The sequence below is a fragment of the Acinetobacter sp. WCHAc060033 genome (assembly GCF_004209125.1).
Taxonomy (GTDB): Bacteria; Pseudomonadota; Gammaproteobacteria; order Pseudomonadales; family Moraxellaceae; genus Acinetobacter; species Acinetobacter wuhouensis.
The window spans coordinates 57,672-170,860 of sequence record NZ_SGSW01000001.1 but is presented as its reverse complement, the minus strand read 5'-3'; the positions used below and the strand labels follow the sequence as shown (position 1 = coordinate 170,860).

118 protein-coding genes and 4 tRNA genes are annotated in these 113,189 nt (G+C 39.0%); 55 read left to right on the top strand and 67 right to left on the bottom strand.

The features are described from left to right. Nucleotides 1-292: 292 nt before the first annotated feature. From EXE10_RS00870 to EXE10_RS00860, 3 genes are all read right to left on the bottom strand, one after another. Nucleotides 293-1,378, bottom strand: a complete 1,086-nt coding sequence (locus tag EXE10_RS00870) for a DUF6670 family protein (RefSeq protein ID WP_130112036.1) — start codon at nucleotides 1,376-1,378, stop codon at nucleotides 293-295. Nucleotides 1,379-1,424: 46 nt separating this feature from the next. Further along, complete coding sequence (pssA, locus tag EXE10_RS00865; protein ID WP_130112035.1) at nucleotides 1,425-2,252, bottom strand: CDP-diacylglycerol--serine O-phosphatidyltransferase; 828 nt, start codon at nucleotides 2,250-2,252, stop codon at nucleotides 1,425-1,427. A gap of 164 nt (nucleotides 2,253-2,416) precedes the next feature. Further along, nucleotides 2,417-3,274, bottom strand: a complete 858-nt coding sequence (locus EXE10_RS00860) for a 23S rRNA (adenine(2030)-N(6))-methyltransferase RlmJ (protein WP_068973646.1) — start codon at nucleotides 3,272-3,274, stop codon at nucleotides 2,417-2,419. Nucleotides 3,275-3,389: 115 nt separating this feature from the next. On the opposite strand from EXE10_RS00860, the gene EXE10_RS00855 reads away from it, so the two are divergent. Then, nucleotides 3,390-3,992 carry a 2OG-Fe(II) oxygenase gene (locus EXE10_RS00855; protein WP_130112034.1) on the top strand — a complete coding sequence of 201 codons (603 nt, stop codon included), beginning with the start codon at nucleotides 3,390-3,392 and terminating at the stop codon, nucleotides 3,990-3,992. Nucleotides 3,993-4,103: 111 nt separating this feature from the next. Then, the gene (locus tag EXE10_RS00850) at nucleotides 4,104-4,631 is read left to right on the top strand and encodes a hypothetical protein (protein ID WP_068973648.1); all 528 of its coding nucleotides are present in this window, start codon (nucleotides 4,104-4,106) and stop codon (nucleotides 4,629-4,631) included. A gap of 116 nt (nucleotides 4,632-4,747) precedes the next feature. On the opposite strand, the gene EXE10_RS00845 is transcribed toward EXE10_RS00850, so the two are convergent. The 5 genes from EXE10_RS00845 to EXE10_RS00825 all read right to left on the bottom strand — a co-directional run bounded on the left by EXE10_RS00845 (nucleotide 4,748) and on the right by EXE10_RS00825 (nucleotide 9,460). Continuing rightward, nucleotides 4,748-4,999 carry a DUF2789 family protein gene (locus EXE10_RS00845; RefSeq protein ID WP_068973649.1) on the bottom strand — a complete coding sequence of 84 codons (252 nt, stop codon included), beginning with the start codon at nucleotides 4,997-4,999 and terminating at the stop codon, nucleotides 4,748-4,750. Nucleotides 5,000-5,194: 195 nt separating this feature from the next. Continuing rightward, nucleotides 5,195-5,431, bottom strand: a complete 237-nt coding sequence (locus EXE10_RS00840) for a DUF2789 family protein (RefSeq protein ID WP_068973650.1) — start codon at nucleotides 5,429-5,431, stop codon at nucleotides 5,195-5,197. A gap of 202 nt (nucleotides 5,432-5,633) precedes the next feature. Beyond that, nucleotides 5,634-6,620 (bottom strand): malate dehydrogenase, encoded by a 987-nt coding sequence (locus tag EXE10_RS00835; protein ID WP_068973651.1) that lies wholly within the window; start codon nucleotides 6,618-6,620, stop codon nucleotides 5,634-5,636. 171 nt (nucleotides 6,621-6,791) lie between these two features. Further along, nucleotides 6,792-7,451, bottom strand: a complete 660-nt coding sequence (locus tag EXE10_RS00830; protein ID WP_068973652.1) for a ribonuclease T2 family protein — start codon at nucleotides 7,449-7,451, stop codon at nucleotides 6,792-6,794. A gap of 35 nt (nucleotides 7,452-7,486) precedes the next feature. Beyond that, nucleotides 7,487-9,460, bottom strand: coding sequence for a lytic transglycosylase domain-containing protein (locus EXE10_RS00825; RefSeq protein ID WP_130112033.1), 1,974 nt, complete (start codon nucleotides 9,458-9,460; stop codon nucleotides 7,487-7,489). 265 nt (nucleotides 9,461-9,725) lie between these two features. Between EXE10_RS00825 and miaB the strand changes: the two genes are divergently transcribed. From miaB to ybeY, 3 genes are read left to right on the top strand one after another with little or no spacing between them, the layout of a single operon-like run. Continuing rightward, nucleotides 9,726-11,180 carry a tRNA (N6-isopentenyl adenosine(37)-C2)-methylthiotransferase MiaB gene (gene miaB / locus EXE10_RS00820; RefSeq protein ID WP_130112032.1) on the top strand — a complete coding sequence of 485 codons (1,455 nt, stop codon included), beginning with the start codon at nucleotides 9,726-9,728 and terminating at the stop codon, nucleotides 11,178-11,180. A gap of 38 nt (nucleotides 11,181-11,218) precedes the next feature. After that, nucleotides 11,219-12,325 carry a PhoH family protein gene (locus EXE10_RS00815; RefSeq protein ID WP_130112031.1) on the top strand — a complete coding sequence of 369 codons (1,107 nt, stop codon included), beginning with the start codon at nucleotides 11,219-11,221 and terminating at the stop codon, nucleotides 12,323-12,325. Between the two features lie 21 nt (nucleotides 12,326-12,346). Beyond that, complete coding sequence (gene ybeY, locus EXE10_RS00810) at nucleotides 12,347-12,832, top strand: rRNA maturation RNase YbeY (RefSeq protein ID WP_130112030.1); 486 nt, start codon at nucleotides 12,347-12,349, stop codon at nucleotides 12,830-12,832. Between the two features lie 411 nt (nucleotides 12,833-13,243). On the opposite strand, the gene EXE10_RS00805 is transcribed toward ybeY, so the two are convergent. After that, nucleotides 13,244-14,095 carry a PHP domain-containing protein gene (locus tag EXE10_RS00805; protein ID WP_130112029.1) on the bottom strand — a complete coding sequence of 284 codons (852 nt, stop codon included), beginning with the start codon at nucleotides 14,093-14,095 and terminating at the stop codon, nucleotides 13,244-13,246. 45 nt (nucleotides 14,096-14,140) lie between these two features. Here EXE10_RS00805 and EXE10_RS00800 point away from each other — a divergent pair, with 45 nt between their 5' ends. The 4 genes from EXE10_RS00800 to mnmC all read left to right on the top strand — a co-directional run bounded on the left by EXE10_RS00800 (nucleotide 14,141) and on the right by mnmC (nucleotide 17,654). Beyond that, nucleotides 14,141-14,755: a septation protein IspZ gene (locus tag EXE10_RS00800; protein ID WP_068973659.1), complete on the top strand. Its 615-nt coding sequence runs from the start codon at nucleotides 14,141-14,143 to the stop codon at nucleotides 14,753-14,755. A 26-nt stretch (nucleotides 14,756-14,781) separates the two neighbouring features. Next, nucleotides 14,782-15,084 (top strand): YciI family protein, encoded by a 303-nt coding sequence (locus tag EXE10_RS00795; RefSeq protein WP_068973660.1) that lies wholly within the window; start codon nucleotides 14,782-14,784, stop codon nucleotides 15,082-15,084. Between the two features lie 4 nt (nucleotides 15,085-15,088). Then, entirely contained in the window at nucleotides 15,089-15,616 is a 528-nt protein-coding gene (locus EXE10_RS00790) for a hypothetical protein (RefSeq protein WP_130112028.1), read from the top strand. A 61-nt stretch (nucleotides 15,617-15,677) separates the two neighbouring features. Next, a complete protein-coding gene (gene mnmC / locus EXE10_RS00785) occupies nucleotides 15,678-17,654 on the top strand; it encodes an FAD-dependent 5-carboxymethylaminomethyl-2-thiouridine(34) oxidoreductase MnmC (protein WP_130112027.1) in 1,977 nt (658 codons plus the stop codon). Nucleotides 17,655-17,698: 44 nt separating this feature from the next. Here mnmC and EXE10_RS00780 read toward each other — a convergent pair whose 3' ends face one another. Further along, entirely contained in the window at nucleotides 17,699-18,013 is a 315-nt protein-coding gene (locus EXE10_RS00780; RefSeq protein WP_068973663.1) for a rhodanese-like domain-containing protein, read from the bottom strand. A 90-nt stretch (nucleotides 18,014-18,103) separates the two neighbouring features. Here EXE10_RS00780 and EXE10_RS00775 point away from each other — a divergent pair, with 90 nt between their 5' ends. From EXE10_RS00775 to EXE10_RS00765, 3 genes are all read left to right on the top strand, one after another. Next, on the top strand, nucleotides 18,104-18,592 hold the full coding sequence (locus tag EXE10_RS00775) for a YajQ family cyclic di-GMP-binding protein (RefSeq protein ID WP_068973664.1): 489 nt from the start codon (nucleotides 18,104-18,106) through the stop codon (nucleotides 18,590-18,592). Nucleotides 18,593-18,620: 28 nt separating this feature from the next. Then, nucleotides 18,621-19,124: a DUF4442 domain-containing protein gene (locus EXE10_RS00770; RefSeq protein WP_087552155.1), complete on the top strand. Its 504-nt coding sequence runs from the start codon at nucleotides 18,621-18,623 to the stop codon at nucleotides 19,122-19,124. 149 nt (nucleotides 19,125-19,273) lie between these two features. After that, complete coding sequence (locus EXE10_RS00765; RefSeq protein WP_130112026.1) at nucleotides 19,274-19,795, top strand: nuclear transport factor 2 family protein; 522 nt, start codon at nucleotides 19,274-19,276, stop codon at nucleotides 19,793-19,795. A 421-nt stretch (nucleotides 19,796-20,216) separates the two neighbouring features. On the opposite strand, the gene EXE10_RS00760 is transcribed toward EXE10_RS00765, so the two are convergent. The 3 genes from EXE10_RS00760 to EXE10_RS00750 form a co-directional block, all read right to left on the bottom strand. Next, the gene (locus EXE10_RS00760) at nucleotides 20,217-20,585 is read right to left on the bottom strand and encodes an acyl-CoA thioesterase (RefSeq protein ID WP_410117572.1); all 369 of its coding nucleotides are present in this window, start codon (nucleotides 20,583-20,585) and stop codon (nucleotides 20,217-20,219) included. Between the two features lie 87 nt (nucleotides 20,586-20,672). After that, nucleotides 20,673-21,104, bottom strand: a complete 432-nt coding sequence (gene trxC / locus EXE10_RS00755) for a thioredoxin TrxC (protein ID WP_068973668.1) — start codon at nucleotides 21,102-21,104, stop codon at nucleotides 20,673-20,675. After that, nucleotides 21,105-22,001 carry an alpha/beta hydrolase gene (locus EXE10_RS00750; RefSeq protein ID WP_130112025.1) on the bottom strand — a complete coding sequence of 299 codons (897 nt, stop codon included), beginning with the start codon at nucleotides 21,999-22,001 and terminating at the stop codon, nucleotides 21,105-21,107. Between the two features lie 125 nt (nucleotides 22,002-22,126). Here EXE10_RS00750 and EXE10_RS00745 point away from each other — a divergent pair, with 125 nt between their 5' ends. Together EXE10_RS00745 and msrA are read left to right on the top strand one after the other, a co-directional pair. After that, a complete protein-coding gene (locus tag EXE10_RS00745; RefSeq protein WP_130112024.1) occupies nucleotides 22,127-22,465 on the top strand; it encodes a TIGR01244 family sulfur transferase in 339 nt (112 codons plus the stop codon). Between the two features lie 241 nt (nucleotides 22,466-22,706). Continuing rightward, on the top strand, nucleotides 22,707-23,228 hold the full coding sequence (gene msrA / locus EXE10_RS00740) for a peptide-methionine (S)-S-oxide reductase MsrA (RefSeq protein WP_130112023.1): 522 nt from the start codon (nucleotides 22,707-22,709) through the stop codon (nucleotides 23,226-23,228). An 83-nt stretch (nucleotides 23,229-23,311) separates the two neighbouring features. Here the strand turns inward: msrA and EXE10_RS00735 are convergent, their stop codons facing one another. From EXE10_RS00735 to EXE10_RS00715, 5 genes are all read right to left on the bottom strand, one after another. Beyond that, nucleotides 23,312-23,716 carry an ExbD/TolR family protein gene (locus EXE10_RS00735; protein WP_068973672.1) on the bottom strand — a complete coding sequence of 135 codons (405 nt, stop codon included), beginning with the start codon at nucleotides 23,714-23,716 and terminating at the stop codon, nucleotides 23,312-23,314. Next, on the bottom strand, nucleotides 23,716-24,339 hold the full coding sequence (locus EXE10_RS00730; RefSeq protein WP_068973673.1) for a MotA/TolQ/ExbB proton channel family protein: 624 nt from the start codon (nucleotides 24,337-24,339) through the stop codon (nucleotides 23,716-23,718). Before EXE10_RS00730 ends, EXE10_RS00735 begins: the two co-directional genes overlap by 1 nt. Before the next feature lie 12 nt (nucleotides 24,340-24,351). Further along, nucleotides 24,352-25,119, bottom strand: a complete 768-nt coding sequence (locus EXE10_RS00725) for an energy transducer TonB (protein ID WP_087552160.1) — start codon at nucleotides 25,117-25,119, stop codon at nucleotides 24,352-24,354. 235 nt (nucleotides 25,120-25,354) lie between these two features. Then, nucleotides 25,355-26,221, bottom strand: coding sequence for a formyltetrahydrofolate deformylase (gene purU, locus EXE10_RS00720; RefSeq protein ID WP_130112022.1), 867 nt, complete (start codon nucleotides 26,219-26,221; stop codon nucleotides 25,355-25,357). 87 nt (nucleotides 26,222-26,308) lie between these two features. Then, complete coding sequence (locus EXE10_RS00715) at nucleotides 26,309-27,001, bottom strand: TetR/AcrR family transcriptional regulator (RefSeq protein WP_068973676.1); 693 nt, start codon at nucleotides 26,999-27,001, stop codon at nucleotides 26,309-26,311. Between the two features lie 111 nt (nucleotides 27,002-27,112). Between EXE10_RS00715 and EXE10_RS00710 the strand changes: the two genes are divergently transcribed. The 4 genes from EXE10_RS00710 to EXE10_RS00695 all read left to right on the top strand — a co-directional run bounded on the left by EXE10_RS00710 (nucleotide 27,113) and on the right by EXE10_RS00695 (nucleotide 31,033). Further along, complete coding sequence (locus EXE10_RS00710; protein WP_068973677.1) at nucleotides 27,113-28,561, top strand: coniferyl aldehyde dehydrogenase; 1,449 nt, start codon at nucleotides 27,113-27,115, stop codon at nucleotides 28,559-28,561. A gap of 165 nt (nucleotides 28,562-28,726) precedes the next feature. After that, nucleotides 28,727-28,963, top strand: a complete 237-nt coding sequence (gene rpmB / locus EXE10_RS00705; protein WP_000048256.1) for a 50S ribosomal protein L28 — start codon at nucleotides 28,727-28,729, stop codon at nucleotides 28,961-28,963. Nucleotides 28,964-28,975: 12 nt separating this feature from the next. After that, on the top strand, nucleotides 28,976-29,131 hold the full coding sequence (gene rpmG, locus EXE10_RS00700; RefSeq protein WP_004976146.1) for a 50S ribosomal protein L33: 156 nt from the start codon (nucleotides 28,976-28,978) through the stop codon (nucleotides 29,129-29,131). Between the two features lie 183 nt (nucleotides 29,132-29,314). After that, nucleotides 29,315-31,033, top strand: coding sequence for a cation:proton antiporter (locus EXE10_RS00695; RefSeq protein WP_130112021.1), 1,719 nt, complete (start codon nucleotides 29,315-29,317; stop codon nucleotides 31,031-31,033). 71 nt (nucleotides 31,034-31,104) lie between these two features. Here EXE10_RS00695 and EXE10_RS00690 read toward each other — a convergent pair whose 3' ends face one another. The 4 genes from EXE10_RS00690 to EXE10_RS00675 form a co-directional block, all read right to left on the bottom strand. Beyond that, a complete protein-coding gene (locus EXE10_RS00690; protein ID WP_068973679.1) occupies nucleotides 31,105-31,383 on the bottom strand; it encodes a hypothetical protein in 279 nt (92 codons plus the stop codon). A gap of 108 nt (nucleotides 31,384-31,491) precedes the next feature. Then, the gene (locus EXE10_RS00685; RefSeq protein ID WP_087552162.1) at nucleotides 31,492-31,995 is read right to left on the bottom strand and encodes a DUF6586 family protein; all 504 of its coding nucleotides are present in this window, start codon (nucleotides 31,993-31,995) and stop codon (nucleotides 31,492-31,494) included. A 209-nt stretch (nucleotides 31,996-32,204) separates the two neighbouring features. Then, complete coding sequence (locus EXE10_RS00680; RefSeq protein WP_068973681.1) at nucleotides 32,205-32,456, bottom strand: RNA recognition motif domain-containing protein; 252 nt, start codon at nucleotides 32,454-32,456, stop codon at nucleotides 32,205-32,207. 29 nt (nucleotides 32,457-32,485) lie between these two features. Beyond that, nucleotides 32,486-34,477, bottom strand: a complete 1,992-nt coding sequence (locus tag EXE10_RS00675) for an ATP-dependent helicase (RefSeq protein WP_130112020.1) — start codon at nucleotides 34,475-34,477, stop codon at nucleotides 32,486-32,488. A gap of 109 nt (nucleotides 34,478-34,586) precedes the next feature. Between EXE10_RS00675 and EXE10_RS00670 the strand changes: the two genes are divergently transcribed. Together EXE10_RS00670 and EXE10_RS00665 are read left to right on the top strand one after the other, a co-directional pair. Continuing rightward, entirely contained in the window at nucleotides 34,587-34,985 is a 399-nt protein-coding gene (locus EXE10_RS00670; protein WP_130112019.1) for a hypothetical protein, read from the top strand. Between the two features lie 21 nt (nucleotides 34,986-35,006). Next, nucleotides 35,007-35,405: a hypothetical protein gene (locus tag EXE10_RS00665; RefSeq protein WP_130112018.1), complete on the top strand. Its 399-nt coding sequence runs from the start codon at nucleotides 35,007-35,009 to the stop codon at nucleotides 35,403-35,405. Nucleotides 35,406-35,417: 12 nt separating this feature from the next. Here EXE10_RS00665 and EXE10_RS00660 read toward each other — a convergent pair whose 3' ends face one another. Then, the gene (locus EXE10_RS00660; RefSeq protein ID WP_130112017.1) at nucleotides 35,418-36,554 is read right to left on the bottom strand and encodes a glycerate kinase; all 1,137 of its coding nucleotides are present in this window, start codon (nucleotides 36,552-36,554) and stop codon (nucleotides 35,418-35,420) included. Between the two features lie 88 nt (nucleotides 36,555-36,642). Further along, nucleotides 36,643-36,921, bottom strand: a complete 279-nt coding sequence (locus EXE10_RS00655; protein ID WP_228255436.1) for a hypothetical protein — start codon at nucleotides 36,919-36,921, stop codon at nucleotides 36,643-36,645. Here EXE10_RS00655 and EXE10_RS00650 point away from each other — a divergent pair. Continuing rightward, the gene (locus EXE10_RS00650) at nucleotides 36,920-37,369 is read left to right on the top strand and encodes a carboxymuconolactone decarboxylase family protein (RefSeq protein WP_111859269.1); all 450 of its coding nucleotides are present in this window, start codon (nucleotides 36,920-36,922) and stop codon (nucleotides 37,367-37,369) included. The two genes, EXE10_RS00655 and EXE10_RS00650, sit on opposite strands and share 2 nt — an antisense overlap. 108 nt (nucleotides 37,370-37,477) lie before the next feature. Here EXE10_RS00650 and EXE10_RS00645 read toward each other — a convergent pair whose 3' ends face one another. From EXE10_RS00645 to EXE10_RS00620, 6 genes are all read right to left on the bottom strand, one after another. Continuing rightward, on the bottom strand, nucleotides 37,478-38,041 hold the full coding sequence (locus EXE10_RS00645) for an HdeD family acid-resistance protein (protein WP_087552167.1): 564 nt from the start codon (nucleotides 38,039-38,041) through the stop codon (nucleotides 37,478-37,480). A gap of 127 nt (nucleotides 38,042-38,168) precedes the next feature. Continuing rightward, nucleotides 38,169-38,927 carry a hypothetical protein gene (locus EXE10_RS00640; protein WP_130112016.1) on the bottom strand — a complete coding sequence of 253 codons (759 nt, stop codon included), beginning with the start codon at nucleotides 38,925-38,927 and terminating at the stop codon, nucleotides 38,169-38,171. Between the two features lie 216 nt (nucleotides 38,928-39,143). After that, on the bottom strand, nucleotides 39,144-41,786 hold the full coding sequence (topA, locus tag EXE10_RS00635; protein ID WP_130112015.1) for a type I DNA topoisomerase: 2,643 nt from the start codon (nucleotides 41,784-41,786) through the stop codon (nucleotides 39,144-39,146). A gap of 27 nt (nucleotides 41,787-41,813) precedes the next feature. Beyond that, nucleotides 41,814-42,263 (bottom strand): ammonium transporter, encoded by a 450-nt coding sequence (locus tag EXE10_RS00630; RefSeq protein WP_068973693.1) that lies wholly within the window; start codon nucleotides 42,261-42,263, stop codon nucleotides 41,814-41,816. 289 nt (nucleotides 42,264-42,552) lie between these two features. Then, on the bottom strand, nucleotides 42,553-43,581 hold the full coding sequence (locus EXE10_RS00625) for a hypothetical protein (protein WP_130112039.1): 1,029 nt from the start codon (nucleotides 43,579-43,581) through the stop codon (nucleotides 42,553-42,555). Nucleotides 43,582-43,698: 117 nt separating this feature from the next. Continuing rightward, nucleotides 43,699-43,944 (bottom strand): SlyX family protein, encoded by a 246-nt coding sequence (locus tag EXE10_RS00620; RefSeq protein ID WP_068973694.1) that lies wholly within the window; start codon nucleotides 43,942-43,944, stop codon nucleotides 43,699-43,701. Between the two features lie 36 nt (nucleotides 43,945-43,980). On the opposite strand from EXE10_RS00620, the gene EXE10_RS00615 reads away from it, so the two are divergent. Further along, entirely contained in the window at nucleotides 43,981-45,891 is a 1,911-nt protein-coding gene (locus EXE10_RS00615; protein ID WP_130112014.1) for an ATP-binding cassette domain-containing protein, read from the top strand. A gap of 102 nt (nucleotides 45,892-45,993) precedes the next feature. Here EXE10_RS00615 and EXE10_RS00610 read toward each other — a convergent pair whose 3' ends face one another. Next, entirely contained in the window at nucleotides 45,994-46,971 is a 978-nt protein-coding gene (locus tag EXE10_RS00610) for an acyltransferase family protein (protein ID WP_130112013.1), read from the bottom strand. 26 nt (nucleotides 46,972-46,997) lie between these two features. Next, complete coding sequence (locus EXE10_RS00605; protein ID WP_130112012.1) at nucleotides 46,998-47,549, bottom strand: O-acetyl-ADP-ribose deacetylase; 552 nt, start codon at nucleotides 47,547-47,549, stop codon at nucleotides 46,998-47,000. 113 nt (nucleotides 47,550-47,662) lie between these two features. Between EXE10_RS00605 and EXE10_RS00600 the strand changes: the two genes are divergently transcribed. Continuing rightward, nucleotides 47,663-48,598, top strand: a complete 936-nt coding sequence (locus EXE10_RS00600; RefSeq protein WP_130112011.1) for a lauroyl acyltransferase — start codon at nucleotides 47,663-47,665, stop codon at nucleotides 48,596-48,598. Between the two features lie 189 nt (nucleotides 48,599-48,787). Further along, nucleotides 48,788-49,348 (top strand): hypothetical protein, encoded by a 561-nt coding sequence (locus EXE10_RS00595; protein WP_130112010.1) that lies wholly within the window; start codon nucleotides 48,788-48,790, stop codon nucleotides 49,346-49,348. A 123-nt stretch (nucleotides 49,349-49,471) separates the two neighbouring features. On the opposite strand, the gene EXE10_RS00590 is transcribed toward EXE10_RS00595, so the two are convergent. Further along, complete coding sequence (locus EXE10_RS00590) at nucleotides 49,472-49,789, bottom strand: hypothetical protein (RefSeq protein WP_130112009.1); 318 nt, start codon at nucleotides 49,787-49,789, stop codon at nucleotides 49,472-49,474. A gap of 311 nt (nucleotides 49,790-50,100) precedes the next feature. Then, complete coding sequence (locus EXE10_RS00580) at nucleotides 50,101-51,240, bottom strand: endonuclease/exonuclease/phosphatase family protein (protein ID WP_130112008.1); 1,140 nt, start codon at nucleotides 51,238-51,240, stop codon at nucleotides 50,101-50,103. 189 nt (nucleotides 51,241-51,429) lie between these two features. Here EXE10_RS00580 and asd point away from each other — a divergent pair, with 189 nt between their 5' ends. The 5 genes from asd (at nucleotide 51,430) to truA (ending at nucleotide 57,448) form a co-directional block, all read left to right on the top strand. After that, entirely contained in the window at nucleotides 51,430-52,548 is a 1,119-nt protein-coding gene (gene asd / locus EXE10_RS00575) for an aspartate-semialdehyde dehydrogenase (protein WP_068973703.1), read from the top strand. 161 nt (nucleotides 52,549-52,709) lie between these two features. Further along, on the top strand, nucleotides 52,710-54,230 hold the full coding sequence (locus EXE10_RS00570; protein WP_130112007.1) for a FimV family protein: 1,521 nt from the start codon (nucleotides 52,710-52,712) through the stop codon (nucleotides 54,228-54,230). 50 nt (nucleotides 54,231-54,280) lie between these two features. After that, the gene (locus EXE10_RS00565) at nucleotides 54,281-55,576 is read left to right on the top strand and encodes a hypothetical protein (protein ID WP_130112006.1); all 1,296 of its coding nucleotides are present in this window, start codon (nucleotides 54,281-54,283) and stop codon (nucleotides 55,574-55,576) included. Between the two features lie 79 nt (nucleotides 55,577-55,655). Continuing rightward, entirely contained in the window at nucleotides 55,656-56,642 is a 987-nt protein-coding gene (locus tag EXE10_RS00560) for an asparaginase domain-containing protein (protein ID WP_130112005.1), read from the top strand. A gap of 8 nt (nucleotides 56,643-56,650) precedes the next feature. Next, complete coding sequence (gene truA, locus EXE10_RS00555; RefSeq protein ID WP_130112004.1) at nucleotides 56,651-57,448, top strand: tRNA pseudouridine(38-40) synthase TruA; 798 nt, start codon at nucleotides 56,651-56,653, stop codon at nucleotides 57,446-57,448. A 100-nt stretch (nucleotides 57,449-57,548) separates the two neighbouring features. On the opposite strand, the gene EXE10_RS00550 is transcribed toward truA, so the two are convergent. Beyond that, complete coding sequence (locus EXE10_RS00550; protein ID WP_068973707.1) at nucleotides 57,549-58,559, bottom strand: AraC family transcriptional regulator; 1,011 nt, start codon at nucleotides 58,557-58,559, stop codon at nucleotides 57,549-57,551. Nucleotides 58,560-58,787: 228 nt separating this feature from the next. Here EXE10_RS00550 and infA point away from each other — a divergent pair, with 228 nt between their 5' ends. Next, on the top strand, nucleotides 58,788-59,009 hold the full coding sequence (infA, locus tag EXE10_RS00545; RefSeq protein WP_004718087.1) for a translation initiation factor IF-1: 222 nt from the start codon (nucleotides 58,788-58,790) through the stop codon (nucleotides 59,007-59,009). 76 nt (nucleotides 59,010-59,085) lie between these two features. On the opposite strand, the gene EXE10_RS00540 is transcribed toward infA, so the two are convergent. Beyond that, nucleotides 59,086-59,454, bottom strand: coding sequence for a lysozyme inhibitor LprI family protein (locus tag EXE10_RS00540; protein ID WP_130112003.1), 369 nt, complete (start codon nucleotides 59,452-59,454; stop codon nucleotides 59,086-59,088). Nucleotides 59,455-59,614: 160 nt separating this feature from the next. Between EXE10_RS00540 and EXE10_RS00535 the strand changes: the two genes are divergently transcribed. After that, nucleotides 59,615-60,022 (top strand): hypothetical protein, encoded by a 408-nt coding sequence (locus EXE10_RS00535; RefSeq protein ID WP_087552182.1) that lies wholly within the window; start codon nucleotides 59,615-59,617, stop codon nucleotides 60,020-60,022. A gap of 95 nt (nucleotides 60,023-60,117) precedes the next feature. On the opposite strand, the gene leuB is transcribed toward EXE10_RS00535, so the two are convergent. The 4 genes from leuB to leuC form a co-directional block, all read right to left on the bottom strand. Beyond that, complete coding sequence (gene leuB / locus EXE10_RS00530; RefSeq protein ID WP_087552183.1) at nucleotides 60,118-61,197, bottom strand: 3-isopropylmalate dehydrogenase; 1,080 nt, start codon at nucleotides 61,195-61,197, stop codon at nucleotides 60,118-60,120. Between the two features lie 40 nt (nucleotides 61,198-61,237). Then, nucleotides 61,238-61,810, bottom strand: a complete 573-nt coding sequence (locus EXE10_RS00525; RefSeq protein ID WP_130112002.1) for a hypothetical protein — start codon at nucleotides 61,808-61,810, stop codon at nucleotides 61,238-61,240. Nucleotides 61,811-61,934: 124 nt separating this feature from the next. Then, nucleotides 61,935-62,585, bottom strand: a complete 651-nt coding sequence (gene leuD / locus EXE10_RS00520) for a 3-isopropylmalate dehydratase small subunit (protein ID WP_130112001.1) — start codon at nucleotides 62,583-62,585, stop codon at nucleotides 61,935-61,937. Nucleotides 62,586-62,599: 14 nt separating this feature from the next. Next, nucleotides 62,600-64,048, bottom strand: coding sequence for a 3-isopropylmalate dehydratase large subunit (gene leuC / locus EXE10_RS00515; RefSeq protein WP_068973713.1), 1,449 nt, complete (start codon nucleotides 64,046-64,048; stop codon nucleotides 62,600-62,602). Between the two features lie 237 nt (nucleotides 64,049-64,285). Here leuC and EXE10_RS00510 point away from each other — a divergent pair, with 237 nt between their 5' ends. After that, complete coding sequence (locus EXE10_RS00510; RefSeq protein WP_171422349.1) at nucleotides 64,286-64,534, top strand: DUF2061 domain-containing protein; 249 nt, start codon at nucleotides 64,286-64,288, stop codon at nucleotides 64,532-64,534. Nucleotides 64,535-64,558: 24 nt separating this feature from the next. Here EXE10_RS00510 and EXE10_RS00505 read toward each other — a convergent pair whose 3' ends face one another. After that, nucleotides 64,559-65,221, bottom strand: coding sequence for a hypothetical protein (locus EXE10_RS00505; protein ID WP_130112000.1), 663 nt, complete (start codon nucleotides 65,219-65,221; stop codon nucleotides 64,559-64,561). 436 nt (nucleotides 65,222-65,657) lie between these two features. On the opposite strand from EXE10_RS00505, the gene EXE10_RS00500 reads away from it, so the two are divergent. After that, a complete protein-coding gene (locus tag EXE10_RS00500; protein ID WP_130111999.1) occupies nucleotides 65,658-66,515 on the top strand; it encodes a LysR family transcriptional regulator in 858 nt (285 codons plus the stop codon). A 113-nt stretch (nucleotides 66,516-66,628) separates the two neighbouring features. Here EXE10_RS00500 and EXE10_RS00495 read toward each other — a convergent pair whose 3' ends face one another. Further along, nucleotides 66,629-66,871, bottom strand: coding sequence for a DUF2789 domain-containing protein (locus tag EXE10_RS00495; protein ID WP_068973718.1), 243 nt, complete (start codon nucleotides 66,869-66,871; stop codon nucleotides 66,629-66,631). A 178-nt stretch (nucleotides 66,872-67,049) separates the two neighbouring features. Continuing rightward, nucleotides 67,050-67,700, bottom strand: a complete 651-nt coding sequence (locus EXE10_RS00490) for an HAD family hydrolase (protein WP_130111998.1) — start codon at nucleotides 67,698-67,700, stop codon at nucleotides 67,050-67,052. A 184-nt stretch (nucleotides 67,701-67,884) separates the two neighbouring features. Between EXE10_RS00490 and EXE10_RS00485 the strand changes: the two genes are divergently transcribed. Continuing rightward, nucleotides 67,885-68,385, top strand: coding sequence for an RNA pyrophosphohydrolase (locus EXE10_RS00485; protein WP_068973720.1), 501 nt, complete (start codon nucleotides 67,885-67,887; stop codon nucleotides 68,383-68,385). Between the two features lie 81 nt (nucleotides 68,386-68,466). Next, on the top strand, nucleotides 68,467-70,761 hold the full coding sequence (gene ptsP, locus EXE10_RS00480) for a phosphoenolpyruvate--protein phosphotransferase (RefSeq protein WP_087552189.1): 2,295 nt from the start codon (nucleotides 68,467-68,469) through the stop codon (nucleotides 70,759-70,761). A gap of 51 nt (nucleotides 70,762-70,812) precedes the next feature. Here ptsP and EXE10_RS00475 read toward each other — a convergent pair whose 3' ends face one another. Together EXE10_RS00475 and EXE10_RS00470 are read right to left on the bottom strand one after the other, a co-directional pair. Further along, a complete protein-coding gene (locus tag EXE10_RS00475) occupies nucleotides 70,813-71,001 on the bottom strand; it encodes a hypothetical protein (protein WP_068973722.1) in 189 nt (62 codons plus the stop codon). A gap of 113 nt (nucleotides 71,002-71,114) precedes the next feature. Further along, nucleotides 71,115-71,753 (bottom strand): LysE family translocator, encoded by a 639-nt coding sequence (locus EXE10_RS00470; RefSeq protein ID WP_130111997.1) that lies wholly within the window; start codon nucleotides 71,751-71,753, stop codon nucleotides 71,115-71,117. 136 nt (nucleotides 71,754-71,889) lie between these two features. On the opposite strand from EXE10_RS00470, the gene EXE10_RS00465 reads away from it, so the two are divergent. Both EXE10_RS00465 and EXE10_RS00460 read left to right on the top strand, forming a co-directional pair. Continuing rightward, nucleotides 71,890-72,366 carry an Lrp/AsnC family transcriptional regulator gene (locus tag EXE10_RS00465; protein ID WP_087552192.1) on the top strand — a complete coding sequence of 159 codons (477 nt, stop codon included), beginning with the start codon at nucleotides 71,890-71,892 and terminating at the stop codon, nucleotides 72,364-72,366. Between the two features lie 200 nt (nucleotides 72,367-72,566). Next, nucleotides 72,567-72,782 (top strand): hypothetical protein, encoded by a 216-nt coding sequence (locus tag EXE10_RS00460; protein WP_130111996.1) that lies wholly within the window; start codon nucleotides 72,567-72,569, stop codon nucleotides 72,780-72,782. Nucleotides 72,783-72,992: 210 nt separating this feature from the next. Here EXE10_RS00460 and EXE10_RS00455 read toward each other — a convergent pair whose 3' ends face one another. Further along, nucleotides 72,993-74,681 (bottom strand): acyl-CoA dehydrogenase family protein, encoded by a 1,689-nt coding sequence (locus tag EXE10_RS00455; protein WP_130111995.1) that lies wholly within the window; start codon nucleotides 74,679-74,681, stop codon nucleotides 72,993-72,995. Nucleotides 74,682-74,761: 80 nt separating this feature from the next. Between EXE10_RS00455 and EXE10_RS00450 the strand changes: the two genes are divergently transcribed. Then, nucleotides 74,762-75,382, top strand: coding sequence for a TetR/AcrR family transcriptional regulator (locus EXE10_RS00450; protein WP_130111994.1), 621 nt, complete (start codon nucleotides 74,762-74,764; stop codon nucleotides 75,380-75,382). A 166-nt stretch (nucleotides 75,383-75,548) separates the two neighbouring features. Here the strand turns inward: EXE10_RS00450 and EXE10_RS00445 are convergent, their stop codons facing one another. Beyond that, nucleotides 75,549-76,244, bottom strand: coding sequence for a hypothetical protein (locus EXE10_RS00445; RefSeq protein ID WP_228256757.1), 696 nt, complete (start codon nucleotides 76,242-76,244; stop codon nucleotides 75,549-75,551). 394 nt (nucleotides 76,245-76,638) lie between these two features. Between EXE10_RS00445 and EXE10_RS00435 the strand changes: the two genes are divergently transcribed. Continuing rightward, nucleotides 76,639-77,694 (top strand): DUF6670 family protein, encoded by a 1,056-nt coding sequence (locus tag EXE10_RS00435; RefSeq protein ID WP_130111992.1) that lies wholly within the window; start codon nucleotides 76,639-76,641, stop codon nucleotides 77,692-77,694. 48 nt (nucleotides 77,695-77,742) lie between these two features. On the opposite strand, the gene katG is transcribed toward EXE10_RS00435, so the two are convergent. Next, entirely contained in the window at nucleotides 77,743-79,932 is a 2,190-nt protein-coding gene (gene katG / locus EXE10_RS00430) for a catalase/peroxidase HPI (RefSeq protein WP_130111991.1), read from the bottom strand. A gap of 340 nt (nucleotides 79,933-80,272) precedes the next feature. Here katG and EXE10_RS00425 point away from each other — a divergent pair, with 340 nt between their 5' ends. Both EXE10_RS00425 and EXE10_RS00420 read left to right on the top strand, forming a co-directional pair. After that, on the top strand, nucleotides 80,273-80,749 hold the full coding sequence (locus tag EXE10_RS00425; RefSeq protein ID WP_130111990.1) for a thiol-disulfide oxidoreductase DCC family protein: 477 nt from the start codon (nucleotides 80,273-80,275) through the stop codon (nucleotides 80,747-80,749). Next, nucleotides 80,742-81,146, top strand: coding sequence for a DoxX-like family protein (locus tag EXE10_RS00420; protein WP_228256756.1), 405 nt, complete (start codon nucleotides 80,742-80,744; stop codon nucleotides 81,144-81,146). The genes EXE10_RS00425 and EXE10_RS00420 overlap by 8 nt, the downstream gene beginning before the upstream one ends. Here the strand turns inward: EXE10_RS00420 and EXE10_RS00415 are convergent. From EXE10_RS00415 to EXE10_RS00400, 4 genes are read right to left on the bottom strand one after another with little or no spacing between them, the layout of a single operon-like run. Then, entirely contained in the window at nucleotides 81,136-81,783 is a 648-nt protein-coding gene (locus tag EXE10_RS00415) for a hypothetical protein (RefSeq protein WP_130111988.1), read from the bottom strand. The two genes, EXE10_RS00420 and EXE10_RS00415, sit on opposite strands and share 11 nt — an antisense overlap. Before the next feature lie 37 nt (nucleotides 81,784-81,820). Further along, the gene (locus EXE10_RS00410) at nucleotides 81,821-82,399 is read right to left on the bottom strand and encodes a hypothetical protein (protein WP_130111987.1); all 579 of its coding nucleotides are present in this window, start codon (nucleotides 82,397-82,399) and stop codon (nucleotides 81,821-81,823) included. A gap of 26 nt (nucleotides 82,400-82,425) precedes the next feature. After that, the gene (locus EXE10_RS00405) at nucleotides 82,426-83,586 is read right to left on the bottom strand and encodes an MBL fold metallo-hydrolase (protein ID WP_130111986.1); all 1,161 of its coding nucleotides are present in this window, start codon (nucleotides 83,584-83,586) and stop codon (nucleotides 82,426-82,428) included. A gap of 2 nt (nucleotides 83,587-83,588) precedes the next feature. Next, nucleotides 83,589-84,527, bottom strand: a complete 939-nt coding sequence (locus EXE10_RS00400; protein ID WP_130111985.1) for a cation diffusion facilitator family transporter — start codon at nucleotides 84,525-84,527, stop codon at nucleotides 83,589-83,591. 127 nt (nucleotides 84,528-84,654) lie between these two features. On the opposite strand from EXE10_RS00400, the gene EXE10_RS00395 reads away from it, so the two are divergent. Next, nucleotides 84,655-85,110 (top strand): GNAT family N-acetyltransferase, encoded by a 456-nt coding sequence (locus EXE10_RS00395; RefSeq protein WP_068973734.1) that lies wholly within the window; start codon nucleotides 84,655-84,657, stop codon nucleotides 85,108-85,110. Nucleotides 85,111-85,193: 83 nt separating this feature from the next. Here EXE10_RS00395 and hcaD read toward each other — a convergent pair whose 3' ends face one another. The 6 genes from hcaD to hcaE all read right to left on the bottom strand — a co-directional run bounded on the left by hcaD (nucleotide 85,194) and on the right by hcaE (nucleotide 90,614). Continuing rightward, nucleotides 85,194-86,441 carry a 3-phenylpropionate/cinnamic acid dioxygenase ferredoxin--NAD(+) reductase subunit gene (hcaD, locus tag EXE10_RS00390; protein ID WP_130111984.1) on the bottom strand — a complete coding sequence of 416 codons (1,248 nt, stop codon included), beginning with the start codon at nucleotides 86,439-86,441 and terminating at the stop codon, nucleotides 85,194-85,196. Nucleotides 86,442-86,457: 16 nt separating this feature from the next. Beyond that, entirely contained in the window at nucleotides 86,458-87,420 is a 963-nt protein-coding gene (locus EXE10_RS00385) for a 3-carboxyethylcatechol 2,3-dioxygenase (RefSeq protein ID WP_130111983.1), read from the bottom strand. Between the two features lie 167 nt (nucleotides 87,421-87,587). After that, nucleotides 87,588-88,403 (bottom strand): 3-phenylpropionate-dihydrodiol/cinnamic acid-dihydrodiol dehydrogenase, encoded by an 816-nt coding sequence (gene hcaB, locus EXE10_RS00380; RefSeq protein WP_130111982.1) that lies wholly within the window; start codon nucleotides 88,401-88,403, stop codon nucleotides 87,588-87,590. A 2-nt stretch (nucleotides 88,404-88,405) separates the two neighbouring features. Continuing rightward, entirely contained in the window at nucleotides 88,406-88,732 is a 327-nt protein-coding gene (gene hcaC / locus EXE10_RS00375; protein WP_130111981.1) for a 3-phenylpropionate/cinnamic acid dioxygenase ferredoxin subunit, read from the bottom strand. Next, nucleotides 88,732-89,250 carry a 3-phenylpropionate/cinnamic acid dioxygenase subunit beta gene (hcaF, locus tag EXE10_RS00370; RefSeq protein WP_068973739.1) on the bottom strand — a complete coding sequence of 173 codons (519 nt, stop codon included), beginning with the start codon at nucleotides 89,248-89,250 and terminating at the stop codon, nucleotides 88,732-88,734. Before hcaF ends, hcaC begins: the two co-directional genes overlap by 1 nt. After that, nucleotides 89,247-90,614, bottom strand: a complete 1,368-nt coding sequence (gene hcaE / locus EXE10_RS00365; RefSeq protein ID WP_130111980.1) for a 3-phenylpropionate/cinnamic acid dioxygenase subunit alpha — start codon at nucleotides 90,612-90,614, stop codon at nucleotides 89,247-89,249. The genes hcaF and hcaE overlap by 4 nt, the downstream gene beginning before the upstream one ends. A 282-nt stretch (nucleotides 90,615-90,896) precedes the next feature. Here hcaE and hcaR point away from each other — a divergent pair, with 282 nt between their 5' ends. The 4 genes from hcaR (at nucleotide 90,897) to EXE10_RS00345 (ending at nucleotide 93,453) form a co-directional block, all read left to right on the top strand. Then, entirely contained in the window at nucleotides 90,897-91,802 is a 906-nt protein-coding gene (gene hcaR / locus EXE10_RS00360) for a DNA-binding transcriptional regulator HcaR (protein ID WP_068973741.1), read from the top strand. A gap of 293 nt (nucleotides 91,803-92,095) precedes the next feature. Beyond that, on the top strand, nucleotides 92,096-92,776 hold the full coding sequence (locus EXE10_RS00355) for a DUF1345 domain-containing protein (RefSeq protein ID WP_416346091.1): 681 nt from the start codon (nucleotides 92,096-92,098) through the stop codon (nucleotides 92,774-92,776). 166 nt (nucleotides 92,777-92,942) lie between these two features. Further along, entirely contained in the window at nucleotides 92,943-93,206 is a 264-nt protein-coding gene (locus tag EXE10_RS00350; protein WP_130111978.1) for a type II toxin-antitoxin system Phd/YefM family antitoxin, read from the top strand. Further along, entirely contained in the window at nucleotides 93,190-93,453 is a 264-nt protein-coding gene (locus tag EXE10_RS00345) for a Txe/YoeB family addiction module toxin (protein WP_068973744.1), read from the top strand. The genes EXE10_RS00350 and EXE10_RS00345 overlap by 17 nt, the downstream gene beginning before the upstream one ends. 96 nt (nucleotides 93,454-93,549) lie before the next feature. On the opposite strand, the gene EXE10_RS00340 is transcribed toward EXE10_RS00345, so the two are convergent. Further along, a complete protein-coding gene (locus EXE10_RS00340; RefSeq protein ID WP_130111977.1) occupies nucleotides 93,550-94,407 on the bottom strand; it encodes an alpha/beta fold hydrolase in 858 nt (285 codons plus the stop codon). A gap of 535 nt (nucleotides 94,408-94,942) precedes the next feature. Continuing rightward, nucleotides 94,943-96,235 carry an OprD family outer membrane porin gene (locus tag EXE10_RS00335; protein ID WP_130111976.1) on the bottom strand — a complete coding sequence of 431 codons (1,293 nt, stop codon included), beginning with the start codon at nucleotides 96,233-96,235 and terminating at the stop codon, nucleotides 94,943-94,945. A gap of 452 nt (nucleotides 96,236-96,687) precedes the next feature. On the opposite strand from EXE10_RS00335, the gene EXE10_RS00330 reads away from it, so the two are divergent. Continuing rightward, complete coding sequence (locus EXE10_RS00330) at nucleotides 96,688-97,305, top strand: hypothetical protein (RefSeq protein ID WP_130111975.1); 618 nt, start codon at nucleotides 96,688-96,690, stop codon at nucleotides 97,303-97,305. Nucleotides 97,306-97,316: 11 nt separating this feature from the next. Further along, a complete protein-coding gene (locus EXE10_RS00325) occupies nucleotides 97,317-97,607 on the top strand; it encodes a hypothetical protein (protein ID WP_130111974.1) in 291 nt (96 codons plus the stop codon). Nucleotides 97,608-97,661: 54 nt separating this feature from the next. Here EXE10_RS00325 and dmpG read toward each other — a convergent pair whose 3' ends face one another. From dmpG to EXE10_RS00300, 5 genes are all read right to left on the bottom strand, one after another. Then, nucleotides 97,662-98,681: a 4-hydroxy-2-oxovalerate aldolase gene (gene dmpG / locus EXE10_RS00320; RefSeq protein ID WP_130111973.1), complete on the bottom strand. Its 1,020-nt coding sequence runs from the start codon at nucleotides 98,679-98,681 to the stop codon at nucleotides 97,662-97,664. 11 nt (nucleotides 98,682-98,692) lie between these two features. Beyond that, entirely contained in the window at nucleotides 98,693-99,592 is a 900-nt protein-coding gene (locus EXE10_RS00315) for an acetaldehyde dehydrogenase (acetylating) (RefSeq protein ID WP_087550476.1), read from the bottom strand. Nucleotides 99,593-99,664: 72 nt separating this feature from the next. Next, complete coding sequence (locus EXE10_RS00310) at nucleotides 99,665-100,474, bottom strand: fumarylacetoacetate hydrolase family protein (protein WP_068973751.1); 810 nt, start codon at nucleotides 100,472-100,474, stop codon at nucleotides 99,665-99,667. A 487-nt stretch (nucleotides 100,475-100,961) separates the two neighbouring features. Continuing rightward, the gene (locus EXE10_RS00305; protein WP_130111972.1) at nucleotides 100,962-101,630 is read right to left on the bottom strand and encodes an HAD-IA family hydrolase; all 669 of its coding nucleotides are present in this window, start codon (nucleotides 101,628-101,630) and stop codon (nucleotides 100,962-100,964) included. A gap of 243 nt (nucleotides 101,631-101,873) precedes the next feature. After that, nucleotides 101,874-102,824 carry an RluA family pseudouridine synthase gene (locus EXE10_RS00300; RefSeq protein ID WP_130111971.1) on the bottom strand — a complete coding sequence of 317 codons (951 nt, stop codon included), beginning with the start codon at nucleotides 102,822-102,824 and terminating at the stop codon, nucleotides 101,874-101,876. 802 nt (nucleotides 102,825-103,626) lie between these two features. On the opposite strand from EXE10_RS00300, the gene EXE10_RS00295 reads away from it, so the two are divergent. The 6 genes from EXE10_RS00295 (at nucleotide 103,627) to EXE10_RS00270 (ending at nucleotide 110,383) form a co-directional block, all read left to right on the top strand. Further along, on the top strand, nucleotides 103,627-107,037 hold the full coding sequence (locus EXE10_RS00295; RefSeq protein ID WP_130111970.1) for an Rne/Rng family ribonuclease: 3,411 nt from the start codon (nucleotides 103,627-103,629) through the stop codon (nucleotides 107,035-107,037). A 283-nt stretch (nucleotides 107,038-107,320) separates the two neighbouring features. Then, the gene (locus EXE10_RS00290; RefSeq protein ID WP_130111969.1) at nucleotides 107,321-109,162 is read left to right on the top strand and encodes a long-chain-acyl-CoA synthetase; all 1,842 of its coding nucleotides are present in this window, start codon (nucleotides 107,321-107,323) and stop codon (nucleotides 109,160-109,162) included. 213 nt (nucleotides 109,163-109,375) lie between these two features. Further along, a tRNA-Lys gene (locus tag EXE10_RS00285) sits at nucleotides 109,376-109,451 on the top strand. Between the two features lie 126 nt (nucleotides 109,452-109,577). Beyond that, nucleotides 109,578-109,653 (top strand) — tRNA-Lys (locus EXE10_RS00280). Between the two features lie 113 nt (nucleotides 109,654-109,766). Continuing rightward, nucleotides 109,767-109,842: transfer RNA gene (locus tag EXE10_RS00275), tRNA-Lys, on the top strand. Between the two features lie 465 nt (nucleotides 109,843-110,307). Continuing rightward, nucleotides 110,308-110,383 (top strand) — tRNA-Lys (locus tag EXE10_RS00270). A 92-nt stretch (nucleotides 110,384-110,475) separates the two neighbouring features. Here the strand turns inward: EXE10_RS00270 and EXE10_RS00265 are convergent. Further along, a complete protein-coding gene (locus EXE10_RS00265) occupies nucleotides 110,476-111,147 on the bottom strand; it encodes a hypothetical protein (RefSeq protein WP_228256755.1) in 672 nt (223 codons plus the stop codon). A gap of 351 nt (nucleotides 111,148-111,498) precedes the next feature. Here EXE10_RS00265 and EXE10_RS00260 point away from each other — a divergent pair, with 351 nt between their 5' ends. Then, nucleotides 111,499-111,759, top strand: coding sequence for a PspC domain-containing protein (locus EXE10_RS00260; protein ID WP_130111968.1), 261 nt, complete (start codon nucleotides 111,499-111,501; stop codon nucleotides 111,757-111,759). Between the two features lie 86 nt (nucleotides 111,760-111,845). Here EXE10_RS00260 and EXE10_RS00255 read toward each other — a convergent pair whose 3' ends face one another. After that, the gene (locus EXE10_RS00255) at nucleotides 111,846-112,949 is read right to left on the bottom strand and encodes an HPP family protein (protein ID WP_130111967.1); all 1,104 of its coding nucleotides are present in this window, start codon (nucleotides 112,947-112,949) and stop codon (nucleotides 111,846-111,848) included. Between the last annotated feature and the right edge of the window lie 240 nt (nucleotides 112,950-113,189).

Below are 113,189 nucleotides of genomic sequence, written 5' to 3'. Positions count from 1 at the left end.
CCATATTCTCTTAATGATCTTCTCAATGCTTCGTCAGCATCAAGCTAGGTCGGCTATATTACTCCGAATCTCTTCAAAGTCAACCAGTAATTCAAATTATTTTAAACTTTCTTTCTAAAACCTAACTCAATCAACCTTAACTAAGTCACTGTTTTATCAGAAGTTTTAATCTTCATCACTACCGATGGATGTGCATTCTACAGCATTTCTGATGGGGTGCAACCCCTTTTAGAATTTATTTTTAAAAAACTGCTCCGTCTGTTTATTTATTCTGCAAAAACCGCTTTTTTTGCTATTTTTTAAGCATAATTAGGGCAGGGTTTGCAGATTTATTAAAAGCTTTATTCTCTTTATCTATTTCTTGCCACTTTAAAGGTCGGCAATCGATGTATTCACAATAACCACTTTCGCCTTGATATAGGTCTTCATTAATTTGAAGTTGATAACTAAAGCTACCGACATAGCCTGCACCTAAACCAAATTTATAATCGCCACGACTTTGCGCTTCTAGATTGATTTGAATATTTTCATCTTGATATTGCCACCCAAACTCACGTGGCAAGTACATTTCTTGTTGGTTTGGCGTTTTAACTTTAGGAAAGACTCGGTCAATATTAAAATGCGCTTTCTTATCTAGCATCGTCATTTGATTATTCTGAGCATCACGTAAATAAATTCGTGAATATAAAATACTGTTCATTTGATCACGACTATGCATACAGATCATTTGTAAGTCTTCGCTGAGTTGCACAATTTGATAGACATATAAAGCATGTGGAAGATAAGGAAAGTTCACCATTCTCAAATATTCAAAAGCACCCATTTGTTGAATTTGATATTTTTCCTGTTTAAATTGAATCGTGCCCTCGCAATGTGCTAGCAAAGACCAATGCTCTGCAAACCCAAATTTTAAATAGCTAAAATATGAAACCAGTGGCATGGTAGTCACTTTTAAATTAAAACTAAGTTCATCATCTTGTCTTTGAATTTCAAAACTTGGTAATTTTCCAAATAGCTTTTCTTTTTGTCCAAACTCAAAACTCACCTGATGATTTTCATCATTGGAAAATTGGCAATCATTTTTTATTGAATATGAATTGAGTTGTCCAACCATGTTTGGACTAGAGCTCACCAAAACTGTTGCCGTATCTAATGCGCTTGTCGAAACTTCACGTTGGTTGCAAAAAACTGCACTATTGGGCTGACCCATAAAGCTAAAGAAGTTGAAATAATGTAATGGCGCAGGAAGATCTGCGATGACCAGTTTTTGGTGAATGATTTTATATTTATCTTTGGGTGGATGATATTGTAATTCTATAGGTTTTTGAGCTTGATTCAGTTGCCTAGACTGATCTAAGAAATCTTGAAACAACCGCATATCAAGCTCCTCACCATTTTAATTATTCATTTTTATTTAGCTCATCTTATGCAACCGTATTTTTACGTGCAAGAAAAGTCGTTACAAATCCAGAAATCGCATAGATAACTGAAATCACCAGAATACCTACAGGAATATTATAGGTCATCGCAGCAAGGATAAAAACAGCGATTGGTAATACAAAAAAAGGAACTCGTTTACGATCTACAGTTTTAAACGAATAGTATTTGATATTTGAAATCATCAACAATCCTACAGCAATAATAATCGCAGCATTAATTGATTGAATCGTAATATCTTTTAGGTCAAAAATATAAGGAAAATCTCGACCTACCCAAACCAATGAAATAATCATAACCGCAGCCAATGGACTAGCAACGCCAATAAAATAACGCTTATCGACTACACCGATTTGCACATTGAAACGGGCTAAACGAAATGCAGCACATGCAGTATAGACAAAACAGGCCGCCAATCCGATACGACCTAAATCATGTAAACTCCAACTATACATCAGGATCGCAGGTGCAACACCAAAAGCCAATAAATCTGATAACGAATCGAATTGCTCACCAAAAGCACTTTGTGCGCCTATCGCACGTGCAACTCGCCCATCCAAACCATCAAGCAGTGCAGCGATAAAAATCGCATAAATTGCCTGAGTATAATCACCATTCATACTGGCAATAATCGAGTAGAATCCCGACAACAATGCTGAAGTGGTAATTAAATTTGGCCACAAATAGATTCCGCGACGTTTCACCTTCTGCCCTTCATGTGTGTGCTCTTCTTCTTCAACTTCAAATGTGATGCCATCATATCCTAAGTCTTGATGAGAAGAATTCGGGCTTTCTGGTTTATTTATATTTGTCATTTTAAAATCCTATCTATGGCTCCTATTTTTAGAGCTGTTGATATTCCACCAATCAATTTACTGCATTCATTTTTAAGTGAAAATGATAAAAATTACTTAATCTATTTCGTCTCAATTTTGTAATTTATATCATTTACACTCATGATTTACCGTAAGTGAATGTCTTATTCACCCACCAACCAACGTACCGCAGCATGCCCACCGTTTTCACTCATACGTAAATGAGGGAATAACCACTGTAATGCTTCATCTGCATCTTCAGAGAATTTCCAAGGTGGGTTGATCACCAATAGCCCACAACCATTTAAACCTACTGGCGTGTCATCAGGCCATACGCAGACTTCGCAGACCAATTGACGGCGAATACCTGTTTTAAACATTTTCTTTTCAAAGCGCTCAATCATCGCGCGGTCTTTGATTGGGTACCAAATCGCAAAGACACCTGTCGGCCATTTTTTATAAGCTGCCACGATCAATTCAACCAATTGCGGAAAATCTTTACGCTCGACTTCGTACGGTGGATCGATCATCACCAAACCACGTTTTTCTTTTGGTGGAATTACACCTAAAAGACCTTCATAAGCATCACGCTCATGCAAGCCCGCACGTTTATCACGAATATTAAAATAAAGCTGTTGAAACACATCACGTTGCATTTCAAAAATAGTCGCTTTATCAATATCACGCATCGCTTCGATGGCAAACCACGGCGAACCAGGATAAGCACCTTTGCCTGAACCTGCACGCATATCTTCAACAATTTTAAGATATTGTTTTACGCCTTCAGGCGCATTACGCTTAATTGAATCATCGAGTTTAACAAGGCGATGAATCCCTGTTAAAAACTCACCTGACTTTTGCGCCTCAGAGGTAGATAAGTCATATTTACCCGCACCACCATGTGTATCTATATAGCGATATGGTTTGTCTTTAGCATTGAGACGTGTCAAAAGTTGCAGCAATAACACATGTTTCATGACATCGGCAAAGTTGCCTGCATGGAAATGGTGACGGTAATTCATGTTTCGATTAATTCCTGAGTTCAACGCATATTTTAACACGAAAAAATGTTTCTTCACTGCCCATCGTTTGTTCTAAAATAACAAGCTTATTTTATTCGGTTATTTTTGGTCATTTATGGAAGCTTCTCTTGTCCCAAAGTCTTGGAATGTTGATCAAATTCTTGATGATTTAGATCAACATGGATTTACCATTATTGATCATGCCTATTCTTTAGAATACGTACATCAATTGGTCAAAGAGTGTACATCACATTTAAATGAATTTCGTGATGCAGCGATTCAAAATGGTGTTGTGAGTAATATTCGCAGTGATCATATTCTATGGATTAATGAAAATTTAGCCATTGCACAACAGCATATTCAAGCTCTATTCCAACTTTCGCAAAGTTTAAATCGTGCCTTTTATCTAGGGATCAAAGATGTAGAAGCACATTTTGCCTGTTATAACGCAGGTGAGTTTTATGCCTTACATCGTGATAACCCACAAGGTAAAAATGGCAGAATGATTTCCGCTGTGTATTATTTACATGAACAATGGCAAGATGACTGGGGTGGCAAGCTACATTTACAAGATAAAAATAACACTTGGCATTTCATTGAACCAAAACCTAATCGTATAGCCATGTTTCAAAGCGATCTACTCCATGAAGTCATAGAAGCAAAACATCAGCGGCTGTCGATCACGGCATGGCTCAGAAGCGATAATGGTCTGTTGTAGTTGGACACTAATCTTCAACCTAAAAGTGCAACGCTGTATCGCGATTTATCTCACTTTAAATTTAGCCAATCGACCTCATAATAGAGTGTAGAAATTAAGAGGATTCAGCACATGTTTGATAATACAAAACAAATCATTTCACGTATTGGCGAAACGGATCAATTGTATTTGTCAGGCAATACACCTGAGTTGGCGCTTGAACGTGGTGACTTACGTTTACAATTGGTTGAACAAAGCAACTCCAAACAAGAGCAAATTCATTTTCTTCAAGAAGCTATCGTGTTACTCGAAACTGCACGTGTTGAATATGAAGAAATGCCAATGTCTTTGTATGTGAATTTGTCTTTACATTTAGCCAAAGCCTATATGATCTATTTCGAACTAACCAAAGAAGTTCGTTATGCATTGATCACACAGCAAATTTTAAAGCCTATGACACAACATGAAAGTGCTGATATTTATTTCATGCTTGCTTATGCTTCTGTGAGTAAAAATGAATTGTCATTGACGCGACACTGGCTCAAAAAATATATGGCGACAGCTGATTTTGATCTGGTCTTGTTAAGACAACACCCTGCTTTAAAACCTGTACGTAATGAAACTTGGTTCACGCAAATGGTTCAAAATAAGTTGCATTGAGTTCAGCCTACACAGACTTGTACAAAGCTAAAACCAACATTTGAATTAGTATAGAAAAGATGGTCATCCAATAACTTGAGTGACCATCTTTTTTGTTGCTCTGGGGGAAGGAAAATTTAAGCCATTTGTAACTTATAAGCATCCATGTGTAATTGTTGATTAAGTTCATCAATCCACATCGACCAATCGTCATCTTGAACCAAATGACTGATTAAAAAATCGCGCTGTGATTTATTCCAGAATGGTGCGTCATGCAAATTTTGATTTGCGGTTAATTGGTGAGTCCGGACATAAAGCTCAATTGCAGCAGGACTATTTGCCAAACCGAGCTGAGAAAATAATAAGGCTAAAGATGGTTGTTTATTCATGAGCTTCCTGCCCTCCCTCGGTCAAATCTCTGTCATTTAATCATTGTGAAATTTATATCAAAAAAATTGTATTTACTTATACAACTAACTTATAAGAATTCAGATAAAAAAAATAGCCTCGCAGCTATTTTTGTTGTTTCAATTTGTGATTAAATTTCAATCATTCCTTGATATAGAACACGTTTTCAATAAAATCTATGGTTTATGTGATAATAATTCACTCAACTCATCAATCACCAAAGACCAATCATCATCTTTACGCCAGTGGCTGGCTATAAAATCACGCTGTGAATCATTCCAAAAATCTGCTTCGTGCATCATGACGCCTTTTGATAATTGATGGCTTTCCACAAACTGATCGATTGAAGCCTGATCAGAATCCAATCCTAACTGATCAAATAATAATTTGAGTGTCGGTTGTTCATCAAACATTTTATTTTCCTCTATTCCTTATTGTTAAAAGTACGATAATAGGTTTAAAACTAACTGTTTTTCATTCTAAATTCAGCTCAATCTTGCATTGTTCTTGTAATTGTTTGTTAATCATTTCGTCAATAAGTTTCCATAAAAAAGCACCCCAAAATGGAGTGCTTCTTCAATTCAATCTAAAAGATCAGTGATCTTTAAAATTCAATTATTTAACCATGTCAGCAACTGCTGCACGTTCGCCTTCTAACTCATCAAGTGTAACGTTGATGCGTTCACGGCTGAATTCGTCGATTTCAAGACCTTGAACGATTTTGTATTCGCCATTTTCACAAGTTACAGGGAAACCGAACATTACGCCTTCAGGGATACCATAAGAACCGTCAGAAGGAATACCCATAGTTACCCATTTGCCGTTTGTGCCAAGCGCCCAATCACGCATGTGATCGATTGCAGCATTTGCAGCAGACGCAGCTGAAGATAAACCACGTGCTTCGATGATTGCAGCACCACGTTTACCAACAGTTGGAAGGAATACGTTTGCATTCCAGTCAGCATCGTTGATTTTGTCTTTTAAGCTTTCGCCGTTTACTGTTGCAAAACGGTAGTCAGCATACATTGTTGGAGAGTGGTTACCCCAAACAGTCATCGTTTCGATGTCAGAAACTGCAACACCCGCTTTTTGAGCAAGTTGAGTTAACGCACGGTTGTGGTCAAGACGTAACATTGCTGTGAAGTTTTTCGCTGGAAGATCTGGAGCAGATTTCATTGCGATGTAAGCGTTAGTGTTTGCAGGGTTACCTACAACAAGAACTTTAACGTCACGGCTCGCAACTTCGTTAAGCGCTTGACCTTGACCGATGAAGATTTCACCGTTTACTTTAAGTAGTTCAGCACGTTCCATACCAGGACCACGTGGACGTGAACCAACTAAAAGTGCATAGTCAGCATCTTTGAATGCAACTTTAGGATCATCAGTACCGATCATGCCTTCTAACAATGGGAATGCACAGTCGTCTAATTCCATCATTACGCCTTTAAGCGCAGCTTGAGCTTTTTCAAATGGAACTTCTAATAATTGAAGGATAACTGGTTGGTCTTTACCAAGCATTTCACCACTAGCGATACGGAATAATAAGCTGTAACCGATTTGACCTGCAGCGCCAGTAACGGCAACACGAACTGCTTGCTTCATGTAATTATCTCCAATTGAGGATCGTTAATGTGACTAAACGGTTGAATCCGTTTTAATCGAATTATCATAAACGGCAAAGATTGTACTCCAATCCTTTGACACTTGCATGTAAAAGAGAATGAATTTCAACAAAAGTATGATAGGAAATATGAATAAAATCTGTTGAAAGACCTAATATGTCCCTTTGATCGAGAATGTATTCGGGCAATTTGACACGATGTGGTTTGAACATTGTTTATACTGACCATTGACCCGATAACATACTTGCACCTCGGTCAATACTGGGTTTGACGCATAACTTTGGCAGGTAAAACGGATACTTTCACTGTTCATACCTGGATTCAAACGCACAATCTGAGACTTCAATGCATGATGTTGCACATTTTTATTTTCTGCACTGGTCAATTCTGTCGGCACTTTTAGTTTATCTGCTAAATTAATCACTGTTCGAAAATATTGTGCTGCATTCATCGGCACGCAACCACCCACACTGCGCCACAATTGCACACGTGCATTTTCTTCAGGCATGACACGTGCAACAACTTTAGCCTGTAATGGTGACAAACTCGCAGAACTATTTGTTGAACAATTTCGCTCAGTCGTTTCAGGCAATAGCCCAGTAATCGTGAGTGAATAACCTTCTAAACATTTACGCTGCTTTTGTTTAGTCGAGTCTAATGCACAAACCGCAGGCGTTAATTGAACCTGCATCACATAGCCTTGTATTTGCGGTGCAGCATGTAACGGCACATTAAACAAAAAGAATCCTGCACAGCCTAAAACCCATGCCATGCAAGATTTTTTCAATTTACGCAAAATACTCAAATTCATTTACTTACCAATAAAACGCTGACTTGATCCAATTTTTACTGTGATACTCGAGTTGGAATAATCGGCATACGACTTTCAATCGCTTGAGGTCCTTGTCCAAGTAAAATTCCGTAATGTGCTGCATTGGTCATCACATTCTTCACGTAGTCACGTGTTTCATTGAGTGGAATCGATTCAGTATATTGATCCGCTGAAAGATTTTGATAATCAGGCTGCCAACGCTTAGCTCGGTTTGGTCCTGCATTATAACCTGCGGTTGCCAAAACAGGATTGCTACTCAACTGCCCATGAATCATGGACAAATAGAATGTGCCATAACGAATATTGGTATTTGCATCGCTTAATGCAGCTGGGTTATAGGTTTCCCCCATTTGTCGGGCAACCAACTTAGCTGTGCCAGGCATAATTTGCATCAAACCACCTGCACCCACATGAGAACGTGCTGCCGTAACAAAACGACTTTCCTGACGCATTAAGCCATATGCCCAAGCTGGATCAATGCCCGCATTTCGACTATGGCTGACCACTAAACTTTGGTGTGGCGTTGCATAGCGATAATTATAGTTATGTTTTTTCTCTGTGCGTTCAGCGGCGTAAATCGCACGATCATACCAACCCATCTCTGTTGCACGTTTCGATGCTGCTAAAAGCAGTCCATCATCGTGTTTTAAATACGCTTGGCGTACAGCCCAATTCCATTCACGATTGGTATACGTCGCAGGTGCATTAATATTACGCAAGGCAAATGCACGACGGAAATGAATGTCTTGATTTAAACGTTGCTGATCATCTGCTGATGGCTGTTCTTTGGCAGGGTTAGCACTATATTTTTGCCCCAAGTGATCTTTTGCCAACAGATTATGATAGTCATCACCCGACATGGCTAAACGCTGATAAATTTCATTGGCTGCTTTTTTCGATTGAGCATCATTGCGTTGTTCAGAAGCACGTGCCAACCAATATTGCCAACGGTCTTCTTGCTTTTGCGTCACACTCATACTGTCAATCGCACGAATCACACTTTCCCAAGCCCCAAATCGAATGGCTTGTCGTGCATACACTTCTGACTCTTCACTGCTGAATGGCGCACCATAACTAGCATCAAAGTTTTGCAGCACTTCACGGTTGAAGTTATTCTTCATGACCGTTGTACCACCGATATACCCTACAGTACGATACAAATATTTTTGCACATCGGCTGGAACGTCTTGAACCAGTTTTGGCATAGACTGTAAAGTACTGGTCAAATCAGTATCTGCAGCACGTCCAAGTGCGTACACCAAATAAGCATAATCTTGCACATTGCTTTTAGGCGCTGACCATAAATAATTCAGTGGACTGGCTTGGATTTGATTGAGTTGGCTTAATGATAAATTAATTCCTAAGCTTTGTGCCGTTGCAATCGCTTGTCCAGACTGCCCTGCTCGTAATTGTGCATATAGACGCTGTTGACGGTCTTGTGTCGTCATTAACGGACTAGATAGCATCATTCGCCCTAAACCATTGCAAGACTCAGGCTGTGAACTTGTAGTCAACCATACATCTTTAAATTCAGCAAAAACCAATGAATCACCAGTTCGAGCACGAACTTGGGCAACCGCACAGCGCTCTGCTTGGTCTGGATTGGTCACATATGCGAGAACAGGTTGAGCCGTTGCGTAATCTGCTTGTTTGACTTTTTCCTCAACATAATCTGCTGCTAATTTTTCAGCCATTGCAGATTGCGGATAGCGTTTTGCAAAGTTCACAATATTTGACGCAGGTTGAAATGCGAGATTGGAATTTAGTGACCAATATTCTGGATAGTAACCAAGTGCGTCATTCTGCATGCTATAGCGATATTGTTCCAATGCACTTGGACTATTGGCATTACGTAATGCACTATTAAAATCTTCTTCAGCAGCTTGCGTCACCTGCACACCCGTACACGCGATTATTCCTAAAAGGTAAGCTTTTAATTTATTCTGATTAAGTTGTTGCTTTAACACCGTTTTTCTCTCAACCTGCATGACATGCCTTAACTTACTGACGCACTGATTTGTGACTAGTTTAGTTATTCTAATTCATTTCTACTGTTGTGTTATGTAACCTTATGATTCGCCATTAATAATTTTCTCTATTTTTCATCCATATTTTCACCTAAAAAATCACCTGACGTAAATATTTCCCTGAGTTTGATTTAAATACTGTAAAATAGCGCACTTTTTATGAGTCTGATAAAATCAGGTTCTATATAAAGTTCCAAATTCCCTTTTTCATAGGATAAACGCCTCCATGACGGTTCAAACCTTCATCCCCAATGGTGCCAAAGCTGCCTCAGAAAACACTGTAACCCAGCCACAGCACACCCCTGTCGACGGTGCAGTCAAAAAACTGTATATCGAGACACAAGGGTGTCAGATGAATGAGTATGACAGTCATCGTATGGCAGACCTTTTAGGCGACTCACACGGTTATGTGCTGACCACCGACCCTAAAGATGCAGATATTCTACTGATGAATACCTGTTCAATTCGTGAAAAAGCACAAGAAAAAGTGTTTTCTGAATTGGGTCGCTGGCGCAAACTAAAAGAACAAAATCCAGACTTAGTGATCGGTGTCGGTGGTTGTGTTGCTTCTCAAGAAGGTGACAACATTCAAAAACGTGCGCCTTATGTGGACATGGTTTTTGGCCCACAAACTTTACACCGTTTACCACAAATGCTTGATCAACACGTTGAGCAAATTGAGAAGCCGAAAAAAGAAAAAATCAAACTGGTGGATATTTCATTCCCAGATATTGAAAAATTCGACTTCTTACCTGAGCCACGTGTTGAAGGTTATAAAGCCTTTGTTTCCATCATGGAAGGTTGTTCAAAATATTGTTCATTCTGTGTTGTCCCGTATACACGTGGTGAAGAAGTTTCTCGCCCGCTCGATGACGTTTTAGCTGAAATCGCTGGTTTGGCTGAAAAAGGTGTACGTGAAATTAGCCTACTCGGTCAAAACGTCAATGGCTACCGTGGTGAAACTTTTGAAGGTGAAATCTGTACTTTTGCAGACCTACTTCGTTTAGTCGCAGAAATTCCTGGAATTGGTCGCTTACGTTATACCACTTCACACCCACTTGAATTTAATGATGATTTAATTCAATGCTATCGTGATTTACCGCAAATGGTTTCACATCTTCATTTACCTGTACAAAGCGGTTCAAATGATGTGTTACAAGCGATGAAACGTAATCACACTATTGATGTTTATATTGAAAAAATTGCCAAACTTCGTAAAGTTCGTCCAGATATGCATTTATCTTCAGACTTCATCATTGGCTTCCCTGGTGAAACAGATGAAAACTTTGCCGAAACTTATCAATTTATCCAAGATTTAGATTTCGATCATTCTTATAGTTTCATCTATTCGAAACGTCCAGGCACGCCAGCATCTGAATTACCAGACAGCACACCTGAAGATGTGAAGAAAGAGCGTTTAGCTAAAGTTCAACAATGGATTAAACAATCAAGCATTGAAAAGACAGATGCGATGCTCGGTACGATTCAACGTGTCTTAATTGAGAATGTTTCTAACAAAGATCCTAATTTGTTGGTCGGAACTGCGGACAATACACGTTTAGTAACATTTGTAGGTGACGCCTCTTGGGTCGGACGCTTTGCAGAGATTGAGATTACAGAGATTAAGACCCTAAATTTAGTTTACGGAGAACTCTTGAATCTTGAGCCTGACGTGGCGTAATGTAAGGGTATAGACTTTATTTATAAAAAGGATATCTCTTGACTGCAGCGATTCGACGTACAGTAGCTTTTCCGGGTATTTCAGTTGAACGTTTAAAAAGCATGTTGGGTGCTTATAACGGTCATCTGAAACAAATCGAACAACGTTTAGAAGTCAGTATTTCTCACCGTGGTGACAGCTTTTATATCGATGGAGATATAGAAGCTGTTGAGAGAGCTGAAAGTTTATTGCAGCGCTTACATGCTGAAGCTGAGTTCACACCTCAAGTCAGCGCAGATACCATTCACCTCCTCATTCAAGGCAGTCAAACTGACCGAGAAATTCAAGAAGATCTTTCGGATAATGAACATACGGGGCTAAACGATGTTTGGCTACAAACCCGTAAAGGTCGTATCAATCCACGTGGTGCAAATCAAAAACGCTACGTGCAACGTATTTTACAAAGTGACATTTCTTTCGGGATCGGCCCTGCGGGTACAGGCAAAACCTATCTTGCCGTCGCAGCTGCTGTAGATATGCTCGAACGTAATGAAATTCAAAGAATTCTCTTGGTTCGCCCTGCTGTTGAAGCAGGTGAAAAACTTGGATTTTTACCGGGTGATTTGAGTCAAAAAATTGATCCGTACTTACGTCCACTTTATGATGCCTTGTATGAAATGCTGGGTTTTGAAAAAGTGGCAAAATTGATTGAGCGTCAAGTGATTGAAGTTGCCCCACTTGCCTATATGCGTGGTCGTACACTGAATCATTCTTTCGTGATTTTGGATGAAGCACAAAACACCACACCTGAACAAATGAAGATGTTCTTAACCCGTTTAGGCTTTGGTTCTCGTGCCGTGATTACAGGTGATATTACTCAAGTCGATTTACCGCGTGGTCAGCAATCTGGGCTTGCGCATGCATTGCGAATCATTGAGAAAATCAAAGAAATTCACATTACTCGCTTCCACTCTCGTGATGTGGTTCGTCACCAGTTGGTACAAAAAATTGTCGAAGCTTATGAGGGTTGGGACAGTGAGCAACATCGTTTAACCGCTGAAGCACGTGCTGAACGCAAAGCACGTCAGGAAGCACTCATTGCAGAGAATGATTCGGCTGCTGATGCTCAACATCAAGCGCCTGCGACCGATCAAGATCATGCTTAAGTTTGACATGAAGGATTGGTTTTGAAACTCAGCCTATCGTTACAACAGTCGTTTGAAGCACCAGAATTGGTGCTCAAACGTGCTTATTTGAAAAAAGTCATTGAAACCACATTGCGTCATATCGACACACAAAGTGATTGTGAAATCGGAATCGCGTGTGTCGATAATGATGAAAGTCATAAATTGAATTTGGAATATCGTAAAAAAGATAAACCGACCAATGTATTGTCTTTCCCAAGTGATTTACCTGATGAAATGGCGCAAATCTTAGATACATTCCCGATTGGGGATTTGGTGATTTGTATTCCTGTGGTGTTGCAAGAAGCGATTGAGCAACAGAAAACCCCAATTGAACATTTTACCCATATGTTGGTGCATGGCACATTGCATTTGATGGGTTATGACCATGAAACTTCAGATGAAGATGCTGAGGAAATGGAAGCTTTGGAAATCGAAATTTTGAAAAAATTAGGTTTTGAGAATCCATATACCGTGAAAGAAGATTGATTGTTTAATCAGAAATGAATCCCTCTACTTAGAGGGATTTTTATGCTAAACAACTGATATTACGCATTTAAACTATATCTAAAAACTGAGAATGCTCAAAACGCAATATTCTTGAGCTAGCATAGCCCCATCTACCGTGCAAAATTTAGATTGATTTGTGTAGGCGATGCCTAACTTTTGAAGGATCAAAAGTTACAAAAATCCCTTGTTGGGTCAGGGGGTACATCCTGAACCCCGACCCAACGGCGACATCCCTGTCGCCTAACGCGATAGCACCACAGATTTGAAATTACAATCACCAATTATTTTTTGATATTCATGAATGATAATCAGCTACTCAAACCTTTAAAAGTATAAGTGTCCCAAAATATACTATCTATATAATATTCATTAATAAATCAACATAAACAATCACCGAAAACTTTCCCAAATCCCCACCTGTCCTTCTTTCACTCGCGGAATATTTCCAAGTTTAATCCAAGGCATATTATCCCCGTGAAAATCACTCCCCACAGAAACCTTTAAACCAAACTCAGCAATCATCCGATCGACCATTTGCCGTGTAGAAGCAGGTTCAATTGCGGGGGGCAGCTCGACTGCATCACCACCATATTGAGCAAAAATTTCAATCAAATAACGCACATTGGTTGCCGACAAATCATAACGAGTCGGATGCGCCAAAACAGCAAAACCCTGACTTTCATGAATAACTTTAATGGTTTCTTCTAAACCCAAACCATCAAACTTCACATAAGCTTTTTTACCTTCTTTAATATACTTGTCAAAAGCAGTTTGCGCACGTTGCACGATACCCTTTTCAACTAAAGTTTTGGCAATATGGGTACGGGTAATACGATCAGGCTCACCATCTACTTTTGCCACCACATCGTCATAAATATCTTGATGAATTAAAGGAATCAATAAATCACAAATTTGCTTGGCACGTTCAGCGCGGATTTTCTTTTGTTGAGCTAAAAGACGTTGCAAAGGTTCAGGATTTTGCATGTTCAGGGCAACAATATGCACGCCATAGCTCTTTTTAGTTGCAGGTCTAGACCATTGGCTAGAGATCTCTACACCAGAAATAATTTGAATTGGTTGATTTTTTGCAAATTGTTCAGCTTCTATTAAGCCATCCATGCTATCGTGGTCCGTAAGAGCAAGTGTATGAATGCCTTTCTCGATGGCCGCCTCAACCAATAACATCGGTGTCATGGTTCCATCAGAAATATTACTGTGAGTATGTAAATCTACGCCTTGCATCTTTTATACTATCCCATCAACCTGAACTGGCTAAGATACTTTAACATGAAAGCACTTTTAGACTTTGTGCCCCTCATAATTTTCTTTTATTTATATAAGACGGTTGATCCAAAAAATACTGATCATCCATTATTGCAACTGATCGGCTCAGCAGGTGGTGTTAATAACAATAATATTCTTGTTGCTACAACAGGTCTAATTATTTCCATGCTTGTGGTATATGGTGCTTTATTTGTATTCCAAAAATTCCGTTTAGACAAGCAACAATGGTTAGTTCTGTTTATGACGGTGATCTTTGGTGGAATCACACTGATGTTAAGTGATGACTTCTATATTCGCCTTAAAGCTGCCATTTTAAACTTAGCCTTTGCTGGTGCTTTCTTACTTTCACCTTATTTTGGTAAAGAGAAAAAGCCATTGATTCAACGATTGTTTGGTCCAGTATTAAACCTCAGCGAAAAAGGTTGGAAAAATCTCAACTTTGCTTGGGCTGCCATGTTCATCGTGATGTCTTGCTTGCATATTTTCTTTGCATTTTTATTTGCTGATGGAAAATATTGGGGCGAATTTACCGCATTTGGTGACATGATCGTGATGTTTTCCTTTATCATTATCCAGTTTATTATTTTACGGAAACACTTCAAGTCATCTGAAGACTAGTGTGTTTAGAAAAATCGAGAATTATCATGCCATTATTTGTAGTTACTTGTACTGATCAAGAAGGTACAGTAGAAAAACGTCTTGCAACTCGCCCTCAACATTTAGCACGTTTAGAAAAGTTAGATGCTGAAGGTCGTGTAATTGTTGCAGGTGCGATGCCGAAAGATCGTGAAAACCCACAAGCGGGTTTTTATGGCAGTACTTTGATTCTCGATTTTGATAGCCGTGAAGAATTAGATGCTTGGCTACAAGAAGAACCTTTCCTTAAAGAAGGCATTTATAGCCATATTGATGTTAAACCATTCAATAAAGCATTGCCTAAGGGATAATAGAATGCGCGTTGTCGTCCAAAGCTTATTGAGCCTAACATTAAGTACTTCTCTACTTTTACCTGCTGTTGCATGGGCTGAACCAAATCAAACCAGCCCACAAACAACTCAAGCAACGACTGCAACGCCTCCACCTCAGGCGAACCCACCTGTTGCCGCTCAAAAACCGAGTATTATCCCTGCGGTAGCGGGTGCGCATGCAAATCAAACACAAACTCAGACACAAGAAAATAAGCCTTTAACTGCTGAACAGATTGCCAAAGAAAAAGCATCTCAAGAAGCCAATGTGAAAGCACTGGTAAAAGACCAAGCGACTCGCTTACAACAACTTGAAAAAGCCAATTTAGAAGCTTTATCCCAAAACCAAGAATTACAATTGAAAAATGACAATCTTGGTGTACAAGTTCAGGTTTTACAAAGTGAACAAAGTGCGCAAATGTTTCTATACGGCGCAGCTACCATTGCTGTTGGTGTACTACTCGGTTTTTTAATCGCAAGTTATATCTATACCAAACGTCGTCGTCAGTGGTAAGCCACTGACTTCATCCCCTCTGTTTTATTCACTTCTCTCAAAGCTCAAAAGGTAATTTAAGTTGTCACAAGCCATTCAAACAGCCGATTTAGATTGGCAATGTGTTGATGGAATTGAAGTTCCAATTTCTAAACAATTTGGTGATGTCTATTTTTCCAAAGACAATGGACTACTCGAAACCCGACATGTTTTTTTGAATGGTAATGACCTTGAAACTCGCCTTGCAGCTTTAAACGATTTTGAATATTTCAGCGTGGGAGAAACAGGTTTTGGTACAGGTTTAAATATCCTTGCACTGTGGCAACTTTGGCAACAAGTCCGACCGAGTAACCAAAGCCATTTACATGCCATCAGTGTAGAAAAATTTCCACTATCTAAAGAGGATTTGATCCGCGCCTTAAATGTATGGGCTGAACTCAAACCCTTAGCAGATCAACTGATTGAGCAATATCCTTTAGCTATTGCAGGTTGTCACCGCTTAAGTTTTCCCAAAGAGCGCTTTTCCATTGATTTATGGTTAGGCGATGCACATGATGTTTTCCCGATCATTCCCAAAACAGCGCCTGTGAATGCATGGTTTTTAGATGGTTTTGCCCCATCTTGTAATCCTGACATGTGGGAAGAAAATGTTTTAAATAATATTGTGCGTTTATCTGATCTTGGAACTACATTCGCATCGTTTAGTGTTGCAGGTGTGCTTAAACGTGGTTTAAAGCAACATGGTATATCTATTTCACGTCCACGTGGTTTTGGACATAAACGTGAAATGCTCAAAGCTGTTTGGAATGCGCCAGATATTGCCAATTTAAGTGTTGAAGAAAATAACGCAATCGAATCTGAAAATACGCAAATTGAGCAACATAATCATCAGCAAATTGATTTAGCCACAGCTCAAAAAAAAACTTTAAATAATACTGACATTCAGAATAATTCTAAACAAAGTCAAATTGCGATTATTGGCGCAGGAATCGCAGGATTGAGTTGTGCATGGGCATTGGCTCAACGTGGGCATAAAGTCACCATTTACGACCAATCAGCGCCATTATCAGGGGCATCTGGTAACCCGCTTGCCCTACTCAATCCAAAACTCAGTCCAATTGAACAAAGTTCTGAGCATTTAATGACTTTGGCATGGCAACATGCGTTAAACCATTATCAAAATTTCAAAGCTTTTCGCCCCATTTCAGTCAATCAATTGGCACAAAAAAATCCTGAAGAATTATTGGGTTTAGCTGATCAGTATCCGCAAGGTCTACTCAAAGCACAGACGGAAAATGAATTAGATATTCAAAGTACTTTTTCAAGTTTACAACTGACTCAAGCAGGCTCTATTTATCCACATCAACTCAAAGATCAAATCCTTGAACATGCGTTAATTGAATTTCAACATGCTGAAATTGAGAAGATTGAACAACTTGAAAATGCTCAATTACGAATTTTCAATCATGAACAAGATGCTTTAGGCTCATTTGATCATGTGATTGTCTGCTGTGCCAAAGAAAGCAAAAAATTCTTTGAATACTTTCCAGTATTAAAACCCATTCGTGGACAGGTCAGTTGGGTGAATAACCCAGATCATGTTTTAGATCAACAACATGCTTATAGCTATGGTGGTTATTGCATGCAATTGGATGATCAGCATTTAATTTTAGGTGCGTCATTTTATCCAAATCGTGATGATACAGAAGTATTGCTTGAAGACCATGTGCATAACTATGATCTTATCCACAGTGTTTTTCCACAATACGCTGAAAACCTAGCAAATGTGAATGAGTGGCAAGGTCGTGCTTCGGTGCGTGCGCAAAGTTTGGATTATTTTCCATTGCTTGGAAAAGTCGAAGAAGAGCATGAAATCTATACATTTTCTGGGCTAGGTTCTAAAGGTTTCTTATTTGCGCCCTTATGTAGTGAAGTTTTAGCTTCTTTAGTTTTAGGCGAAGCTTGCCCAATTCCAAATGATTTATTACAAAAACTCAGTCCTAAACGCTTTCAAAAGAAAGTAAAACCGAAGAAGCCTTATTTTAAACCAAGTGAATAATGCCAAATTGTTACCCATAAAAAAGCGCCTTTCGGCGCTTCTTTTTATGCACCTTGTTCCAATGGCAAACCAGCATCACGTGCTGCACGTGTGCCTCCCATCAAAACAACATAATCACGCGAACTGTCAAAACCCTCTAGTTTTTCAGCTGCACGCGGTGCTTTACTGCCGCCGCCACATAAAATGTAAATTGACTGATCCGACCCCACTTGAGTCAAGCTATCTGCAGTTAAACCATCTATCGGCTGATTCACAGCTCCTTTTACATGGCTTTCAGCAAACGCTTTATTGTCACGAACATCCCAGATTACTGCATTTTCTGGGAACTCAAATGTTGTAATTTCGATTTTACGGATCATTGCGCACTCCTTTGATGTAAACAACACTTGGCAAATGAAGAAAACATCCCTAGCATCTCAGATATTCTTTCTATTTGCAAAGGTCTAACTATGCCTTCTTTCGATATTGTATCTGAATTGGAAATTTTTGAAGTAAATCATGCGGTACAAAACACGCAAAAAGAGATTGCGACTCGTTTTGACTTCCGTGGACAAGATGTTTCTATTGATATTAATGAAAAAAATAAGGAAATTAAAATTTCTACGGAAAGCGATTTCCAATGTGAGCAAGTCTATAGCATGCTCGAAAATCACTTTTTCAAACGTAAAATTGATATTCAAGCTTTAGACCCACAAAAAATGACGGCTTCTGGTAAAAACATCATTCAAGTAATCAAACTTAAAGATGGACTTGACTCAGATACCGCAAAAAAAATTAATAAAGCCATTAAAGAAAGTGGCATCAAAGTGCAATCTTCTATCCAAGGTGACAAGATTCGTGTAACTGATAAAAAGCGCGATACTTTACAGCAAGTTATGGCATTTTTAAAAGAACAACAATTCGGTGTCCCACTCCAATTCAATAACTTTAAAGACTAAGTCTTTAACGATGTTTACAGGGTGACATATGACTCAGACCAATCGCTTATCCAAACTGGTAAAAGCCACTTCAAAACTTCCGAAAGGAATCCAAAGTACTGTTCTCAGTAAAGCCTTTGGTCGAGTTGTCCCGATGGTTGGCACAGCCAAACTTCGTTATGTAGAAGTCACACCTTCTCGTGTAGAAGTACGAATTGAAAACAACCGCAATGTACAAAACCATATTGGACAAGTACATGCCTGTGCCATGGCATTAGTCACTGAAACCGCAACGGGTTTTGTCACAGGAATGAATATTCCAGACTCATGTATTGTTTTGATTAAAAGCATGCAAATCAATTTTAAACGCCCATCAAAAGGTGGTTTAACCGCTGTTGCGACACTGACTGATGAACAACGCAAACTTATGCAAGAAACAGAAAAAGGTGAAACCCTAGTTTCAGTCGTTGTGACGGATGATTCAGGACAACAACCGATTGAAGCAGAAATGCTTTGGGCATGGGTGTCTAAATCGCACCTCAAAAACAAGTAACTGAAAAACCAATAAATGTAAATAAAACTTACTTTTAAGTAAGTTGAAAAATTACTAAATCCCTGCAAATGAATGACGAATATTCACTATTTTCATTCAGTGTTAAGCTTCAAGATGGTGTAGAATCTAACATCATCTTGAGAATAATCATGTCAGCCTTTCAATCAAAGAAAATCATTGGATTAGGTTTAATCCTTAGCCCACTTTTACTGCTTACAGCATGTAGTCAAAATCCCAATAAAGCTGTTGCAGCAGTAACGGACAATACGCTTAATGCAATTTCAGCCAATCAACAAGCGACGCAGAATAAGAAAATTGTAGTCGATTTCTACGAAGGTGTTTTCCAAAAGCATCAAGTCAAAGCCTATGCAGATCGTTATATTGGCGATCAATATATTCAGCACAATCCACATGTACCTGATGGTAAAGCACCTTTTGTTGACTACTTCACAGGACATTTTAAAGAAAATCCTGAAGCAAAAAGTGTCATTAAACGTGCTGTCGCTGAAGGTGACTTAGTATTCTTACATGTACATTCAACTCAAAATGCACAAGATCGTGGTGTGGCGATTGTCGATATTTTTAGAGTTGAAAATGGCAAAATTGTTGAACATTGGGATGTACAACAAGCAGTTCCTGAACAAGCTGCAAATACCAACACGATGTTTTAAGGATTTTTTATTCTTAATTCCCAATAAAAAATCCCAAACTCAGTTTGGGATTTTTTAGCTTACTTAACTGATGTTACGCAGTAACATAAAAACATCTTTTGCATCTCGATAAAATTGGATACGCGATAACGTCATCCGCATTTGTCTGAGGCAAGACTACTTCTGACCATAAATGTTTCTGAGATATATTCAATATTTTGACGGAAGCTGACGAGTTCTGCGGTGAGAAGCGAAGCTTCGCAAGATGGTTTCCTTGCGCAGTTTAACTGCTCATTTTGCCGAAACAAAAGTGCCTCGAGCCGCAGGCTAATCCGTAATTCTAAATAATTGATGTAAGACTCCGTCAAGGAGAATTAATATAATTTGAAAAATGAGTACTTTATTTTTCAAATGCGTAACATCAATTACTTAAGCAAATCAATTAAGCACTTTGAGTACTTAAAAACTTCTGCTTCACATCTTCAGGAATCTGACGCTTATTCCCCGCTACATCAACAGCAACAAAAGTAAATACACCTGCTGTCACACGTTTTGCTTCACGAGAACTGTCATGGCTATCCCAAACTTCAATCTGCATTTGAATCGAGGTATTGCCCACTTTCAAAATCTTGGTATAACAACTAATCACATCACCCACTTTCACAGGGACTAAAAACGTCATTTGATTAATTGAAATGGTTGCACAACGTCCTTTACTAAAACGTTCTGCATGAATTGCACCAGCCAAATCCATTTGTGAAACGATCCAACCACCAAAAACATCACCACTCCAGTTTGTATCTGCTGGCATAGCAATAGTTTGTAAAGATAGTGTACCTTCAGGTTTTACATGAGAATCTGACACAATAACTCCGAGTTCATAAAATTTTATGAGCGATTATTTAAGGGCATTCAATTGTTGATCTAACCATTCTTGCAATTGGTTAGCACGTAGCGCACCACTTATTCTAGCAACTTCCGTGGTTTTATTCATTAAAACTAGGGTTGGAATACTGCGAATATTGAAAGCACTGCTTAAACGCGGATTCGCCTCAGTATCAATTTTTGCAAAAACAACATTCGGATTAGTTTTTGCTACCTCAGCAAAATGTGGCGCCATCATTTTACACGGACCACACCAGTCAGCCCATAAATCAATAATGATCGGTAAGTCACTATTGCTGACAAAGTTACTAAAATTTTGCTCATTGAGTTCAATTGGCGCCAATGGCACGAGATTTTGATGACATTGACCACAAGTCGGTTGTGCAGTTAACTTATCTTCAGGTACACGGTTTTTCGCACCACATGACGGGCATACAATAATCATCTAGCTCACTCCAATATGTTGATGTAAGAATTCTAATTGGGTCAAAATTGCTTTTTCCAACCATTTGCCATGATAAATATCAAAATGCGCCATATTCCACTCATGATATTGTACAAAAGGTGCAATATTGGTTGCCGTTTCTCGACTGGATTCAATCGGAATAAAACTGTCTTTTTTCGCTGCAATAAACAGCACTGGAATATTGATGCTACGTACAGTTTGGATTGGTCTAAACCTGATTAAATTAAAAAATACCCGTGCTGGAACTTCCCCACTCCAGAAATAATCAGGGTTGACGATCGACATATAACCGTTATAACCGTCTTTCGTTGGAATAAAAGACAAATCAAAAGGATGCACCACGGGCAAAGTCCTGATCTGCATCCCAACCTTTGCACCCATATAATCCTGACTGGATATTTTCAATGCTTTAGGCAATTGCTGAATCGGAAATAATTTTGCGGTTTCAGCACCATCTACAAATGGCACTTGCACCATAATGGCTTGGACATTTTTTAATTCACTAGCAAGTGTAAGCACATAACCTGCACTTAATGAGGTTCCCCAAAGGACCATTTTTTTAGTATTGATTTTCTTTTGTGTGGCAACATAATTCACCACCATTTTCCAGTCCTCCATTTGATCTTTCAAAGAAACGATTTCTCTTGGAAAACCTGTACTTCCACCCCAAAACCGGTAATCGAATAGCACAACGGCATAACCTGCTTGGGCAAATTTCTGTGCAAAAGGAATCAATTTAAATTGTCTTAGGGCTGCAAAACCATGTGCCATGATAATCACAGCAGGCTTTTTGACATTCTTGGGTCGGTAAAAATCCGCAGCAATGACTTCCTGCCCAATCGGTACATACAGTGGCTCAACTGTATACGCGTACATACACACTCCATTGCGTTATCTTTTGAGATAATTCTTTTATAAATCTTTTGTTGTTTAAGCTCACATTTCAGCTTAATGCTATTATATATAGCATAACTGTTCCGAAATAATATAGGAGTGACAAAATGAGTGAAAATGTTGGCTTTGCAGGTCAAATAGGTCCAGAACATATTGAACAAGTACTTGAAAAAGGCTTCAATTCTGTGATCAATAACCGTCCAGATATGGAAGGTGGTCCAGAACAACCGACCAGTGCTCAGATTGAAGAAGCTGCTCGTGCGGCAGGCTTAGACTATGTGTATCAACCTGTTGTTGCAGGTCAAATTACTGAAATTGATGTCAGAGCTTTTGCAAATCACTACAATGAACTACCTAAACCTGTATTGATGTTCTGTCGTACAGGCAACCGTTCAAACAATCTGTATCAAATTGCAAAACAAATGGACTTATTAGACGACGAATAAGTCTAGATACTGTTCCATTTCATCGGCATTCCACATAGAGAATGCCTTTGAATCCATAAGATTCATGACAAAATATATTCCGCACGTGAATCAAACCCAAATCATTTAAGCATCACCTCTAAATGATAGGTCTAAAGCTTGTATAGTTTTTCTAAAAAAGTGATATGACAAAAGCGTCAGTTTCACGTTATGATTATTCTATAAATGAATTGCATAACTGCAAAATAAAAGGAATATTTTCATGCAACAGGCTTTATTCGGCGGTGGCTGTTTCTGGTGTACCGAAGCTGTATTTTTACAACTCAAAGGCATCACACAAGTCGTTAGTGGCTATGCAGGTGGGCACACTATTGATCCGACCTATGAAGCAATTTGTAATGGAGATACCAACCATGCAGAAGTCATTTTAATTAGTTTTGACGAACAACTAATCAATTATCAACAATTGCTCACTATATTTTTTGCCATTCATGATCCAACAACACTCAACCGTCAAGGCAATGACATCGGAACCCAATATCGCTCTGTGATTTACTATTTTGATGAACAACAAAAATTAGAAGCTGAACAATTCATTGAAAAACTAAAAGCTGAGAATTTAGATATTGTGACTGAACTCAGCCCTGTTCCAACCTTCTACCCTGCTGAAGAATATCATCAGAACTATTTTGCGAAGAATCCTGCACAAGGCTACTGTAACTTTGCCATTCCGCCGAAACTTTTAAAATTACATAGTCAGTTTAAGGATTTACTTAAAGACTAATTTTCATTATGAATAAACACAAAAAAACCTCCTGAATGATCTAGGAGGTTTTTTTATTCAGACATATTTACTGAATTAAATTATTAGTTATCACTCATAAAAGCAAGATCATTTAGACCCGCTTCACTGGCACGTGACATTACTTGTGCCACCGTGTCATAACGCGACTCTTTGTCTGCACGAAGCTGTACAGCAGGCTTCACAGGCTTTTGACCTTCCTCATTAAAACGAGTCGATAACTCATCTAAACTAATGATTTGATCATTCCAAGCCACTTCACCTTGTTGATTAATACTAATCGTAATCGCTTCAGGTGGTGGTGTCTGAATTTCAGCAGTGGTTTTTGGTAATGTTAATGGTATCGATGGGTTAGCAACGGTTGCTGTCACCAAAAAGATGATCATCAATACCAACATAATATCGATCAGCGGAATGAGATTCATCTCATTCATGCCAGAATCGTTGTCTTCTCCCAATTGAAAAGCCATTAAGCTTGACCTCCAACTAAACCTTTATTACTTGATTCAACTTCAACTTTTTGAGTTGAAGAATCTTGCTGCAACATGGTATCAATCAATAAGCCATGTGCTTGATCTTGCAATTCGTTAGATAATGTACGGTTAAAACGCACACAGATGTTATATGCCAATACTGCAGGAATCGCCACAGCAAGACCGAGACCTGTCATGATCAGCGCTTCACCTACAGGTGTTGCCACTTGCGCTAAACCTGCTTGACCACTTTTACCCACTGCAACAAGTGCATGGAAAATCCCCCACACTGTACCGAATAAACCAACGAATGGTGCAAGTGATGCAATCGTACCTAAAACTGAAACACCTTTTTCAGCATTGGCTTTTTCCACATTGATTTGACGAAGCAAAGCTTGTTCTGCAACTGCTTTACGTTGATCAAAACCCAAAGGAGCAAGTTTTGCTTTTAATGATTGCAGTGCTTGCGCAAGTTGTGCTTGCGCCACTTGTTTTAATTGGCGTGTGCCTAAAATACGCAAAATGAACACCGTCCAAGTTGCAATAGACATTGCCAATAATACGAAATACAGTGTTTTACTGATCGCATCAGCATGTTGCCAATAAACTGAAAAGTTCATCTGGAACTCCTATTATTTTGTCGGTGCTAAATCAAATGGTTGCTCAGCGCTAATTGGATAAGCGATACCATTTTCTTTATAAGGTTTAAATCTTGCATTGCGTACAGCATTTGAAATTCTACTCGCCATTTCAGAACCACAGCTTGAGTTTATTACATTTGCACTAGTCACTTTACCTTTTTCATTCGCTTTAATCGAAATCACAACACGGCACCCACCCGCAGGAATCTCACCATTTTGAAACTTAAATTTTGGCGATAAACTCCATTGTACCCCTGCACCAATCGATACAGTTTTAGGTGCTGGTGGCGCAGGATCAGCTTTCGGTGCTGGTGCAGGCTCAGGTTTTGGCTCAGGTACAGGTTCAGGCTTCGGTAAAGGTTTTGGCGTAGGTGTCGGCGTAACTGTTGTCGAGATCACTGGTGCCGGTTTAACATTCACTGGTTTTTCAACCACTTTTACCGTATCAGCTTTTTTCACTTCCTTAATTTTTTCCACTTTCTTTGGTGGTGGAGGCAATTCTTTTTCAACAATTTTAACTTGTTTAGGTTTCGGCGGCTCTTTTGGTTTCGGTGGTTCTTTTGGCTTTGGCGGCTCTTTAATTTTTACAAATTTGACTTTTAACGGTTCTTTTTTAATTTGAGGTAACTCAGGTGTTTTCATCTGACTGACAGCCCACAACACACCTGTGTGCCCGACAATCACTGCTAAAATTGCAGCAATAACTTTTTTCTTCATCGGTGGTGGCGTTTGAAGTGGTGCTGTGGAAGACTGACTCATAAGAATCTAAATACCTAAAATTAAGCCATCTAAAATCATTGAATTTAAATCATCAAATTGATTTATAGATGAAGCTCATCGGATAGAACAATTAAAGTAGCGCAATGATAAATGAGAAGTGTTTTCATTTGCAACTACTTTTTGGTTGCTTTTAATCGATTTTCCAAATAAAAAAGTAAAAAAAGGATGCCTAAAGCATCCTTTTTTTTATCTGAATTTCATGAATATTCACATATTATTGAAATACCACAGTTTTATTACCATCAACAATAATACGATCTTCCAAATGCCATTTCACTGCTCTTGCCAATACATTACGCTCTACATCTTGACCTAATTCACGTAATTGATCGACTGTAAAATCATGACTCACACGTTCCACATCTTGTTCAATGATTGGACCTTGATCGAGATCAGCAGTCACATAATGCGCTGTCGCACCAATCAATTTCACACCTTTCTCATGTGCTTGTTTATATGGATTTGCACCTACAAATGCAGGCAAGAATGAGTGATGAATATTGATAATCTTCATTTCCCATTTTTGTACAAATTCTTCATCTAGAATCTGCATATAACGAGCAAGCACGAGTAAATCATTGCCCTGCATCAATTCATCAATTTTAGCGTAAGCTTCACGCTTATTTTCTTTATTTACAGGTACAACTTCAAATGGAATACCAAAGTTTTCCACGGCTTCTTTAAGATCAGGATGATTCGAAACTACTTTGGTAATTTCGCAAGGTAAACCACCACGTGCATGACGCCACAGTAGCTCAAGCAATGCATGGTCAACTTTCGACACCAAGATCCCGACTTTTTTCACATCACTGACCAAAGCCAAACGCCATTGCATTTCATAACGTTCAGCAACATTCGCCGCAAACGTTTGAAGTAAACTTTCACGACGACTTTGTAAATGATCCAATTCAAACTCAACACGCATGAAATAACGCCCGCCCTGAGCTTCAGTCGCGTATTGATCAAGCGCAGTGATGTTCGCGCCTTGATGATACAAAAAGCTCGATACAGCTTGCACGATGCCGGGCTTGTCTTCACAAGTAATCAGCAGACGTGCTGTGTTGGCAGTAGTCATGTTCATGTTAATGGGTATCACTTATATAAATTAATTTTAAAAACAGCCGAATATTCTAACGCTTTTTCGCTAGCTTTCAATCTCGTTTCAACATCAATCGTGCTTTGTCGCAGATAAACTGGCAAATAATTCAGAAGAACCAAAACTTTCGAGTAAGCGTTCATAAGTCTCACGACTTTCACCACGCAAATAAGGTCCTTCCAAGAACACCATTTGACGTAAAGCTTGCCAAATCCATTTTTCATCCAAATGGTTTGAATCGCTGAGATGACCCGACATATATAAGAAGTTCGTCCAGTTGGTTAGGACGATCCAAATATTGATGATTAATGCTTCGATTTCAGAAGGCGTCATTTGCATCAAGCCTGCTTCCACAAAGGCATGATAAATTTTCTGCCCTTGTTGCATCACTTTACCCGCAAAACGTGGGTAAATTTTTCTAAAATCTTCATTATTTTCAATCAAATGATATACATCACGATGTAGAAAACGATATTCCCATAGCTGACTGCTCAAAACTTGAAAATAACGAATTTTGTCATTTGCATTGACTGCACGGTCATCGGGTAATGAAAGCATGTTCAAAGTTTCTTTTTGGTACTGCTCCATCAACTCCTTGATGATTTCTTGCTTATTCCGAAAATGGTAATACAAGTTCCCAGGGCTGATCCCAAGCTCAGCCGCAATATGGTTTGTCGTCACCGAACGCTCGCCACGCTCATTAAAAAGTTGCAGGCTAATCTGCAAAATTCGGTCTTTCGTTTTCAAAGTTTTGGAACTTGACATCCTATTACCATGTTTAACCGTTAGCACTTGCTAACATAAAGTGACTTGACTATTTAGAGTATTTACTCTAAAAAATATATTATATTAATCGATCCATAAATGGTACTTACCATGAACAGTCAAACAAAAACAAATTCAATGACGCCTTATTCACCTGAAGTTCAACACATGCATGACATTCTTGAACAACAGAAAATTGCTTATCAACGTCATCCAGTGCCAACAGCGAAAGAACGTATTGAACGTTTAGCACGTTTAAAGAAGGTTCTCGTAAAATATCAAGATCAATTGGCAGATGCAATTAATCAAGATTATGGCAATCGCTCTATCAGTGAAACCAAAATTGGAGAGTTACTTACATGTTTAGAGCAAATTAAATATTATAGCAAGCATTTAAGCACTTGGATGAAACCATCTAAACGCCATGTTTCTATGTTACATCAACCTGCAAAAGCTTGGGTGCAGTACCAACCTTTAGGTGTAATCGGGATTATTGCACCATGGAATTATCCATTAATTCTTTCGGTTGGCCCTTTAATTTGTGCATTGGCAGCGGGCAACCATGCCATGCTTAAAATTTCAAGCTCATCAGCAAACTTTGGTCATGTACTTGAAAATGCGTTATCTGAAGCATTTCCGCAAGAATTGGTTGCTGTGATCAATGGTGGTGGCGCAATTTCAGATGCATTCTCACACTTAGCATTTGATAAAATCATTTTTACAGGTTCAACCAATGTCGGTAAAACCGTCATGTCTGCTGCGGCTGAGAATTTAGTCCCAGTTATCCTTGAGTTAGGTGGAAAATCACCTGTAATCGTACATCCATCCAGTGATTTAAAGCTGGTGGCTGAACGTATTGCCTTTGGTAAATTATGGAACTCAGGTCAAACTTGTGTTGCACCTGACTATATGTTCCTGCCTAAGGGAAAAACCAAAGAATTCATTGAAAACTTTAGACAAGCTGCAACTTCGATGTACCCTTCTATTCGTGATAATCAAGACTACACCAGTATTATCAATGATAAACAATACAATCGTATCCAAGGTTATTTAGAAGATGCTCGTCAACAAGGTGCAGACATCATTGAAATTAATCCTAAAAATGAAGATCTAAGCTCAGTCCGCAAAATCGCACCTACATTCCTGTCTGGCGTACTACCAACCATGGACATCATGAAAAATGAAATCTTTGGCCCAGTACTTCCAATCATGGAATATGATCAAATAGACGATGTAATTGACTTTATTAATGGCAGACCACGTCCACTTGCTTTATACTATTTCGACTTTGACAATGCCCGTGCAGATTACGTTTCGCAACGTACCCATTCTGGGCATTTCGGTCAAAATGCCGTGCTTACCCATGTCGCACAAGACGATCTTCCTTTTGGTGGCGTTGGTGCATCAGGTATGGGCAAATATCATGGCCCTGAAGGATTCTTCGGTTTGTCGCATGAGCGTTCAGTGATGTCTATTCCAAAGCTATTTAGCTTAAAATTCATCTTACCGCCGTACGATAAACCTCTAAATAAGATTTTAGAGAAAACTTTCTTACGCTAACTGATCAAGGCATGATCTATCACAATAGATCATGTTGCGTTTTGACGAATTCCGCTTGTCTTTTAAGCGGAATTTTGGTATAAAACGCCCCTTGAATGAATTCAATCCGTTTTATTTTGACTGGCCATACAGATTTGCTGTTGGCTAAATCAATGGAGTTACACCATGTCTAAGGTTTGCCAAGTTACCGGCAAGCGTCCAGTCGTTGGTAACAACGTCTCACACGCCAACAACAAAACTAAACGCCGGTTCGAGCCGAACCTGCATCACCACCGTTTCTGGTTAGAAAGCGAAAAACGTTTTGTACGTCTTCGTTTAACCACTAAAGGTATGCGTATTATCGACAAATTGGGCATTGAAAAGGTTGTTGCTGACCTACGTGCTCAAGGTCAAAAAATCTAAGGAGTCTGAACCATGCGTGATAAAATTCGCCTAGTTTCTACTGCTGGTACAGGTTATTTCTATACCACTACTAAGAACAAACGTACTATGCCGGAAAAAATGGAAATCAAAAAATTTGATCCAAAAATCCGTCAACACGTAGTTTTCAAAGAAGCTAAAATTAAATAATTTTAGTTTTCTGAAAAAATACGACCCACTTGGGTCGTTTTTTTTGCCTTTTTTTTCTTCAAATTGGTAAAATTATCGGCATATTTGGCACTCTTTGTGCTTTTCCAATATGACTTTTAACTAAGTTACTCTTCTAGAAATGATTTTTTGAATGATTTCTCCTCAATATTTAAGGAGTTTTTTGTGCCTCATGATGTAGATTTGATCATTTTACTTGCAGTTGGTTTTGGTATTGCCCTTATTTTTGGCTATATCGCTGCTCGGTTACGTCTACCTGCTTTGATCGGGTATTTAATTGCAGGGATTATCATTAGCCCCAACACGCCTGGCGTTGTTGCAGATATTGCGCTTGCCAATCAACTTGCTGAACTCGGTGTAATGTTTCTGATGTTTGGCGTGGGGATGCATTTTTCTCTCAATGATCTAATGCAAGTTCGTAAAATCGCCCTCCCAGGTGCAATTCTACAAATTACAGTCGCCACCTGTTTAGGCATGATTGTCTCGCATTTTTGGGGTTGGGGTTGGGGTTCAGCTCTGGTATTTGGTCTAAGCTTGTCTTGTGCAAGTACTGTCGTATTGCTTAAAGCCTTAGGTGATAAAGGTTTATTGGACTCAGTCAATGGTAAAATTGCTGTCGGCTGGCTTTTGGTTGAAGACCTTGCCATGGTTTTGGTTTTGGTTCTACTTCCAGCAACAGCCGTTTTATTGGGTGGTCATGCACCAGAAGGTCATGCAGCAGATGAAAATATTTGGCTAACGCTTGGGATTACTCTACTCAAAGTCACAGGCTTTATTGCTTTTATGCTGATTATTGGCAAACGCCTCGTTCCAATGATCATGCAATATGTTGCTCGTTTGGGGTCCAGAGAGCTTTTTACCCTGACTGTCGTTGCAGCAGCAGTTTCAATTGCCTATGGCTCATACGCGATCTTTGGCGTTTCTATGGCACTTGGTGCGTTCTTTGCTGGAATGGTCGTCAAAGAATCAGACTTTAGCCATCGTGCAGAAGAAGAAACGCTTCCATTACGTGAAATTTTCTCAATTTTATTCTTCGTTTCTGTCGGAATGCTGTTCGACCCACGTATCATTGTGGAACAACCGCTTCACATCCTTGCTGTTATTGCCATCATTATGATTGGTAAAACCATTGCAGCAATGGCATTGGTATTGTTCTTCCGTTATCCAATTAATACAGCACTAACAGTGGGTGCAAGTTTGGCACAGATTGGAGAGTTCTCATTCATCCTAGCAACATTAGGTTTATCTTTAGGTTTACTCACACCTGAAGCACAGAACTTAATCTTAGCAGGTGCTTTATTTTCAATTACGCTCAACTCATTTTTATTCTCTGCGATTGAACCTGTACAAAATTGGATTCGTGAACGTTCACATTTGGCGCGTTTATTAGAACGTAGTGGTGACCCTTTAGCCATGCTCCCTGATGAGGTTGATCAAGACTATTTACGTGATCAAGTCGTGATTGTGGGTCATGGTGAAGTTGGACGTCGTATCACCAAAACCCTAATGGATGAAGGGATTAAAGTTGTTATTGCAGAAGAAAATCGTGAAATTGTTGAAAATCTACGTGAAAAAGGCATAGCTGCGGTTTCTGGTCGTGCAACTGAACCGAGTGTACTGATTCAAGCGCATATTCAACATGCGCGCCTATTGGTCATTTCACCGATGGACATTGTCGATATTCATAAAATTGTCGATACTGCAAAATTACTCAATCCGCAGATTCAAGTGCTTGTTTGTGCTGAGAATAAAGAAGAAGCCGAAGTGATTCGTAAAGATGACATTGGTGACGTCTATTATGCCAAAGAGGAAATGGCAAAAAATATGAGCAATCATATTTTGAATCAAATCCAAATTGCCCACCATCATCAACCAACACATTGATGATTCTTTGAATAAGCACAAAAAAACGCACTTCAAAGTGCGTTTTTTAATGTGTATGAATTCAAAAAAAATTAACTCATAAATTTCGGTTGTTCATCCACAACTTCTGCATGCCACTCATCAGACTGCTTCTCTAGCAATGCAAACAAAGCTGCTTGAATCATTTGTTGTGCAATTGCAGGCGTTTGATCTCCTAACAATGCTTTCACTTCATCATTAAACTGAATCGTAACCAATGGCTCTTTTTCAGAACCTGCATTACGAAGTGCCAACTCTCCACCTTCGAGTTGTACCAACTCCAATATCGCTTCTTGATTCCCAAATAACTCTTTTAACTGTTCAATAGACATAAACCCTCCATGCACAACATGGGGCAAAATACTGAATGCATTTTGCATCTTGTAAGCATTTTATATAGTCATTCAAAACAAAATTTCAAGTCAATCTGATCAATTTAATCAGAATTCCACCATTTCATTACGAAAACCATCAATGAGGTGAGTTAAATCTCGATGCCATTCTCTTAAAATCTTAGTATCAGGCAACCATGCTTGTGGTGTTTGAGTAACTTTAATAATCAAATTTGAAGATGTTTCATCTTCTGGTTCAGGTGCACTTGGCTCAGGTGCATATTGGCACAGACGATAAGCTCTTTTTAATTCCGCAATAAAACCACTTTTTGCAAGCTGTTGCATCACTACAACTTCTGGTGAAACTTGCCCTTTTGCCGCCATATTTTCTTCAATTGATTTGAGTGTCGGAGCAAGATCATTTAAACGATAATAACGTACCAATTCTTGTAAAAATGCTAAGACCCCTCCATGTAAATGAAAAACTGCTGCTTCACGGTGCGCCTGCGCTTGTTGTACATTTTCACTCTGCTCTGCTTGCATACAAGAAAGGCGAGCAAAATAGAGTTTTTGATTGGTACGGTCTGCATGAAAGCGGGCTACACGTGACATGATTATTTCCTAGGATTTTGGCATTTATTACACACTTAGCTTAATCTTTATTGGAACAAATTCACAATAATTTATTGATGAATTCAAACTAAAAATAGCTCAGTGCTATAATCGTAAAATTATTTAGCAATGTAGTTATCCAATTCAGCTTTCCATTATCCAATAAAAAAAGGAGCAATCTATGCTCCTTTCTATGCCACCATACTCAATTAAGCTTTTGGCTTATCTTCTGCCGCTTTGACACGAATACCCGCACCTTTCACTTTGAGTGTATTCAAGCCTTTGATCGCTTTAATCGCTTCACGACCATTGGGCATTTCCACAAAGCCAAAGCCTTTCGACTTCTTGGTTTCTGCATCCATCACCACAACAGCAGACTCAACCGTACCAAAAGGTTTAAACAATTCAAGCAATTCCGCTTCTGTGACTGAACGCTCTAAGTTACGTACTAAAATTTTCATGATCAAACCTACAATATCTTCGCTATAGTTTAATCCAGATCAATGCCAAAATCTAAATTAATCCGCTTTCGTTCGATCAAAGCACTTTTTACCGTTTGCTCACGCTGACGATAATGCGTTTCCGTGGTGCATAAATTTCGAGTTAAATCATTGAGAAAATAACTTTCAACTTTTCGACCTTTTTCATCGGTTTGAGTAGTTGCCCAAAAACTTAAATTTTGTTTGGTCAAAATCAACTCATTTTGCGCACGAGTCAGTGCCACATACAACACACGGCGTTCTTCTTCCACTTCATCAAAATTACCTTGTGCACGTGCGTGTGGATATTGCCCTGCTGAAACATTTGCCACATAACAGACTTTTTGCTCAGTCCCTTTAGCGGAGTGAATGGTAATTAACGTCACTACATCATCTTGTGACTGACGTTCAATTTCAGAAATAGAAACAGGATCAAGCACATATTCTTCTAAAAACTCACTCAATTGTGAATGTTTAGAAGCGAGTTGCTTCACAAGATCAAAATCACCCACTCGTTTATGCCAATCTTTCTTAGCATAATTTTCCTCGAGTTGATTGAGAATGGCTTCGACACCGAGTTTGACACAGGCTCCCACTTCAGTTTTGAGTACTGACATTTGCTTCATAATCAGCAGAGTATTGTCAGGAATCCGCCCAAATTTTTCTAATTTCTCAAATAGTTTATCTAAGTCGGATTCGAGTAAAAGTTGCTGTGCAAGCTTACTTGCGCCAACATCACCGACACCATTCCATAGGGTTAAAAAACGCATCCACGCAATATCATCCATTGGATTGGCAATCACACGCAATAAACTCAGTAAATCTTTCACATGCGCTGTTTCAAGCAATTTCATCCCACCGATAAAACGATATGGCACATTGGCTTGGATAAATGCCGCCTCGATATGACGTGCCGCAAAAGCGGAGCGTACCAAGACCATGTGATCATTCCATGCAGCCGCTTCAAGCAAATGCCGTTCTTTGATGTCGATGGCAATCCATTTTGCTTCATCAAACTCATTGGGAAAGACGTGCATTTTCGGCTTAACGCCATCGCCACGATAGGCTTCTAATTTTTTATCGTAGTGAATTTCGCTTTGATCGAGTAACCAATTGGACAGATCTAAAATTTCTTGCGTTGAACGGTAATTCTTTTCGAGTTTAAAAATTTCTGCATCAGGCACTCGATCTTTGAAATGGTGAATATTTTCAAAGTCCGCACCACGGAATCCATAAATCGACTGTGCATCATCCCCCACACAGAACAATGAGGTTTTGTCTTTAAGTGGTTCTAGAATTGCCCATTGCAATGGATTAGTGTCTTGCATCTCATCTACAAGCATGTGTTGACACAGACCTGCCACATAATCAGTCAAGCCCTCTGATTGCGCCAAGCCTGAAGCCACCACAGCGAGAATATCGTCATAATCTAGAAAATAACGAGTACGTTTTCGGCTTTCGTACTCTTTCATTATTTCGGCAATTTGATCTTTATATTCTAAAAATTCAGGCAATTGCTTTTCTAAAGCCAAACTGAGTTTTTGACGGGTATTGCGAGCGAATGAATAGAGATCGCAAAGCTGTTGTGGCTTGGGTAAGGCATTTGGATTTTTCTTATCATCTTTGCCACGGATTAAGCGGAATAACATCAGTTGATCATCACGATCAATAATTGAAAATTGTTCTAATCCAAAGGCTTTTGGCACACGGCGCAAGAGGTACATACAAAAGGTATGGAATGTTGAAGCGCGTAAACCTTTGGCTTGATCGCCCAAAGCGAGTTCCACACGTGCGACAATTTCACTTGCTGAACGACGAGTAAATGTCAGAATTTGGATTTGATTGGCAGGCACACCTTGATCAATCAAGTACGCTGCTCGTGCCACGATGGTTTTGGTTTTGCCACAACCTGCCCCTGCAAGTACTAAACTGTGTTTTGTTTCAGTTGTAGCAGCTTGTTTTTGTTGAGGGTTTAATTCATTGATCAGGTTGGCTAAACTCATGTTTACTCATCGTGTTGTGGATGAGTATAGTTTAGCAGAGCTATGGCGGAATTATGTATTTTCAGCTTAGAATCAAATCATAAAATGATGTTCAAATAGAAAACTTAAAATGAAGAAAAATACTGTTTACCAAATTTTTAATTTCCACACTGAGGGCAATCGTAAATATCAATTAATCCGTCCCAAAGGTTTTGATAAAGAAAATGGGCTTCAATTCAATCCGTTTATTAAACAAGAATATAATTATAAAAATGAGGTCGTGATGTATCCGCATGATGACTTTGATATTTATCCAAGTTTTGATCTGATTCGCTTTGATAAAATGAGCTGTTTAATTCGACTGTATTCTTTACGTTTTGGAGAAAGTTATATTCTTGATCATCAATTTGATTATACTGAAGCAATAGGCTTACTTAGTCGTTTTGGCAATGAACGCTTTGAAACAGTGAGCAAATTACTCATCAAAAAATATAGTATCAAACCTGATTATTATTGGGATGATGAATAAAAATTTTATAGGATGCATGCAATGAAAAAATTTAAATCAAATACAAGTTATCTTCTGATCACAATATTCTTATTCATATTTTCTAATTCAATTTACTCTCAGACTCTGAGCCAAAAAGAATTTGATCAATTTCTTACTCAAAATAACCAAAAAGGAGTTCAACTTCATAGAGAACTCGCTGCCGAGCTTATGTCAGGTAACCATGAGCGAATTAATAAAAACATATGTACGACCTACCTCATTAGTTTACAACAATATCAAGTAGCCAGTAATAATCCACATCTTAATAAAGCACTAAGCTCGAAAGAAAATGCTTTAGCAAATATTAAAAATCTTGAAGATGTCATTCCAAAAAATAAAAGGCCAATATCTACATTTTGTCAAAATATTAAATTAGATGAATTTTATAATAAAAACTGAAGACGATGAGTATTAGCCTATACTCATCATTCTCACCACACTCTCACAGCACCTTTCCAAATTCCTCTCACCATTTTTTAAAGCCGTTTGCAAATCACTTGCCCCATCTACAATACCGAAAATCGCAGTAAATCCCTCATCATAAAGCTCTTCAAAACTTTCACCGACATAGCCAGCAAAAGCAATCACAGGTTTATTCAAACGCTTCGCCACTTGCGCCACGCCAAACGGGGTTTTACCAAACTTAGTCTGAAAATCTATGCCACCCTCACCTGTAAAGACATAATCTGATTGGGCAATTTTCTCAGCAAGCTGAGTTTCTTCAACCACGATTTCCACACCTGAACGAATACTTGCACCTGCAAAAGCCATTAAGCCGAAACCCAAACCACCTGCTGCCCCTGCTCCTGCGATATTCTGTTTTTCAATATTTAAAGTTGCTTCAACCAAATCAGCAAAATGCTTTAAGTTTTGATCTAAGGTTTTCACCATTTCAGTGCTTGCACCTTTCTGTGGTGCAAACACATAAGACGCACCATTTTCGCCACACAAAGGATTATTCACATCACTCGCAATGATAATCTCAGCCTGTTTTAAGCGGGCATCCAATTCCGAAAGATCAATGCTTTGAATCTGATGCAACTGACCACCGCCCAATGCAACGGATTGACCATGCTCATCCAAAAACTTTGCACCTAACGCCTGCGCCATTCCTGCGCCTGCATCATTGGTGACACTACCGCCCAAACCAATAATGATTTTCGATACACCCAAGTCCAATGCAGCTTTGATCATTTCTCCTGTACCCAAAGTTGAAGTGAGTAATGGATTACGTTGCGACTTTTCGATCAGATGAATACCATTGGCAAGTGCCATTTCGATCACAGCCGTTTGATCATTTTCAATCAGACCGAAATAGGCTTGGACTTTTTGCTGAATCAATGGTCCTGAAACTTCGATGTAGACTTTGCGCCCATTTCGTGCAGAAACCAAAGCATCAACTGTTCCTTCTCCACCATCTGCCATCGGTACATGAATGATGTTTGCATCAGGTATAACTTTTTCAATACCACGTTGCATAGCCAAGCAAGCTTGTTCAGCTGTCATACTTTCTTTAAATGAATCGGGAGCAAGGATAAAAGTCGTCATGTTCCATCATGTAAGTTGTTGGTCTAAGCCTATTATTAACATGATTTTTTCAATCAATTGGCTTATTTTATATCTTTTTATAATTTGCTTATTTTTGTTTCACTTTTTTATCCTCACTACGAAAATATAGCCAAATAAAGAACAGCAAAAGTGCTACGACTATTGCCAAAATAATGCTAACTCCTGAATCTATTTGAATTCCATCTGCTTTTAACTCATTGATCATAAAATATAAAATTGAGCCAATCGCAGTAAGCGTAAATGAAATTTTATAAGCTTTATTCATCATTTTTATAAAATCTAAACAGTGTTTGAAAATTTTAGCGATAAAATAAAGCATTACCAATAATGAAAGTGTAAATCCCATGTCACGTGTCAATCTCGGTAAAACCGCACCTGAACTGTATAAAACAGTGCTTGAACTTGAAAATTTATCCGTGCAAAAAGTGAAACAAGCAGGTTTAGATCTTGGTTTCTCACATCTGTTAAAATTACGTGCTTCGCAAATTAACCAATGTTCTTTTTGTGTACGCATGCATACACAAGATGCTATTAAGGCGGGTGAGTCTGTAGATCGAATTGCTTTGATCAGTGCGTGGCGAGAAAGTCAGTATTTTTCAGATAAAGAACGTGCTGCCTTAGTTTTGATTGAAGAAATCACATTGATTGCACAACAGCATTTTCCTGATGAAGCCTATGCAGCCGCAAAAGAAGTATTGAATGATGACGAAATTACGGCGATTGAATGGATTGCGATTGTCATTAATACGTGGAATCGTATTGCAATTTCAAGTCAATATAAAGTGGCGCCTTGAGCAAAACAATGCAATCTTGAATTTTAAATAAACTTAAATTTTTCACGGCTAAAACAAAAATGCCCAACATATTTATTGATTGGGCATTTTTATTCATTTAAAAAATAATCAATGACTTGCAGGTGGTATCTGCTTAATTGCTGCTGCAAAAGTCAGATAATTGACACCTTGGAATAAAATATCTACACCAAGAAATAATCCTAAGACCCAAAACGGAGCATCAGGCGAAGCTAAAATAATTGCACCTGTCGCCAAAGTCAGTAAACCCGAAAATAATGTCCACCCCCAACCTGACATCGGTTTCAACATAAAGGCATTAAAAACTCGAATAAAACCGCCAATTAATAAAGCTATCGCAAGCAGATTGGTCAACACCACAGCCGTAGTAATCGGAGATTTAAACGCATAATAACCAGCGATCAAATACAGTATTCCGAACAATGCCCAAAGCCAACGAAAGCCGCCATCAAAGATTTTAAAAGCAGCAATTAAATGAATCACCCCACCAATCATCATCAGGACACCAAACAAGACGACAACTGTTAATGTTGCCATCCCCAATGAAGCCAGTAAAACCAAACCAAAGATGACCAATAGAGCCCCGAGTAAAAGATACCACTTACGATTTTCATGAAGCTGATGACGAACAATATCATTTCCCACAGTACGCATATTTGTTCTCTTACTTGTTATTGATTTATTTAATTTTGATCTGATTCAATGTTTTGTCTGTATAAGTTATGCATCTGAGATGTGGATAAACTCAATCTTATCCACATTTTTGAGAAGTTTTCCCGAACTATTTAACCCAACCCATTTCTTGAGCAGTTAAACGGCTAATCATCGTATATTCCAAACCATCAGGTGTTTTACTCTTTGTTGCTGATAATGGAATATACCCTCCCATAATCTCAGCACGAGTTTGTGGGTAAAGTGGCTTTTGCTCTGGATTTGCATATCCCACTGGATTAATCGGTTGCCCTGTCACAAGATCATATTTATCTTTCGCCCCAAAAGTATGTAAAAGCTCATGGACTAAAACCACTTTATTACTTGAACTTTGCTTTTTCGAGGCAAATAAATTAACCGTACCTATTCGACCACGTTCTAAAGCGGTTGAATGTTTTAAACTATTTTGCAATTTAGGATCATAATAATTTAAATAGAGTGTGACAGATGGTGAGCCATCCTCGCCTTCATGCTGTTTCCATGCATAGAAGCGGAATTTTAAACTCCATAAAATTGCATCTAGCGCGCTGCTTGTTTCAGGTGGTTTGGGTGGTAATGTTTTTAATTCACGCCCAAGTTGAAAATGGAAAGAAATCGGTTGCCCTCTAAATTCTTTGGACTGAAGCTGTAAATAATTTCGCATTTCATCCAAATCATCGATTGAGATTTGTTGAATGTAGCGTTCCGTTGCAGTTTGACCATCAGCATTGATCGGATGTAACAGTACAACAATTGGTTTTGTCCAATCTTGATTCATGTCTCGCCACGCATTCATACCAACGATCAGGAGAATGATGAGTAATACGGCAACTCTAATTTTTTTCCACATTTCAGTCCCATTTGAACGAGATGACGTATTGAAGTATCAATAAACTCATTGAATATTTAACCAATAAATCATGATGTAATAGATATTGTAATCACTGCTTAGCATTCATTTTTCATATAAATTCGAGTTGATAAATAAGCATATTTACAAGTCAACCTAATATAAAAAATGCCCACTAAAGTGAGCATTTTTCTATGTTTTCAAACAGTCTGAAACTTAAGCTTCAACCCATTTTCCATCGTTATAGACCAACGACCATTTGGTTTGCTTACCTTCAGGCGTTTCAGAACCAATATACTGAGCTTGGTTTTTACGACTGAATTTAACTAATGTCGGATTACCCTCTGGATCTTGATCAGGTGCTTTCAAAATAAATTGATATTTCGGATCAAGCTGATCTGCCACAGAACGAAGTTCCGCAACTTTAGGCGCACGTGTTTCACGAACTTTCGGGAACTTACTCGCTGCTAAGAATAAACCTGCTGCACCATCACGAAGTACAAAGAAATCATCGTGTTTGGTTGAACGCAAATGTTCCATTTTAATTGGATCTACACGTGGAGGCGCAGGCTGACCATTTTTCAAAACTTTACGGGTATTGTCACAACTCATACATGCGAAATAAGGACCGAAACGACCCGTCTTTAACTGCATTTCGCCATCACATTTATCACATGGAATGGTTGGACCATCATAACCCTTGATTTTGAACTCACCTTCTTCAAGCTCATAACCATTACAGTCAGGATTATTACCACAAATATGTAATTTACGACCACCGTCAATCACATAGCTGTCCATTGCCGTACCACAGACAGGACAACGTTTTTTCGACATTAAATCTGCAGTTTCAGCACCATCATCATCCGACAAAGCTGCTAGTGACTCGACTGGGGTTAAATTCAATGTACCTTTACAACGTTCTTTCGGTGGCAAGTTATAGCCTGAACACCCTAAGAATACACCTGTTGTCCCAGTACGAATCTGCATTGGACGTTCACATTCTTTACAATGAACGGCTTCAACTTCGACTGGCAAATTACGGCGCATACCGTTTTCGCCCTGAGCCGTAGTTAAACGTGTCTTAAAATCGCCATAGAAGCTGTCTAAGAGCTCTTTCCAGTTACGCTGACCATCTGCAACCTTATCCAATTGACCTTCTAAATCAGCAGTAAATGCGTAATTCATGAGGTTGTTGAAGTTTTCATCTAAACGATCAGTAACGATCTCACCCATTTTCTCAGCATAAAGACGACGGTTGTCCAGTTTCACATAACCACGATCTTGAATGGTCGAAATAATCGCAGCATAGGTCGAAGGACGACCAATACCTTTTTTCTCTAATTCTTTAACCAATGATGCTTCGGTAAAACGTGCAGGTGGTTTGGTAAAATGTTGAGATGGATCTAATTTCTCAAGTTTAAGTACTTCGCCCACTTTCACCGCAGGAAGTAGCACATCATCATCTGATTTGTTTTGACCACGAACTTTGGTAAAACCATCAAACACTAAAGTACGACCTTTGGCTTTAAGCTCTACACCATTGGCATCGACAAGAATGGTTGATGATAAATATTCCGCTGGTGTCATTTGGCATGCCACAAATTGACGCCAAATCAAGTCATATAAACGTTGTGCATCACGTTCCACACCTGCCAAGCTATCGCCTTTGAATGAAACATTCGATGGACGGATTGCTTCATGGGCTTCTTGCGCGCCAGCTTTATTACCATAACGGTTTGGCTTTGCAGGTAAGTATTTCACACCAAATTCTGTTTCAATATGGTTACGCACCATATTGACTGCGTCATCACTCAAGAATGTTGAGTCGGTACGCATATAAGTAATAAAACCTGCTTCATACAAACGCTGTGCAAGCATCATGGTTTTCTTTACAGAATAACCGAGACGTGTACTCGCTGCCTGTTGCAAAGTCGAAGTGATATATGGCGCACTTGGATTCACCTTGGTCGGTTTATCTTCACGTGTTGACACCTTATATTCAGCATCATTTAAAATTTTCAATAAAGCATCGGTTTGTGCTTTATTTTGTAATTTTAAAGTCTTACCACCTTGCTTCACTGCTTCAAGGCGAATGTCGTCTTTTTTCGATTTGGTATCTGCAAATACTTGCCAATATTCTTCAGGAATAAACGCACGAATTTCACGTTCACGCTCAACCACAAGTTTGACCGCAACAGACTGTACTCGCCCTGCTGAAAGACCACGGGCAATTTTTTCCCAAAGCAGTGGCGATACCATAAAGCCTACAACACGGTCTAAGAAACGACGTGCTTGTTGTGCATTTACACGGTCTATATCTAAGCGTGTTGGCTGTTTAAATGCTTCTTGAATTGCATTTTTGGTAATTTCGTTAAATACCACACGATGGTAACGTGAATCATCACCACCGATGACTTCCCTTAAATGCCAAGCAATCGCTTCCCCTTCACGGTCCAAATCCGTTGCGAGGTAGATAGCATCAGCATCTTTAGCAAGTTTTTTGAGTTCAGCGACAACATTTTCTTTACCGGGAAGCACTTCATACTTGGCTTTCCAACCATGCTCAGGATCAACACCCATTCGATTGACCAAAGCGGTTTGCGCTTTTTCAGCTTTCTGTTCATCCGTCAGTTTGGCACGTGAAACAGGTTTTTTTTCTGTTGTTTTACTTGAGCCACCTGTAGGCAAATCGCGAACGTGACCCACAGATGATTTTACAATGTAATCTGAGCCTAAATATTTATTAATCGTTTTCGCTTTTGCAGGCGATTCCACAATCACGAGCGCACGTTTTTTTCCAGCTTCGGGAGAAGTTGCTGCCGTGCTTTTGGATGCAGATCGAGGAGCGTTCGCCATAATAAACCACTGTTCCTATTATTAAAGTTAAATTTCAGCCAATTTCAGCAAATATGCTTTCATATCTTCAAGTTGGGTTGCTCTGAGGTCAGATGCTTCATCCCAATACAGCCCTACACAATTCGCCTGCATATCAATAGCATAAATCCCTTTTAATGCAATGGGAAAATCTTTAAATTTCTCATCACCTTGAATCACTTGAAGCTTTTGATCTTCGACACGAAAGCGCATTAAAGGCAAACGAGCGTCTGGAATCAATACACTATAATAAGCCACCATACTCGCACGAGATTCAGTTGCCATTGGAACTTTAGTCCAATCTGGCGCAGCCACTAAACGGGGGTGCAATCCCATCTTTCTCGCTTTTTCTCGCATTAAGCCTAATGCTTTTTCTCTAGGGCTTACGCGTAAGCCAAAAATTGAGCCCAATACAAAAACAATAATAATGAGCGCAACCCAAAGACCAGTGTGTTCCATAGTTCACCTTTTAATTCCTATATTAGAGTTGCATAAGCTGAATATAAAACGCAAGTTTGTCTGATAAATAATTTGCATGATGTCGGAAATGAACCATAAAAAGCATAATCATTTGTTTGAATTTATGAACATTTTATATAAAACAGTACATTTTTAAATTTCAGCATGTTCTGATGTTTTATATAAAATTACGCTAAGTCATAACTGCAACCGTTACACGGACTCAAATATATCCCATATATTTGACGTCACTTAGACTGTTTTTGCGAATATTTACAACCTTCAAAACTTAGTTCAAATACATCTCATGGCTATACACCACTTCATGCCCATTCCAATAAATATAACCCTTTTCAATCAACTCTTTGAGCAATAAACGAATATCTGACTTAGGGAACATCTGTTCGAGTAAATCACGTAATTCGTAAATATCTTTGGGTTTATTGGTTTTTAAATCATTGAGCTTTTGAATCACTTCAATTTGTACTGGATCAATTTTATCAAAGTTTTTAAATAGGACCTTTTGCACTGCTTCAACTGAATCTTGCTGATCAATCTCAGTCAGCACTTGTTGAGAATCCCCACGTAATTTTTCTAAAATTTGATCTATTTTCTCTAGCTTCATTCGTGATGGAGTTGCAGTATCCTGTATTTCTGTTCCAGCAACAGGATGATCTAATTCCAACTCAGTCCATTCTTTCAATACTTTTTTACGGTAGGCAACTTGCTCATCGATACGTTTGACTATTTTTAAATTGATCAACATACCCACCAAATGTTGGGCTTTTTCAGGAACGATTTGTAAAATATTAGCCACAGAATTTCTAAGCTTTTCAACTGTATTCGGTTTTCCTGTCATTTTACCCAAAGCATCACAATACTTTTTGACCATCTGTAAATACGGTTTTTCTTGGATTGTTTGTATGCTTGGCAATACAGGCGTAGTTGCTGATGTTTCGGCTTCAACTTGAATCAAGCTGCAATGCAAATCTGAACTACGCATCATATCCAACAACATGTCACAACTTGGCATTGCTGAAATTACATCAATATGTGTTTCAGGCTCAACCAAAGCCATCAATTGACCTGTCACCACAGCATATTCAAATTCTTTCTCTATCGCTTCAGGTGTTTCAAGAATCACCACTTGACTACTCACGACCCAACTTGAAAATTCAGTTAAATCTTCAAGTGAATACTGAAACTGACCTGCACAATTAAATAAGTATAAAGTTGGATAATGCTCGACCATATTTCTCAGCAATTTTGCTGATGGCATATTATTTTCAAGGTCAAGGAGTACAACTTTATCGTGCATCATAAAAAATGATCAATTTTGAAAAAGAAAGCATTACAACGAGGTTTAGACAAAAGGTCAAATAAAAAATGAATTTCTAATGACTCCTATCCGAATAGCCCTCACACAGCTGAATCATTAATAATGCGGAGGGCGATTGGTCATCGGATCAAATGCTGCAATACCTTCTGACAAATCCGAAGATTCCACACGTTGATACAACAACTGCATTTGTTTTTTTAAATCAGCTATTTCTAAGCTCTGTTGTGCAACCTGATCATTTAATTGTTCGACTAAATCATCTAAAAATGCAATTCGGACTTGCAAATCTTCTATGGGTGCGGAAAATGACGCCTGATCATCAAGATTTTTCTGTTTAGTCATTTTTTAGTCCTCACTGTGGGATGTTTAGGAAACCGTATGGCCTATATTACTATAAGGGATGTCCAACTTGCGTTTGGTGGACCTGCCCTACTCGACGGCGCAAACTTCAATTTAGAACGTGGCGAACGAGTCTGTTTGATTGGTCGTAACGGTGAAGGTAAGTCAACTTTACTCAAACTGATTGAAGGAAGCTTACTCCCTGATCAAGGTGAAATTGCCCTACAAAACGGTATCACCATTTCCATGCTTGCCCAAGATGTTCCTATGGACTCTGGCAAAGTTGCTGACATTGTTGCCGAAGGTGCTGGTGAAGCTGCTCAAGTATTGAAAGAATACCATGAAGCGAGCGATGCATGTGTACTCGGTGATATGGCTGCCTGCGACCGCATGGGGAATTTACAACATAAGCTCGATTTACTCGATGGTTGGGCACTCGAAACCAAAGTGAACTCTATCCTCAGTAAAATGGGCTTAGACCCTGAAGCGGATTTAGCAGATTTATCTGGTGGTCGTAAGCGTCGTGTCTTACTAGCACGTGCCTTACTCACTCAACCTGATGTGCTATTACTCGACGAACCAACCAACCATTTGGACGTTGAAAGTATTGAATGGTTAGAAAAATTCTTACTTGATCAGAACAATCTAACGCTTCTCTTCATTTCACATGACCGTGCATTTGTAGATAGTATTGCAACGCGTATTGTCGAATTAGATCGTGGGCAATTGCGTAGCTATGAAGGTAACTATTCACGTTATCTTGATCTGAAAGCACAGCAAATGGAAGCTGAAGAAAAACAAAATGCTTTATTTGATAAAAAATTGGCAGAAGAAGAAGTTTGGATTCGCCAAGGGATCAAAGCACGTCGTACCCGTAATGAAGGTCGTGTCCGTGCCTTAAAAGCCTTACGTGAAGAATCGAAAGCACGCCGCTCACAACAAGGTAAAGTGAGCATGGCAACCCAAGAAGCCAATCGTTCAGGTAAAGTAGTCTTTGAGATTGAAAATCTTCAAGTCACTTTTGGCGACAATGCACCGATTATCAAAGATTTCTCAGCTTTGGTACTTCGTGGCGACCGTATTGGCTTAGTCGGTGATAATGGTGTCGGTAAAACCACACTGATTAAAGCGATTTTAGGTGAGCAAGAGCATAAAGGTACAGTTAAAACTGGTACACAACTTGAAGTGGCTTATTTTGACCAATTACGTAATGCGCTTGATCTTGAAAAATCAGTCAAAGATAACGTTTCAGAAGGTTCTGACCATGTCGATGTAAATGGTAGCCGTCGTCATATTTACAGCTATTTACAAGACTTTTTATTCTCTCCAGAACGTGCACGTACACCAGTAAAAGCACTTTCAGGTGGTGAACGTAACCGTATTCTCCTTGCGAAACTTCTACTCAAACCATCAAACCTCATTGTAATGGATGAGCCAACCAATGACTTGGATATGGTGACTTTAGAACTACTTGAAGAAATGCTCGGTGGTTATAAAGGCACATTGCTTCTCATCTCACATGACCGTGCCTTTATGGACAATGTCGTGACTTCGACTTGGGTCTTTGATGGTAAAGGTAATATCGACGAATACATCGGTGGTTATCAAGATTACCTAGAACAACGTCCTGACCAAACGGCTGTAGACCAAAAAAGTGCGGTGAAAAAGGCGATTGCCAAAGCGGAAGCTGCTGCTGCACCTGTGCAAACTGCACCAAAGAAAGTTAAATTAAGCTATAAAGATCAACGTGCTTTAGAACAACTTCCTCTTGAAATGGAAGCTTTGGAAAAAGAACAAGCTGAGATCAATGCAAAACTTGCAGATGGCTCGCTCTTTGTTTCTGACAATGCACTTGCGATGAAGCTTTCAACACGTTTAGCTGAAATTGATGATTTGTTGCTTGAAAAATTAGAGCGTTGGGAAGAGCTAGAAGAAATGACCAAAGGTTAATTCTACATTTCCAATTTAGATAAAAACTCCGCCACCGCGCGGAGTTTTTATCTTTCTCATTTTAAATTAATCAATCAATCCATAAAACACTTTTGTAAATAGCTACTTAATTCCCAACCAAGCTATTGGCTTCATGAGCCAAAGCGATAATTTCCTCAATAGTTGATCAAAAAATTGCTGTTGTAAAATCCAACAAGTCAGAATAGATAAAACTATACAAATTCCAATCTCAACAAAAATATTAAAATCCAATTTCCAATAGCGAGCAATCAATATCACCACAAAACCATGAAGCAAATAAACAGGTAAAGTATTTTGTCCAAGTTGAATAAACCGAGGATTTAAGAGTTTAACCCATGCAAAAATAGCAAAAACACCAAGACTCGAAGTCAGTAATAAACTTGCTCTGATCCACGTACCATCCCATGAACTGACCTTGAGTTGTGCATAGTTCAAACTTCCATAAAGCCAGTATGGGTTGATTTGTGAGAAATACACATAACTCACAATACCCAAAATAATCAGCCCACCGAAAACAGTTGCCAATTTAAATTGTTGTATCTTTTGTAGGATGGTTTTGCCGTAAACCACGCCGATCATAAAAAATGGGAAGAAAGTAAAAATTCGCCCGATTGAATATTGATAATTATTCCAAGGACTTAAACCAATACACAGCGCAAAAATCAGTGAAATAATAACTGGAAATTTAATTTTTATTAAAAAGTGCGCCAGTAATGTCCAAAGCGCCATGCCTTGCAAATACCATAAAATCCAATAGGGTCTTTCAAAAATATTCCAGTTGAATTTGAACTGCCCCGACCAAATTGCATCAAAAGCAGGGAATAGAAATTGGAATGGTAAATATAGAGATAGAAAAAAGAAAATATTTTTAAGCCAATTTTTGTCTTTAAATAAAATGCCTGAGACGAGAATAAAAGCAGGCATATGAATAAAATAAATTGTGCCTAATAAGGTATGTGCGATTGGGTCTTTCCAACCCACCATTCGTTCGAGGAAATGTCCTAAAACCACGAGAAATATCAGGACTGCTTTACCACTGTCTAAATACGTATCTCTCATGGCGATTTCGATCTAAATAAATTGAATTATATACCTAAAACTTGAAATTGATTTTGGTCAATATCTGCAAGTAACTGTCGATAAATTTTAAAATTTTCTAAATCAAAACAGACAAAATTAATTTCCTCTAAATATTTTGCATGCTTTAAAAATGTCACAACCGCTTCAATCGCAATACTCGCAGCACTGACTTTTGGAAAATGATAAACCCCTGTGGAAACATTAGGAAAGGCAATGGTTTTCAGCTGATGCTGTTCTGCAAGTTTTAAGCTATTTAAATAAGCGTGTTGAAGTAATTCTTGTTCACCATGTTGTCCGTCTTGCCAAGTAGGTCCAACTGTGTGGATTACATAATTACTGGGCAATAAACCTGCTGTAGTGATGACGGCTTCACCAACTGCACAACCGCCCTGCTTTGCACGAATCTTTTGGCAATCTTCTAAAATAGCAGAGCCCCCTTTACGATGAATTGCCCCATCCACACCACCACCGCCGAGCAGTGAAGTATTGGCTGCATTAACAATTGCATCTACTTTTTGAATGGTAATATCACCCTGAATTAACCGTATTATTTTCATTCCCCACCCCTAGCACGTTCAATTTTCTTTCTGACTTTGAGTGTTTTCTACTTTAAACCGCTTCATGCTACACTTCTTTCAGTTTCAATCACCCCAAAATTTACAAAACTGCTATGAGTAAAAAGCATCAATACGAGTCTGGAAAGTTTTACTGGGCATTTTTGCATCCAAAATATTGGGGAATTTGGATCGCGATTGTATTTTTAATGATTTTGGCAATTTTACCATGGGCGTTCCAACATCGTTTAGCAACTTTGCTTGGTCATCTCGCATTTAATGGGCTGAAGTCACGTCGTGAAACCACCATTCGTAATTTAGAAGTGTGTTTTCCTGAATGGTCTTCGGAACAAGTTTTAGAAAATTCTAAACAAGTTTTTGTAGATCAAATGATTGGTGTATTTGAAACACTCAATGCTTGGTATTCACCACAATGGTTTAAAAATCGTGTAACGATTGAAGGTTTAGAACACATTCACCAAGCCAAAGCTGAAGGCAAAGGCATGCTGCTTTTGGGGACTCACAGCACCATGCTAGATGCCGGTGGTTATCTATGTGCTCAATTCTTTGAGCCTGATGTGGTATATCGTCCGCAGAACAATCCTCTGTTAGACATGCTGATCTATCGTTGTCGAGCAACCATTTATAAAGCACAAATTGACCATGATGATATGCGTGGTTTGATCCGTCATCTCAAAGATGGTGATGCCATTTGGTACAGCCCAGATCAGGACTTCGGTTTAAAACAAGGTGTGATGGCACCTTTTTTTGGTGTGGCGGCTGCAACGGTTACTGCACATCGTCGTTTATTGAAAATATCCAAAGCAGTTGCGATTCCACTGTATTTTTATCGTCATGGCGATATTCGTAATCCAAAATATCATGTATTGATTGAACCTGCTGTTGAACCAATGCCGAGCGAGGATGAATTGGCTGATGCAATTCGTGTCAATAAAATCATTGAAAATCAGCTTCGTATCGCACCGACTCAATATATGTGGTTCCACCGTCGTTTTAAAACACGCCCTGAGGGTTATGATAAGATTTATTGAGTTGGTTATTGTTTAGAATTGAAAGCATTTATATTCAAAATCAGGAGATCATCAATATCTCCTTTTTTATTTTTGGATTAGTGTCCATTCCAAACGTACAAAAGCGTACTGTAGTCACAACATAAAATTCGCTAAGATCGTCAGCGTAGAAAACACTAAAACTTAAAAACATGAAGGAAATATAATACTATGCATATTTTTAATAAAATTCTTTTTATATCAATGATGAGTTCAAGTTTCATATTCATTGGATGTTCTGATAAAAAAGCAAATACAGAACAAAATCAACAAACAAAAGAAAGCAGTACAACAACATCTACAGGAAATTGGCAAGCTAAAGCTTCAGAACTGAGTAGTGCAAATGCAACGGACATCAAGTCAGATTTAGCACAGTTAAATCAAATCACCAATCAGTCCAACTCCCAAGCGTTGCAACTTAGAGAGCAAGCACAAGCAGCAGCTTCTGATCCACAAAAACTCAAAGAAGTTCTAAGTCATTCCAATGATATACAAAAAGAATTTCAACAAAAGCTGATGGGACTTCAATTAAAAAGTAGTGAAGTACAAAATATTCGTACACAAATGATTGATAACCTACTTACTAGCCAAAAATTATATGAACTTTCAACTGCGCCGAATTTTGATATGAAAGCACCAAGTGAGGAATTTAAACAACTCAGTATGCGCACCATTGCGATTCAACAAAAAGTAGGTGCTGAATTAGATGCGATCAACCAGCAGTATCCTTAAAGATATTAGCGACATGAGACTCTATCTCATGTCGCTGGCTTGATTTAGATCCTCTTAAAAACCATTTTCAATCTTTCACAATCTAAATCATTCATACTTTTCAAGCTTGAATGATGGAAAATATCAGCCCTTCCAAACTCGAAAACGTGCCATTGCCCAAATCACATAAGGCCAAAAAATCATATTAACGATGGAATGGATACTATCCCAAATACGCCAATAACCTCGACCAAAAATATCAGCTCGGGCATTAAAAATTTCTATCACAAAGGCGAAAACAACCGTTACGATAATGGCGATATGTGATCTCAATTGTCTCCTGTGAATGGCTGCAACCACAAAATAAATGATTAGACCTGCGTAAATGAATAAAGCATCACTACTTAAACCTGTAAAATGTTTAAGGTTTTGTGCGTACTGTTGAATTTTAGCTAGAAACATAATCTCTCATTTTTATTTTCAATTCTAAATCGGATAAATTATATACCATAAATAAAGCTAACCCGAGTTCTGCGTCCTGCAAAACTCGGGTCTATGAGGTTGTGCTTTCAATCATTATTTTTATTCTATTTGGTTATCCATTCCAACATCAAATCCATGATGATTCATCCATCGACTTCGTCTTCCTTAGCGGGACATTTCCTTTCCCATTCCGTTTGTCGATGATTAAAGATTAAAGCGAATACAGATTTCATACCATCCGTTTAGAGACACAATCCTTGTACGAAATAGCTTACAAAAATCAATCAAATTCAGCCTTTATTGTCTGACAATTTATTTTCACCTTTATAATCCTGTGCAATTTCATCAGTGACAATTTTTTCTTCTTTCTCTGCTTTTTCGATGCCCTCTTGAATCGCTTCCTGAGCCTCTTGCTCATCCGCATCCGACTGTTCCAGTTCTTCTTGAATCTGCTCAAAAACACGACCCGTTTGCAGCGTAACAAAAATAGGGAAATGGTCTGATCCAATATGCGGCAATCGTTGCATCTGCACTAAAGCAAAGTCTGTACTATGAAATAAATGATCGAGCGACCATCTTAAAAACTTATAATCTGCATGGAAAGTATTGACATATTTACGCCCTACTCGTGGGTCGAGTAAACCACTAATCCGTTGAAATAGCCGTGTCGTCCGAGACCATGCCACATCATTTAAATCACCCATCACGATACAACTTTCATCCAAATCTTTAATTTGGTCACCGACAATCAGTAATTCAGCATCACGTAAAGTTGAATCTTTGGCTTCCGTTGGGCTCGGTGGTTTAGGGTGTAAACAATACAGTTTAACGGCTTGTCCTGATGGCAGAATCGCAGTGGTATGAATCGAAGGAATTTCATCACTCAGAATGAATTTGACATCGGTATCCACCAATTTTAATTTGCTATACAAATGCATGCCATACAAATTATCTAATGGCACAGGAACTCGATAAGGATAGTCTTTTTCAATAATCGACAATTCATCTTGCCACGTTTGATCGGTTTCTAAGGTCAACACTAAATCAGGTTGAAACTTTTGGATGTGCTCAATCAAAAGATGATATTGATCATTCGGCGTGAGTACATTCGAAACAAGCACAGAAATCTGTTTACTCGAATCAAGTTGTTCAGATCGAACTTGAGCAACTTGTTTTTTCCATAGAAAGGTATAAGGCAAAACCATTTTCAATTGAAACGCTAAAGCGGCAATCAACAGCACAAAAATAATTTCTCGTTTTAAATCCCATGCCCCTTGCCAAAACAGCAGTAAAAAGAAAGCAATGATCCCAACAAACAAAATCTGTAAGCGTGGGAAATCTGCACCCCTGAACCACCATTCATCACGTGGGATCAATGACCAAAAACTCAGCCAAATCACGATTGCAGACAATATTTCTATCCAAATCATATTTTGTCACTCTTATATTCTTAATTTTTGAATGATTCATAAATTAATATCAATTTTGCATGTATCATAAACAAGATATATTGCACAATATAATTGTGTTTTCATTGTGTACGCTATTGCAGTTACACACTCTTTTGATACACTCAAGCCCCCTTTTTATTTTTTATTAACGCACCGAGGCAAAGTGACATGAAAGTAGGTCTGGTCGGTTGGCGCGGGATGGTTGGTTCCGTCCTTATGCAACGTATGGTTGAAGAGAATGATTTTGCTCATTTTGAGCCATTCTATTTCTCTACCAGTAACGCAGGTGGTGAAGCCCCTGCTTTTGGTGGTAAAACTGCTCCAGCACTTATGGAAGCGACGGACATTACCAGTCTGAAGCAAATGGATGTCATTATTACCTGTCAAGGTGGCGATTATACCTCTGAAGTTTTTCCAAAGCTTAAAGCTGAAGGTTGGAACGGTTATTGGATTGATGCTGCATCTACATTACGTATGGATGATGAAGCGATTATCGTACTTGATCCAGTGAACTTGAATGTCATCAAAGATGGTTTAGTCAAAGGCACTAAAACATTCGTTGGTGGTAACTGTACCGTTTCATTGATGTTGATGGGTATGGGTTCATTATTCCAACAGAACTTAGTGGAATGGATGACTGCAATGACCTATCAAGCAGCTTCAGGTGCTGGCGCACAAAACATGCGTGAGCTCATCACAGGCATGGGTTATTTATACAACAATACCAAAGATTTATTGGACGATCCTCGTTCTGCAATCTTAGACATCGACTCTAAAATTGCTGATTTACAACGTGGTGAAGGCTTCCCTTCTGCAAACTTCGGTGTACCACTTGCAGGCTCATTGATTCCATATATCGACAAACAACTCGAAAGCGGTCAATCAAAAGAAGAATGGAAAGGTCAAGTTGAAACCAACAAAATTTTGGGTAATCAACAAATCGTACCAATTGATGGTCACTGTGTTCGTATTGGTGCAATGCGTTGCCACTCTCAAGCTTTAACATTGAAATTGAAAAAAGATGTCCCGCTTGATGAAATCGAAGATATGATTCGTCAGTCTAATCAATGGGCGAAAGTTGTTCCAAATACCCGTGAAGCATCGATGACGGATTTAACACCAGTAGCAGTAACTGGCACACTTTCTGTACCTGTGGGTCGTTTACGTAAATTGAATATGGGTAAAGAATATTTAGGCGCATTTACTGTTGGTGACCAACTTCTTTGGGGTGCTGCAGAACCTTTACGTCGTATGTTACGTATCTTAATCGATTATAAGAATGCGTAATTTCACAAAAAAGTATTAAACATTGAAAAAGCCGATCTATCTTGATCGGCTTTTTTATGTAACTATATTTATGTAACTCTTGTGTTAATAATTTGCATCTAGATTACATTTAGATATTGTATAATTTAAATGCGCGTACTTCGTCAGAGCAATGGACAGAGATGACCGGATATAACAAATTAAAAATTGCCATTTTAGCCATTATGACTTCGCAAACTGTAAATGCGATCACGATTGATCCGATTCAAGTTCAATCAGGAGCTGGGGAACTACTTTATGCAGAAATGAAGTTTAGCAATTCCAATCCGAGTGACAAAATCGAAGCAGGTCTAGCAAGTGCTGATGATATTCAAAATATTGGTGTGGCAACGCAAACTCCAGGACATTTAAACTTTTACACACGTCGTTCAAATGATGGCAGTGGTGTTATTGTCATTACTTCTTCACGCCCATTAATTGATTCAGAACTCAATATTTTAGTAAAAATCAAAGAAGGTAATGCCACTCATTTAAAGCAGATTAAAACACCATTGACTCGTGGTCGGAATAATGTTCCAGCACCTATGCTGAAAACTGCGGCAAATGAAAAACCGCTTATGCCTCAAGTGATTGTGAGTGAAAAAGATATTGCACTGAATTTACCGACGAGCACTCAATATAAAAGCAATGTGCCTCAAGCACCGTCAACAGCAAATACTCAAGTTGACACATCCCCTATGACCAACGCTCAACGCCCGCTCACAATCAGCGTTATTGCTCCACCTACTTTAAACACACCTTCTTTAAGCGCACCAACTTCAAAGATAGAAACAACGACACAAACTACAACAGTAGTGCCAGTCAACAATAACTCGGCTATTAAAAATGAAGTAGCCAAAACAGAAACACAAAAAGAGACAGCAGCACCGGCTATTGCTCAAGCCCCTCGTCCACCAGAGCAAATTCAATCTGAAAAAACTCAAACAGATACAGTTCAAACGATAGAGACTCAATCACCTCAAAAAACAACTCCAGCACAGCAAGCCAAATCGCAAACTGCAAAGCCTGAAACTCATAAAGCTCAAAAAAGCGATAACAAGAAAAATGAAAATAGGAAAAACGAAAGTAAAAAAGTCGAGACCAATCAAGGCAATAATCAAAATCCTCAGCATATTGTCCAAGCAAATGAATCGCTATGGGCAATTGCGTCACGTATAGCCGCAGAAACCCATCAAAGCATCCCTGATGTGATGCGCCAAATCAAAGACAATAATCGGAGTGCTTTCATTCAAGGCGATGTCAATCGTATTCGTCGTGGAGCAGCACTCAACCTAGCTGCTAGTTATCAACAAACACCTCCGACAAAATACAAAGTCCCAACACAGGCACCTGTTGTTACTCAAAAACAGTCAGGAGCTGCAAAATATCGCTTAGATCAGGCAGAAATGAGCTTAGTTGCGGACAATGAACAAAATTCAGCCCAAGGTTCTGCAAATAAAAATACTCAAATAAATCAAACAAATGCTGAACTTTCTACAAAAGTTATGACATCTCGTGAAAAAACAGTTAAATTACAGAAGAATGTGACTCAACTTGCTTCAGCTTTACAGCAAAAGAATCAACGAATTCAATTATTAAATGCACGATTAGCTCAATTGCAACAGCAATTAAAAGATAAAAGTGCGAATAAACCAAATAGTTAGTTCTTCATTAAAGGATATTGATTCATTGAACTCAATGAAGGGGAAATAAAATGTTGTTGTATGTGATTCCATTTGTTCTACTTTTGGTTGTCGCTATCGTTTTAAAGAAACGCGAAGATGCCAATAAAGAAAATAATAGTACGAGTACTAATAGAGCCAACAATAAAAAATCAGCAAAGAAAAATGTTGCCCGAACTGCACGTACAACACAACGAACACAAAGCCCAGTTGTAGAAGTTCCTATTGTTGTTAAGCAAGAAGCTAAATCTTTAAGTGTAGATCTTAAACAAAGCATTGAAAAGTTAATCAAAGATAAGAGCTACTCATCTGCTGAAGCAAAAATAAACCAAGCATTAAACCAAGATAACTCTCAGCATGAGCTTTATTTGTATTTACTCGATGTTCATTTAGCTCAAAAAGATGAGTTTGCAGTCAACCAACTCATTAAGCATATTCGTTCATTAGGCTTGGATGATATTGTTATACAAGCGGAAGAGCGTCGCCAAACAACACAAACTACAAAACCAATTGAATCAATTGCTTTTGTTTCAACAGCACCTGCAACTAAAGACACAACTGCCTTTGATGCACTAATTGAAACTAATTCCGTATCAGAAACAGCACAACCTGTACCTGAACCTACTGAGAATAAGATTGAATCACTTGAGTTTAGTACTCCGACAATCACTGCACCAGCAACAGAAAAATCTCCTGAACCGATTCAACCCTTAGAGTTTACGCTAACCCCTACAACGCAAGAACCAGCGGAGACCACAACTACAGCACCTGCTTTTGAAGTGACGCAACCTGTAGAAGTAGTTAAAGCTGAAACTGTAGCACCGCTCGAATTTAGCTTTACACCGAATCAGGTAGAGCCATCAATTGAAAAGCCAACTGAAATTGCGCCTGAGTTTAAGCTTGATTTTGCAGAGCCTACACTCACTCCTGTTGTTGAAGAACCAGTATTAGAAGAATTAAAGCCATCTCATGAAGCTGAATTCAAACTCACACCAAGTGAAACCGAAACTCAACCGAGTTTCAGCTTTGATCTAGATCAAAAAACTGAAACTATTGAACAAGAAGTACCTGTTGCATCTACATTCAATTTAGATACATCAAGCCCTACAACTGTAGCTATATCAGCCGAAGTAAATGATCCATTGGTCAAATCATTCCCTGAACTTGCAGAAGTGAATGAAATCCAGTTGAACTTAGATCTTGCTCAACAATATATTCACTTAGGTGCATATGCTTCTGCTCGAGAGTTACTCACCCAAGATGAAACAGCATATACACCTCAACAACGACAACAATCACAAACTTTACTCAATCAAATCGCGTCATAAACCAATTTGATTTAAGATAAAGCAGTCATTTATGGCTGCTTTTTTATTGTGGATATGGAAAATTACGAGCCAGAGAATCATGAATAAGAAAATTGCGCTAATTTACATGGGTGGAACTTTTGGATGCATTGGTGAACCATTAGCACCCATGCCAGAGACAGAGTTTATTCCTCAACTTAAACGTGTTCTCCCTCCTCACCTTAAAATCGAATGTTTTAAAGCACCGAGTATTAAAGATAGTAGTGCTTGCACTGCTATGGATTGGCTCAAACTGATTCAACAGATTCAAAGCTTGCAATTACAAAATTTCGAGCATTTTGTGGTAATTCATGGCACAGACACATTAAGTTATGCAAGTGCTACCCTATCACGCTTCTTAGGCGATTCATGCCATGTTGTGCTCACAGGTAGTCAATATCCCTTGCTGAATATTCAGGGAGATAATACCCGTGAATTTACCGATGCGATGGATAATTTAAATACTGCTTTAGATGCTGTAACAAAGCTCCCCGTTGGTGTTTATCTGGCTTTCTTCCACCAAGTTATCCATGCACGAACAGCTTTAAAAGCCCATAGCACAGCCTTAGATGCTTTTAGAGGACAAAAGGCAGATCAGAGCCTAAGAACAAATCAAAATGTTGTGAATGTTCAACTTTCACATCTTGAAAAAGCCAAGACCTTAAATATTCTCAATTGGATGATGATTCCAACTGAATTACAACAATTCAAAAATAATCTTGAAGCACTCATCAAACAAGCACCACATTTCTTGATTATTCAAGCGTATGGGGTTGGGAATCTTGCTGTAAATGAACGCATTATCCAACATTTTAAGTCACTACAAGATAACGGTTGCCAAATTATCTTGTCTACTCAAGTGCTATTTGGTGGTATGGATCAACGCTATGCGATCAGTCAATGGATTCAAGATTCTAAAATTTTAGTCAGTGATGCACTCAGTCAGGCAGATCTTTATGCCAAAATTTTGAAAATTTATTTACAATACCCGACTTCTGAACAATGGCACGATCATTGGTATGATCATTTAGACCATCAGCCTGAATAGAGGAAATTATGCAACGCTTTGCAATTGGTATTGAGTTTTGTGGTATGCGGTATAAAGGTTGGCAGACTCAACAGGCTGGCGTGCGTAGTATCCAAGAAACCATGGAAAAAGTGCTCAGTAAGATTGCTGATGAACCAATCATTCTACATGGTGCAGGTCGTACCGATGCAGGCGTACATGCCACCAATATGGTGGCACATTTCGATACCAATGCGATTCGCCCAATACGTGGTTGGCTCATGGGCTCAAACAGCCAATTACCAAAAGACATTTCGATTCAGTGGATTAAAGAAATGGACATGGACTTTCATGCCCGTTTTAAAGCCAAAGCACGTCGTTATCGCTATGTCGTTTATCAGTCGGCAAATCGTCCAGCCTTACTACATAAACAAGTCACACATGCCTACTATCCTCTAGATGTAGACAAAATGATTGAAGCAGCACAAAAATTTGAAGGTACACATAACTTTGAAAGTTTCCGTGCAGCAGCTTGTCAGTCCAATCAACCTGTGCGTCATGTAAAACATTGCCGTTTGATTCGTCATGGCAATTATTTAGTGCTGGATATTCAAGCCGATGGTTTCTTACATCATATGGTACGTAACATCATGGGGTGCTTGCTTGAAGTCGGTCAAGGCTTATATGAAATTGACCATATTGATGAAATTTTTGCTGCCGAAGATCGCAAGGCGGCGGGAATTACTGCCCCACCTGATGGGCTTTATTTCATCCATGCCGATTACCCAGAACAATTTGAATTGCCGAAAATGCCTTTAGGGCCACATTGGCTCAATATGCCTGAATAATATTTGAAGAAGAATGAGTATTTCATTGTGCATTTAATTCACAATGAAAGTCTCCCTCCCTGTGGGAGGGATTAAGGGAGGGTATCTAGAATAAAGAGATTTAACGCTGTTTACGTTTTCTATATTCCACAGGTGTCTCATTCGTCCAACGCTTAAATGCTCGATAGAATGTACTTGGCTCAGAGAAACCTGTTAGATACACAATCCGCTCCACACTCTCATTGGTATTCGCCAACAACTTCTTCGCAAGACGACAACGATAGTCTGAAAGAATCTGTTGAAAACTGGTATTGGCTTCCGAAAGCTGAGTACGTAAACGACGTGGTGTAATACTAAGCTGTGCTGCAACCGTTTCAAGCGTCGTTTCACCGCTTTCAAGCGTTGAACCAATCGCACGGCGTACCTCACCAACCAAATCATAACGTGCAAGTTCTTGCAGCTTCTCAATCGCCAATTGCTCATGTAACTGCAATAGTTCAGGTTCAGCTTGCCACAATGGATAATCAAGAATCGATGGATCAAAATACAAGCGCGTTTCTTTTTGTCCCAAACTCACAGGGCAGCCATACACACGATAATACTCACCATCAGATGCACCTTGCGTAAAATTAAAATCGATATAAATCGGTTCAAATCTTCCTTCAGTGATGAATTTAAAGAAACGTAAAATTCCAGAAATAGCACATTCTGAAAAATGACGATTGACAATATTTTCACCCCAAGGTTGTTCACCATTGGTCAGATAGCAACGCCCTTCATCATCAACAATCAATTTAGCGTGAAAAGCATCACTGATCAGACGCTGATAGGCCAATGCACGCTTTAGTCCTTCACCAAAGTTTTCACTGGAAATGAATAGGTGCTCGATGACCTGCCCTCGGTATAATGGCAAATGCTCACCAAGGTGCAATCCAATGTCAGGATCATTGCTGACTTCCTCAGCAGCCACCCAAAATGCAAACTGTGCATTCAGTGGTGTACGTGCATTCTGATCGACTTGACCTAAAGCTACGCCTGCTTTTGATAATATTTCTTCTGTCGGCAATCCTGCACGACGGATCGCTTGATAGCCTAATCGTAAAACAACCGAAGCATCAGTTAGCTGACTCACGTAGTGCCCTTCCTTGTATGTTATTCATTTATACTTAAAACCTTTGATTTAGATTACCGTCGATTGACCGAACTGACAATATTTATCCGCTTTTTTTTGTAGAAATTGTTTAACAATATGTTCGCCTATTTTCAAGTCATCTGCCACCTTGAAATACCGAATAATCTTGTTTTTCTATAAAAAATTGCCTATAATTTGCGCCTTTCCAATTTGATCATCAGGTAGGCTATGGCCAATAAAGAGGAACTTATCGAGTTCGAAGGCGTTGTCACCGAAACGCTTCCTAATACTATGTTCCGTGTGCGTTTAGAAAACGGTCACGAAGTGATTGCTCACATTTCTGGTAAAATGCGTAAACATTACATTCGTATTTTAACTGGCGATAATGTAAAAGTTGAAATGACACCTTATGATTTAACAAAAGGTCGCATTACTTATCGCGCACGCTAAGTTTTAGTGTAAGCAAAAGCCACATTTAAGTGGCTTTTTCATTATCAAACTTCCGTTCTCGTACCCAATCTTATGCTCAACGATCTAAAACGATTGTTTGGCAAGTCTGTTCTTTACACATTGAAATCTGCGTATCTAGCCAAGTATTCCGTGTTTGCAAAGCATTTAAATGGCAACCGACTGCGTTCGATTTATCAATCTCACGCGCGCAAGTCGCATCCCGCTGATTCATCCAAGCCAATTGAGAATACTGTAAATTCTTTTTCTGATTCGTTGTTAATTTTGCTCTGAGTTGTTGATATTTCTGCTTTACTTCATTCTGTAATATTGTAAATTGTTTTTTACCACACTCTAGATTTTGAGCATCGCATACCTGCGCAAAACCTGTTGCAGGCAGAAAAGAGATCAGAAAATAACTACATCCAATCAGTACAAACTTCTTCATGATTCAAATCCTTTGAACATTCCTTTTACAATTCATCAATCAATTGTCTTTAATATAATAGGTAAATATCTACAGACTTTCTGCTTATTTATTACACTAAGATGACACCTTATATAAATAAAGCAATGTTTTTTAATCAAACTCCGTAAAGGTGACCATCATGCAATTACCTCTACATTATCTGATCATTCTCATCGGTATCGGTTTAATCACTGGATGCCAAAGTCTGGATACGCGCCCTGCGGATTTAAATGCTTATCTGCAACAATTTATTGGACAAAATAGTACTGATATTCAAAAGAGTTTAGACTTCAGCGCATTAGGATATAAAGTCAGCCAAACTGTAAAAACCACGGATGATGAGCTGAGTTACACCATTCTTCGACCATTAAGCATCCCCATATCTGGAGGAAATGCGACAGTCGGATCAAATGCAATGGGAGCACCTGTAATTCGCTATGATACAACTGCGATGCCAAGTTATGACGTTAATTTTAATTGCACAGTCACATTTAAGCTTAAACAACATATTGCAGAGTCTATACAATATAGTGGTCGGGCTTGTTAATACTAAAACTCAAAAACCTGTTATAAGAAACAAGATTAAAAATTAAACCATAAAAAAACGCAGCTCTAAGCTGCGTTTTTTGAAACCATTAAAAATTAAGCAATAGCTGCAACAACAGCTTCGCCCATTTCAACTGTACCAACTTTGCTCATGCCTTCAGACATGATGTCACCTGTACGTAAACCTTGATCTAAAACATTGCCTACAGCATCTTCTATCGCTTTAGCCGCTGTTTCTTCACGGAAGGTATAGCGAAGCATCATCGCCACAGAAAGAATCGTTGCAAGTGGATTCGCCACGTTTTGACCTGCAATATCAGGGGCAGAACCATGACATGGTTCATACATACCCTTACCATTTTCATCCAATGATGCAGATGGCAACATACCAATAGAACCTGTCAACATCGCAGCTTCATCAGAAAGGATGTCACCGAATAAGTTACCTGTCACAATCACGTCAAATTGTTTAGGCGCACGAACCAACTGCATTGCAGCATTGTCTACATACATGTGTGAAAGATTAATATTTGGATACTGCTCTTCTTTCATTGCGGTCACAGTTTGTTTCCAAAGCTCAGTTACTTCGAGTACATTGGCTTTATCCACTGAACACACTTTACCACCACGAAGATTTGCCATTTCAAAAGCAACTTTGGCAATACGTTTGATTTCAGATTCAGCATAAACATCGGTGTTAAAACCTTGTTTTTCACCATTTTCAAGTTCACGAATACCACGTGGTTGACCGAAGTAAATACCACCAGTCAATTCACGAACGATCAAAATATCTAAACCAGATACAATTTCAGGTTTTAAGCTTGAAGCATCAGCCAATTGCGGATAAAGAATCGCAGGACGTAAGTTTGCGAATAGATTTAATTCGCTACGGATTTTTAATAAACCACGTTCAGGACGGATTGAGCGCTCAATCGTATCCCATTTAGGACCACCAACTGCACCTAAAAGAATTGCATCGGCTTTTTTCGCCTGTTCAGAAGTTACCTCTGGATAAGGTGAACCATGTGCATCAATCGCAGCACCACCCAATAAACCATGTTCCCACGTCAAACCTAAATTAAATTTTTCATTGACACGTGTAAGTACTTTTTCAGCAGCGGCAACGATCTCTGGACCGATACCATCACCTGCCAAAATCAAAATTTGTTTAGACATTTGTAGTTCCATTTGTATTCAGCATAGTGCTGATGTGAGATTAAATCTTTTGTTCAATAAATTCGCTCACACCTGTCACCGCATTATGTGGGCGACAGAAACGGCGAATCGTTCGTTTTTCTTGAATCATATCGACACACAAAGGTGTCGGCGCAGAAACATTCAGCAAACTGCCTGAACCTTGACGTGTTCTTTGGCGATACATTTTGAATGTATATTGTTGATTCGCTTTAAAATCATGAATCACATGGAACACTTCAGCATGTTGTTTGGTAATGGGATAAAACCGAATCACCATTTCATATTGCTGTGGTGGAATCGTCAGATAAACACCATTACGATCTAAAGGTTCACCTGTCAGTTTCAAATAACCTTTGTTAATCGCCTTACGATTCGCGCGCTGTCCATGTTCTTGTGTAATGATCAAATCATTTAATCTAGCAAATTCACAATGTTCTGCACCTGAACAATAAACGGTTACAGTATTTAGGCTTTGATGCTTCAAACCAGCTTTGTTGATTCTGACCTTATCAATCATTTGACTTGACTGACACGCACTTAACAACAGGCTCAATATTGCAATTAAAACACTACTGCCTAAAAACTTTGTCATTATTCAGTCCCAACCCTTGCGCACCACATCAACATATCTTTTGTTATGTTTCGCATGTTAGCAAGAGTTAGGCATTCACGCTATGCATAAATGTTTATCAATAACTTAAAATTCAATTTGAAATTTAGCCTTGAATTTCAGCAAAAACCCAAGGACGAGCCGCTTTGGTTTTTTCTTCATAAGCTCGAATATCATCCGCAGCTTGCAAAGTTAAACCAATATCATCCAAACCATTTAATAAACAATGTTTACGGAATGGATCAACTTCAAATTTGAATGCTTCGCCATTTGGTGTACGTACCTCTTGCGCTTCCAAATCAATAGTTAACTGATAGCCTTCATTGGCAAAACATTCTTTAAATAACTGATCTACAATCTCTTCAGACAAGATCACAGGCAACATGCCGTTTTTAAAGCTGTTATTGAAGAAAATGTCGGCATAACTTGGCGCAATCACGGTACGGAAACCGTATTCTTCCAATGCCCACGGCGCATGCTCACGGCTTGAACCACAACCGAAATTTGCACGTGAAATCAAGATAGAAGCACCTTGATAACGTGGTTGGTTCAAAGTGAAATCAGGATTTTTAGAACGTTTTGAATTGTCCTGACCTAAAAAACCTTCATCCAAATAACGCAATTCATCAAATAAGTTTTCGCCAAAACCTGTACGTTTGATGGATTTCAAAAACTGTTTTGGAATAATTAAATCTGTATCGACATTGGCACGGTCTAATGGTGCAACGATACCTTGTTCAACGGTATATTTTTTCATGATCCATGCTCCTATTAGAATGTACGCACATCAACAAAATGACCTGCGATTGCCGCCGCAGCTGCCATGGCTGGACTCACCAAATGTGTACGACCACCATTACCCTGACGACCTTCAAAGTTACGGTTAGAGGTTGATGCACAGTGCTCACCTGGTTGTAATTTGTCCGCATTCATTGCCAAACACATTGAACAACCTGGTTCACGCCATTCAAAACCAGCTTCAACCAAGATTTTATCCAAACCTTCTGCTTCTGCTTGCGCTTTAACTAAACCAGAACCTGGAACAACCATCGCTTGTTTAATTGTTGAAGCAACTTTTTTGCCTTTAGCAACTTCTGCTGCTGCACGAATGTCTTCAATACGTGAGTTAGTACATGAACCGATAAATACACGGTCTAATTGAATATCTGCCAATGCCTGACCGCCATTCAAGCCCATATATTGATAAGCACGTGTCCAGTCATTACGCTGTACATCATCTTTCGCCTGTTCCAAAGTAGGAACAGCTTGTGACACAGGAATCACCATTTCAGGTGAAGTTCCCCACGACACTTGCGGTTCAATCTCTTCACCTTGCAATACTACAACAGTATCGAAATGTGCGCCTTCATCAGAAACTAAAGTATTCCAATACGCCACAGCAGCATCCCACTGTTCACCCTTAGGTGCATACGGACGATCTTTTACGTATTCAATGGTTTTGTCATCAACAGCGACCATACCCACACGAGCACCACCTTCGATTGCCATATTACACACAGTCATACGACCTTCGATCGACATATCACGGAACACCTGGCCACCGAATTCAATCGCATGACCTGTACCACCAGCAGTGCCGATTTTACCGATAATGGCCAATACCACGTCTTTTGGTGTTACGCCTTGACCTAATTTACCGTCAACACGTACCAACATGTTTTTCATTTTCTTTTGAACTAAACACTGGGTTGCCAATACATGTTCAACTTCTGATGTTCCGATCCCATGCGCCAAACAACCGAATGCACCATGTGTTGCTGTATGTGAGTCACCACAAACCACGGTCATACCTGGTAAAGTTAAACCTTGCTCAGGGCCAACTACGTGTGCAATCCCTTGGCGTACATCATTAATGTCGAATTGAACCACATTAAAAGTTTTACAGTTGTCATCTAAAGTTTGTACTTGGATACGTGAAGTATCATCTTCGATCCCTGCAATTCCTTCCGAACGCTCTTTGGTCGACGTTGGTACGTTATGGTCAGGTGTTGCCACGTTGGCACTTAAACGCCAAGGTGTACGACCTGCCAATTGCAAGCCTTCAAACGCTTGTGGAGAAGTGACTTCATGCAATAAATGACGGTCGATATAGAGTAATGCAGAGCCATCATCTCGTTGTTTTACTAAGTGGTCATCCCACAATTTGTCATACAACGTTTTTGTATTTTCAGTTTTTGCTTTTTGGTTTTCGCCTGCCATGTCGATGTGCTCCACTGGACTGGGTAATTCTTTCATTGAAGTCGATTATAACCGTGTTTTTACATAAATCTAATTTATCATTTTTATTAATTTAAAAACTTTTTGGAATTACTTTGTGTTTTTAAATATTCTAAATATCAACTTAATTCACAAATCCAATCATCACCAATTAAAAATTCTCTTTTACATTTTAAATGATAATGATTATTATTTAATTAACTTCTAATCTTTGTGGTGATGATCATGGCACGTATTCAAAATTTTGTTCAAACCAATCAACGAATTTTCAAAAAAACCTTAAGTTATTACATTATGCACATCACTGTCGCAATGATGGTGGCTTATGTTATTACAGGAAATCTATGGATGGCTATCACATTAAGTTTAGTTGAGCCAACTGTACAAGCTGTCGCATTCTTCTTCCATGAGAAAATTTGGAATAAAAGAGATCAAAAGTTGGCGCAAGCTGCAGAAGTCAACGCTTAAACAAAATTTTAAAATGAGGAGGTGCTAATCACCACCGCCTCCTCCACAACTACTGCAACTGCTACAAGAAGACGAAGAATCTGAACTATTAGAAGAATGATTTGAGTCATGAGATGACCCCGAACTTGTGCATGAAGTGGTCATTGAAGAGCATGCTGTTGTCGAGGTGGATGAACACGAAGACATGGCTTGATCATTGGGGATCGCTGAGGTCGCACTCATTTGTGTATACAATGCAATCAGAAAAGGTAAACTGAAAATCAAACCCTGTTCCCAACGAATGTGTGCATCGACTTGAAATATTCGTGGCAAAATATGCGTTTTTTGTGGATCTAATCCATGTATATGACATGCAGCCTGCCATGTATTTGCCAGTTGTTGTCGCTGACTGATTTTCTGTGAATCTGTCGGAGCTTGCTCATGAGGTTTGTGAATTAAGTGATAACCCAAAAAAGTTTCGCACATGACACGATAAAAACTATCATATTCCTCAATCAGTAAATGCCATAACGCATCCACAGAATGAGAAGGCATCGCATAGGCTTGCTTGATCCAAATATGTAATGCCAAATAATCTTTAAATCCATCCTCGATATGTTTATACGATGTCACACTGATATTTGGATGTCTTTTTCTAAATGCTGTCCAGATATACTCAGGGATTTGGAAACTTTCTAATTCTTTCATTTTAGTTATTCGACTGAATCTAGCTCTTAACCAAAGCAATGTAATAACTTCCGTAATGATGATAGGAATATACCACTTTAAAAAATACAACAAGCCAAAGCCAATGCTATTTAGAATAATAAGTGTGATAAAAAATCTCAGCCATGATGCAGTATAAGTGCTTCTTGAAAGCTGTTTAAAATAATGAATCGATGTCATTGTTGGTGGATTTTGAACTGTTCTATTCAAATAGTTTTCCTTTTGTTCTTTTTATAGACTGACTATAAATGAAATGAGACCAAATCATATAGCAAAAACTTGTATATAAACTTTTCATGAATTCTAAAAATAAGTTTAAAAACCAACCAATGAAAAAAACTTAAAATTTACTTTGATTTATTCTTAAAATTTCTAAATAATAAATTACGCATAAAATTTCTTTATGGATGGATAGACAATGAATTTAGCAGCCTTTGAAGCTTTCGTAAAAGTAATGGAAACAGGATCTATTTCCATGGCAGCAGAACATCTGTTTATTACCCAACCTGCTGTCACCAAACGAATACATAGTTTAGAAGAATATTTTGGCGTCAAACTTTTTGAGTCTGCGGGACGTGGTGTGCAAGCGACGCATGCGGCTCATTCACTATTGCCTAAAGTTAAAAGTTGGTTAAATGAATTAGGTGACATTCACCATACACTAAGCCATGAACAAGGCGAAGTCCGTGGAAAATTAAAGATTGGTACCAGTCACCATATTGGTTTGCATCATTTACCACAGCATTTAAAAAAATATGTTCAACAATTTCCTGAAGTGAAATTGGATGTGCATTTTGTCGATTCGGAACAGGCGCATGAACAAGTACTTGCGGGTGATTTAGAGCTTGCATTCCTTACACTTCCGCCTCAAGGTGATGAGCGTCTGAGTTATATCACCATTTGGAATGATCCTTTGGTTTTTGTGGTTGCACCATTTCATCCACTTGCACAAAAGAAAAATCTCAAATTAGAAGATTTGATTGAATATCCTAGTCTACTTCCAGCAGCGCAAACCTATACCAGTCAAATCACCTTGGCGGAATTTGAAAAGCAAGGCTTAAAACCGAAGATCACCATGAGCAATAATCCGCTTGAATCGATTCGAATGTTAGTTTCGATTGGTCTAGGTTGGTCTGTTTTACCCAAGACTTTGCTCAATCAAGACTTACATCAACTGGATATTCCTTTTGAAATGAATCGTCAATTAGGCATGGTCTGGCATCCTGCGCGTACACAATCACGTGCGGTGCAAGAACTGATTGAAATGATGAAGTAGTTTTAAATACTTAAAATGCCGAGCAATCTTTAAACTGCTCGGCATATCATCTATACAAATAAAACCGCACTTCTCTAGAAATGCAGTTTTTGAATCATCAGAATCTCAATATTTTATTTCACAGAGTCTTCATGTAATGACTCATTCAGTTGATCTACAACAAGTGCCCACTCACCATCTGACTTAATCTTTTCAGCTAAAAATTGGCGTTGTGATTCTGACCAGATATTGGCTTGGACAATAGTTGTATCTGCATCTAACTGATGGGTTTCGATAAATTTTGCAATTCCCGCTTCACTTGAATCCAAACCCAGTTGTTCAAATAAATTAGTCATTCTTGGACGTGTTTGGCTCATTTTATTTTCTCCAGCAGTTTCTAAAAAATTCTAAAACCAACATAGCATTTTTATTTTTAAAATGAAGCACAAAACCTTTATTTATAAAAATAATTACAAATCTCAGAATTTAAATTTTGAAAATAAAAAACAGCACCTCAGTGCTGTCATTCATCTACTTCATCAATAACACAATCAATCAAATTGACCAGTCTTGAATTTCCCAAGCCTGCTCTTTCGCCAAAGTTTCTAAGCGATCATCTGGGTTGATGGCAAAAGCATGATCTGCATATTCCAACAAGAAACGGTCATTGATTGAATCAGAATAAGCCCATGACTCAGTCACATCACGCCCCTCAAGCCATTGATCCAAACGCGCCAATTTACCTTGTTGATAACATGGAATATTGGTCACTTTGCCCGTGTATTTACCATCTTTGACTTCAGCATTGGTGGCAATGATTTCTGTAATACCAAATTCACGAAAAATCGGTGCAGTAATAAAGTCTGATGTTGCAGTAATCCCAACCAATTCATGTCCTGCATCTTTATGGCGTTGAATCGCCGCAAAACCTTTAGGGCGCATCTGCGGACGAATCACTTTTTGCATAAATAACTGATGTAGTTCAGTTAAGTATTCATTGTCATGCTGAGTTAAAAATTCAAATACAAATTCATTATACGCAATCGGGTCAAGTTGCCCTGCTTTGTAATCTTCATAAAACTTGTCATTCATGGCACGGTGATGGACTGGATCAACCAAGCCTTCATTGACTAAAAACTCGCCCCAAGAATGGTCAGAGTCGGTATTTAATAAGGTGTGATCTAGGTCAAACAACGCCAATTTCATGAAAATACTCGTTCAAACTGAAATTTAAGAAAAAAATTGTAAATCTATCACCGCTAGTCGATAGAAATTCGGTAAGATCATAGCAATTTTACAACATTATTACTTTGACTTTATCGAGTTGGACAAAAGAGTGTGTGTCCCCATATATAAAGTCAAATGAAATTAACAATTTTTAGGTAGCCAAATGATCGACTCAGAAGGTTTCCGACCTAACGTCGGGATCATTTTGGCAAATGATATTGGACAAGTGTTATGGGCAAAACGCATTGGTCACAATGCATGGCAATTTCCTCAAGGGGGGATCCAGTTTGGAGAAACTCCTGAGCAAGCTCTTTATAGAGAACTACGAGAAGAAGTTGGGCTCCTACCCGAGCACGTCCAAATAATCGCCCAGACAGATGACTGGTTGCATTATCGTTTGCCGCTTCGATACATTCGCTCGGATTCCGATCCGATTTGTATTGGACAAAAACAGAAATGGTTTTTACTCAAACTGACAGCTTCAACGAAACATATTCAGTTGAATTTGTCTGACCCGCCAGAATTTGACCAATGGCAATGGGTGAGTTACTGGTACCCGCTTGGTCAAGTGGTGAATTTTAAACGTGATGTTTATCGTAAAGCGATGATGGAGTTATGCATGCAGATGCCACAGCATGGTGCTGAAATTTCTTCAAAAATTTGAATGATTTTTCAAAACAGTGCTGTTATAAATAATTGCAAATGAAATCGCGTTAAACCGAACATAAATAAGGAGCATACCTTCATGTCGAACATGCAACTGGACACCCTAAGACGCATTGTGCAAGAAATCAATGCGTCCGTCAGTTTGCATGAGTCTTTAGAAATTATGGTCAGCCAAGTTTCTGAAGCAATGCATGTCGATGTATGCTCGATTTATCTTTTAGATGAACGAAATCAACGTTATGTGTTGATGGCGACTAAAGGTTTAAACCCTGAATCTGTAGGCAATGTTTCATTGCAACTCGGTGAAGGCTTGGTCGGCTTAGTCGGTCAACGTGAAGAAATTGTCAACTTAGACAATGCCTTTAAACATGAACGCTTTGCTTATTTCCCTGAAACAGGGGAAGAAGTCTATAACTCTTTCCTTGGTGTTCCAGTCATGTACCGTCGTAAAGTGATGGGCGTGATGGTGGTTCAAAATAAAGAATCTCAAGACTTTAGTGAAGCCGCTGAATCCTTCCTCGTCACATTATGCGCGCAACTTTCGGGTGTAATCGCACATGCACATGCTGTCGGGAATATTGATGTTTTCCGTAAGCCAAGCAGTTCATCTAACTATAAAACCTTCCAAGGTTCTTCTGGTGCAGGTGGTATTGCACTCGGACGCGCCATTATTCTTTACCCGCCTGCGGATTTGGCAGCTGTGCCAGACCGTGATGCCGATGACATCAGTGAAGAGCTTGAACTTTTAGATCGCGCCATTTCTGATGTTCGCACTGAGATCCAATCCCTCGACGATAAAATGCAAGATTCACTCATGGCTGAAGAACGAGCGCTATTTAGCGTGTTCTTACGCATGTTAGATGAAAATGCTTTACCGAGTGAAATTAAAGAAATTATTCGAGATGGTAGTTGGGCGCAAGGTGCAGTAAAGCATGTCATCGACCGTCATGTCGCATTATTTGCACAAATGGAAGATGACTACTTACGTGAACGTGTGTCTGATTTAAAAGATCTTGGACGACGCATCTTAGCAGCTTTGCAAGAAGGCGATACCAGTCATAAAGAAATCACGTCTGAAAGTATTTTAATCGGTGAAGAAATCAGTACTGCAGCATTGGTTGAATTACCTGTTGATAAAATTGCTGCCATTGTCACTTCAGAAGGTGCTGCCAATTCACATATGGTGATCGTGGCACGTGCACTCGGTATTCCAACGGTTGTTGGTGTGACTGAACTGCCTGTGAATACCCTTGATGATGTTGAAATGATTGTCGATGCCTATCAAGGTCGGGTATTTGTAAATCCACCACGGCGTTTACGTACCCGTTATAAAGAGATTCAAAAAGAAGAAGAGCAAATCGCCAAAGATTTGAAGCAATACGAAACTAAAGATTCAATCACGCCCGATGGTGTTGCTGTCAAACTCTATGTCAATACGGGCTTGATGATTGATGTGGTTCGTGGTGTACAACGTGGTGCAAAAGGTGTTGGTTTATATCGTTCAGAAATTCCGTTCATGCTCCGTGAACGCTTTCCAGGTGAAGAAGAACAACGTGCGATTTACCGTCAACAGCTCAGTCACTTTGCCAATAAACCTGTGGTGATGCGTACCCTGGATATTGGTGCAGATAAAGACTTGCCTTATTTCCAGATTGAAGAAGAAAACTCAGCTTTGGGATGGCGTGGAATTCGTTTCACACTTGATCATCCTGAGATTTTTTCTTCACAAATTCGCGCCATGCTCAAAGCCAGTATCGGTTTGAATAATCTGCATATTTTACTGCCAATGGTCACAAGTGTCAGTGAGGTTGAAGAAGCGCTTTACCTCCTTGAACGTGATTGGATGGCGGTTCAGGAAGAGGAACAAGTTAAAATCACCAAACCAAAAATCGGGATTATGGTCGAAGTACCCAGTGTGCTTTTACAGATTGGTGAATTTGCTGAATTGGTGGATTTCTTCTCAGTGGGTTCGAATGACTTGATTCAATATTTATTGGCAGTTGACCGAAATAACCCGCGTGTTTCGAGTGTGTATTCTCACTTCCACCCTTCTGTACTGCGTGCCTTAACCCGTTTGGTTCAGGAATGTCATAAGTATGACAAACCGATCAGTATCTGTGGTGAAATGGCAGGTGATCCGCTGTCTGCAATTTTACTCATGGCTATGGGTTTCAATACACTGTCGATGAGTTCAAGTAATATTCTTCGTGTGCGTAAAGCGATTTGCCATGTCTCGATGACAGATGCTCAGAAGCTTTTGGAAGAAGTTGTGGCGATGAACAATCCATTGATGGTGAAAAGTTGGATGGAATACTATTTCCGTCATCATGGTTTAGCAGATATGGTGAAATCGAATCGTTTGGTGAATGTTTAATTTGAATGTTTATTTTTAAGTTAAATATTTTATGATTGATATTTCAATACATTAAGCACAAATTTGAAGCATTAAAAAAGGGAGATAATCATTTGAGTATCCCCCTTTTTTGTGTTTTGCATAGCCTCGTTTTGCATTCTTTTTGCGATCTACAAAAGTTTGGCTCTTGTTAAAATCGTTCATGTGTTTTGCCACAAAGTTGTGAATTACAACTTCAGGCGCAGCTTTTTTCTTCGCCATTTTATTTACCTTTTAGACTGTATGTTCACCGCAAAATTGGTGATGCGGTGCAAGGCTGATATTACGCTTTTTTGTATAGAATACAAGCGGATTTATCCAATATTTCCAATACATCACAGAACAAATACATGCAGTTCTTTGTACAGCATCCCGAACGCCAAAACACACATCATCAATGCTAGACCTTTTAATAAAAGCTTCTGTATAAGCATTTGATTTAAAATTTTTTTAATTTTTAAAGCAGCAAAAATATATAGGCTTCCAACAATAAATAGAGTCAAAACTGTCAGCCCAGTCAGAACAATCGTTTTTTCTTGTAACGATGCTGAACCAAAAATAATTGGCACCAAAGCAAGATAAAAAGAAATCGTTTTCGGATTGCTTAAAGTAATCAGCAAGCCATCCTGAAATGCTGAAAATGAGATCTTTATATCTAAAATTTGAGTATTTTCATTGAATAAATCATCCTGAAAATTCCAATATTGATAAGACAAGTACAGTAAATAAAAACTGCAAAGCAACATCATATAAACTGAAAAATGTGGACTAAGCTTATGAATAAAATCAATTAAAAAAATCGAACTCAGCAAGAATAAAACATCACCTGTGATCAGCCCTAAAAGCATTAACAAAGCACGCTGATACCCTTGAGTAAAAGTCTTCAACATTAGACCTGTCATACCTGGTCCAGGTAGCAAAGCTGCAATGGCTAAGGTGAATAAATACGTTGAAAATTGGGTTAAATCTTGCATCAGCATCACAACCTGAAAAATCTGAAATGTGTCCTTATATTTTTTGTGAAAAACGTAGGTAAAACTGATCTATTTATTTCTAAAATAGCAATAAAAAGGGTATAAATAACCTTTAAGATGAACTCCCAAGACAAGAATGACCCAAAAGCAGATCGATAAAACTGACACTAAAATTTTAGAGTTATTACAACGTGACTCTCGTATTTCCAATGCTGAACTCGCTGAAAATATCGGAATGTCTGCCTCACCCTGTTGGCGCAGGGTGAAACATTTAGAAGATACAAGCATCATCAAAGGCTATGGCGTACTGTTGGATCGTAAAAAAATCGGCTTAGGTGTCATGGTTTTTATCCGTGTTTCCATCGACAGTCACAGTGAAAAAGAAGCCAAGAAATTTGAAGAGCAAGTGACAGCTTTGGAGCATGTTGTGGCTTGTTATAGTATTGGTGGTGATGCTGATTTTCTTTTACAGGTGGTCTCGCCTGATTTAGATACTTATGCAGAGTTTTCAATGTCAATTATTCGCCGCTTGCCTGGAATTAAAGAAATGCAAAGCATGTTTGTACTTAAAGAAATTAAACCTTTTCTAGGTTTCCCAATTTTAAAGCCCTGAGCATGTAAAATTATTTTTTCGCTCTAAAAATAAAGACCATGATAACAATCTGTTATAGCCTAAAAACACACAGTCTTACATTAATTTTCATTAAAATACAAAATAATCAAATATTTTCAATAAGTTAAATTTGCTTTATTTTTAAAACGTATATATATTGTATATACATTTTGATTTTCACCTTTGGGGATAAATATGTGATGGCTGAATTACCCAAAAAGACAAAGGTGAATAAAAAAGATGGTCAGCTCTTAATTCGCATTAACAGTGCTGAACGGGATGAGTTTTTACAATTGTGTGAAAGTCTCGATACCAGTGCAGCACGCGAGTTAAGAAAATTTATCCGTAGTTTTATCAAAAAGCATCAGCCAACGGATAGCAAAACAAAGGAGTACCATGATGTCAAAGCAAGTTAAATCTTTAAAGAAACAAATCAAAGCGCGTTTGGACAAAATTTCAAAGCACGAAGGTAAATTGAAAAAGCTCCAAAAAAAGCTTAAAAAACAAAAGTAATTTTCAATAATTACGTGTTAAAAGTATCAGCTTCAAATCAAACCTGATTTAAGCGTATGAAGGTCATAATGTTGCATTATGACCTTCGCTGATTTAGGTATTTAAAAATTATTTCAACTCGCCAAAGCCCTTTGCAACAATCGATCTACATCCACTGCTTTCGCATCCACCATCCCCACGACCCGTCCATGAAATTCACTATAACGAGTTGCGATAAACGCATCAGAGACAAAATCAGGTGCATACTGTTTCAGTAAAATTGCTTGAGCAAGAATCACCAAACGACTGACCAGACTGCGCGCCATAAACTGCATTTCATCGGCTTGTAAACTGCTGAATAATTTAAACAAAGACTGCAATTCATTCTGTAAAACAGCATCACTTGAAGCCACTTTTGCGAATGATTGGAACAGGACTTCGATGGACTCACGATCACGCTGAATCGCACGTAATACGTCTAAACACATGACATTGCCCGAACCTTCCCAAATGGTATTTACAGGGGCTTCTTTAAAAATGCGAGCCATGATGCCAGTATCGACATAACCATTACCACCAAAGACCTCCATCATTTCACCTGTCAGTTCCACCGCACGTTTACATACCCAAAACTTAGATGCAGGCGTCATGATACGTTTCCATGCCAGTGACATTTCATCATCCTGCTCATAACAATGTGCGAGATGAAAACTCAGTTGCATCGCAGCTTCGGTTTCCAAAGCCAAATCCGCAAGTACGGCTTGCATCAAAGGTTGTTCAGCTAAATGCTTTCCAAAAGCCTTGCGCTGACGGGTATAGGCAATGCACTGTACCAATGCCTGACGTAGCATCGCACTAGAACCCACCGAGCAAGTCAAACGGGTGTAATTCGCCATCTCAATAATGGTCGGAATACCACGCCCTGCTTCACCGATCATGATACCCCACGCATTTTTAAATTCGACTTCTGAACTTGAGTTACTGCGATTGCCGACTTTGTCTTTTAGACGTTGCACGTGAATATGATTCTTGGTGCCATCCTCCAACCAACGAGGTACAAAGAAACACGCCAAACCATCCTGTTCAGTTTTCGCCACCACCAAATGCGCATCACACATCGGGGCTGAGAAAAACCATTTATGCCCTGTCAGCAAATAGGCTTTACCACGACCTAATTCAGCGACAGGCACTGCATAGGTTTCATTGGCACGGACATCTGAACCACCCTGCTTTTCTGTCATGCCCATACCCATCCAGATGGATTTTTTTTGGGAAATCGGAATATCACGTTCATCATATTCATTAGACAGTAATTTTTCACCGATTTTTGCCCAAAGCTCAGGTTCATTTTGAATCAGTGGAATACTGCCCAAAGTCATCGAGTTAGGGCATAAGCTTCCACATTCCACCTGTCCGCTTAAGAAAAATCGTGCTGCCCAATCCACCCATTTTGAAGTTGACTGTGACTGATTTTGTACATCACTAAATGGATAAGCATGAGTGTGGTATTGACGATTAATACCCATCCATTTATGCCATGCAGGGTGAAACTCTAAAAAATCTTTACGGCGACCACGTGCATCAAAACTATGTAATTCAGGCGTATGTCGATTGGCTAGGTCTGCATATTGATAATATTCTGCTGAACCGACAATCTCTCCAAACTCTGCTAAAGTCTGCTGATCCTGACTGCCATAGCGTTGCAAAATTTCTTGTAGGACTTGGTCTGTGCTAAATAAGTTGTAGTTTTGCAATTCATCAAATTGGTTGCTGATCTCGTGGGTTTGCCATGCTGTGGTTGTTCCAAGTTGTGCTGTGTTCATGCTGAAATCCTGTCTTGTTGTTTTGTCCAATTACATTCAGTATAGATCAAAATCTGTAGATGGATGTTCGGGTTATTTTTATGGCTTTGCCTGCAATCAATGTGCGTCGTAAACCTCGCCAATCAAGGGCTCGTATCACTCAAGAAGCCTTAATGGAAAGTTTTGTTCGGCTTTTGCATGAACGCCCTGCCAGTGAAATTACCATTCGGGAAATTACTGATATTGCAGGTGTTGGCTTGGGAACTTTTTATGAGTATTTTTCTAAGAAAGAAGATTTGATTGCGCTGACCATTCATCAGCATGTGAAAAGTAATGCTGAGGCCTTAAAAAGTTATGCACAAAGTCTGATCGAGTTATCCACAAATCTGGATTTTTCAGCATATTTACAGCAAGTCATTCACTTCCAGTTACAGGAAATTCAAGCGCAACAGTTTTTATGGGCGCAGACTTTTTTGTTGGAACGGCAGATTTCGAGTATTGAAATTTATCGTAAAAGTTATGATATGATGGTGCAGATGTGGCAAACCATTCTCACACCTTTTATTCAAGATCATGAGCAATTGAATCGGATCAGTTTAAATGTACAACGGGTTTGTTATGGAGTGATTTCACAGACTTTATTGATTGAGCCTGAATTTGGGGAGTGGGAGGTTTTAGAGAATGATGTACTTGGTTTTGTAAAAAGTTTGCTGGAAGCATAGAGTTTTAATTTGCAAAATGTTTCAAGATTGATTAAAAATCAAATGACTTGTTTCAAAGTCACTTTTTGCGGATGAATGGAGGTTTTTTAAAGTTGTAAATATTTGAAATAGAAACAATTTAAAAGAATAATTTCGCATAACCAGCATTATATTAAATGAGAAAAAATTAGTTACTTTTTTGAGATGATGGAGCCGAGTTCCATGTGTCTAATAAGCGCCAAATTGCGCTATCAATTTCTTGCCAACGATCCCTATTATTTAAGTTCGTTTCCCATTTAACCCATATACCCCCATATTTATTAGGTTCATAACTATTTCCCCGAATTTGCACAAATCGATTATCTGGTGTATTTTCCAAAGTAATTACATCTAATAACACGCCAGTAACATCATGTTCTTTAGATTTTCCATAACAACCAAAAAAATCATCAGACAATTTTTTTGAATAACAGATCAAACCATATTTTTCAAATTTTGATTTTTCTCTAAAAAACTCTTTTCTTTGTAAAAATGTCTTATATGTATCTAAGTTCTCAGCCTGCATATCCATAGTAAGACCTTCAATCCTTACTCTCACTTGATCATCATAATCGGGCAAATAACCATCCGTTGCTTGAAAATCTAAATTGCTTAATTTTAAATCAAACTGTAATTGCCGATTCGAATCAGGCATCGGTAAACTGTCTGCTTCTTCTTGTGTAATCAGTGGAAATTTTTCAGGTACATAATTGATTGGAAATTGCCCCAAGTAGTGTTCACGTGCAGGTCGATAAAATTCAGAATCAAACCTATCGGGAATATGTTCCCGACGCGACCCAAGTTTCGCTTTTACAATAAGTTGTGGATTTTGTTTCCATGTCACTATTTCCCCCTCTTGAGGAATATCCTTTGATGTACACCCAATAAGTAACAGAGCATACAAGGAAAGAATCCAGCATCCTTTTATTAGCATTATTTGACTCTTATAAATATTACGATTTCAGAAAATTAAAATATTTAAATTTCCCTAAAATTAACATAATACACCTTATGCGAAATGCAATTACTAATCTTTTTTAAACCAGTAGATTGCAACCCATAAAAAAGTCTAGCTTATCCAAGTTGGGCTTTTTAGATAGAAATTCATCATTCAATAAACCTCACTTCCCCACACCATTTGCTGACTTTAAAAGATATAAAAAATTCCCTTTCAGTCATGTTTGAAAATCAGTTTATGCGATAACTTATTGAACAATTCCAACAAAACAAACCTGATTATGTTCAATAAAAAAATTTCAGATCGTTTTATTAAATATATTTACCCACTCATAGATGCGACAAAGAGTCAGAAAAACAAAGCCTTTCCACAGAACTATAAACTCCTTCCCTACATTCATTCCAAAAAAATTGGTTGGACACATTTCGGGGTTATGGTCCCAGACTTGCCTGCACCACATCATTTTTATTCAGTCATGTCCATCATCGGTACGGCAGGTGCATTGGCGTTTGATAACGATCATGCTTTAAAAGATACACCACGAAATAATGCAACATTGGTGGTCGGAACTGGAACAAAAAAGACCAGTGTATTTGCAGGTTATTCGATTCTGAAAGAATGCAAGTTTGCCGAAGATGGTTCACATATTCAGTTTGGCGATGACCTCACCATTACAGGTCAATATCCACATTACCAGCTTCATTCAGGCAATGAAAATTATCAGATTGATATTAAAATCAAAGTAACAGACAAAATTACATGGTTTGTAAAAACGCCATTTTATGATCACATCAGCCTTTTGGCTGAATATTCAGGAACGCTACAAAGTGAAGGTCAGTTTCAGGAAATTTCAGGCTTATGTACCTTTGAACATGCAGCTGCTGTCAGCCCACATTTAATCTGGAAAAAAGCACTCAAACAAAACCTGAAATTACCTTTAGATTTCTTTACCTATAATATTATCAACCTTGCTGATGGAACACAGTTACTGCTCAATGATACCCGTATTAATGGAACTCAGATTGTCAGTAAAGCCTTCTTCCGTTCATTGACCCAATACAATAAAACCTGCGCAGCTGAGTTTAAGGTCATTGAATATCAGGAAGATTTAGCGACTGCACCTGATGGCAAACAGATGAAATTGCCACAGGTTTTTGAATGGCGTATTTATGAGGGAAAGCAGGAAATTCTTTATTTACATTGCACAGTGAATACTGAATTTAACTATGGCTTAGGCAGTGGTTATGTCGGAGGCTATGCTTATACAGGTACGCATAAAAATAAAGAAATTCAAGGACAAGGCTATATTGAGTATATAGATCGAATGGAAAGTTAATAATCACAAAAAAACCGCCCTCAGGCGGTTTTTTACATTTTAAATTACTTACTTCACATCAAAGCGGTCAGCATTCATGACTTTCGTCCAAGCTGCCACGAAGTCTTTCACGAACTTCTCTTTGTTGTCGTCCTGTGCATACACTTCTGCATAAGAACGAAGAATCGAGTTAGAACCAAACACCAGATCCACACGACTTGCAGTCCATTTCACATCGCCAGTCTTACGTTCAACGATGTTATATGAATTCTTACCTGTCGGTTTCCAGTTAAAGTTCATATCCGTTAGATTCACAAAGAAATCATTGGTAAGGACACCCACTTTATCTGTGAATACACCTGCTTTATCGTCAGCATAGTTTGCGCCAAGTACACGTAAACCACCAACCAGAACCGTCATTTCAGGTGCAGTCAAACCAAGCAATTGTGCACGGTCAAGCAACATTTCTTCAGGTTGAACCACATAATCCGCTTTTAAGAAGTTACGGAAACCATCTGCTTTCGGCTCGAAATCTTCAAAAGAATAAGCATCCGTTTGTTCCTGAGTCGCATCACCACGACCTGCAAGGAATGGAACTTTGATATTCACACCCGCATCTTGCGCTGCTTTCTCAATAGCTGCTGTACCACCCAGTACGATCAAATCTGCAATGCTGACTTTCTTGACTAAGCCCGCTTGAATTTCTTCAAGTTTCGCAATAACTTTAGCTAAACGAGCAGGTTCATTCCCTTCCCAATCTTTTTGCGGAGCAAGGCGAATACGTGCACCATTGGCACCACCACGATAGTCCGAACCACGGAAAGTACGTGCGCTATCCCAAGCGGTTGCGATCAATTCAGCAGAAGTTAAACCACTGTTCAGTAGCTTCACTTTGAGATTGGTCACGTCTACATCAGACAATGTGTAATCTGCTTTTGGAATTGGATCTTGCCAAATTAAATCTTCATTTGGAACATCAGCACCCAAGTAGCGAGTTTTTGGTCCCATATCACGATGGGTGAGTTTGAACCAAGCACGGGCAAATACATCAGCTAATTTGTCAGGATTTTGATAAAAATCTTCTGCAATTTTACGGTACGCAGGGTCAAACTTCAGTGCCATATCGGCATCTGTCATCATTGGGTTACGGCGTACATTTGGATTGTGTGCATCAACAGGTTTGTCTTCCTCTTTGATGTTCACAGGTTCCCATTGTTTTGCACCTGCAGGACTGAGCGTTTTTTCCCATTCATACGTGAACAGTAAATACAGGAATTCATTGTCCCATTTGTCAGGATGTGTTGTCCAAGCACCTTCAAGACCACTGACCATGGTATTTGCACCATTGCCTGTGCCTTCTGAGTTGTGCCAACCGAGACCTTGGAATTCTACATCTGCACTTTCTACATCCGCACCGAGATTTTCAGCTTTACCATTACCATGTGCTTTACCCACGGTATGACCACCAACGGTGAGTGCAACAGTTTCTTCGTCATCCATTCCCATACGGTCAAACGTAACACGCATGTCCTGTGCAGTACGTAATGGATCCTGTACGCCATCAACACCTTCAGGGTTGACATAGATCAAGCCCATTTGTACCGCAGCAAGTGGATTTTCCAAAGATGAACGATCTTCATCACTTGCATAACGTTCTTTGGTCGGTGCAAGCCATTGACGCTCTTCACCCCAGTAAATATCTTTTTCAGGTGCCCAAATATCTAAACGACCACCACCGAAACCAAAGGTTTTTAAACCTGCCACATCATAAGCAACTGTTCCTGCAAGAACGATCAAATCCCCCCAAGAGATTTTATTACCATATTTCTGTTTGATTGGCCAAAGTAGACGACGACCTTTATCAGTATTGACGTTATCAGGCCAACTATTTAAGGGTGCAAAGCGTTGGTTACCCGTGTTCGCACCGCCACGACCATCTTGTTTACGATACGAACCTGCCAAGTGCCATGCGGTACGCACAAACATACCAATATAGCTGCCATAGTCCGATGGCCACCAATCTTGGCTTGAATTAATCAGCTCACGTAAATCTTGTTTTACTGCTTCCAAATCCAATGATTTAAATGCTTTGGCATAATCAAAATCTGGGTCCATCGGATTGGTTTTTTTGTCATGTTGAGAAAGAATATCGAGATTCAGCGCATTCGGCCACCAATCTGCATTATTGGTGCTGGCTACACTGGTCTGCCCACCGGCTTGATGGAAAGGGCAACCTGAAGCTGGCTTATTGTTATCCATGTATAATTTCCTCATTCATCAATTTTGATTAAAAATTTAACCGTTTAAAAATTCTGCTACAGCACCAACATAGCGGTTTTTCATGACAAGCTAAAGTGAATTTAACGAATAAAAACAATCGGATTCTTCTATTTAAAATCTTAAAATTGAATGATTTACAATAATTCAGCGATTTAGCAACATTTTCTCGACTATTTCCTTACAAAGTTTAGGTGATTCATTATTTTCATCATACTTTTCGATTATTCCGATGGCTTAAAAATGTACCGATTCAGACTGTTTTTTCGCCCAATAATTTCAGTTATAGTGAGCTTAAGCGCTGCATAAAATGAGCCTGTGAATGTCAAAAATAAGCACTGAAAATCATATTGCCCTAACTAAGGACAGCATTGAACAGATCATTCAACAACATAACATTGTGTTATTTGATGCGATTTGTGTGTTATGCAATGCTTGGACAGAATTTCTAATCAAATACGATATAGATGCTCGATTTAAACTCGCCTCAGTTCAGTCTGATTTAGGACAAGCCATTTTAAAATATTATCAGATGCCGACAGACCATTTTGACACCATGCTTGTGGTTAAAAATGGGCAAATGTACACCGAATCTACTGCATTTTTAAAAGTGATCGAAGACTTGGGGCAACCTTTTTCAAGTTTAAAAGTCGGTTATGTCATGCCGAAATTGCTCCGAGATTTTCTCTACCGCCGAGTGGCTTTCAATCGTTATCGCTTATTTGGAAAAATGCAGCATTGCACCCTTCCTTCTGCTGAAAATAAACAGCATTTTTTGGAAAATGTCGTCAATGGATAAGTCAATTCAAAAGGCATTACTCACAATAAATATCAGCTTAGCGATCTTATGGATTTATCAAGGTATCGTGCCCAAAATTATCTTTAAAGCAACGGAAGAACGAAAATTTTGGGAATTTCTAGAGATTGATCAATCAAGTATGATGCTGTTTATTACACTTTCAGGTGTGGTCGAGATTATGTATGGCTGTTTATTTTTAGTATTTCGACAATCTAAGCCTTTACATTACCTAAATATTTTTGGCTTAGCTGGTTTAGCAGTTACGGTTGCGATCATTTATCCTCAATATTTCACTGCTGGCTTTAACCCTTTTGCAATGAATGTTGCGATGGCTACTTTATCTGTCGTTGCGATTCAACTGATCAATATTCAACATAGTCAAAACGTTACAACCTGACATTTTGACCGAAATCTTCTTTCCAACCCTTTGTTTCTACTGCAATCTGTGAAGCCAATTTACTTTTCACTTCTTTGAGAAGTTGTGTACGTTCCTGTCCATGTACAAACCGCGCTTTATAACGTGTTTGCATTTGCTGAATATAGTTATTTAATGCAAATTTATCTTTTTGAGTTTTTGGTTGTGTTGTTAAAAACTGTAGATAATCCTGATCTGGATTTGTCTCCAATGGATTGCTAATAGTATCCTCCACATAAACCACAGCATTGATTAATTTGACCATCCCTTTTGAATCGACTGAATAAACCTGCTTACGCACGCCATAAGGAAATGTCCACAAACCCTGTCGATCCCCTGCCGCCCAATAACTATAGAAAATGACTTGATTATTTTTAACCTCGTAGTCACCTAACTCTATGGTGAGAATACTACAATCACCTGTACTTAAACGTTGGGTATGGGTCAACAGTTTTTTATCGCCACGATATAATTCTAGATTGTCTTGTTCAAACCCCTCTTCAGTTTCACCATGCGTAGTTTTAATTTCAAAGCGTTGTTGATTAATGCTCAATGTTTTTGCATGTGCTGCAACAGTATCAAACATCAGCAATATAAGTACCAATTTGAATATTTTCATTATTTTTATCCTTCAACATTCAGTTAAATGAATGATTTTATTGGATACCCCAAGCCTTCGCAAAGTCCTCTCTTTCCTTGCATAATTTTTTAAACACAGGCAACTTCTCACCTGCTTGACTCAAGGGTTGGGTCTGACGATATAAATCTACTTTTTTCACTAATTTATAATTTTGATCATCTTTACTTTGGTATTGTTCAAGCACTTTAAAGGTCTGATCTTTACATAGAACCTGATAGTAATTGACCACAGATGTTTTCTTAGTAGGTTCAATCTTCTTAATCCACGCCTCAACCAACTGAATCCCATCATTCACAGTCAAATCATTTTGAAAATATTGTGTTTGCTTATCCTGATAAATCAATCTCCAATCATTTGAACCTTCCATACCATCAAAGCTATATTTTTCTTCTATCGGCTTTGCAGCATAGTTGGGTACAACATCATGTCGATCTGCAACAGCATCAACAACATCAGCAGGCTTATCACCAGCATAATCGACTAGATCCGCATCAGCGGTTTGATCATGGTCTACATGCTTTGATTTTGCATGAGCAACATCAAAAGACAAGATGAGAAAAGGTAATATCAAAAATCGTAAACTCATTTTTTTCATATTCAACATCCTTGTTCATTTTTATATTAGACCACTAACTTACGCCCTTCACGGATACAATAAAACGGATTGACCATTTTCGAAGAGTTTTTCATGGCTTTTTGCAAATCTTGTTCAGGCTGATCACGTGCTTCATCTGTCAGTTGGAATGTACGGTAATGGATTGCCAAAGAACGCTTTGCCTGTAAATCCAAATGCGCTTGAAAAGCATCTTGTGGATTCATATGCATATATTGCATCAATGCTCTAGGTTCATACGCCCCGATCGGCAACAAAGCAATGCGTGGTGTTCCTAAACGCTTTTGAATTTCTTTAAAATGTGGTGAATAGCCTGTATCTCCTGCAAAGAAGAAATGACCATGTTCAGAAATGATGGAGAAACCGCCCCACAATGCAATATTCTGATCGCGTAAGCCACGACCAGAACCATGTTGTGCAGGGGTATAAATAATTTTCAAATTTTTAAATAAAGCCGATTGCCACCAGTCCATTTCAATCACATGAAATGCTTTAGGCAGATATGATCCATTGCCTAAACCTGTATAAATCGGCATACCGAATTTATTGTGTAGCCATCTTAAAGATGCCAAATCCATGTGATCATAGTGATTATGACTCAATAAAACGGCATGAATCTCTGGAAGTTGTTCCAATGCAATTCCCGATGGAATCACCCGTTTAGGTCCTCGCCCTTGTTTAGGACTGACGTAATCTGCCCAAACTGGATCGGTTAAAAAGTTATACGGTCCAATCTGAACCAAGACCGTTGCATGACTAACAAACCAAACTTGCCAATCATTGTCATCAGCATCTGGACGGTTTTGCGGTAAAATTCGTTTAGTTGCGTAGAATTCAGCAGCTTCTTTGGCTGAATCGACATTCCATGTATAAGACTTACGTGTGCCTAACCATTTCATCAAATCCCAACGACTACGCCCTTCAGGTCGACGTTGTTGATTAAAAAAACGTTCTCCGTTGTGATAATTCGAACCAATTACTTTAAATATCGGTTTCGCCCATGTATGCGATAAACAGTTTTCAGTATCAATTCGATAATGTAATTGCTGAATATTTTCAGATGGAACTACAGCAGATTGAACCTTATTCTCATGGTTCTTCTTATCTAAAATCGTCTCATCTTGTTTCGTTTTTTCTTCAAAACGGACAATTGGCTCTTGTTTCGACATGATTACTCTAAACGCCCTTTCATTCTTTCAAGCCAAACTTGTTTAGTTTGTGGCTTCACGAATAATGCCACGATTTCAGGATGAATACTCTTAATCTTTGCTTCAATTCTGTTCACGCAGGTTTCAATCTCATCTGAAGTAAGCCCATCTTTAAATTCTAAACTTAAAGAAGCGATTACTTGATGAGCTCCCATTTGTTCTGTCAGTACACCATTGGCAGAATATACAGCTTGATCTTCTTGCGCGACCTGCAACACATTATGTCGCAATTTGGGATCTGCCGTTTCCCCCATCAACAATCCTTTCGTTTCTCTCGCCAAAAGTAAAGCTGAAATGGCTAAAACGACACCAATCAATACCGAAGCCACACCGTCTAAAACAGGTAAATTAAATTGATGTGCACAGAAAATTCCAACCAAAGCAATCAATAAACCAATCAATGCTGCTGAATCTTCAAATAAAACGGTAAATGTCGTCGGATCTTTACTACGTCGAAATGCCTCGAAATATCCCATTGAACCTTTGGTCTTTTTAAAAGTTTTTAGGGCAATAAACCAAGACGTTCCTTCACAAAGAATCGCGAACCCTAACACGGCGTAATTCACCATTGGAGATTCAATCACTTCAGGATGACGTATATGCTGAATACCTTGAAAGATAGACACCACTGAGCCCAAAGCAAAAACCAATAAAGCAACAATAAATGCCCAAAAGTATAACTCTCGACCATAGCCAAATGGATGTTGGTAATCGGCAGTTTGTTGCGATTTCTTTAAACCATATAGCAACAATATTTCATTCAGTGTATCCACAACAGAATGTACAGCTTCACTTAACATTGCAGAACTATTTGTAATATAAGCTGCAGCAAACTTAACCAATGCGATGGCTAAATTACCAAAAAGTGCTGCATATACAACAATTTTGTTAGAATCTGACATTTATTGTCCTGTTTTTTTTCATCAAATACATCGATTTGATTTTTATACCGATATTCATTCATATTAGCGAAACAACATGTGATTTTTCTTTATTTTTTGTTTCTTTTCACACTTGAGTGAATGTTTTATGGAAATAGACCTGAACCATATTCTGGACACATCATCAAAAGATCATCCGCAACTCTTAAAAATCTGGGAAGATTCTGTTCGCGCGACACATGATTTTTTAAATGAACAACATATTGTACAAATTAAAGAGTCAATTATTCAGCATCATTATTTTGATCATGTACAACTGTTTCATGTGGAACGAGATGGAAAAATCGCGGGATTTATGGGTTTGGCATATCAGAAAGTTGAAATGTTATTTGTCGATCCACAGTTTTTCGACCAAGGCATTGGTTCTATCCTGATCAAAAAAGCTTTTGAATTGGGAGCACATGAAATTGATGTCAATGAACAAAATCAACGTGCTTTGAATTTCTATCTTAAACATGGTTTTAAACAAATTGCGCGTTCTGAATTAGACTCAGAAGGTCGACCATTTCCTATTCTACATCTACGTTTTCCAAACCATTGTTAAATTCATTTGAAAATCGAAACATAAAAAACTGAGCATAAAACCTGAGTAAAATCACTCAGGTTTAAGATGGCAAGAAACCGAGATTATTTAACTAGCTTACGTAGTTCTTGGCTCATATCCAAATGCTTATCTGCTTCAAAATCGGCTTGTTTGCTAATAAGTTTTTTCAAAAGACGCATCTCTTTAGCAGCATTGACGGTAATACCGCCCACAATCACGCCATCAGTCACGCCAAATAAGATGAATGATGATTCAGCACCTTTAGCAGCATCCATTTCACCACGAATGTGCCATTCAGCTGCTGCCATATCACCGACAAATTGATAATTAATATTCAGTTGATCTGTCCAGAACCATGCAGGATTTGGCATTGGATGCTCAACACCCATCACATGACGCGCAAAAATTCCTGCTTGTAAATTGGCATTTTCCCAAGTTTCGACACGACCATATTGACCATTGCCACGTAATTGCGTTGCCACATCGCCTGCTGCATAAATATCAGGATGTGATGTTTGACAGTTTTCATTGACCTGAATGGCAAAGTCTACGTTCAAGCCTGCATCCACAGCCAACTGTGCATTTGGGATAATCCCGATGCCGTAAATGACGGCATCTGCACGAAGTTCTTCACCGCCCTCAAGTGTGATGACCACTTCTTCACCGTCCTGATTTTGCTCAAGACGGCAATCAGCAATCTTGGTTTCAAGGCGCACATCCACACCAGCAAGGCGTTGTTGTGCCAAAAGGAACTCGCTCAAGATCCGTGGAGATGAACGTCCCATCACCATGTTGCCCATTTCAATGACTGTCACTTGACAATCTTTAAAACGTGCAGATGATGCAAGTTCTAAACCGATCACGCCACCACCAATCAAAACAATACGCCGACCTGCTTGTAGTACGGGAACAAGGGCTTGAGAATCTTCAAGGTTACGTAAGGTATATACGTGTTTGCCTAATGCATCGAAATTCGGTAAGCGACGTGCCGCACCACCTGTGGCAAGCAGTAACTTATCAAAGGCAATTGTTTCACCATTTTTAAGTTCAATACTTTTTGCCTCAGCGTTGATTTTCACCACACCATTGCCACGAATATGTTCAACGCCCAAATCTGCTAATTTCTGTTCTGACAAAATCTCAATTTTGGTTTCATCAGGTTTTAAAATCACATCTTTCGATAAAGGTGGACGTTCATACGGCAGATGGGTTTCATCTCCCACCAAAATGATCTTGCCTTCATATTTGTTGGCACGAAGTTCTAAAATGGCGCTCGCACCTGCTTGACCTGCACCAACAATAACAATGGTTTTCGTCTCATTTTGGCTCATGGGAGATTTCCTTTATTTATTTCAACTCAGCAGATACGATGCCGAAGCCCGCAATCCACTCACTAATATCTTCGTAGCAATGTGTAGTCATATCGTATTCACCCACTTCATGCATCGCAGCAAAAGCAGCCATCCATGAACGAACTTCCTGACCGCCACGTCCGCCATCTTTGCGAATTTCAGCTTCAGTCATCGCTTCAATCGTTGCAAAGTCAGCTTTGGCAAAAGTCTCAAGTAAGGCACGATCCCATTCAGGATTCAGTGGTACAGCCACAGAGGTATCACCTGCTGCCAATTTTTGTCCTACAGCAATGATTTTGCCCTGACGTGTATTGCGTGATTCTTCACTTGGATTTCGTCCACAGATCAGGAACTCTTCCACTTCAGGTGGTACTGAACCCATCTGTGGTGTTGGTGGATCGTGTGATAAGCCACCTGTTCCTAAAATCAGGACACGTTCATTTTCAAGGTTCAATGATTTAACAAACTGACCGACTGCACGACCTAAAGCCACTGTACGTTTCGTGGTTGGCATCGGTGCAGCTGCACCATTGATGAAAATAGGAATGGTTGGGTAGCGATCTAGTTTTCCACCGCATAAAAAATGTAGAGGCTGTGTCACACCATGATCGGCTTGCATACGGTATGAATAGGCAACATCGACACCTTCATCTAAAACACGACGCACTAAATCAATTGCTGTTTCTTCAGGTACATCAATTTTATTGTCAATTTTGCCATAGTCCCAATCGCCTGCCGCTGTAGCACGAATACCGACACAGAAACTTGGCATCAAGTCATAGAAGAAGCCATTAAAGTGGTCAGGACCAAAGGTAATGATTAAAGTCGGATTGTACGCTTCAACAACTTTGGCAAGTTGAGCAAAAGTGTCACGAACTTTTTGTTCTTTGTATTGTTGTTGCGGTGAAGCAAATTCCATCAATGGACTGTGCGATGCACATATGAGCTTAACAGGCATGTTGGACTCCGAAATAGAAGCAATAGCTATACTTCTTAATCTCCCTTAACCCCTCTTTGAAAAGAGGGGAACTTTCGAATATAAAAACCATTTAAATTCGAGATACTCCCTCCTTTGGAAAAGGAGGGTTGGGGAGGATTTAATCTATGAATGGTTAAGTGAATCAATCACTCATCAAAGAAACCTGCACGTGGTTGGCGTAATCCACGAATCCCCAAACCACATTCCGCATTAATCAACACACCTGTCAGTGGGCGATTGTTTTGGCGAGATGCAAGTAAGACATATGAACCAGTCATGTCGGAAGGTTCAGGGAGGAAGTTCAATGGCATACCACGGGCAATTTTCTCAGGATCACGTGCATCCAATAAGCCTACATTTTCCTGACCTAAAGATGCCGCACCTTTGATATTGACATTCATACCCGAGGGCGCAACTGCGTTCACTCGTACTTTAGGCGCAAGCTCATAGGCCAATTCTTTCATAACTCCAACCCCTGCATGCTTAGACGCTGTATATACAGGGCCTCCGCCTGCTGAGTACAAGGCTGAATTAGACAAAGTAAATATGATAGACCCTTCAGAAGCGATCAATGCATCGAGTGCAGCTTTCGCTCCAAGGATTAAAGACTTGGTGTTGATGCCCATGATTTCATCAAAAGCTTTCTCAAGTTGTTCACCTGAAGTATTGACGATATCTGCATAATGATCCCAAATTCCTGCATTACCCACGAAGCAATCAAGTTTACCAAAGCGTTCAACAGTGGCATTCACAGCACGAACATTGTCCGCATAGTTGGCTACATCGCCCTCAATTGCTAAGACTTGACCACCAAAATGTTCATTTAAAGCATCCACTTTGGCTTTTGAACGTTGAAGCACTGCAACTTGTGCACCCTCTTCAATAAAACGCTCCACCAAAGCCCAACCTAAACCTGAACCACCACCAGTAATCAGTGCAACTTCGCCTTGTAGCCACCCCATGCTTATTCTCCTGCCATTTCTACAAACAATTGACCATCTTCCACAATCACAGGGAATGTTTTGATTGGATCAGTTGCAGGTAGACACAATGCTTCACCTGTTTTTAGACAAAAACGTGCAGAATGTAATGGACATTCCACCGTACCATCATCTTCCAGATAACCTTCAGACATCGACGCATTACCATGTGAACAACGGTCATTCATGGCAAAGAATTCACCGTTGTTATTGAATACAGCCAGTGCTTCGATACCATTTACGCCAGACTCAACTTTCAGTGCTTCGCCTTCATCTAACTCGTCAATTTGGCAAACAAAAATTTTATTCATCAGAAGAACACGCTCAAGTTGTGTGAGTTATACGTCACTTGGTCTAGGGTAATTTTACGGTTAAAAATCTGCCATCCTAAGCCGCCTTCAACTTGGCGAAGTTTGTCATGGCGTTTACCACAGTAAATCGTCACGTCTTTTTCTTTCTGTGTACGGTAAAGTAAATAGGTGACGTAAACATCGTATTCACCATCAACTTCGGTCGCTTCAACAATCACGTTTGAAACCATGTGTGTGGTACGTGACGGAGGTTCTTCCGCCCAAGCCATACCTGTTTCAAGACGCGCAACACGGCGTTCCAGCAAATGTTTATTGTCGTTAAATACCCAAGTGGTTGGTGGTTCAACAGAACGACGACGGTCACGGGTTTGTGCATTTGGTGTGGTGCGAAGCGTATAAGAAATATCTTCTGCAAAGACATCTAACCATTCACGGAATTTCCAATCATCGAGTAATTTTGCTTCACGATATAAAAATTGGCTGATTTGGTGTTGTAATTCGAGGCTCACTAAACTCATTTCACAAGCTCCTGCTCATACGCTTCTGCCGCAGCTTCTACATCTACCCATTTTTCATGAATCAGTAAATCTGCCCAACGACGATACATGCCACGTGCGGCTGTTTCTGAGAAAATGTAGTTGGTGATACCTGGAATACCATCTTCACGGACTTTTTCATTACCTAAACCCATTTCCATAATGAGTTGGTTTTTACGTGCTTTGTAGCCACGAAGTACTTTTTGAATCTCAATCCAGTTCTCAGAGTCATCTTGTTCCAAGAAACCTGCAGGACCAAAAGCACGTGTCGCAGAACGTTCAAAGGCTTCTTTGACTTCCTGAGAAGCTTCGGCATCGGCAATACAGAATGCCCAGACTTCTGTTTTGTTTGGACCACGTGGATGCCATACACGAAGTGTTGCCGTACCATTCAACCATGACAATGTTGGGAACATGGTGTTATGACCTGCCAGACGTAAGGCACGAACTTCACCTAAACGTTCTTTAACTTCTTCAAAAGTTTCACGGAAATAGTTGGCAACTTCACCATCCACCCAGACGTTTGCATCAGGTTTCTCTGTAAAGAAAAAGCCTGAACCATGACCACGTGAACCATATTGAATTGCATCTTTGGCTGTTTCCCATACAGGACGCGCGGTTTGGGCTGCACCTAATTTTTTAGAGCCTTCATCATCAGGTTTTGCACCCAACACTTGAATCGCAGAAGCATGTGAGAACAATGCATGATATTGGTCAGATGCAAACTGCTCTGCTGCAAATTTCCAGTTACACTCGATTTCCCATTTGTGTACACCCCCGATGATTTCTGTGCCACCCGGGCGACGGTCTAATACACCATCCAAATACCAAGCAATATCCCCCATGTATTCGATCAGATCAGGTGTGGACTCATCCCAACAACCAAAAATTAAACCCTTATAAGATTTGACGCGGTTAACTTCGATCAAGCCCCATTTTTCTTTACATGCACCTTGTGGAAATGCACGATCTTCCAATGGAATATCTTTCAGTGAACCATCAACACCGTATGACCAACCGTGATATGGACATGTGAATGCACGGGTATTACCACAGTCTGCAAAACTGACACGCATTGAACGGTGACGGCATTGGTTCAATAATGCTTTGATTGAGCCATCTTTTTGACGCACCACAATGATTGGATCTTCACCCATATAAGTGTTAAAAAAATCACCTGCTTTTGGAATTTGGCTTTCATGGCAAAGGAATAACCAAGTACGACCGAAAACTCGCTCTAATTCCAATTCATACAAATCTGGATCGGTATAAATAGATGGCGAGATACGTCCATTTTGTGCATCGACCAAAGCGTCGATTTCACGTACATCAATTTTTCCACTCATGAAAGCTCTCCTGCGACAAACGTGGGGTCACAAACAAATTGACTCAACTTTGCACAAATCATCGCTTTTGAGACGAGATTTAGGGAAATATTTATTTTGTTTTAATTAATACCTTTTTTGAATTATTAGCAGCGTTATTTTCTATATTAGAATGGCAATGCTTTTGCAGACTTCATTTATTTTCTAAATGGCATAATCATCTTCACGCCATAGTTGTTTATAGATTATACTCTCACAGCTTATTAGTAAGACATTTTTTGGATTACTCTTTGGACGAGTTATATGGAATTACGACATCTAAGATACTTCATTACTGTGGCTGAAGAGCTCAACTTCAGTAAAGCAGCATTGAAACTTTATACCGCGCAACCTTCTCTCAGTCAGCAAATCAAAGACCTAGAAGAAGATGTCGGCGTCAGACTACTGAATCGTACTAAACGTAAAGTTGAACTGACCGAAGAAGGTGCTGTTTTTCTAGAACAAGCACGCTTAACTTTGGCACAAGCGGACAAGGCTGTTGCCATGGCACGTCAAGTCTCCAAAGCCAAACAACAATTACTTCGTATTGGCTTCGTTCCTGTCGCTGAGATGAAGGTATTCCCTTACGTTCTGCCTAATTTGCGGGTACAAAATCCTGATCTTAAAATCGAGTTATTAAGCTTAAACAACCTTGAGCAAATGCGTGCGATTAAGAAAGGTGAATTAGATGTCAGCTTTACCCGACATAACTTTCACAATGATGAAATTGAAAGTAAGTTTGTCCTACGTGAGCCTTTGATTTTTATTTTGCCCAAAGATCACCCTTTGGCGAAGTATGAACGTATTCCTGTTAAAGCGTTGAATGGTATTGATTTTATTATTCCTGCCGAAGAGCAATCAGGTACGTTGCACAACGCTATTTTAGACTTTGCCAAACAGAATAATATTGAATTTAATATCGTGCAAAAAGCCGATAATATTTTGTTTAATATCAACTCAATTGGTATGGGCTTAGGCTGCACCATTTTACCAGGTTATATTGCGCCACTCACCATGAGTAATACGGTCATTCGCCCACTTGATGTAGAGCTTCCTTATTTAGATTTGTATGTCAGCTATCGTAAAAATATGGATTCTGTCGCTGTACAAAAATTTATGGAACTATTAACAAAGGTATTTTATCTCGATATCAATCGTTCAGATCGTTAATTTTTAGCCACCTCATACATCTTGCTTTTTGCACCATTATTTATTTTTAAAATAATGGTGGCTAATTCACAGAGAACCTATTCACACTTTCCAACAATAAGTATAAATGAATAAGTCTGCTTTTATTTTTTACGAATTGAATCCAAACACTTCATCTTTTTTATACGCATCAGTATTGCCAGTCTTTCTCATTAACTTTGATATTGACTACAACTTAAGTCTAATCACCTCCCACAAATTCAGCTAAGATATTTATACATAAAACATAACAATTTTAAGTTTGGGTGATGTTAATGAGGACAATACATACGTTTCACCGCTTCCAGTCAGGAGTGCAATCTCGTCCTTACTTTTTTATAAGCTTCATCACGACAGCCTTACTCTATGTAGTGATCGCTTTTTCCACAGATTGGAATTGGTCTACAAACCTATTATTCAGTTGGAATATTGCTATTTTTGTCTATCTTATTTTGACCATGAAAACATTATGGACAACCAATCGAGCGCATATTTTAAAACGAGCACAGCAACAAGATGCCAGTAAATGGATCATCCTATTTTTAGTCATTTTAAGCCTAATCATGTGTTTTATTGCGATTATTATTGAATTAACACATTTGCCAAATGATCATATGGTCAAATTAGGGCATTTGATTTTAGCAATGGTCACCATCATTTTCGCATGGTTATTTATGCACACCATTTTTGCGATTCACTATGCGCATGACTTTTATTTAGCAGTCGCAAAACATCAAGATGGTGGCTTAGATTTTCCTAAAACACCTGAACCCACTTATCCAAAATTTATATACTTTAGTTATGTAATTGGCACTTCTGCACAAACTGCTGATGTTTCTTTAACTTCAAGTTCAATGCGTACACTGAATATTTTACATATCCTTTTGGCGTATGGGTTTAATACCACAATTTTAGCGATCTGTATTAATGTCGCAGCGAGTTTTATTATGAGCTGAGCAACAAAATACTCTTTCATTTACTTCCCATTATAAGTGCTACTTTGACATCACGACCTTATACCTTTACAATATGTACAGAATATTGTACATTTATTTTATACTCCATCGTGTAGATGGTTTAGATTACTTATTCATCGTCCACAGTGGTGATCGAGGTATTTAAATGCACGTATTTACATATACAGATGCACGTAACAATCTAAAAACTGTTTTAGATAAAGTGATAGATGATGCAGATGTCGCTGTAATCACTCGTAAAGAAGGACAACATGCCGTTGTCATGGGACAAGATTATTACAATAGCATCATGGAAACATTACACCTGTTATCTTCTCCAAGTAATGCCGCACATTTAGCAAAATCAATTGCTGAATTACGCGCTTCGAAAGCAGTCGAAAGAGAACTTTTAGATGACACGGCTGACTAGTTTCACGCCTACAGCTTGGGAAACTTATATTTATTGGCAAAGCCAAGATAGAAAGACGCTCAAAAGAATCAATACTTTAATCAAAGAATGTCAACGTACGCCCTTTGAAGGTATTGGGAAGCCTGAAGCTTTACTCGGTGATTTATCTGGATTGTGGAGCAGACGTATAGATGAAAAGAATCGACTGGTCTATGAAGTCACAGATACAGCAATCACCGTAATTTCCTGCCGTTATCACTATGAATAAAAGCATAAGCTAATCCATGCTTTCATTACAACTCTACTCAAAGGGCTAAAAAAAGGACAGCTTGCGCCATCCTTTAGATGAATCAATAAAGAAAATTTATACACCACGTGCGGTTAAATAATCTTTAATCACGGTATTAAATTCTTCAGCTTTTTCCACTTGTGACCAGTGACCACACTGACTGAAAATGTGCGCATCGGCATGTGGTACAGTATTTAGAATATCCCATGAGCGTGATACTGGAATCACCACGTCTTGTACACCGTGAATCAATAATACAGGTACTGTAATGTCTTTCATTTTGTCAAAATCGAGTGGGAATTCAAAACGATCACGATCACGTGCGCCCACCACATCCATTAAACGATTTGATGCATAGTCATTTGCAGCAGAAGCGAAACGTACTTTCACCAACTCATCGGTGATTAAGTCTTTGTTTACCACAAACATCGACAAGGTTTTTTTGATGCCTTCTTCTGTCAATACAGGATTTGCATGTGCTTTCAGTGCTGCTGTTTGTTTTGCACCACCTGTACCCATAGATACAATACCGAGTACACGATCTGGATAATCCATCGCGAGTTGGAATGCCAACCAGCCACCGAGTGAGTTCCCCACCAACCAAGTTTTTTCAATACCCAGTGCGTCTAAAGCACGGATCGCATGATCAACCCATGCACGAATACCATAAGCAGTATTTGGTGCAACCACAGTTTGACCATAACCAATCGTATCAATGGCGATACAACGTGCTTGCTCACCAATTTGTGGCAAATTTAACCACCAGTTTGCAGCTGCAGAAACACCTGTACCTGAACCATGTAAAAACAGAATCGGTGTACCCTCACCTATTTCATGATAATGGGTAAGTTCACCCTCAGCTGTTTCAATCCATTTGTCTTCCAAACCGAAGAATGCATCAGTTTTATAATCTGGGATTTGTACAGTACTCATACCTATTCCTTTACAGCCTATCTATGGGTTGAATCCATTTGAAAACGCATCAATATGGATTCAAACTGACTAATTTACAGCTTCATAGTACCTGTGAATTTGAGTGAAATTGATATTTAATAACGATGACAAACTATAAAAAAACGATTATTTAAACTATTGTTTTAAATGATTTATTTACAATAAAAAGCAAACCTAAATTTAAAATCCATCTAAAAACTTATTTTTAGAATTCACGTCACTTAAATGTATATATTAAGTCACATTGGGTTTTGCTATCGCGGGGCGACATGGATGTCGCCGTTAGGCATGAAGAGCAACGCTCTGCAAGATATGGATAGCTTGCGAAACCTTGTTTCTCATACCTAACAAAGGATTTTTGTCTTGCGAAGCAATGCTTCTCATCATCCCTGAAAAGTTAGGCATCGCCTACGCAAATCAATTTAAATTTCTCACGATATGAGGGGCTGTGCTAGCTCAACACCCCCCAAAAAAACTACGATGAGATAAGATTAAGATCTAAAGGTATGAATTCTTAAAACTTATATGTATACGTCGTTGCCACACGATGTTCCTGTAAATCCACAAATCCTGGCACATTGGCATAATTCACATTGATATACATCCATTGAAAACCAAGACCTTTAAGCTTACCCTCAGGAATTACATAATTCACAATCAAATTATCTTCCTGTTCTTTCCCTCGTGTACCATTGTTATTTTTAATATTTGAACCATCATAATGACGTGCAGTCACAGTCAAACCTTTGGCAAAAGTATCTTTAAAATCATAGGTATAACCTAAACTCCAAGAACGCTCATCTTTACGAATAAAGCTTGCTACCGACCAATTCACCAAATACGGCTGAGGCACCCAACCTGAAAGTGTCGGGAACATCGCATTCACATTACCCGTATCGCCAAAAATCTGTTGATAGCCTGCATCTATCGTATGGTTGTCATGTGTCCACGCGCCACGCAAAGACAAAGCTTGGTTATCAATTTCACCATAAATCGCATCACCAGAATCTTGGTTATCGAAATAACGGATGTGTGTGGCGATTTTATTGTGCTCATCCAGCTTTTTATTAAAAGCCAAACCGAGATAATTTTGGCGGTAAATATTGTCTACATCCGCATAGAAATAGCTTGCTGCCAACTCAGGTGTCACTTGATAGTCCACACCTGCGATTAGCATACTTTTGCTATCGCCTTCACGAACTTTACCCTTATCTGTATTCAGTTCATTTGGCCACAGTCCAAAATCATGCACCTGATTTTCATAACGTGCATTGACACCATCTAAATAACCCAAAGTGAGTTTGGTATTTTTAAGGTCTTTAGATTCTAACCAAGCACCCTCAAAAGTCGTGAGTAATTGGCGTGATGGGTCGAAATGCACCACAGGTGACATGGGTAAAATTTCACCCACTTTCAGTTCTGTTTGGCTGATTTTGGCTTTTAATGTTGCACCCAATTTTGCATTATCATGTGCTTGCTCTTTGCTGTTGTAATCATATGGCATGACATAGTCATTATCCCCACGATCACCACTTAAACGGAGTGCATATTGTGCTAAAACATCCACACCCACTTGTACAGGACCAAGTTCTGCATAGCCAGATTTTGCATCGAGCGTTACTGCCTGCGACCAGCTACCAAAATCTTGAGGCTTAGTTTTATCAGGTTGATCGAGCTGACGATCTAAGAAAAAGTTGCGAAACTTGAGCTGAACTTGACTGTCTTCTACAAACGCTGCATGCGTTGCCGTTGTCCCTAAAACTGCTGTTGCAGTACACATTGCTATCCATAATGATTGACGGCGCATCGTTGCTTTCCATAAAACAAAAATCTATGTCATCATCATGCGGAACTATAAATGTATATAAAATCAGACCACAGTATTAAGATTTTTCGTTGTTTCGACCATTCATCGGAACATTTATTTTTTCAATTTTTTTTTAATATTTTTTAACAATAAGATATTATTATATCTTTAAAACAGATATCGCATAATATGATTAAAGCACACAAAGAAACCAGCATATTACTTATTTTTAATTTAAAATTTATTGAATAATGAATTTTATAAGCGTTTTTATGTTTAACTGATTTTTTGATTGTAAAAATATATAAATACCATTTATAAGAAAAAACTTTCATATAGGGCGTATTTTCTATCATGATTCTCACTTTCAATTCATTCAAACTTCGAATACTATTAGAACGAATTCATTTAAATATTTTTTGTTTAAGTATTAAGTCTATAAGTGCATCCTTATGTGGAATAAATACCGTGTTATTGCCGTAATAATTACTATAATTTTTTTTATTCTAGGTTGGTATTTCTTTGACTTCATTCTTGAACCATCAAAATCTAATAAAGTTAGCCGTCTAGATATTTTCTCCTATATAGGAACAATTTTTACAATTAGCGCATTTATCATAGCAATACTTGAAATCCTGCATAATATTTCAATCACCAAGTCCATTAAAGATGAGGCAGACAAAGCCATTCAAAACGTACTAAAGTTAAAGCATGCATCCAAATTATCTTTTTGTTTAAGTGCTCTAGATAGTATAAATGATCATATTAATAATATTGAATATGTCTTAGCTCTCAAGGACTTTAGATTTATTAGAACATTTGTATTAGAAGATGAGTTTTTGAACAAAAAGTTATCAATTCAAATCAATTTGTTCACCAATATAGAGGATTTATTAATTATGCATCGTAAAGCCTCTGCTAAAGCCCCTATGGCACTTGATGATGTTAAAGTTATTAGAAGTTTTATTTTAGCTTGTAAAGCTGCCTTGGAAAGCCAAGCATTTAACAATGATGAAGTGAATAAAGCCCCTGAGTCAATTAAAGCAAGTACCACTACATCAACTTCATAAGGTTTAAGTTAATGATTCCTGAAAGATTTAAAGATTTTTTAAGCACTCTATATGAAAAAACTGAAAATGGTGAATACAAATGGAATTTTGATGGGAAAAAAGCAGATCTCATGACAACCGCTTTTTCTATTTCTATTTGGTATAATTTTGACCATGATAGGGAATTGGGATATTTAGGGGTAAGTTATAACTATAACAGCACTCCTTATACTTTTTTTGAGTATGAAAGTGAACGTGATTATGAATTTCTTAGAATGATTTACGATGCTGTAAAAATTAGCAATTTACAATTTCCATTTTGAAAGCGCCCTTCCGGACGCTTTCTTCGTTTTAATTTTTAATACAATAATTGAAAATTAAGCATTCGCTTCTTTGGTTTTAGACATGGTTAATGCAAGATCTTCAATCATATCTTCCTGACCGCCCACCGTACCACGGCGACCCAATTCAAGCAGAATTTCACGAGCTGATACGCCATATTTAGCTTCAGCACGTTTCGCGAATAATAAGAATGAAGAATACACACCTGCATAACCTAAAGTCGCAGCATCACGATCTGCACGAATCGGATGTTGTAGCATTGGCACAACTAATTCTTCAGCAATATCTTGTACTTTAAATAAATCCACACCTGTTTCGATTTGCATACGGTTCGCCACCGCAACAAAGAGTTCAAGTGGCGTATTGCCCGCACCCGCACCTAAACCACCCGAAGCCAAGTCTACACGTTTTGCACCCGCTTCAACGGCTGCAATCGAGTTTGCCACACCCATTCCTAAGTTATGATGACCGTGAAAACCGATTTCGATATCAGCCGCTAAGTTTGCACGTAAGATACCGACACGATCAGTCACATCCTGTGGAAGCATATAACCTGCTGAATCAGTCACATAAATACAGTTCGCACCGTAAGACACCATTTTCTGTGCTTCTTCGAGTAATTTCTCAGGAGTAGCCATGTGTGCCATCATCAAGAAACCCACAGTATCCATTCCAAGCTTACGTGCAGCGGTAATGTGCTGTTCAGAAACATCTGCTTCAGTTGAATGCGTTGCCACACGAATAGTTGCGACACCGACATCATGCGCCATTTTCAAATGGTCAACGGTACCGATACCAGGAAGTAAAAGCGCTGAAACTTTAGCTTGTTTTAAATTCGGAATAACAGCTTTTAAGTATTCTTCATCAGTTGCAGCAGCAAAGCCATAGTTGACTGAGTTACCTCCTAAGCCGTCACCATGCGTCACTTCGATTAACGGTACGCCCGCATCATCGAGTGCAGTTGCAATCGCAACCATTTGCTCAGGGGTTGTTTGATGGCGCATCGGGTGCATACCATCACGTAAAGTCATATCATTAACAATAATCTTAGACATGAAAATGCTCCTTATGCTTCTACTTGGTTAGCGATCAGACGTTCTGCAAACATTTCTGCAGTACGTGCAGCAGCTGCGGTCATGATGTCGAGGTTGCCGGCATATTTTGGTAAATAGTCACCCAGACCTTCAACTTCCAGGAACATCGATACACGGTTGCCATCAAATACAGGACCATTCACCAGTTTATAACCTGGTACATATTTCTGAACTTCTTTGATCATGGCATGTACGGATTCAGTAATCGCAGCTTGATCAGGCTCACCTTCCACTAGGCAATGCACCGTGTCACGCATCATGAGTGGTGGCTCAGCAGGGTTAATGATAATGATCGCTTTACCCGCTTTTGCACCGCCAACTTGCTCAATTGCACCCGCAGTGGTGCGAGTAAATTCATCAATATTTTTACGTGTACCTGGACCGACTGATTTAGTCGATACAGTCGCAATAATTTCACCATACTCAACAGGCTGAACACGTGAAATCGCAGCCACCATCGGAATAGTCGCCTGACCACCACAAGTCACCATGTTCACATTTGGCAAATCACCTGCTTCAAGCAAAGCCTCAAGATTCACAGGGGGCACACAGAATGGACCGATTGCCGCAGGCGTTAAGTCAATCATCTGTACGCCAAGCTCATTGAGTTTACGGCTGTTTTCAGCATGTACGTATGCAGAAGTTGCATCGAAAGCAATTTTAATGTCGTCAGCAATCACGTGAGGAAGCAGACCATCCACACCTTCAGCAGTGGTTTTAATGCCCATTTTTGCAGCACGTGCCAGACCTTCAGATGTTGGGTCAATTCCCACCATCCATACAGGTTCTAAAAACTCACTACGTTGTAATTTATAAAGTAAATCAGTACCAATATTCCCTGGACCGATCAATGCACATTTAATCTTTTTCATGAACAATATCTCTTAACTATATGCTGTAAAATGCAAGGCGTTGTAAAACTTAAGACCAGGTAAAATTCAGATTTATTCAGCCGCAAAAGCAGCAGTCACTGAACCAAAACCTTCAATTTCCACAACAAATTCATCACCTGCATGTGCCACAACCATTGGACCCAATGCACCAGTCAAAATAATGTCACCTGCCAAAAGTGGACGACCACGACGTACCATTTCATCTGCTAACCAAACGGCTGCATTGAGCGGATTTGAAAGACAGGCTTTACCCACACCTTGCGAAACCACTTCACCACTACGCGTCATGGTCATTTTGCAATTTACAAGGTCAAGATTTTCAAGTTTCACAGGCTTAGAGCCGAGGACATACGCCGCAGAAGACGCATTATCAGCAACAGTATCAATCAGTGAAATTTTCCAGTTTTCGATACGGCTATCGACCACTTCAACCGCAGGCAAGGCATATTCAGTCGCACTGATAATGTCTGCATAAGTATGTTTTTCTTGGGTTAGATCTTTATTGATCACTAACGCAATTTCAGCTTCAACTTTCGGTTGAATCAGTAATCCCGCAGGAATGGCTTCACCATCACCAAATGCCATATCTGCAAACAACATTCCAAAATCAGGAGAATCAACACCTAACTGTTTTTGTACTGCAATTGAAGTCAGACCAATTTTGCGCCCTACTAAACGACGACCCTCAGCAATCGCACGCTTAGTGTTTTCTTCCTGAACGGCATAGGCGATATCTACATCGGCACTTTCACCCCCAAGTTGTGGACGAACAGGCGCAATCGCCGTTTTTGATAATTCAGCTTCTCTTAAAGCCAAAGCAACCGATTCAACACTTGTTTGAACAACAGCAGAATTCGACATCATGTTTCCTTAAACTGCAAAATGGACTGAATACCGTTTTAGATGGCTGAATCTCGACATTACCCAATGAGAGATTTTGCTTGAATGATCAGATCAATCTCTGCAGTTCTACTGCATCTGAACACCATTTTTCTTTAAAACGTGTACTTTTATGAACAGTTTAAGCATCGGTAAATTGCTGTTTTTGTGCCAATACTTATTTTATTTATGACAATAGTTAGAACCTATAAATCTTTATCCATATTTTTAGATGAATAAACAAGCGTTAAAAATCAATTAGAAATACCAGTAAATTACTCAGAATTCAGGTCGTTGTTATTTTTGAGGGAACTTTGTTCTACGACTAAATGCTAATATAGAGATGAACAAAAATGACTTTTTCAGCCGAGAAATAACAGAGCAATACAATCTTTTAAATATGAAAAAAGGGCAAAAGTGAATGACTTTGCCCTTTTCTTTATGAGAATGAAGCGACGATGGATATTGATTAAACCACGTCTTTAAGCTGAACCTGTTGAAGTAAAAAATCATGCAAAGTGCTGACATCGTTTGCAATCGTTAATGGATTAAAACTTTGTAAAACTTCAATACGATGCACGCCATAACTCACGCCTACACGAGGCATGGCAATGTTTTTCGCCATTTCCAAATCATAAGAAGTATCACCGACCATAATCGCACGATCAGCTTGAATCCCTGTGTGTTGTAAAATTTCTGCCAACATTAATGGATCAGGTTTAGACTTAGTTTCACTCGCTGCACGGGTTACGGTAAATAAATCACGACTGTTGGTTTGCCCCAACACACGATCTAAACCTTTACGGCTTTTACCTGTCGCCACTGCCAAGTGAATGTCCTGATTTTTTAAATCATGCAACATTTCTGATACACCTGCGAACCACTGATCACCTTTGGAATGCTCCACATAATGATCACCATAGCATTTTAAAATTTCTGTATGCAGTTCAGGCACAGTTGGAAATAAAACCTGAGCCACTTCAGGCAAACCTAAACCAATAATACTTTTTGCAGTGTCAGGTGTTAAAGATTGCTCAAATTGCTCAGCAGCAAACAATAAACTCGCCACAATCTGCCCGACAGAATCAAACAGTGTTCCATCCCAGTCAAAAATAATCAGTTCTACAGGTTTTTGCATGTTTATTTCCAATTTAAAGCCCACCTCACCCCTTACGTAGTAATACTACTCATCTCCTGAAAGGAGAGGGAATTTTCCATAACAAAACTATTTTCAGTTATGGGGCGTTCCCCTCTTTTTCAAAGATGAGAAACGTAGTTTCGCAAGAGGGGAAATTTTTATGATATTTCTTCAATAAATCAGCTTAACTGATCAGTATCACTTTGTTGCCAACCTAAAAAACAGCTTCTCAAATACTTTTAATTACGCAACAGGCTTATCCGCTTTCTGCGATCTTAACTGCGCCACCAAACTCTGCATATCTTCAGGCAAAGGCGCTTCAATCACGGGATAGCCTGGAATTTCCAAACGCATCGCATGCAGACACAAACGACGAGGATTTGGTCCACGATATTCAGTTTCATGCCCATACTTATCATCCCCAACCAGCGGATGACCAATACTCAAACCATGTACACGAATCTGATGGGTACGCCCTGATAGCGGTGAGGCATGTACCAAAGTTGCATGCATAAAGCGTTCAGCGACTTTCCATTGTGTCTCGGATTCTTTACCGTCTTTTGACACACGTACACGACGTTCGCCATTTGCCAATTCATAGCGCAATAAAGGTTGATCAATCAATTGATTGTCTAAGCTCACCTGACCTTTAGCAATTGCAGCATAGGTTTTTTGAATTTTGTGCTCACGTAACAAATCTTGCAGGGTTTTCAGTACGCTACGTTTTTTACTGATCATCACCAAACCAGATGTATCACGGTCAATACGATGGATCAGTTCTAAATATTTTTTACCTGTTGCAGCACGCAAACCTTCAATCAAGCCATACGCCACACCGCTACCGCCATGTACTGCGATGCCAGATGGCTTATTGACCACCATTAAACCTTCATCTTCATAGACCACACGGCTTAATAAACTTTGCGCCACCTTATCTGACACAGGTACAGCAGACTCATCTTTTTGCTCAAAACGAATCGGTGCAACACGGATCTGATCGCCAATCGCGAGCTTAGTTTCAGCCTTAACGCGCTTTTTATTGACACGAACTTGACCCTCACGAATCAAACGATAGATGCGACTTTTCGGCACACCTTTTAAACGTGAAAATAAAAAATTATCAATACGTTGAGCTTCCTGATGTTCGTCGACTTCAAACCAGGTGACACTTTGCCAGTCTTGCGTAGAATTCATACAGTTACGATGACCTAATAAAACGAAATTTTGATTAAAAACTGATCACTTAGACTATACATTTCATACAAAATAACCGTATAGCCCATAGGCAGATGATGCAAGGTTTGTTATAGTCAGCGCACGGATACCACCGTAAGTGAACTTTATTATCTGTATTTCAGAAACTTTTGAAACAAAAAACTTTTTGAAAGCACAGACAGAATAAAGCATTCACCCAAAGCTCGGAATGGTCCCAAAAGAATACGCCGACGCCGAAGGCTTTATTATATCGGCAAAAAGACAAACTGTTGCGTTTAATTGTACTTAAAGTACAGAAATCGGTTTGTTTAAAAATATATGTCGCCAAACTGGTCATTATCCAGCATTTGGTTTTTAAACATAAACTGATACACATCAGCCAAGTCGCTTTAGAGTGTTATTCAGGACATAAGTGTCTGAGGTATTGGAACTGCACATTTTGTAAAGATACGATGATAATTCCGTATCAAGACGCACTCACCAAAGTTGAGATGATCTTCGAGCAATGTCGCAGTGAAAGACGATCAAATCCGTCATCCAATGCACCACTTTCAGTGCCAGTGAAAACCTCAAAACTTTAATTGTGCAAAGATTAAAGAAAGTATTGCAACATCAATACGGAAATACAGGTATCAAACCCTCGCCTGAGCTCACAACTCAGTCAGCAACTTAAATCATACTGGATGTTTTTGGTTTAAGTCTTGATCCAATATTTTAGATGTTCGCTTTATTTAGATAAATAGCGAGTTGTTGGTGTGGATCACTATTAGGTGTTACACCCATGAAACGTATGTTGATCAATGCAACACATGCCGAAGAAGTTCGCGTTGCACTCATCACTGGTCACCGTCTTTACGATTTCGACTTAGAAAATCGTACACGTGAGCAAAAGAAAGCCAATATTTATAAAGGTCATGTCACTCGCGTAGAGCCTTCTTTAGAAGCTGTATTTGTAGAATATGGTGCAGGTCGTCAAGGCTTCTTGTCGATGCGCGAAATTGCCAATACTTATTACAAAGCAGACCCTCGCCAAACTTCAAATATTCGTGAATTAATCACTGAAGGCACAGAACTTCTTGTTCAAGTTGAAAAAGAAGAACGTGGCAATAAAGGTGCTGCCCTTTCGACTTATATTTCACTTGCAGGTCGTTATTTGGTACTTATGCCAAACAACCCTAAAGGTGGCGGTATCAGTCGTCAAATTTCAGGTTCAGTTCGTGAAGAGTTGAAAGAAATGTTGGCGTCTTTAAATACTCCTCGTGGTATGAGCGTGATTGTTCGTACTGCAGGTATTGGTCGTTCACAAGAAGAATTACAACTCGACTTACAACATTTATTAGACCTTTGGGCACAAATCCAAGGGACTGCAAACTCTGGTCCATCACCAATGTTGGTACACCAAGAAGCAGGTGTCGTGACACGTGCGATTCGTGATTACTTACGTGATGATGTTGCAGAAATTTTAATTGATTCTGAGCAAGCCTATAACGAAGCATATAACTTTGTTAAAGCGGTAATGCCAAACCAACTCGACAAACTCAAAACTTATACTTTAAATGAACCATTGTTCGCTCATTTCGGTATCGAAAGCCAAATCCAAACGGCTTATGAACGTGAAGTAAAACTTCCTTCTGGCGGTTCAATTGTCATCGACCAAACCGAAGCATTGGTTTCTATTGATATTAACTCTGCAAAATCTACACGTGGTCATGATGTTGAAGAAACAGCATTAAGCACAAATTTAGAAGCAGCAGAAGAAATTTCTCGTCAATTACGTTTACGTGATATTGGCGGTTTAGTCGTGATCGACTTTATCGACATGACCAAAGAACGTAACCAACGCATGGTTGAAGCGAAACTTCGTGAAGCAACTCAAAGTGACCGCGCACGTATCCAATTCGGTCAATTGTCACGTTTTGGTTTAATGGAAATGAGCCGTCAACGCTTACGTCCATCACTTGAAGAAGCAACAGGTTATGTCTGCCCTCGCTGTCATGGCACAGGTATGGTACGTGACTTACGTTCGCTTTCTCTTTCAATCATGCGTAAAGTTGAAGAGATTGCACTCAAAGAACGCCATGGTGAAGTACAAGTTGAAGTGCCTGTAGAAATTGCAGCATTCTTATTGAATGAAAAGCGCCACAGTCTTGTTTACTTAGAACAAACCTCAAATGTACGTGTGACTGTATTGCCACATCCACATTTAGAAACACCACATTACGAAATTTCGTATAACCCTGAAGGCTTTGCGCCAACAAGCTATGAGCGTACTGAAGCAACACGCTCAAGTGAAAAAGAATTGGGTTATGAGTCATCTGAGTGGCATTTAGAGGAAGAGCAAGCACATCAGCACACTGCTGCGCCTGTTCAAACTCAAAACAATAAGCAAGGCAAAAAACAACAAAGCCAACCGCAAGCTCAGCAACAGCAAAGACAACAAGCTGTTCAAGCTCAAGTTGCGCAACCATCATCAAGCCCATGCGCTTGGTTAGAAAACTTGTTTGTTCAAAAACAAGCAGCAACTGTAGATCAGTCACGTACTGCGAATAATGCTGCAGCGTCTATTGAACAAATGGTCAATGGTGGTGCGGTAAGCCGTGGTCAATTCGGTCAAGTCAATCAAGTGCCTTCTGCACCAACGATTGAAGCACGTGTTGTACCTGAAACCAATGCTTATCTTTCACATGCACCAGCTCAAAAACAAGAGCCACGTGAGTATGAAAAGCATGTTGAACGTGAGGACAAACCTCAACGTAACAACAAAAACAAAAATCGCAATAAGCACAAAGAGCAACGCGATCAATCAAATGATCAACATCAGGTGATTGAAGAAGTTGTTCAGGTGACTCGTCAGGAACAACGCCAAGAGCAGCGTCAGGACAATCGCCAAGAGCAACGTGATCAACGTGATCAACGTCGTCAGCAAAAACAACAACGTCCTCAGCATGAACAACATGCAGATGTGAACAATAATGCTGAACAAGCTGTTCCACGTCGTGACCGCAATCAACAACAGCGTCCACAACGACCAAACCGTCATCGTGACCATAGCGTGTTTAATGGTGAGCAACAACCTGCTCAAGTGAATGCACCTGCTGTTGAAACACAACAAACGGCTCAAAATCAACAACCTAAAGTTGAATTCGTTGATGCGCCTCAACAGGCTCAATTAACCACAGCTTTGGTTGTGAATATTGACCAAGCACAAAGCGAAATTGTGGCATTAACACCACCACAACAAGCACCTGCACCTGCGAAGCAACAAAAGCATCGTCGTGAAGCTAAAGCTGAAGTTGCCGTTGAAGCACCAACTGCTACACCAGAAGCAAATACGACACCTGTAGAGCAAGCACCTGTTGTAGAAGTTCAAGCTCAACAACCTGTTCAACGTGCGAGTAATGACCCGCGTCAAAAGCGCCGTCAACAACGTGAAGCCGCTCAAGCCAAAGCTGTTGCACCAAAACTTAATCCGTCTCAAGTACCGACCTTAGGTCAGTATACTGTACGTAGCTTGATTACTCATGTTTATGGTGATGATTGTGCTGTATTGATTGAACAGTTTGGATTAATCCCAACGTTCAACCGTGCATTGGCGAAGTTCACAGAAGAATATGCTGCAACGCTTACTGTTGTAGAAACTTCTGAACCTGCGGTTAAACAACCAGTGACACGTGATGTTGCTGTGACTAAAGCTGCACCTGAAGCTGAGCCTGCGGAAGTGTTAGACCTAACACCACCAAAGCCAGAAAATGACCGTCGTGTAGCTAATGATCCACGTGAACGTCGTCGTTTAGCCAAACAAGCGGCTGCTCAAGCAAAGCAAGAGCATCAAGCTGAAGTTGTGAAAACAGCTGAATCTGATGTTGTTGAAGCAGCACCTGTTCAAGCTGAAGCAACAACTGAAACTATCGCAACTGAGACTGAAGCAACCACACCAGTTGAAGCAGTAGAAACAGAAGCTGCACCAGTGGTTGAAGAAGCAAAAGTTGAAGTTTCAGTAGAAACTGATGCTGTTGTTGATACAACAAAAGAAGCCGAAGCTGAAAAACCACAGCAATCGCTTGCATTGGAAACAGCTGAAACTGTGAAAGATGAAGCAACGCAACAAGCCGAGACTGTTGCGACAGATGAAAAACCTGCTCGCCCACGTGGTCGTCCACCAAAAAAAACAACACCACCAACAGCTGAATAATTAGTAATTATTTGCTCAAATGCTGTTGTTTAAAAAGAACCTAGTCATTTCGATGGCTAGGTTTTTTTGTTATTTTGAATAAATTACAAATACATTTGTCAGATTAGGTTGATTGCACTAGACCAAATCTATTAAAAAGACAGCTGTATAGAGTTATTTTTATTCTTTATATTATGCTTAACATGAAAATACTTAGTGTTCAGTCTAATATTAAGCATAAATATGGTTTGCAAATTAGAAGCAAATAAATTGTATCGGATGACGAAAAATAAATAGGATTGATATGAGCCAAACCACACAGACCGATTTGATCGGTTTTGCTGATGTAGCAGAGCGCTTGCCAAAATTCATCAATAAAATTCCCAATCTACTCAGCGGGCTGAAACAAGCTTATATCAGAACGCCGAACTCGCCTGCTGGTCTTGGTCTTGCATTTGAACGCGCAACAAAGAACAACCCTTATGGTGATGCGTTATTGTTTGAAGAGCAACGCTACAGCTACAAAGAGCTCAACAACTGGGCGAATCAAATTGCACATTTTTATCTTTCAATTGGGATAAAAAAAGGCGATACCGTTACAGTAATGGTTGAGAATCGTCCTGAACTCTTAGCAACCATTATTGCCTTTGCTAAACTCGGCGTGACTTCAGCGCTCGTCAATACATCGCAAACTGGTAAGGTACTGGCACATAGCATCAACCTTGTAAAACCCGTTGCTATTGTTGTTGGTGAAGAATGTCGAGTAGCCGTCGATGAAATTCGTCAAGACTTAGCAATTCAACCTGAAAATTTCCACTGGTTTGCAGATCAAGAAACGCAAAAAGATGCAGGAAAAGCGCCAAAAGGTTATCTCAACCTTGCTGAAGTTTTAGAACAATTTCCAAAATTTAATGTACCTACGACACATAGTGTCAAAGGCAAAGACGGCTTATTTTATATTTATACCTCTGGAACGACCGGCTTACCTAAAGCAGTGATTTTCTCAAACAGCCGTTGGACACTGGCATACGGTACATACGGTCACGTACTTAATCTCAATGAAGATGATGTAATGTACTGCACCCTACCGCTTTATCACGCAACAGGTATGGTGGTGTGCTGGTGTGGTGCAATCGCAGGGAGTTCAGCCTTTGCAATTCGTCGCAAATACTCAACATCAGCATTTTGGACAGATGTACAAAAATTTAATGCTTCTGCGATCGGCTATGTCGGAGAACTCTGCCGCTACTTAATGGATGCACCAGCCTCTGAAAATGACCATAAACATCGTGTGACCAAGATGATTGGTAATGGTATGCGTCCAAATATTTGGGGCAAATTCAAAGAGCGCTTTGGTATCCAAGAAATTCTTGAACTTTATGCATCAAGTGAAGGTAATGTCGGTTTTAGTAATATCTTTAACTTTGACAATACGGTTGGTTTCTCTCCTACACCTTATGCAATCGTTCAATTTGATAAAGAAAAGAATGAAGCCGTTCGTGATAACAAAGGGTTCTGCACAAAAGTTCAAAAGGGTGAAGTGGGCTTATTGATTGGTAAAATTACCAAACGCTCTCCTTTTGATGGCTATACAGACCCTGAAAAGAATAAATCTGTGATCATGAATGACGTCTTTAAAAAAGGCGACTCGTACTTTATTACAGGTGATTTGGTTCGTGATATTGGTTTCCGCCATGCACAATTCGTTGATCGTTTAGGTGATACATTCCGTTGGAAAGGTGAAAATGTCTCAACCACAGAAGTTGAGAATATTTGCAGTGAATATCCAAAAATCACTGAAGCGGTGGTTTATGGTGTAGAAATTCCAAATACCAATGGTCGTGCAGGTATGGCAGCCATCACCTTGCATGACGGACAAGAACTTACAGAACAAGATCTTAGCCAAATGGTTTCAGACTTCAAAAAGAACCTCCCTGCTTATGCGGTTCCCGTATTCTTACGCATTCAAGAAGTGGTTGAGACAACGGGTACTTTTAAATATCAGAAGAATAAATTGAAGGAACAAGCCTTTGATCCTGCAAAAACTTCTGATCGTTTATTGGTTTTATTACCGAATGCCAATGCCTATTGCGATGTCACTTCTGAAATTTATGCCAATATTGAAGCGTATAAATACCGTTTCTAAATTCATATAAATATGACGATTCAAACAAAAAGCCCTGTTTTCAGGGCTTTTTTACTTTAATTTGTGTTATTTATAACCGAACGTTGCAAACTTTCTTATTTTTTACTTGCGCTCTATCAATATCTTGCTAAAATACGCACCATCAAACAAAGTGGTGTTTAAAACTTTTTAGTTTCTTACACTGCGTATTCAATACTTTTGAATATCTGTTTAGGGTCGTTAGCTCAGCTGGTAGAGCAGCGGACTTTTAATCCGTTGGTCCCGCGTTCGAATCGCGGACGACCCACCACTTATTGTTTGACCTGCAAAGGATCTTAATCCGTAATCGCAAATATAGGCTATTTCATATACCTATAGAAAATCATAGATTTTCTCTTGCGCTCGGACGAAACGTTGTTTCGTTAATCCTCACTCAGGGTCGTTAGCTCAGCTGGTAGAGCAGCGGACTTTTAATCCGTTGGTCCCGCGTTCGAATCGCGGACGACCCACCATTTATTTAAGCTTTTCCTGAAAGCTGTTAGATGACACAAGTTATCCAACATCAAAGACTACGCGCTTCGCTTGTCTTGCAAAAATTTTAAAATGTTATTTTAAAATTTTCTCAGGGTCGTTAGCTCAGCTGGTAGAGCAGCGGACTTTTAATCCGTTGGTCCCGCGTTCGAATCGCGGACGACCCACCATTCTTTCTTAGGGCTTCTTTCTGTACGCTTTCAGTACAACAAAAGAAACGAAACCTGCAAGTTCCGACCAAGACCAAACATCTCCTTTCAGATGCTTCGCCATTCTCGAAATTTTGCTACATCGATGTTGCAAAGTATTATTCTTGTCTTACTAGATCAAGTATTTGACATTCAAAAATGTTAGATAACAAATATTCTCTAGTATTCAAAACTATGCGCTTCGCTTGTCTTGCAAAAAGTTCTAGAGTTTTTCACATAAAACAATGGACTTTGCAATATACCGATACCGATACCGATACCGATAGAAAATCACAGATTTTCTCTTGCGTTCGGGTGAAACGTTGTTTTGTTGGATTAAGTATCTGATCTCAAAAAGGTTAGTTGACGAATATGGCCTAGTGTTAAAAAACTACGCGCTTCGCTTGTCTTGCAAAAATTTTAAAATGATATTTTAAAATTTTCTCAGGGTTGTTAGCTCAGTTGGTAGAGCAGTAGACTCTTAATCTATTGGTCGTGGGTTCGAACCCCACACAACCCACCATATTTTTATTCTCAATAAAAACAGATATTCACATCTGCCTCATTCGTTCTAAAATAATTTTCTTGCTTTAAATACAATAATGCTTTGTCTTACTAATGATCAAATCGCGTCAACACATAAGCTTTGGTCGGTGCGATATTATTTTGTTGAAAATACACTTTATTTTTTTCAGTACCGTTTAAGATCTTATCTAAATCCATGACTAAATTCTTGTGCGCATCTACTTTATAATAAAATTGAATACCTTCTATACGATTCACAATAATCTCTCGATTCGCTTCATCATAGGCCCATGTATTTTTTTGATAAGATCGATTTGACTTAATATCATTATTTTCATAAGTCATTTTCCCCATATAAACAAGGGTTCTATGTGCAGTACCATCTGGCAATAAATTGATAATAAATTCTGAATTGCCTTGATCACACATCGCAAATGGGTCTTCACAATTAATTTGCACATGATAACGCCCAACAAGCTGTTGAGCTTTTGGAGTCATCGTTTCTGAAGGTTGATCTAGAGCATTGACTTCTGAAGCCGTGGGTAAAGTCGCCTGCCCAGCCACTTCAGTGAGCTTTTTCCCATGCTGCACTTCATCATGTTGCGTCAACGCTCCCTGATTAAGCACGTCATTCGATGGGTTCGCTGAACCCGAACGATCTTGTTTATTATTTGTTGTTGAGGAATCACATGCTGTAAGCGCCACACAGCAACTGAATGTCATCACTCGAACAAAACTTATTCCATTAAATACAACATACATAAATCAAAAAACCCAACAATTAAATCGACAGATTTACCTATTTGGCAAAGCACAACTGCGATACACATCAAATATTCATATTTATCTGTTTATTTTAGGGTGTTGTCACATTTCTCGAAATCTTAAGCGGTTATTTTTTACAAAAGTATAAAAAACTGATCTATTCCGCCGAATAATGCTTATATTTACTCCGTTTTTTAGAATACTCTGGATGGTATAAATCTTTATTGTTACATAGCATTAACAAAATTAATGTGCGATTCACTTGAAGAATTCAGTAAAAGTCCCATTATTAAATTATCAAGATTCATTTATAGAATGATTGATAACAAATCACTGAAGGAGAGTTAAATGGCCAATTCTGGTTTATATCGTTCTAACCGACACAATATGATCGCCGGTGTAATGGGCGGTATTGCTGAACGTTTTGGTTGGAATGTGACATTATTACGAATTATCTTCGTTGTTGTTTCATGTATGAGTGCGGCTTTTCCAGGGATTCTTGTCTATTTAATTCTTTGGTTGCTAATACCAAAACAAGATTTACGCTTAGATAGAACATACAGCTACCAACGCCCTACACGTACCATTTACGAAGAGAAAACACATTAATTTCAACAGTTTTAAATTTTAAATAGTTTCCCTTTTTCAAGCTACACCAGTTCCCCCAAACTGCTGTAGCTTTTTTTTATTCTCAATTAAAGTTTAGATTGATTTAACTGCTGTTGTAATACAGCAATCATATCTGCACGACTGATGATCCCCACCAGTTTTTGCTGTTCAACCACAGGAATATAGTTAAATGATCGCTCAACAAAATAAGGCACTAAGTTCTGAATGGGTTGTTGCGGTTGTGCAGTAATCACTTTGCGATTCATGATTTGTTTAACCAGATGCTCCCATGATGCACGAGGATCTGCTGCACGCTTAAACCATTCCACAACGTCATAGAGTGCCAATGTTCCAACCAATTCATGTTGTGAATTGATCACAGGCAGACTCATCAAATTCACTTTTTTAAATTTATCTAATGCCTTATGAATATCATCTTGCTCATCCAAACTAATCACATCTTTGGTCATAATATCTTGGCAAAGATATTGACTGACATTTCGAGCATTGGCTTTTTCTTGTGCTTCTAAAATGATTTTTTGTAGATCGTATTCACTAATATCCAAAAGCTGAGTTTGATGTTCTAAAACTTCTTGAATATCTTGCGGTTGAATGGTGACTTTCTGTGTCGGTGTTGGGTCTTTGGAACGTGTATTGACTTGTGCAACTTGTGGGTATTGTTTCCCCAACAATCGGTTGAAAATAATCGCCACAACCAGCAATAAAACAGAATTTAATAAAACTGGATAGAAAATAAAGTGATAACCTAACTGGTGAACTGACTCTCCACCTAGCACTGCAGTAATCGCAACAGCACCACTTGGTGGATGCAATGAATCTGTAGTCATCATCAGAAAGATTGCCAAAGCAACCGCAATACTAAATGCTTCCGTTTGATTGGAAATAAATAGTGCGCAAGTTACCCCAATAATCCCTGCAATGGTATTCCCTACCACCATATTCCAAGGCTGTGCCAATGGACTTGCAGGTACAGCAAAGAGCAATACGGATGAAGCTCCCATTGGTGCGATATACCATGCGTTAAAGTCACCGAGTACATACCAACTGATAAGTGAAGATATTGCCAAGCCCAGTAATGCGCCGAGTCCACACAACAATCGGTCTTTTAGCGGTAAAACTTTAAAATTGGGTTTTAAGGTATTTAACCATTCAAGTTGGGTATGAAACACGTCATTCCTTTGCTTTGCTAAATTTGAAATGTGATTATACGTGGTTGTGTTTATAAGATATATTTAATATCCATTTTATCCATATCAAATTTTCCAATAATTTATCACCTAATGATTTTATTTATAAAATTTCTTAGATAATTTACATATAAATTGTCTAAATTTCTTTCATCATAGACTCAATATCTTAATAAGAAAAGAATGTAGGAAAATCAATCCATTTAAGGCATTCTATTACTG

Bases quoted from the DNA above. Each gene is read 5' to 3' on its own strand.
- EXE10_RS00715 (WP_068973676.1), bottom strand. From the start codon at position 27,001: ATGTCAAGTTCCAAAACTTTGAAAACGAAAGACCGAATTTTGCAGATT.
- EXE10_RS00470 (WP_130111997.1), bottom strand. From the start codon at position 71,753: ATGCAAGATTTAACCCAATTTTCAACGTATTTATTCACCTTAGCCATT.
- purU (WP_130112022.1), bottom strand. From the start codon at position 26,221: ATGAACATGACTACTGCCAACACAGCACGTCTGCTGATTACTTGTGAA.
- EXE10_RS00465 (WP_087552192.1), top strand. From the start codon at position 71,890: ATGACCCAAAAGCAGATCGATAAAACTGACACTAAAATTTTAGAGTTA.
- EXE10_RS00625 (WP_130112039.1), bottom strand. From the start codon at position 43,581: ATGCACGATAAAGTTGTACTCCTTGACCTTGAAAATAATATGCCATCA.
- EXE10_RS00410 (WP_130111987.1), bottom strand. From the start codon at position 82,399: ATGAAAAAAATGAGTTTACGATTTTTGATATTACCTTTTCTCATCTTG.
- EXE10_RS00300 (WP_130111971.1), bottom strand. From the start codon at position 102,824: ATGAATTCTACGCAAGACTGGCAAAGTGTCACCTGGTTTGAAGTCGAC.
- EXE10_RS00765 (WP_130112026.1), top strand. From the start codon at position 19,274: ATGTCAGCCTTTCAATCAAAGAAAATCATTGGATTAGGTTTAATCCTT.
- dmpG (WP_130111973.1), bottom strand. From the start codon at position 98,681: ATGTCTAAGATTATTGTTAATGATATGACTTTACGTGATGGTATGCAC.
- EXE10_RS00655 (WP_228255436.1), bottom strand. From the start codon at position 36,921: ATGGGATTTACACTTTCATTATTGGTAATGCTTTATTTTATCGCTAAA.
- EXE10_RS00305 (WP_130111972.1), bottom strand. From the start codon at position 101,630: ATGCAAAAACCTGTAGAACTGATTATTTTTGACTGGGATGGAACACTG.
- EXE10_RS00665 (WP_130112018.1), top strand. From the start codon at position 35,007: ATGAAAAAATTTAAATCAAATACAAGTTATCTTCTGATCACAATATTC.
- hcaB (WP_130111982.1), bottom strand. From the start codon at position 88,403: ATGGGGTGGCTACAAGGCGAAGTTGCACTGATTACTGGTGGTGGTTCA.
- EXE10_RS00460 (WP_130111996.1), top strand. From the start codon at position 72,567: ATGGCTGAATTACCCAAAAAGACAAAGGTGAATAAAAAAGATGGTCAG.
- EXE10_RS00690 (WP_068973679.1), bottom strand. From the start codon at position 31,383: ATGTCTATTGAACAGTTAAAAGAGTTATTTGGGAATCAAGAAGCGATA.
- EXE10_RS00615 (WP_130112014.1), top strand. From the start codon at position 43,981: ATGGCCTATATTACTATAAGGGATGTCCAACTTGCGTTTGGTGGACCT.
- miaB (WP_130112032.1), top strand. From the start codon at position 9,726: ATGACGGTTCAAACCTTCATCCCCAATGGTGCCAAAGCTGCCTCAGAA.
- EXE10_RS00855 (WP_130112034.1), top strand. From the start codon at position 3,390: ATGGAAGCTTCTCTTGTCCCAAAGTCTTGGAATGTTGATCAAATTCTT.
- EXE10_RS00560 (WP_130112005.1), top strand. From the start codon at position 55,656: ATGAATAAGAAAATTGCGCTAATTTACATGGGTGGAACTTTTGGATGC.
- leuD (WP_130112001.1), bottom strand. From the start codon at position 62,585: ATGAAAAAATATACCGTTGAACAAGGTATCGTTGCACCATTAGACCGT.
- EXE10_RS00510 (WP_171422349.1), top strand. From the start codon at position 64,286: ATGATCATGGCACGTATTCAAAATTTTGTTCAAACCAATCAACGAATT.
- EXE10_RS00780 (WP_068973663.1), bottom strand. From the start codon at position 18,013: ATGATCCGTAAAATCGAAATTACAACATTTGAGTTCCCAGAAAATGCA.
- rpmG (WP_004976146.1), top strand. From the start codon at position 28,976: ATGCGTGATAAAATTCGCCTAGTTTCTACTGCTGGTACAGGTTATTTC.
- infA (WP_004718087.1), top strand. From the start codon at position 58,788: ATGGCCAATAAAGAGGAACTTATCGAGTTCGAAGGCGTTGTCACCGAA.
- EXE10_RS00345 (WP_068973744.1), top strand. From the start codon at position 93,190: ATGACACGGCTGACTAGTTTCACGCCTACAGCTTGGGAAACTTATATT.
- truA (WP_130112004.1), top strand. From the start codon at position 56,651: ATGCAACGCTTTGCAATTGGTATTGAGTTTTGTGGTATGCGGTATAAA.
- EXE10_RS00325 (WP_130111974.1), top strand. From the start codon at position 97,317: ATGATTCCTGAAAGATTTAAAGATTTTTTAAGCACTCTATATGAAAAA.
- EXE10_RS00770 (WP_087552155.1), top strand. From the start codon at position 18,621: ATGACTCAGACCAATCGCTTATCCAAACTGGTAAAAGCCACTTCAAAA.
- msrA (WP_130112023.1), top strand. From the start codon at position 22,707: ATGCAACAGGCTTTATTCGGCGGTGGCTGTTTCTGGTGTACCGAAGCT.
- EXE10_RS00590 (WP_130112009.1), bottom strand. From the start codon at position 49,789: ATGTTTCTAGCTAAAATTCAACAGTACGCACAAAACCTTAAACATTTT.
- EXE10_RS00385 (WP_130111983.1), bottom strand. From the start codon at position 87,420: ATGCCTGTTAAGCTCATATGTGCATCGCACAGTCCATTGATGGAATTT.
- EXE10_RS00265 (WP_228256755.1), bottom strand. From the start codon at position 111,147: ATGTATGTTGTATTTAATGGAATAAGTTTTGTTCGAGTGATGACATTC.
- EXE10_RS00735 (WP_068973672.1), bottom strand. From the start codon at position 23,716: ATGGCTTTTCAATTGGGAGAAGACAACGATTCTGGCATGAATGAGATG.
- EXE10_RS00335 (WP_130111976.1), bottom strand. From the start codon at position 96,235: ATGCGCCGTCAATCATTATGGATAGCAATGTGTACTGCAACAGCAGTT.
- EXE10_RS00600 (WP_130112011.1), top strand. From the start codon at position 47,663: ATGAGTAAAAAGCATCAATACGAGTCTGGAAAGTTTTACTGGGCATTT.
- EXE10_RS00425 (WP_130111990.1), top strand. From the start codon at position 80,273: ATGTCAAAAATAAGCACTGAAAATCATATTGCCCTAACTAAGGACAGC.
- katG (WP_130111991.1), bottom strand. From the start codon at position 79,932: ATGGATAACAATAAGCCAGCTTCAGGTTGCCCTTTCCATCAAGCCGGT.
- EXE10_RS00650 (WP_111859269.1), top strand. From the start codon at position 36,920: ATGTCACGTGTCAATCTCGGTAAAACCGCACCTGAACTGTATAAAACA.
- EXE10_RS00840 (WP_068973650.1), bottom strand. From the start codon at position 5,431: ATGTTTGATGAACAACCGACACTCAAATTATTATTTGATCAGTTAGGA.
- asd (WP_068973703.1), top strand. From the start codon at position 51,430: ATGAAAGTAGGTCTGGTCGGTTGGCGCGGGATGGTTGGTTCCGTCCTT.
- EXE10_RS00805 (WP_130112029.1), bottom strand. From the start codon at position 14,095: ATGCAAGGCGTAGATTTACATACTCACAGTAATATTTCTGATGGAACC.
- EXE10_RS00800 (WP_068973659.1), top strand. From the start codon at position 14,141: ATGAAAGCACTTTTAGACTTTGTGCCCCTCATAATTTTCTTTTATTTA.
- EXE10_RS00580 (WP_130112008.1), bottom strand. From the start codon at position 51,240: ATGATTTGGATAGAAATATTGTCTGCAATCGTGATTTGGCTGAGTTTT.
- EXE10_RS00290 (WP_130111969.1), top strand. From the start codon at position 107,321: ATGAGCCAAACCACACAGACCGATTTGATCGGTTTTGCTGATGTAGCA.
- hcaR (WP_068973741.1), top strand. From the start codon at position 90,897: ATGGAATTACGACATCTAAGATACTTCATTACTGTGGCTGAAGAGCTC.
- EXE10_RS00620 (WP_068973694.1), bottom strand. From the start codon at position 43,944: ATGACTAAACAGAAAAATCTTGATGATCAGGCGTCATTTTCCGCACCC.
- EXE10_RS00860 (WP_068973646.1), bottom strand. From the start codon at position 3,274: ATGAATTACCGTCACCATTTCCATGCAGGCAACTTTGCCGATGTCATG.
- EXE10_RS00630 (WP_068973693.1), bottom strand. From the start codon at position 42,263: ATGGAACACACTGGTCTTTGGGTTGCGCTCATTATTATTGTTTTTGTA.
- leuB (WP_087552183.1), bottom strand. From the start codon at position 61,197: ATGTCTAAACAAATTTTGATTTTGGCAGGTGATGGTATCGGTCCAGAG.
- EXE10_RS00535 (WP_087552182.1), top strand. From the start codon at position 59,615: ATGCAATTACCTCTACATTATCTGATCATTCTCATCGGTATCGGTTTA.
- EXE10_RS00660 (WP_130112017.1), bottom strand. From the start codon at position 36,554: ATGACGACTTTTATCCTTGCTCCCGATTCATTTAAAGAAAGTATGACA.
- ptsP (WP_087552189.1), top strand. From the start codon at position 68,467: ATGTCGAACATGCAACTGGACACCCTAAGACGCATTGTGCAAGAAATC.
- EXE10_RS00830 (WP_068973652.1), bottom strand. From the start codon at position 7,451: ATGAATTTGAGTATTTTGCGTAAATTGAAAAAATCTTGCATGGCATGG.
- hcaC (WP_130111981.1), bottom strand. From the start codon at position 88,732: ATGAATAAAATTTTTGTTTGCCAAATTGACGAGTTAGATGAAGGCGAA.
- EXE10_RS00350 (WP_130111978.1), top strand. From the start codon at position 92,943: ATGCACGTATTTACATATACAGATGCACGTAACAATCTAAAAACTGTT.
- EXE10_RS00395 (WP_068973734.1), top strand. From the start codon at position 84,655: ATGGAAATAGACCTGAACCATATTCTGGACACATCATCAAAAGATCAT.
- EXE10_RS00415 (WP_130111988.1), bottom strand. From the start codon at position 81,783: ATGAAAATATTCAAATTGGTACTTATATTGCTGATGTTTGATACTGTT.
- EXE10_RS00450 (WP_130111994.1), top strand. From the start codon at position 74,762: ATGGCTTTGCCTGCAATCAATGTGCGTCGTAAACCTCGCCAATCAAGG.
- EXE10_RS00295 (WP_130111970.1), top strand. From the start codon at position 103,627: ATGAAACGTATGTTGATCAATGCAACACATGCCGAAGAAGTTCGCGTT.
- EXE10_RS00340 (WP_130111977.1), bottom strand. From the start codon at position 94,407: ATGAGTACTGTACAAATCCCAGATTATAAAACTGATGCATTCTTCGGT.
- EXE10_RS00725 (WP_087552160.1), bottom strand. From the start codon at position 25,119: ATGAGTCAGTCTTCCACAGCACCACTTCAAACGCCACCACCGATGAAG.
- EXE10_RS00825 (WP_130112033.1), bottom strand. From the start codon at position 9,460: ATGCAGGTTGAGAGAAAAACGGTGTTAAAGCAACAACTTAATCAGAAT.
- EXE10_RS00570 (WP_130112007.1), top strand. From the start codon at position 52,710: ATGACCGGATATAACAAATTAAAAATTGCCATTTTAGCCATTATGACT.
- hcaF (WP_068973739.1), bottom strand. From the start codon at position 89,250: ATGAGTTTAGTGAGCCTCGAATTACAACACCAAATCAGCCAATTTTTA.
- EXE10_RS00420 (WP_228256756.1), top strand. From the start codon at position 80,742: ATGGATAAGTCAATTCAAAAGGCATTACTCACAATAAATATCAGCTTA.
- EXE10_RS00775 (WP_068973664.1), top strand. From the start codon at position 18,104: ATGCCTTCTTTCGATATTGTATCTGAATTGGAAATTTTTGAAGTAAAT.
- EXE10_RS00605 (WP_130112012.1), bottom strand. From the start codon at position 47,549: ATGAAAATAATACGGTTAATTCAGGGTGATATTACCATTCAAAAAGTA.
- EXE10_RS00610 (WP_130112013.1), bottom strand. From the start codon at position 46,971: ATGAGAGATACGTATTTAGACAGTGGTAAAGCAGTCCTGATATTTCTC.
- EXE10_RS00455 (WP_130111995.1), bottom strand. From the start codon at position 74,681: ATGAACACAGCACAACTTGGAACAACCACAGCATGGCAAACCCACGAG.
- EXE10_RS00710 (WP_068973677.1), top strand. From the start codon at position 27,113: ATGAACAGTCAAACAAAAACAAATTCAATGACGCCTTATTCACCTGAA.
- topA (WP_130112015.1), bottom strand. From the start codon at position 41,786: ATGGCGAACGCTCCTCGATCTGCATCCAAAAGCACGGCAGCAACTTCT.
- EXE10_RS00645 (WP_087552167.1), bottom strand. From the start codon at position 38,041: ATGCGTACTGTGGGAAATGATATTGTTCGTCATCAGCTTCATGAAAAT.
- EXE10_RS00790 (WP_130112028.1), top strand. From the start codon at position 15,089: ATGCGCGTTGTCGTCCAAAGCTTATTGAGCCTAACATTAAGTACTTCT.
- hcaE (WP_130111980.1), bottom strand. From the start codon at position 90,614: ATGAGTGGAAAAATTGATGTACGTGAAATCGACGCTTTGGTCGATGCA.
- EXE10_RS00330 (WP_130111975.1), top strand. From the start codon at position 96,688: ATGTGGAATAAATACCGTGTTATTGCCGTAATAATTACTATAATTTTT.
- EXE10_RS00845 (WP_068973649.1), bottom strand. From the start codon at position 4,999: ATGAATAAACAACCATCTTTAGCCTTATTATTTTCTCAGCTCGGTTTG.
- EXE10_RS00315 (WP_087550476.1), bottom strand. From the start codon at position 99,592: ATGAAAAAGATTAAATGTGCATTGATCGGTCCAGGGAATATTGGTACT.
- EXE10_RS00680 (WP_068973681.1), bottom strand. From the start codon at position 32,456: ATGAAAATTTTAGTACGTAACTTAGAGCGTTCAGTCACAGAAGCGGAA.
- EXE10_RS00595 (WP_130112010.1), top strand. From the start codon at position 48,788: ATGCATATTTTTAATAAAATTCTTTTTATATCAATGATGAGTTCAAGT.
- EXE10_RS00870 (WP_130112036.1), bottom strand. From the start codon at position 1,378: ATGCGGTTGTTTCAAGATTTCTTAGATCAGTCTAGGCAACTGAATCAA.
- EXE10_RS00500 (WP_130111999.1), top strand. From the start codon at position 65,658: ATGAATTTAGCAGCCTTTGAAGCTTTCGTAAAAGTAATGGAAACAGGA.
- EXE10_RS00505 (WP_130112000.1), bottom strand. From the start codon at position 65,221: ATGAAAGAATTAGAAAGTTTCCAAATCCCTGAGTATATCTGGACAGCA.
- EXE10_RS00260 (WP_130111968.1), top strand. From the start codon at position 111,499: ATGGCCAATTCTGGTTTATATCGTTCTAACCGACACAATATGATCGCC.
- EXE10_RS00795 (WP_068973660.1), top strand. From the start codon at position 14,782: ATGCCATTATTTGTAGTTACTTGTACTGATCAAGAAGGTACAGTAGAA.
- EXE10_RS00495 (WP_068973718.1), bottom strand. From the start codon at position 66,871: ATGAGCCAAACACGTCCAAGAATGACTAATTTATTTGAACAACTGGGT.
- EXE10_RS00675 (WP_130112020.1), bottom strand. From the start codon at position 34,477: ATGAGTTTAGCCAACCTGATCAATGAATTAAACCCTCAACAAAAACAA.
- pssA (WP_130112035.1), bottom strand. From the start codon at position 2,252: ATGACAAATATAAATAAACCAGAAAGCCCGAATTCTTCTCATCAAGAC.
- trxC (WP_068973668.1), bottom strand. From the start codon at position 21,104: ATGATTATTGTATGCCCGTCATGTGGTGCGAAAAACCGTGTACCTGAA.
- EXE10_RS00835 (WP_068973651.1), bottom strand. From the start codon at position 6,620: ATGAAGCAAGCAGTTCGTGTTGCCGTTACTGGCGCTGCAGGTCAAATC.
- EXE10_RS00730 (WP_068973673.1), bottom strand. From the start codon at position 24,339: ATGAACTTTTCAGTTTATTGGCAACATGCTGATGCGATCAGTAAAACA.
- EXE10_RS00405 (WP_130111986.1), bottom strand. From the start codon at position 83,586: ATGTCGAAACAAGAGCCAATTGTCCGTTTTGAAGAAAAAACGAAACAA.
- EXE10_RS00525 (WP_130112002.1), bottom strand. From the start codon at position 61,810: ATGACAAAGTTTTTAGGCAGTAGTGTTTTAATTGCAATATTGAGCCTG.
- EXE10_RS00355 (WP_416346091.1), top strand. From the start codon at position 92,096: ATGAGGACAATACATACGTTTCACCGCTTCCAGTCAGGAGTGCAATCT.
- EXE10_RS00760 (WP_410117572.1), bottom strand. From the start codon at position 20,585: ATGCCAGCAGATACAAACTGGAGTGGTGATGTTTTTGGTGGTTGGATC.
- EXE10_RS00565 (WP_130112006.1), top strand. From the start codon at position 54,281: ATGTTGTTGTATGTGATTCCATTTGTTCTACTTTTGGTTGTCGCTATC.
- leuC (WP_068973713.1), bottom strand. From the start codon at position 64,048: ATGGCAGGCGAAAACCAAAAAGCAAAAACTGAAAATACAAAAACGTTG.
- EXE10_RS00685 (WP_087552162.1), bottom strand. From the start codon at position 31,995: ATGTCACGTGTAGCCCGCTTTCATGCAGACCGTACCAATCAAAAACTC.
- EXE10_RS00485 (WP_068973720.1), top strand. From the start codon at position 67,885: ATGATCGACTCAGAAGGTTTCCGACCTAACGTCGGGATCATTTTGGCA.
- EXE10_RS00745 (WP_130112024.1), top strand. From the start codon at position 22,127: ATGAGTGAAAATGTTGGCTTTGCAGGTCAAATAGGTCCAGAACATATT.
- EXE10_RS00750 (WP_130112025.1), bottom strand. From the start codon at position 22,001: ATGTACGCGTATACAGTTGAGCCACTGTATGTACCGATTGGGCAGGAA.
- EXE10_RS00540 (WP_130112003.1), bottom strand. From the start codon at position 59,454: ATGAAGAAGTTTGTACTGATTGGATGTAGTTATTTTCTGATCTCTTTT.
- EXE10_RS00475 (WP_068973722.1), bottom strand. From the start codon at position 71,001: ATGGCGAAGAAAAAAGCTGCGCCTGAAGTTGTAATTCACAACTTTGTG.
- EXE10_RS00850 (WP_068973648.1), top strand. From the start codon at position 4,104: ATGTTTGATAATACAAAACAAATCATTTCACGTATTGGCGAAACGGAT.
- rpmB (WP_000048256.1), top strand. From the start codon at position 28,727: ATGTCTAAGGTTTGCCAAGTTACCGGCAAGCGTCCAGTCGTTGGTAAC.
- EXE10_RS00435 (WP_130111992.1), top strand. From the start codon at position 76,639: ATGTTCAATAAAAAAATTTCAGATCGTTTTATTAAATATATTTACCCA.
- EXE10_RS00670 (WP_130112019.1), top strand. From the start codon at position 34,587: ATGAAGAAAAATACTGTTTACCAAATTTTTAATTTCCACACTGAGGGC.
- EXE10_RS00640 (WP_130112016.1), bottom strand. From the start codon at position 38,927: ATGTGGAAAAAAATTAGAGTTGCCGTATTACTCATCATTCTCCTGATC.
- EXE10_RS00310 (WP_068973751.1), bottom strand. From the start codon at position 100,474: ATGTCGAATTCTGCTGTTGTTCAAACAAGTGTTGAATCGGTTGCTTTG.
- EXE10_RS00400 (WP_130111985.1), bottom strand. From the start codon at position 84,527: ATGTCAGATTCTAACAAAATTGTTGTATATGCAGCACTTTTTGGTAAT.
- EXE10_RS00490 (WP_130111998.1), bottom strand. From the start codon at position 67,700: ATGAAATTGGCGTTGTTTGACCTAGATCACACCTTATTAAATACCGAC.
- hcaD (WP_130111984.1), bottom strand. From the start codon at position 86,441: ATGAGCCAAAATGAGACGAAAACCATTGTTATTGTTGGTGCAGGTCAA.